The sequence below is a fragment of the Malacoplasma muris genome (genome assembly GCF_046774425.1).
GTDB lineage: Bacteria > Bacillota_I > Bacilli_A > Mycoplasmatales > Mycoplasmoidaceae > Malacoplasma > Malacoplasma muris.
Map to the genome: position 1 here is coordinate 634,386 of NZ_CP177248.1, position 115,343 is coordinate 749,728.

The following is a 115,343-nucleotide window of genomic DNA, read 5'->3' on the forward strand; positions in this document are numbered from 1 at the left end:
CCTTAATGCATCTTTCAAACGGTTTCTTTGTCTTTCTAACTCTTCATAAATAGCATCATGTCTTGTGTTTCATCTATTTCCAATATCTGTATATTTTTCATTAATATCAAATCCATTAGCTCTATTTGGTTTACCATCCACACTTTTTTTTAGATTCATAAAGGTAAATAAATCTCTATTATTTTCTAACAATTTATCTATAAAGTTTTTATAATCATTAACATTTACAATGTTATCAAAAAAACTATTAGGATCAATGCCGTTATATTCTTGAGGAAAACTTTCAACAAAAACTGATTTAATCATATTTAGATCACATAAATAATTTTTTAAATCATTAATAAGTGTATTTCAAAAATTAGGATTAAATGTAAAATCTAAATTGTATCTTATATCTCCTAAATTATATTGTTTATTTAAATCTTCACTTCCATGATTTAATAAACGAAAATCAATACCCCCTGTTCCTCCTTCATCACTCCCAACATATAATGAACTAAAAATAGGATTATTACCAACTTTAACATTTATGGCTTCTTCTGCTAAATCATTGGGAACTAAAAATATTGTATGTTGTTTAACTCTTATTGTTTTATCCAAACCATTAACTGATGAATAATTTAATGTATCAGCATCTAAAAATGCAAGAAGTGTATTGCGCATTTTTTTTGAATCTGTATAACCTTTTTTACCATCAAGATAAAATTTAACTTTCATAATATCTGATAAATTAAATTTTAAATTCATCACTTCTTGTCTTTTACCATTTATATCAAAAATGTATCTTGCTCTTTCAGTGCCTCATGCTGAACCATATGTTCTATGTTCAACTTTTACATTAACTTCATATTCTTTTTTAGTATTTTTATCGCTAGCTAAAAAATCATTAACTTTATTTTTAATATTATCTAACATATTTTTGGCAAAAGTATCTCTCAATTTAGTAACACTATTTTTTCCATAAAGACTATCATATGAATTACCACTAGATGCACTATCATTAATGTATTGAAAATTATTATCTTTATTTTTTAATCTAATATTTAATTTAAATTGATTTGTAGTGGTAGGATTTAACACATCGTTTATTGCAATTTCTTTAACCTTATCAATATCAGTTGCATTTAATGGATTAATTTTAACTAGTTTACCTCCATTTGTACTATCTTGAAGTTCATAGTATGGAGTTCCAATCTTAGTTGTATGGTTTCTAATAGATTGAGATGCTTCTTCAATTGTAGAAAAAATATTTCCATTAAAATCATCATACCCTTGTTTAATTAATCCATTATTAACATAAGATTTTTTAGCAGTTAAATAATCTTGAGTATATTTTCCATTAGCTGTTTTGTAAGCTTTCTTTAATTTTGAAACATCATATGGCTTTAATTTTAAATAATTAATTCTATTTGTTTCAATATCTATAATTGAATTTTGTAAATCTCCTATAACAAATTCATCTTTTATACTTTTATTTGTATACAAATAATCATTTGTTGCATCTTCTAAATTATTGTAATATTTACCATTGAATTCAATTCTTTGTTGATTATTGTTTGTTGTGCTTGTTGAATTACTATTATATTGACTAACATTTGTATTATGACTTACTGTAGTTAATAATGAACTAGTCATTGTTAAAGTACAGCAACCAAAAATTGTTGAAAGTATTTTTATTAATTTTTTATTTATTTTCATAAACTACTCCCCTATTACCTTAGTATTTTCTCTTACTCATCTATTAAAATCTTCAATTGAGTAAAACATTTGCTGTTTATCTTTATAAAAATACATAGTAACTTCTTTTTTGTTTTCAATATAATTAATATTTGCTTTACTCATTAATCAGCTAAAAGCTTTTTCTTTATCTAAAAAGTATTTAACTTCTCCATATGGAGAACTTGCTTTATAAATTAAATAGTTATTTGGGTGATAATCAAGATCTGTAAATTTATTTACACCAATTGTATCTGTTTCAAAAACTATTTTAGAATCAACATTAAAACTATTAAAGAATTGTGTTTCTAATTCTTTTTTAGGATTATTAACATTATTTTCCAATGAAGAATTAGAAGAATTTGAACTTAATTCTAGATTTGGTTCAATAATAACATATTTATTATCAACTGGTTTGCTACTTTCAGGAATTATTGTTCCTGATTTAAAATCATAACTATTTCCAGGCAACATATATTCAGTAATAGAATTATCATTTGTAATACTATCATTATTTGTTAATGGATAGTTATATTGATCTACTTTTGGCAACATTGCAATATAAGTTGGTTTTATTAAACTTATTACTTTATTAATAGCATCTTGTTTATTACTAGTAGCTGGAATTGTTGTATTAATATTACCACTTGTAAATTTGTAAATTTGATAATCAGCTAAAAATTTATCTTGTTTATTTTGTGTAAATACATAATCATAAACATAGTTTGTTAAATCATCTATATTATCAAATACATCTACTGGTTTTACATTCACATTTAGGTTTGAATAATTATTAAGTGTATAGTTAATTTTTATTTTGCCTGAATCTATTCTTCCAATTGACAACAATCTTGCATATTCTTCAATCAATTGTTGAGTTTGAGTGGTTTCATAAGCTTTACCATTTAAATAATAAACATCATTTGTTCTTGGATTAGTAATTTGAATAGGTTCTAATATTTTCATTGAATCAATTGTACTTATATCTTCTTTTACTATTCCAAAGAATACACTACTTTTTAATCCCCCATCTCAAACAAATTCATAATCACCAGATTTGTAAATATATGATTTATTTTCATATTTTGGAACAAAAGCATCAATTAGAAATTGCATTGCATCTAATGCAAAACAAACTACATTAAGATAAGGAACACACTTAAGTCCATTCGTTAATTTAGTAAAATGCTTTAATATATTATTCAAACTATTTAATAATTTTGATGCAGATTGGAATACTTTTATCATTTGACCAGCTACAGTGTTATTTAAAGTGTGGTCAAAAAATGACAAATAATTACCCATAAATTCAAACATCAAAGGTATACTTAATGTTCTAAAAAAATTCCCAACAATTTCTTTATTATTATCTCAAAATTCAAAATTATCTTCTTGATAATCGTGTAATCCTTTATACAATGTGTATAGAGGTTTAAGTGCCTTAGGAACTTCAATTTCTAAATCACTTGACCCTGATGAATCCGGAATTGGCATAAATCTAAAAATACAAAATAAAGTGTATGAATTTCCAACTTTCTTTAATAAGTCATCCAAATTTACTATATCTTTAAAAATTGGTATTGCTGATTTACTATAACCTTGTTTTAGTTTTTCTAATCCTTCTAAAAATTCCTGTTCTCCACATTTAAAATATAAATATGCTTTACTAATTATGGCATTTGTAAAAGTTGAAAAATCATTCATATCTTTGTAAAAAATAGAACTTTTATTTGCATTGAAAAAATCAATAATTGAGTTTTCATTATTACATGAAAATAAATTTCATACATATTCTAAAGATTCTTTACTAACATTATTTACAATATTGCTTATTTGATTACCTAAATAATCAAAATTAAATGGAACCATTCCATCATATTTATAAGCATTTTGAAAAGCTAACATAGCAACTTGTAAAGATGGTAATATTTTTTTAAAATTTAATTTCATTTGATCTAAATAGTAATTAATATCCACTGAATAATCAAAAGTTTGTGAATTAAAACCAAATAATGATTTAAATGATAATAAACCATCATTTTTATCAATAACATTTCAGTCTTGTTTTTCTGGTGTAATTATTTCTTTTGGAAATAAAGCTCTTACAGATTTGTCATACAAATCACAAACACTAGAAAAATATTTTTTTACTGTATTTAAAATATTATTTGGATAACCATTATACGCAAGTTGTTCAATGATAAAAGTGTACAAAACAGGTATTTTAACAAATGAATTATATCTTTTCCCTTTTACTAATATTTTCTTAGTGCTTAATACTTTATTTCATACTTCAGGAGCATTATCTTGCATAAACTTATTAAATATTTCTGTTTCTTTCTTTAAATCTTCAATATTAAATATTGATGATTCATCTTCTCCATCATTTACAATCATTGAAAAGAAATTTTGTAAAAACAAATTTTCTCTATTATTTTCTAAAATATCTCTATCACTTGGTTCAACTTCTTTTCATAATGTTTTATCTGTAATGTTTAATATATCAGAATTACCATTATAAAAATATGGCCCATAGAAATTATATTCATCTGAAATATCTGTATCAACAATATAACTACCTTGTCCATTTCTACCCAAAAATACAGGATCAATATCATTTAAAGTTAAGTTCTTTGCTAATTCTGTTGGAGAAGTATCTGATACATAAGAAATTGTATTTTCTTTTTGTATTGAATAAACTGGTTTATAATTATTTTTTACAAACTCTTTAACTTGTTGTTTGGCCTGCTCTTGATTTGAAGGATCTATTGGTTGACTTACATTTCCATTTGGAGATTGCAAAACTTTAAATTGTTTATTATTTGGATTATTTGTAAAAATAGTATCATAATTTCTATCAATATATTGTTTCAATCCTTCTATATTTGAAAAATATAAATCATTAAAATAATATCCTTCATGATTATTTAAATAACTTTTTTTAGCTTCTGTTTCAGAAGTAAAATAACTATTATTTCTACCTCTATAAACTGTTATTAATTTTGCATCTTGTTTTGATTGTATAACTCTAGAAACTATTTGATCTGGTATTTCACCATTTACTCCAAGAGAGTTATTAACTACATCTTTGTTGTTTAAACTTGATTGAGCAGCAATTGGTTTAATATTTTTTTCTATATTGTTTTTTAATAAATATGGATCACTATATTTTGTAGTTTCACCATTTGTATTTAAAGTTCAAAATTGATTATTAGCTACTGTTGTACTAGTTTGTTGTGATAAATTGTTGTGTGCATATTTGTTTAATTCTTCTTCTGAATTAAAAGTTTGTCCATCAAAAGAATATGATTTATTACTTTTTGAAACATTAGTAGAACAAGCTACTACAGGTAATACAACACTTGGTATTGTAGCTGCTAAAAGTCCTCATAATAATACTTTAGTTTTTATTTTTTTCATTTTTAATCCTCTTTGTTATTTAAAATTTCTTGTTATTGAGTATTTTCATGATGCTAAACATACAATAGGTGTAACTATAAAATACAATCCTAATAAAACATCTGAAAACTCTAATCAACCAACTGAAATTGGTTTTGAGAAATATGAATATGAATTAATATCAAAAATATTATCACTAGGTATTAATTCATAAATGTTATTACTATCAATACTTTTTATTGCATCACATATAGATATAAGATCTGCAAGTGTTTTAATATTGTTATCTACATATGTAATTCATGTTTGTTGAGAATTAACATTTTTAATTCCAATATTTTGTAAATTGGTAATTGGATATGCTTTGTATGAACCATTCTTTTGTAAAATTCTAACTTCTGTTGCATTATCTTGTAATAATAAATATACATTTTTAACAAAATCTATATCAGATGATTTTGGTAAAGAGAAATTATCACGCACATAAACAGAAGGGAATTTATTTATTATTTCACTATTTGAAATCAATGACTGATAAATTTCCATATTTCAAATTGAAACTGTATTTGTATATAAAAACAATAACAACTGTGACATACTTTCACTTATATTTGTTTTGACATATTCAAAAATATCTGGAATAAATTTTTGAATATAATCTATATTTTTATATACATAATATAAAACATTAGCATCATTATTTTTTAAGCCATACAAATACAAAATTGTATTTATATCCTTTTCTGTGAAATTTTCTTTAATTCAAATAGTGTTGTTTGACACTTTAGAATATAAGAAATTAACTTCATTATTATCTTTTAAATTTACTACAATATTTGAATTTATAACATTATTAATAGAATTAATAATTTGATTTTTTAATTCTTCTGCATTTAATTCAAATATATTTATGTCTGTTAAATTTGAATTAACATAAGAATAATTACTTTCATTATTAAATAATTTATATTGTGGTAATTTAAACTTCACCAACGATCCTGAAAAACCATTATTATTTAAATCAACAATTGTATCAAAATCTTTTTCATGCAATAAATGATTCTTACCTATTGTATAAAATGGAGAAAAGAATCAATCAGTAAATATAAAATTTGTTCCAATATTAGTAGTTGTTATTGAATTATAAAAATCATTATTTGTATTTTGTTTATAATCTTGAATACTATAATTATTTTTTATTCCAATATAATTATCAACTATATTATTGTTCTTATCTAATTTAGAAAAATTTTGATATTGATATTTTTGATTTTGATTATAAGATAATGAATTATTATCACCATGCAAAAATAAATGTGAAATTAGTGATAATAAAGGAATAACAATAGATACAATTAACATTAACATTATTGATTTTAAATATTTCAATCTATAACAAATCACCAAAAACAATGGAATAAAAAATAAACTTAATAAAAATTCTCCAAAAAATGATGAGAAAAATAAAGTAATAATTTCATTAGTAGAATTTGCTAATATTGCAGTTGGAATAATATAGATTATTGCATTAACAATAATTGCAATTATTTCCATCATTAATATAACTTTATATTTACTTCAAAATATTTTATTTTTAGTAACAGATCTTGTTATAAAATCAAAATCTAAATTATTCCTTAAATTATTTGATCCTACATATATTGTTAATATAAATAATCTTATCAACATTAATAGCACTAAAACTGCTATCAAATAAAACATTACTGAATAATAACTATTATTAATATAATACAAACCAATATTAGCTGCTAAATTTAATATAATTGATATTGAAAATAGAGAAATGAAAACTTTTGAGGATTTTAATTGTTTAAAATATATTTTACTTATATTCATTATTTAATGTTATAAATCTTATTATGTATTTCCAATATATCCTCATTCTTTATTTTTCCATTTCACTTTATTTCTCCTTTATCAATAAAAGTTGCAGCTGTTGCATATTTTTTTATTTCATCTAATATATGTGTTGAAATAAAAATAGTTACTTCTTCATTTTTTGATAATTCTTTTAATTTATTTAGAAATTGTATTCTAGTAATAGAATCTAAGTTAGATGTTGGTTCATCAAGTATTATTATTTTTGGTTTATTAATTAATATTTTAATAATTAGTACTTTTTGCTTTTGACCTGATGATAAAAAGTTTGGATTTTTATCTCTAACTTCAAGAATATCAAATTCTTTTAAGTATTCATCAATTTTTATAGTTAATAATTCTTTATTTTTTCTTATATCTTCATTGCAAGATAAAAATAAATAATCAAATGTTGTGAATTCACTTGGAAAAATAGGCTTATCTGGTACAAATATCATGCTTTCTCTTGCATTTTTTTCTTTAGAGTCTACACCTGATATTAAAATTTGACCACTAAAATCATCATTTAATCCTATTAACATTCTTATAATTGTGGATTTACCTGCCCCATTTTGACCAATGAATATATGAAAATCGCCTTCGTGTATATTAAAAGTACAATTTTTTATTGTTGGATTGCCTTTTTTTGTATATGACATATAAAGATTATTTACTGCAATAGCAACATTTTCTTTATTAGTTTTATTTTTTATATCTTTTTCTATGTCTATACTTTCTTTATTTAATTTATTTACTTTTTTTGCAAAAAAATTATAGAAAAATAAATTAATTGTATTATTAAAATTAACAAAAAACTCTTTTGTTAAGCTTTGTTTTTTCAATTTTTTTACTCCTAATTATTTCATATAACAACCTTATTGTAAATTATCATTTTGATTTTTCTTAAAATATTAAAAATAAATGAAAAAATCTATAATTTGTCAAAATTATAGATATTATATCATTTGTTATTGCTTTATATTGTATTCTTTAAGAAAGAAACCAATTCATTAACATTATCTACTTCTTGTGTACTATTTACATAATTTGCTTTTAAATCTATTCATAATTGTGAATCTACTTGATCAAAACTATTTCTATATATAAATGGATAATTATTATTTTTATATACAATATCTATAGTTTGACAAAATTCATTTATACTACCATTAAAATAAAATACTAAAACTTTTGCAAATAAACCAAGAACTAATTTATCTAACTTTCTTTTAACTTTAAAGTCAAAATTAGCAACATAGGTAATTAATAATCCATTATCACTAATGTAATCATACAAATCATTTAATTTATTACTATGATAAAAACCTATAGGCAAATTACTAATTCCTATTATATTTAAATAATTTTTTTTATTTAAATATAAAGTATTAAAGATTTGATTTTTTCTTTCAAACAAAATAATTGATGTTCACTTGTTATTTAAAATGTGATCAACAAATAAATTTGCATTAGCTGATTCATTAATATAAATTGGTTTATTATTCAACAATAAGATATTACCTTTATAGAAATATACATATGGGATTTCAATAGTTTTGATATCTCATATTCAATCATGCTCATAGATAAATAGAATATTTTCTTTATTTAAAGCAATTAGTTCAGTACAACTTCTGATAGCACTCTCATTTACATAACTAAATATTTTTTTGTCTTTATCATCAAAGATAAAAATACAATTCATAATTTTTTGGTTCAAGTAATCTAAATATTTCAAAAATAAAGTATTAGTTTTTAAATAATCAAACTTTGTTGCATATAATAGAATTAAATAATTTAATAATAAATAATAATTTTCTTCTTTATAACTATTCATAACTTTTAACCAAAATAATTACTCTCTATTAAATTCATTAAATTATCAAAAACATTCAATACAGTTAAAGGACCAACACCTCCAATAATTGGTGTTATATAACTTACATAATCTTTTAAATTATCAAAATCAATATCTCCAACTATTTTATTGTCAAAATAGGTAGCACCAACATTTATCAATATAGATTCTTTTTTGACATTTGATATGTTAACAATATTTGCAACATTACAACCACTTATTATTAAATCTGCATTTTTAATAAATTGATCTAAATTGTTAGTGTAAGAATGCGATATTGTTACTGTCATATTCTTTTCTAGCAAATTATGTATTAAAGGCTTGCCAACAATATGACTTCTATTAATTATTAAAGCATTTTTACCTTCATAGTTTAATTGTAAGGAATCAAGAATACTAATTATACTTTTAACAGTACATGGAATATTAAGGGTATTTGAAGGCTCTAAAATTAAATTACCAATTGATAATGGATTTAATCCATCAACGTCTTTTCTAGGATTAATTGAACTAAAAACTGTTTTAATGTTTGCGCCTTTAAAAATAGGCAATTGCACAACAATCCCATGAACACTATTATCATTATTTAATTTTTTAATAATGTTAAATAAATCTTTTTCTATTTTAATTTGATCATATACTTCAACAGCAATACCAAGTTCTTTAGCTATTTTAATTTTTCTTTCTAAGAATTTTTTTCCACTATCATTGTTATTTGTAATTAAAAAAGCAATTTTAGGGGATAACTTATATTTTTCTTTAAATTTATTAATTCTTACTATTAAATTATTTTTAATATTTTTTGCTATTTTTAAACAATCTATAATCATAATTGTAAAATCTTTCTATTTTATAATATTATAAATAACAATAGTGATAAGGAAAAAATAATATGTTTATAGCAATATATTGTTGTGATATTCGTAATGGAATAGGAAAAAATAATAAGATGCCTTGAGTAAATAAAGAAGAATTAGATTTATTTAAGAAAATAACTAATAATCATAATGTATTTATGGGAAGAAAAACATTTGATTCAATAGACAGAAAACCATTAATAGGCAGAAACAATTTTGTCATCTCTAAGACATTAGAAAAAGCTAATGGAATAACTATAATAAATGACTTAAATGATATCTTTAAATACAATGATACAAAATTAAATTTTATAATTGGAGGTAAATCAATTATAGAGCAAACATACAAGAAATGTAAATTTCTTTTTGTTTCAAATTTAAGCAACAATTATGATTGTGATATTAAATTAGAAATTGATTACTATACAAATTTTGAATTATATAAAATTATACAATTCAAAACTTTTTATCTTGCAATATGAAAAAGTAAAATAATTTAAAAAAAATAAAAATACTTTAATTAAGGTATTTTTATTTTTTTGTTCTAGAAACTTTATTAACATTTTTTACAGATTTTGGGAAAACAAATTTAGTTTCATACTCAATAATTTCATATAACAAAGGAGACACTTCATCCTTATTATTACTTTGCTTTATTTTATATTTTATAGAATCAAATATTTCTTCTATAATTTTTCCATCGTGCATGCCTCTTATTTTTTCAATAATTTTTACAAAATCGTTTAAATACAAAAATGTAGATTTATAACCAACATTTTTTTCTAATTCGAAAAAATCAAATATCTTTGAATCGTTACTTAAATAACCACGATGTTTAATCATGCAACCATTATGAGCTAATGCATTTCTCAATTTACTCATAACAGCCATTAAATCATTCATATCTTTATCAGTCATTTTAACTTTATAATATTTTTTAATGTTTTTACTAAACTCATAAATGATTTTATTTTTTAAAGACATATTAACTGCTTTATATACTTTAAGGATTTGTGAAAAAGAAAAACTTGCACATAAAGTGAATATTTGAATATATATTCATTTCTTTTTTCTTTTGTCTGTTGTATCCATTCTTTTTTTTATTCAAGAATTATCAATTCTTCTAATAATATCATCACTTTCTTGATCTAAATTTCTATCAGCAACATCATTAAAAGTGTGTATAGTATCATAATTTTTATAAAATTCTTCTATAAACATTTTCTTTTTAATAACAGCTTTTGTTTCAAAATAATTTACATCACTTAAATTTGAAAATATATCATCAAAATCAACTTCAGACAAACAACACAAATATGGAGTATTTGTTTTTGATTGAATGACTTCAGCAATAACTTTAATAACACTAGAATTTAAATGCAACTCTAATCCTTTAAAATACTTTCACATGATTGCAGATATATTTCTATCAATATCAAATAAGTATCTTAAATTATTAGATGTGAACTCTTTTTTATAGTTACCATCACTATCAAACATTAATTTATTTTTTAAACCTAAAACAAAATTACTATAATTATATTCTTTTAAATATTCTAAAAAAACATCTCTTGATTTATCATCTGGAAAAACCAATTTTTTTGATTCAAGATTTTTTAATTGCTGTTCATAACTTAAATATTTATTAATTGATTCCATAGTAATCCTTTAAATAACTATATTATTGTAGAATATTAATTAAAATAAAAAACTATATATATTTTATCATTATCTTATAAACAGAATAATAAATTATGCCTATAGCTTTTATATTTGCTATAAGCATAATATGAAAATATTAATCTTCAAAATAATCTTTTTTTTCTTTTATTTCCTTTAACAAAAGTAAATTAAGTTGAGTTAATTTATTTTGATTTAAAATATTTTTAGTTCTTTTTAACCTATGATACAAAAAAGATGGACTGTCCTTTATTTTCATTAAAATATGATCATTTTCTCTTTCTTGAGCTAATACTGTTTCATATAAATCAATTAAATTACTATTTCATCCTAAAATTCTTGATAGTTCAGAAGCTGTTAATCCATAATGTTCTCTAATTTCAATAATTTTATCTGATGTAAGTAAATTATTGTTTTTTCTATATTCATTAATAATATTTAATGCATTACTTTTTTCCTGATTAATTCCTATAAATTCATTATCATCAACAGGAGAGTTTAAACACTTATAAAATGTAGCTCAATAATTTACTTCTTGGTTTTTGTATTGAATACTTTTTCTTTCTCTAACAATTTGCAGCAAATGTGTTTTTCCACACAAAGCACACTGTGTTTTTTGAGTACCAATAATCATATATATCTCCTAATATAAAACCAAACACATATATAATTATAATACTTTGTTATATAAAAGTCATACAGCCATATGATTTTTATAGAAATATAAATAAAAAAAATCTATTGTATTAAACAATAGATTAGAAATTTATAAATTATTTTTAACTATTCCAAAATATGAAAACGAAATATTATCATTTGACCCATTTGTTATTGCATTACTAATTAATTCATCGCTAATAATATCTTTATTTGAATCATTTGAGATAATATCATACAAGTTATTTAACTCATAAAAATTATAAAAACCATCTGATGCTAGGAAAATAAAACTATTACTTTTTAATGTGATATGTTCATAATCATATTTTTGTTTTGTATCATTAACACAAGAAATAGAATTTGTTATAGATGATAAATATTTTCCATATTTATATATTTCACTTTCAGATGCTTTCATATTTATTAAATGATTTAATAAATTATGATCTTCAGTAATTAAATTAGCATGTTTTCTATTAACAAGATAAGCTCTTGAATCACCAATTCAAAATATATGTGCTTCTTTTTTTATTACAATTGCTAAAACTAAAGTTGTAGCCATATGATAATGAAATGGGTTTGTTTTTATGTGTTCATTCATAATAGATTTAATTCTTTGAATATTTTTTTCAAATCAATGTTTTATATCCATTGAAAGATATTCTCTACTTAAAAAACTTTTTATAAAAACTTTTGCAACTATTTGACTTGCTTTATCACTTCCAGAATAACTTCCAACACCATCTGAAACTATTAATAAATTATCCATAATTGAATTTGTTCCAGATCAAGAATAATCTTCATTTTTACTTCTTACAAATCCAATGTCTGATTTGTGAAAAATAATTTTTTTATCTTTGTTAAATTTAAACATAATTATAAGACTCCTAATTTCTTACTTCTTAGCTGGCCACAAGCAGCATCAATGTTTGAACCCTTTTCTTGTCTAATAGTACATGTAATGCCATTACTTTTTAATATATCATAAAATTGCCTTGATTTCTTGCTTCTAATAAAAGAATTTTCAAAAACTGAATTATAAGGTATTAAATTTACATAAACCAACTTATTTTTTAATAAATTTATTAATTCATATGCATGTTCTGGTTTGTCATTTAAATCATTAATCATAATATATTCTATTGTTACACGTCTATTTGTGACACTAATATATTCATCAATAGCATCCATTAAACATTTTATATTAAATGCTCTATTAATTGGCATGATTTGATTTCTAATTTCATCATTTGGAGCATGTAAGGAAATTGCTAAATTAACTTGGTTATTTAATTTTGTTCATTCTTTTATTTTATTTACTAATCCACATGTAGAAACTGTAATTTTTCTTGGACTTATACACAACCCTTTTTGTTGTTTTATAACATTCAAAAATTGTATTAAGTTTTCAAAATTATCAAAAGGTTCTCCAATTCCCATGACAACAACATGTGTTAATGCTTGACCTGTTGTTTTGAATAAATAGGTTTTTGCTACAAGAAATTGTTTAATAAATTCACCTATTGTAATATTTCTTGACTTTTTAATTAATCCTGATGCACAAAATTTACATCCCATATTACATCCTACTTGTGATGTAAGACAAACACTATATCCATAATCAAAGGACATTAAAACAACTTCAATTAAATTATTATCAGATAATTCTAATAAAAATTTAATTGTTCCATCCATATCTTGTTGAACTGTATTAATATTAATTTCATCAAAGAAAAAATAACTTTTTAATGTATCTATATCTTTTTTTGATATATTAGTCATCTCATCAAAAGTATTAATGCATTTTTTATAAATTCAATCATATATTTGATCAGCTACAAATTTTTTAATTCCAATTTTATCACATTCGTTTTTTAATTCTTCCAATGTAAAAGAGTATATTGACTTCATATTGATATTATTCATAAAATTACCTTATTTGAGCTTTTATAATATTTCTTATTTCATTAGCTGCTCTTGATGAAATATCATTTAAAACAACAAAATCATAATTATTAATTGTTTTTAATTCTTCTGTTGCTTTTTTAATTCTCTGTTTGATTTTTTCATCTGATTCTGTATTTCTTTTTTTTAATCTTGCTTCTAATTCTTCAATTGATGGAGGAGCTATAAAAATAGATTTATATTCATTTTTTTCAAGTCTTGTCATTACATTCATTGCACCAACAACCTCAATTTCTAGAATAACATTTTTTCCTTGATTGATTTTTTCATAAACTGCATCAATTGGTGTTCCATATTTATTACCAGCAAACTCAGCTCATTCTAGTAATTTATTTTCTTTTACAGAATTATAAAACTCTTGCTCACTTACAAAGTAATAATCCACACCATGTGTTTCTCCAATTCTTGGTGAACGTGTAGTCATTGAAATACTATAACAAAGATTAAGCATGGGATCATTTATAAATTGGTCAATAATTGTTTTTTTTCCTACACCACTGGGACCACTAATAATAATTATTAAACCTTTATTCACAAATTCTCCAAACTGATATATTATATATTAATATTGTATGAGAAAAACTAATTTTGAGGACTATAAAATGTTTAAATTTATCAAACCATCAAAAGAATGAATTATTTATGATAATAATCCTGTAATGAAACAAAAAATAAATGAAGTTACTTTCCCTTTAACTAATGAAGATATTGAAGCAATTAGTAAGATGACAAGTTATATTGATGCTTCATATAATAATGAAGCAAAAAAATATGATATTAGACCAGGAATTGGTATTGCTGCAATCCAAATTGGTTATCCAAAACAAATTACATATATTCATTTAAATGACGAAAACAATGTAGAGCATAAATATTTATTGGCTAATGCAAAAATCATTAAAAAATCTTTAAATAATGCTTATTTATCTGGAGGAGAAGGGTGTTTGTCTGTAAAAAAAGATGTTAAAGGATTTGTTATTAGAAAAGAAATAGTTGTTGTAAAAGCAATTGATTTATTTACAAATAATGAAATTGAAATAAGAGCACAAGGTTTATTGTCTATATGTTTGCAACATGAAATTGATCACAATAACAATTTATTTTATTATGATTCAATAAATAATCTTGAACCATTTAGCGCTGATCCAAAGTGAACAAAAATATAATAAAAAATGTGTGCATTTTTTGCACACATATAATATAAAAGCTAACCCATTGGGTCAGCTAACACTCACTGTGGCCAAATTATCACTATTAAGAATCAATGCTTATAGAACAATAGATTTCATGCGTTTCAGCTGAGTGAACTTTAAACACAAGTATAGTTAGACAAAGTGCATATGGGACACAGCTCTAGGAGCGACCAACTCACTAAAACCCTTTTTTGATGCAATATAGGTTTACCTTTAACTATACAAATACCTATAATAGTATTTATTGTTTCACAATTAGATTAATGCAAAACCTTATCATTCCTTTCACCTTTAATCTTTGTTATGACTTTTACACCACATATTAATTAGACTATAAAAGTAAATGAAATTCAATATTTGAAATAAATAAATTTGAATTTTCAAACATTTTTTTATAACTAATAATGTATCTATCTTAAAAAATTTATCAAATTTTAATTCTTTTATTTTTAGGCAAATACATTTTATCATTATCAACTACATTAAATGTTAAATATCATTGATCAAAATTTCTTGGTATCATATTTGTTCTTCAGTAAGTTGGAGCATGTACATCAATTGCTAATAATAGTTGTTGGTATTCTGGTCTACTTTTTTGAGCTCAAACTCTTGCATAGTTTTTAAAGAATTCTTCATAATTAATGCAATTTTCTCTTTCCATTGTTTGCAAGGCAGATGCCATACCTCCAAGATCTGCAATGTTTTCAGAGACAACTAATTCCCCATTTACAAAACCATTGCCTAAAGGTAATTTATCAAATTGTTCAATCATATCTTTTGTTTTTAATTCAAACTTACTAAAATCACTTTCTGTTCATCAATTATTTAAATTACCATTTTCATCGCATTGTGCACCATTATTATCAAAAGCATGTGAAATTTCATGACCTATCACAACCCCAATGCCACCTAAATTTGCAGCTCTAGATTGTTCTATATGATAATAAGGTTTTTGTAAAATAGCTGCTGGAAAAGTTATATCATTTGATGTTGGATTGTAACATGCATTAACAAGGTGTCCAGGCATTGCTCATATACTTTTATCAACTTCTTCAAATAACAATGAATTCATATATTTTTTCTTATGATTTAAAATATCATTTGCTATTTGATACAAACTATTTTCAACAGAAATTTTCATAGTTGAATACATTTTAGACAACTTATCAGGATAACCCATTTTCAAATTCATTGTATCAAGTTTTAAAATAGCCTTATTTTTTGTTTTTTCAGTTAATCAATCATTATCAATTAATCTATCTTTGTATGATTGTATTAAACCTTTAACTATACTAATAACATCATTTTTTGCTTTATCACCTAAATATTTTTTTCCAAAATATATTCCTATAGGTTCAGGAAATAATTCAAATGATACTAACTTATATGCAAATTTTTGTGCATTAGATGGTTCATCTATACCCATTAAAAATATATTATATTCACTTGAAATGATTCTAAGATCGTCACACAAATATTTACAATTATTTAATACAAAATTTACATATGCTCAAGACTTATAAATCTCAATTGTATTTTCGTTTATTAATTTGGAAAAATTATTTAAAAATTTTGGATCATAAACAATAATTTTATCAACTTTTTTAGTATAAATGGATTCTAATGCAATAGACAAATTTATTGGTTTTATCTTTTTGCTAAATTCATTAAAATCAATAGGGTTATAGTTATCAACATATTTTGCTCATTCAATTCTTGCCTTAACAATTTTAGAAACTATTTCATCAAAAAGTATTGAATCATTAATAAATTTTTCGATATCTTCTTTATTTAAATCATCATGAAAAGACAAAATCTTTTTTACCATATTAGATCATACATCAAGAAGTTTTTTCTTTTGAACATCATTTGAATAATAAGTTACATCTGGCAAAATTGTTTTTGGGCCATGAAAAAATAAACAATAATTACTAGTTTTTTTCATATCAACATCAACACCAAATTCAAAAGGTAAAGGAATGTTATTGTTATATAAAGTTATTAATAAGTGATTAAAATTAGATAAATTATTAATTTCATCAATGATTTTTAATTGTGGTAAAAGCAATTTAAAAGCTGTTTTAGAATCAAAATTATTTTCCAATATTTTTTTATATACTTTTACAGCATTATTAAGATGTATATCATCTTTAATAAATGAATTATCATACATCAAACTATCAAAGTCTTTCATTAATTTATCTTCAACATCTAAAACTAAATCTGTAAAACCTCCAATTGATGGCAAGTCTTTTGGAATTTCTTTTTTTGAAAGACTTTTTCCATTAACAAATTCATATAAATCATCTTGAATACGTACATTATTTTTCATAAAATTCTCCAATTTAATTAGTGGGTTATTTATAAAGATTATAAATTATTTTAAACAACTAAAATAAATTAAAATTAACATCTATATAGTTATTTTAAAAACTTTATTAAAAATTTAATATAATATTTATATGTAATTGTAATTATGATTTTTCAATAGCACACTTTTGTGTGTTTTTTTATTATATAAACTTATTTTTATAATTATGCTTTAATAATGAATGAAATAACAATATTAAGGAGAATAAAGATGAAATCATCAATTGGGTGTGTAATTAGAGCAAACAAACTATTTAAATTAATTCAAAATGGAGATAAAGTTTGTGTAGGAGTTAGTGGCGGAAAAGATTCAATGCTTCTTCTATATACTTTAGCTATGTATAAAAGAATTGTCAAAAATGAATTAAATTGAGATATAGAAATATATGGCATCCACTTAAAAATGAACTTATGTGCTATTGATTATGAGGGAATAACAAATTTTTGAAAATCTAAAGGAATACATTTTCATGTTGCTAACACTCATATGGGGGAAATCTTAAGAGCTCAAATGAAAAAAAATAAATTACAATGTTCATTATGCTCAAAAATGAAAAAAGCAATATTAATAGATGAAGCAAAAAAACTTGGATGTAATAAGGTTGCTATGGGACATCATGCAGATGATGCTATAGAAACATTATTTATGAACATGGTAAATGAAGGAAGAATTGCCACATTTAAACCAAAAATGTTTTTAGACAGATCAAATATTTGATTTATTAGACCATTAATTCTGGCAAGAGAAAATGATATTCTTAGAGAAGCAAAAAAATTAGAATTGCCCATTGTTCCTTGTGGATGCCCAATGGAAGGATTTACACAAAGAGACACAATGAAAGATTTCTTAATGAAAAATTTTTATAAGTCAGAAAAATGGGGAGCAAGTTATAAAAATTTTTTAATTGCTTTACTAAATGGAAAAGAAAGTAATTTGTGATTTGATGATCCTAAAGCATCAAAAAATGATCTTGTTTTTAAAATGAAAAATGATAGAAATTATGAATAAACTAATAAATTTTTATAATTTCAAAAATTTTTAACGTTTTTATATATGAAGGGTTGTTGCACTTCATATATTTTTATTTTCAAGGAGTAAATGTGAAAAATAAAAAAATTGATTTAAATAAAAGTGAAACTCAATCTGGATCTTTTAATAAAAAGCAGCTAATAGATTTTATTAAAGCAAGCAACACTTGCATTGGTAAAGATATTTTAGTTCAACATGAATATGTTGAAATTATTGATGACAACAATAATATTCAAAAAGAATTGAATAGTAAATCAATATGTGGGACAATAGAAATAACTCAAGGAAAACAAGAAATGAAAATAGATAAAGCAGATTTGATTCTTCAAGAAATTAAAAACATAAAAGATGATTTTAATGAATTTAAAGTTGAAGTAAAAGATGAATTAAAAACAATAAAGAATGATTTTAATGAATTTAAAGTTGAGGTAAAGGAAGAATTTAAAAAAGTAAATTCAAGATTAGACAATGTTGAAGGAGAAGTTAAACAAATTAACTTGAGATTGGATAATGTTGAAGGAGAAGTTAAACAAATTAACTTGAGATTAGACAATGTTGAAGGAGAAGTTAAGCAAATTAACTTAAGATTAGATAGTGTTGAAAATGACATTAAAAATATAAAAAATTGTCCAACAATTAAATCTGAATTAAATATTTCTAAATAAGTCAATAAATAATAAATTATTTAATTAATATAAAAAAACATACCAATAAATATAGGTATGTTTGCATTATTGTTGAATATATTTTTTATGAAGTCTATCAAAGACATCAACAATAAATGTATCTAATGTTTCAAAAGAATTTAGTATATCTTTTATTTTTTTATTTACAACTACTTCCCCATCATCAATAATCATTAATCTACTAGCTAAAAGTTTTATTTCTATACTATCTTTAACATTAAATATCAAAACAGTATCAGAATCTTGATATAGAGCATTAATATAACGATAAAAAGATAATTTTTGGGTCATATCAAACCCTTCAGTAAGGTTTATCATTAATATTATTTTTTTTCCAATCAAAACATCGCACATAAATATGAATTTTCTCTTTTGTAATTCACTAAGAACATGGATTGGGGTTTTTAAATCTTTTTCAATATCAAGTAAATAAAGTAAATCTTCATATACTTGTTCATTTACAACATAATTTACTGAATTAAAAATTTTCTTAAATGTTGAAGAAATTGTATCATTTTTAGATGTAGCATATGCTAAATAATCTGGACTTTGAAATTGATAAATTGCATCATTTCTTCTATTGTAAAGTTCAATATCAAAACCATCATAATCATTAGAATAAATATCAAATCATTTTTGCTCTCTTTTTAAATTAAAAAAAACATAACCACTATCTTTATTTACTCTATTGCTTAATATATCCATTAACAAAACATCACTTACTGAATCATGCGCCATTATTGCAATTCTATCGCCTGGAAATACATCAAAAGATAAATTATATAAACATCCCTGATTTGGATCTTCATGGTTTTGATTATATGAAATGTTATATACTTTATACAAAATATCTTCTGTTCTTCATAGTTTTTTGTTTCAATTACTAACAATTTCATTAGCATCAGGTAACTGTTGGTATCCATCATAATTACCATGTTCTACATAATTTAATGATTCATCTACATCATCATAATAATCATTTTCATATTTATAGTCATTCTGAACACTACCATATTCTACATCAATTGGTTTTTCCAAATGTTGTTCTAAAGAATCATAATTGATGTGTTGATCTTGAATATTTTCATTATAATCAGAAACAACTTGTTGATTATCATTTAATTGGTCATAGACAATTTCTTGATTAGATATGTTTTGATTATCATAAAACAAATCATCTTGTTGATTATTAAAATTGATTTGATCATCTTGTTGATAAAATTCATCATTTATTTCATCAACATTATTTTTTTCTATTGCATTGTTGTAAAAATAATCATGTTGTTTTTCTTCTTCAGATTTAAATCAATCTCCATTTTGAAGTTGTTCTAACACAAATTCGTTTGTAATTGAATATTTTGTAGTTCCATTCATAAAAACTTTTTTTGTGTAGTCTACATCAATGTTTAAATCAATTAATTCTTTTAATGTAAATAAATTTTTACTAAGATCTAAATTTTCGATTGAAGTATCATTTTTGTTTACTACTTCTAATGTATTAGATAAAGGAATTGGTTTTTTTAATTTAGGTGAAGGAAGTTTTTTACTAACTTTTTTAATTCTCTTTTTTTGAACTTTTGAAATACTATATAAAGAATTATTATTTTTTATATTAACATTATATGAATTTATTTTTTTACCAGGCAAAGGTAATTTAGTTTTTTTTAAATTAACATTATCCATAATATTAAGTCCTTCATATATAAAGTTTCTTAATAATTTTAACATTTTTAAAATTCCAATAATAGTGCTTAAGTAAAAATAATATATAAATTTTTATTGATTATAAATAAATTAAGCTAAATATTAATTCAAATATCAAAAAATAGTATTTTTTAATACAAACATAAATAAATTATTAATAAAGTTAAAAAGCTGCGATAATAGTAAATATTAGGAATATTTATGGATTGAATAAATAATAGTTTTAGTGAAAATATAGATAAAATATTGAAAAATTATACAGATATTAATGAAAAAGATAAAAAAAATATTAAAGCACAATTTGCTGGTATTGAAAATAATAGCGATAAATATAAATGACTTGAAATATTACAAAAAGACAATAATAATAATTCATCAACAAAAAAATATTATCATGATATCTATAACCAAATATTAGATTATAAAGAATATTTTGATAATAATTGTACAACAGTAAAAAAACTTGAAATTGGTGAATTATACACAAAAAAGCAAATATCAACTCTTGCAGGAAGTGGTGATATCATGTCTGGTATTATCACAAGTAATTATGGAAATAAAAAAGATACTTTCATAACTATTAATTTAGAAAAAGATTATTCATATAAATCTATTAGAAACAAATATTCAAATGTTAGTACTAGAAATGTTTATAACAAAGAAACAAAAGAACTTAAATATTATCTTTATACAAAAGATAATGCTAAGGATTATCAAGTTTTAGAATTCAATAAAAATAAAAACATTTTACATAATTCATTTGGTAATGAAAATGATTCAGGATATATTTATGCTTTTGTAAAGTACACAAAAGATAGCTTAAAATACATAAATTCTTTAAAATTAAATAATTGAGAAAAAAAAGGATATATTTATATTGGCAAATATATTTTCAAAGACATTTCTAATAAATCTCCATATTATTTTACTTTAGAAAATGCTGATAAAGTAATAGATGAAAAAACAATTGAACAATCAAAAATAAACTCTCAAATTAAATCAATTGACATTTATGAAGATGCTTTAAAAGAAGAAACAATTCTATCTAATGAAGAAAAAAGAGCTCTAGTTAAAATAAGAACTAACCAAGGTTTTTTTAGAGAAAAATTACTAAAAAAATTCAATTATAAATGCCCATTGACAGGTTTCGAAAATGAAGCAGCTTTGATTGCTAGTCATATAAAACCGTGGTCAAAATGTAAAAATCAAATTGAAAAATTAGATCAAGATAATGGCATTTTATTGAACAGTTTAGCAGATAAATTATTTGATAAAGGATTAATAACATTTGATGATGATGGAAGAATAATTTATTCAAAACAAATGTCAAACAACGACATACTTATTTTTGAAAAGCAATTAAAAAATCAAGAATGCTTTTTAAAAATGTTCATAACATCCAAAATGATTAAATATTTGAAATTTCATAGAGCTAAAATATTTTTATGCTAATACAAATCACTTTAATAATTGAATAACTAATATATGTAGATGTTATAATAAATTTTTATTGTATATGACATTTTAATATAAATATTTAAGATAATTACAATAAGATAAACAAAAAAATAATAAAAGTTAATAATAAAATGAAGTTTTCATAAATATCAATATTATTTTATTAATTAGAATATAAAAACTATTATTTAAAAATGACTCTTATAAAAATAAATATAACAACATTACAATTATAAATGTTGTCAGATAAATAAATTAAATTTATTTTAGTTCTAAAATTTATTAGAATGAAATTAATTCAGATTTAATTGTTGGACAGTTTTTTATATCTTTAATATCATTCTTTATTGTTTTCAACTCTTCTTTGATTTCAACTTTGAATTCATTGAAATCATTATTAATTGTTTTCAATTCATCTTTTACTTCAACTTTAAATTCATTAAAATCATCTTTTATGTTTTTAATTTCCTGAAGAATTAAATCTGTTTTATCTATTTTCATTTCTTGTTTTCCTTGAGTTATTTCTATTGTCCCACAGATTGATTTACTATTCAATTCTTTTTGAATATTATTGTTGTCATCAATGATTTCAACATATTCATGTTGAACTAAAATATCTTTGCCAATGCAAGTGTTGCTTGCTTTAATAAAATCTATTAGCTACTTTTTATTAAAAGATCCAGATTGAGTTTCACTTTTATTTAGATCAATTCTTTTATTTTTCACATTTACTCCTTGGAAATAAAAAATATATGAAGTGCAACAACCCTTCATATATAAAAACGTTAAAAATTTTTGAAATTATAAAAATTTGTTAGTTTATTTAGAAATATTTTAATTTATTTATAATCTATTAAAATGAAAATAATTTATATTATAAAAATTGATACAAAAAACAAATGTTACATGTAATAATTGAATTATATATTTTTCACATTTGAACTTACATCTTATTAATGTAAATATTAATTAAAATTTAGATTACATTTGTCATGTACAAAGAAACAAATGCAAAAATGATAAAAGATATAACCAATATTATTTCTAATTGTATATTAATAAATATAAATAATTCATTTCATTTATCAATTATACTGATGTAGTTGTTATCATTTATTTCTTAGAAATTTTAATATTATTATTTATGTATTTTACATTATCATGAACATCTAAATTGTAATAATCAGAAATAAAATTATTTTTAATTTCATTAATTCTACCTTCAAATAATTCTATGTTATTAATTGATTCAAATTTAGTTTTTAAAAACTCTTTACAAAAAAATTTTCAACTATCACTTTTGAAATTGGCAAAAAGTTTCCATATGATTTTTTGTAAAACAAAACATCAAACATTAATATTATTAATCCAAGAACTAAAGTGCAGATATAAAAATAAATATTAATTGTTTCGATATTTTTACTTATATATAATTATTAATAATTTAATTACCATTTTTTATTATTTATATATAAAATACTATTTATAAATTTTTATTATATATTGCTTAAGCATAAAAAAATGCTCTTATTAAAATTAATAAGAGCATTAATCTATTGTTATGAATTAATTATGCTAATCTGTTGTATCACTCAACAACATATGATTCATTAATGTCAGCTGGAAGTTCATGACGTTCAGGATATCTTGTATATTTTCCTTTTTTTGTTTTCAAATCAGAATCTACAAAAGCATAAGTTCCATTTGTAGCACCAGCTTCAACAACTGGCAATTTTTTTGATTTTTCAACAATTTCAACAGTATCACCTAATTTTAACAAAATTGATGGAATATCAATTCTTTTACCATTAACTAATACATGACCATGATTTACTAATTGTCTTGCTGCTCTTCTTGTAGGAGCAAAACCCATTCTAAAAACTAGATTATCTAATCTACTTTCTAAAGTAATAAATAAATTTAACGTTAAAGCACCTTTCATTAATTTAGCTACTTTAAACAATCTTCTAAATTGTCTGTCATTCAAACCATAAAGATACATCATCTTTTGTTTTTCTTGTAATTGTTCACCATAACCTGACAATTTAATTTTTTTATTTCCATGTTGACCTGGAGCATATCTTCTTTTCTTACCACTAGAAAATTCATTTTCATTTTCTAATAATGAGAATCCATAACGTCTAGATTTTTTAGTAATACTACCTAAATATCTTGACATAATATTTCTCCTAACTATCTAGCACAGAAATTAAAATATTCTTAAATAGTAATAAAGTATAAAAGTTTTCAACTTATCAGCAAAGTCTACTAACTAAACATTCGCTACAATATTAATATATCTAATATATTTCTGCTGACTGTGCTTCTAAGATTATATAATAAAATTAAAAAATATGATGTATATTTTGCATTAATTTAAATTTAATAGTTATATAAAGCTATTATTAAGTTTTTTATATTCTAGTGAGTGTGAATTAATGAGAGAGCAAAACCTGAAACAATTCCAATTGTTATGAATATCATCATATAAAATCACTCTTTTGTACATAAATGATGTTTATGAATAAATTCTGGAATAAATTCCATTAATGAAACAAATATTAATGATCCACTAGTTGATGATAATAAAAACGGAAATAATCAATAAACACTTGTAGAATAATATGTTATTGCAATACCAACAAATATAAAAGGGACAATTATTAAATTGGATGAAACAGAAATTCAAAAAGAGTTATGTCTTCTATTTGTTTTTAATAAATTTATATAGTAAATACAAATTGTTGTAGCAATAAGATGCAACACAAAACCAATTAATAATCCAAGATTTTCAATATGTAAAATTTTTTCTCCTGAATTGTGCAGCAAAAATCCTAAAATAATCCCATCAATTATATTGTGTATAAATAAGAATATAATAGACATTAATTTATCATGAAATTTTGGATTTTCTTTTTCTTCATAAACACATTCTCCATGAATATTTTGGTTATGATTTTTACACTGTTTTTTAGTTTTATAAAAATAAATTCATTTTGTAAATATTCCAAAACAAACACCAATAATAACACCAGACACAATTACACTCACAACTATTATCATATTTGGTTCTTGATTAACGTTTGCAAAATGATCTTTTAACAACATATAGGATTCATGGATAAAACCAAATATTGATAATACCAACAATAATCCTGTTACAAAGGCATACAAATATGTAATTTTAATTTGATTTAATTTTATTTTAAAACCATAAAATAGCAAAGTAACTATAAATGGAGCAACAAAAATAATTGCTGATATTATCAGACCATTCAAATATAAATTTTGCATATCATTTTCCAATCTTTTTTATACTAGATAATCATAATACATTATTTATAAAAATTATAAATAAGTTTATTTTAAAAATAAAAAATAGTAGATTTTCTACTATTTAAATAAACTATTAATTTTTGTCTTTTTTATCTTTAGAAACAACTACACTTGCTGGAATAATAACAATATCATGTAATTTATATCCCTTTTTAATTACTTTAATAATTTGGTTAGCTTTAAATGAAGGGTTAAACTCAACTTCAAAAGCTTCCATTGTTAAAGGATCATAATTATCACCACTTGATGGTTCAATAGCAATAATATTGTTGTTTGCTAAATAATTTTTAAACATTGTTGAAAACATTCTAAATCCTTGAACATAGTTGGCAACATTGGGATCTTCTGGTGTAAAACTTACTGCAACATCAAAATTATTAATAATATTGATTAATTCAACAGCTTTGTCTTTTAAAGCAAATTTTTTAATATGTTGAATTTCTTTTTCAAATTTTTCTTGTTGTTCTTTTATTTTTGATTCTACAAGTTTTTGAGCTTCAATAGTTTTTTTATTAATTTCATTTTTATAATTTTCATTAAATTGCTTTATTTGATTTTCTAACTCTTTAATTCTTTGATCTTTATTTAAGATTTCATTATTAAGTGATGTATTTTTGGCTAATAAATCATTAACTTTTGAATTAATGTTTTCATCTTTTTTAGTATTCTGCTTATTTAAATTATCTTTCTTAACAAAATTATTAGAATGAGCTTGTTTATTAGTGTCCACATTAGCATTTGAATTTTGAGAATTACTATTGAAATTATTTTTATTATTTGTGGTACTTTGGTTAATATTTTTATCTTTATTATCTTTTATGTTTTCCATAATTATTCACCTATTTCTCTTCTAGCTTGTTCAATATATTTTTCTATTTCATTATTTGTAGTTTTGGCAAATTTCTTTAATTCATCAATTTGTTTAGAATCATATTTTGATACAGAATATTTAATAACACCAAATAAATCTCCACTACCATAAGTCCCTTTTACACCATGGTTAGATACTACAATTTTCTCATCATGCTTTGTTCCTGGTTTTATTTTAATATTTTTAATTCCATAAGGAGTTGGTACTTGTACTGTTCCACCTACTATTGCCAAAATTGGATCTACTTTAACAATTACATAAATGTCATTATTATGTCTTTCAAAAATTGCCGAAGGAACAATTCTAACATTTACATATAAATCTCCTCTTTTACCATTAATTTTATTTCCAAGTTTTTTAACAACAAATTTTGCATTATCAACAATTCCCACTGGAATATCAATAGTTTCAACAACTTTTTCTTTAAAGTATTTTTTACCATTACATTCTTTACATTTTTTAGCAATGATTTTACCTTGACCTTTACACTTGTCACAAATTGATTGTTGTTGCATTACACCAAGCATTGTTTTTCTTGTTAGAATAACATAACCTGAACCTTTACACTGATTACATGTTTCAATAGAACCTGGATCATTTGAAGCACCACTACCATGACAAACATTACATTCAGAATCTATATTATATTCAATCTTTTTTTTAGCTCCAAGAATACTTTCAATAAAAGATATTGAAATAGCAACTAAAATATCTGGATCCTTTTCATCTTCATATTCACGACGAGATGATCTACCAAAACCACCACCAAAAAAACTTCCAAAAATATCTTCAAATCCCCCAGATCCTCCAAATACTTGGTTAAAAATATCAAAAGGATCAAATCCTTCTGAATGAAATCCTTGAGAATTTAGTCCATCATGTCCAAATTGATCATATGTTGCTCTTTTATTAGAATCAGATAAAACTTCATATGCTTCATTAACTTCTTTAAATCTTTCTTCAGCATCTGGTGATTTATTTCTATCTGGATGATATTCCATTGCTTTTTTTCTAAAAGCTTTTTTAATTTCACTCTCATCAGCTGTTTTGGACACACCCAAAACATCATAATAATCTCTTTTTGCCATTTTTGTCTCCAATTAATTACAATATATATTATCACACATACTATTAAAGTGCTAATAAATTAAAGCAATATAAAAAAAATACCACCTATTAAATAAGTGGTATTTTTAAATTTATACTATATCTAAATAGTTAAATTAATATGCAATAATTTTTTTATTAAATCTGTGACTTCATTTTTATCTACACTTTTACCTTGAAGAGTAGATAGCATATAATTGCATATAGAGTGAGCCAAATCTTTTGGATCATAATTTGGAATTAAAGGAAAGTAGTATTTGTAAATTGCAAGTAATATATTAAAACAGAAATTCAATAAAGAAGGTTCTTTTGAAGCTAATGAATTAATAATATCTTTAGTTTCAATATATAAAGGAATTTGTTCAAAAATTTTTGTTTCAATAGGATTTATATCAAATTCTTCTTTTAAATTATTATTATAATATCTAAAATTATTATTTATTTTTTGAAAAGCCATAGCCTCAAATAGACTAGTCTTTTCTTCATTATCAATTTTTCTATTAACAAAATGATTTTCAAAAATTAATAATTCTTCTTCATCAATTTTATTTTGATATCTTTCAAAAAATAAGTATAGTGCTGAAGAATTTAATTTATTATTAGACACTATTGCATCTATTAATTGTTTACGATTTAGTTTTTCAACTAAGTTCAACCCAGAAAAATAATTTTTATCTGCATTAGCTGTGATTAACAAATCCTCCATAACTGTTTGAAAATCAATTGGTATATATGGAGTATTCAATTCATCTTCTAATAAAAATATAGCTTCATCATACTGCTTTTCTTCAATAAGTTTATTAACTTTATCAATAATAGATTGATAATAATTATTAATTTCTGACATAAATTATCCTTTATTCTTTTTCTTTCATATAAGACTTTAAAACATTAACATTTATTTTACTTATTATTTTATTTCTAAATTCTTCATTTTTAAATCGCTCAAGTGTTTCAAGAGCTTTATCAATTATTTGGCCCTCATAATTAAACAATGTTTGATTTTCCTCAAATTCATCAGTATCAAGGATTCTAAAGTAATCTTTTACATTACTTCTCATTTTTATATCTAAGTCAAGATCATAATATTTAATTGCTTCTTCCTCGTAAATAAAAGGAGATGCTATATTTACATAGTAGTGAACTTCATCAGTTTCAGATAAAGTAGCAACTATGTTAAATCACTCATTTTTAAAAAAGAATCAAAAAGAATTTTTTAAACTTCTACTTTTAAAATTTCTATCTCTATCTTTGTCGCTTGTTATCACAATAGAATTCTTTAATGACACACAAACAAAGTTATTATCTGCATCTACAACTTTGGGAAATTCCCAAGCTCTGTAAAATCAACCGTTCCTTTTGTAGGCATGAACCATAATTTTTTTATCTAATTTAATCATGTTAGTTTATGCCTCCAATACAAAAATATATTCTTTTTTAAAACAATACATAAGAATAAATCTTATTAACAAGATAAATATTCAATAGTTTAGTGTAAAACAATGATATTTTTATTTTAGATTTAAAAAATAAAGAAATGCATCAAGAAGACACATTTCTTATTTCTTTATAATATGGGGCGATTGACGGGACTTGAACCCGCGAATGCCTGAGTCACAGTCAGGTGTGTTAACCAGCTTCACCACAATCGCCATAACAATACTTATCTATTATACAATAAATAATAAAAATAACTTTACATATTAATAAAGGCAAATGTATCATTACAAGATATTGTACTCTTATAAATAAAAAAGTCTAATTTTATTTAGAAAAATTAGACTTTTTTTATTTTACATGACTTAAAATATCAGGATATTTTTTAACAATTTTTTTAATGTGAGTAGCAAGTTCTTTTTTTGCTGCTGACCTTCTTACAAGTTTACCATCTACTCTTGTATAAAACATTGCACCTGTAACTGAACCAATTAATCCAAATCCTAAAATAACAGCTGGTATTGCTGTTAAACTAACAACTACAGAAAAATAATAGTTTTCAAATTTATCTGGTGGTGTTTGAGCAAATACATTTGATATTTGATTAAAAATACCTTCAGCTTGATTTACATAGTTAGTTATAGTATCAGCAGAACCATTTGGTTTAAAAAAATCTTCTATTTTAGAAATAGCTCCACTTTCTCCACCAATATTGTTTTTAACATTGTTAATACTAGTTTGTAAACTTTCTTTAGTTGACTTTAAAGTTTGAATTAATTGTTTAAGATTTTCTTGTGTACTTTGACTTGAAGCTAATTTTGCAGTACTACTACCATTATTTACAGCAGCTTCAAGCTCATTAATAGTGGTAGTAAGTGATGTCATTTGTTGTTCAGCACTACTCATTAGTTTATCAAATTCTTCTTTAGTTCCAGAAGTACTTGCTTTTAAATCACTCATTAATGTTTTAATATCTGTAAAAATATTTTTGTTTTGATTTTTTTGAGTTTCATCTCTTAATTTTGTATAGTATTCAATAGCTTCTTTTTTAAAATGAATACCAGCAGCACCAACACCCATAATAGCAACTAATGAAATAGAACCAAATGTAATAATTAATCATTTAGATAATGATTGCAAAAATCTCATATAAATCTCCTTATTATAAATTATTATATTTAAACTAATAATCTATATATGATTATTAATAATAATAACATTATATTAATAAAGGATAAATAGGAATATTATTTTTATTAAATAATTGCATTAAGAAACTTATTGCTTTTTGAAAATTGAATAAATTTTTCACTATTATTAACAAGCTTTGCTATTTCAAAAATTATTGTAGGAATAAATGCAAAAACAATTGCAATTAATGGAAAATATCATTGATTATTAAATTGCAAATAAATTTCTTGATTTATTTGATTTTTAAGAAGTTGATTAATTGAAATAGAATCATTAATAATTTCTCCTTTAAAATCTGGTGCTCAATAACTAATATTATTCATGCTATTTCCAAATGTATAAATATTTGAATTAAACACTTCATTAACAGATGGAATCATTGTTACAAATAATATTGCTGAAAATGAAACACAAAATGCAATAAACACATATTTAATATCAGATCATTTATATGTAAATATATTTTTGCTTGAGAATGTATTAAATGCATTAAATGATTGAGATACAGATAAAACTATAAAAGCCATAATACTACCTCTCATTTGCATTGCAAATAAGATTTCTCTACCAGCAGCATTTACATTTTCATATTGTTTTAAAACAGTATACATTGATTTGTAATCAAAACCAACAACACTACTTGCACCTAGAAAAAATGCAAGCAAAGAAAGAGCAGCAAAAATCATACCTTGTGCAAAAATTCTAAACAACATTTTTCCATTTAATAAATTTTTTGAACTCTTAGGATCAAAGCGCATTATTTGCTTTTCTGGTTTTTTCATACCCAATGCAATCCCTGGAAAACTTTCAGTCACTAAATTTACTCAAAGAATTTGAATTGCTGTAAATGGATTAAAAGCAAAGATAAGCATTCCAAAAACTAATGTTAACAACTCAGTTAAATTTGTTGTAAACAAAGTAATCATAATTCTTTTGATATTATCAAGGATTCCTCTACCCTCACGAACAGCTTGAACAATTGTATTAAAATTATCATCCATCAAAATCATATCAGCTGCATCTTTTGAGACCTCAGTACCAGTAATTCCCATTGCACAACCAATATTTGCAGCTTTAAGAGCAGGAGCATCATTAACTCCATCTCCTGTCATAGCAACAATTTGATCATTCGCTTGTCAAGCTTCAACAACTCTGATCTTATCTTCAGGGCTAACTCTAGCATAAACAGAATAATTTTTAACATTATTTTTTAATTGCTCATCTGTCATCATTGATAGTTCTTGACCACTGATTGTTAATTGCCCTTCTTGTAAAATACCAAGTTCTGTTGCAATTGCACTTGCTGTATTAACATGATCTCCTGTAATCATAATAGGTCTAATACCTGCTTCTAAACATGTTTGAATTGCATCTTTAACTTCTTCTCTTGGTGGATCAATAATTCCAAATAATCCAATAAGCTCAAGGTCTTTTTCAATTGTTTTAGAATTAATATTTTTAGGAATAGCTTTTACTTTTTTGATTGCTATTGCTAACACACGTAATGCTTTTTTGCTCATTTCATCATTAGCAATCAAAAATTTATCAGTTTTATTTTTACAAATTTTAAATAAATTATCTGGAGCACCTTTTGTAATAATCAAATATTCTTTGCTACTAATTTTATTTATAGTAGTCATTAATTTTCTATCAGAATCAAAAGGCAACTCTTCTACTCTAATATATTTGTCTCTAAGTTTTTCATAGTCAATATTAAAATTTTGTCCTGCTTTAACAATAGCTGTTTCTGTTGGATCTCCAATTAAAACATTTTCATCAATTTTAGTGTCATTACATAACATTCCATATTCAATAATTTTTAAAACATTTTTATCATCAAGTTTTGTAAATGATTTATTGTTTGCAAATACTTCAACAATTGTCATTTTATTTTGAGTTAAAGTACCAGTTTTGTCAGAACAAATAACTGATGCACTACCTAATGTTTCAACAGATGATGTCTTTTTTATTAAAGCATTATAATTAATCATTCTTTTAACACCTAGTGCTAAAACAATTGTTAATATAGCAAGCAATCCTTCAGGTACAACAGCAATAGCAATTGAAACTGATATTTTAAATCCATTACTTCATGTATTTTGAATATTACCAATGTCATTTACATAGAAAATGTACAATAAGAAAACAAGTATTAAACAAATAGATGCAAATATACTTAATATCTTACCAACTTTAGCCATTCTTTTTTCCAATGGACTTCATTCATCTTTTGTATTATTCAATAAAGATGCAATTTTACCAATTTCAGTGCTCATTCCTGTTTTTGTAACAATTACTGTTGCTCTACCATTAACAACATTTGTACCAGAATAAACCATATTTAATCTATCTCCAATTGGAGTGGATTCATCAAAAGAAAATTCATCATTTTTTTCAATTGGTAATGATTCACCAGTTAGAACTGACTCTATAACTTTAAAAGAACTACTTTCAACTATAATACCATCTATTGGAATAGTGTCTCCAGCTTCTAAGATAACAATATCACCAGGAACCAACTCATATGAACTAACTTGATCAAAATCACCATTTCTTAACACTTTAGCAATGGGGGTGGTCATTTTTTCCAAAGAATCCATGGCTTTTTCAGCCTTAACTTCTTGCACAGCACCAAAGATTGTATTAATTAACACAATTAAAATAATTATTGATGGTTCAACTCATTCAATAACCTTTTCAACATTAGTTAATACATCAGTGTGAAAAGCAGGAACTCCAGAAATCACATAAGAAACAATTGCTGCAATTAGCAACAATATTAACATTGGATCTTTAAATTGTTCTAAATATTTTAGAAAAAAATTCTTTCTTTTCTTTATTGCAAGTCTATTATATCCATATTGCTTTAATCTAGTTTCCACTTCTCCACTAGACAAACCATTTTCAAAATTTGTTTTCAGATTGGACTGGGCTTCAATAGCATTTGTGTTCATCTCAATTTTCCTTTTTGAAAAATATGTAATATAAATTTCTATTAATTATATATCAAAATTTATATTTTTATTAATAAAAAAAACAACTTCATATTATTATATATATTGTTGTAATATAATAATTTAGTTAAAAGAGGAAAAAACATGGGGATTAATATTGCTATATTGGTAATTTCTATACTGTTATTGCTAGCTGCTATTGTATTTTCAGTGTTACTTGCAGCATTCATAAAAGACAATTGAAAAAAAGTAAAAGCTGGATTGTTTTTTAGAAATAACAATAAAGTAGAATTAAGCCAAAAGGAAAAAGAACAGTTTACTAAATCTATGCTTGAATGTTTGTTTTATTTAAGTTCTAAAAAAATCGGAGCTTTAATTGTATTAGAAAAAAACAATTCATTAAGTTTATATGAAGAAACTGGTTTTAAACTTGATGCAAATTTTTCTCCAGAATTCCTAATATCTGTATTTTCAAATAAATCAGTATCATTTCATGATGGAGCATTAATTGTTTCAAGAACTAAGATTAAATCAATTTCTTGTTATCTTCCTATTTCAAAAAACACAATTGATTTGAAATATGGTGCAAGACATAGAGCAGCACTAGGAATAAGTGAAGTAACAGATGCTATAGCAATTGTTGTCTCTGAAACTACAGGAAATATTTCATATGCAAGAAAAAGTAAACTAAATAATTTAGGTCAAGATAAAAAAATTATTGAAGAAATAATTACAAAACTTATTTAAAACTAATTATGAAAAACTATTTATTATATATATTGTATAATAATATAGTTACTTGGAGACATACTCAAGTGGTTAAGAGGGCACCCTGCTAAGGTGTTAGGTCGTTCTGCGGCGCATGAGTTCGAATCTCATTGTCTCCGCCATTTAAAAATTAAGCCGATATTAGGCATTAAAAAATATGAAGTTAATAATTTTATACTTAACTTCATATTTTTTTATTTTTTTAAAATTTATATTTTAATAATAAATAATAAGATGTACAAAATGAACAATGTTTATACACTTAAACTACTTTGTTTTTTTAAATGACTATATTTATAAGGTTTCAATAGTTTAATAATGAATTTTAAACTATCTCTATATTCTCCTTTTTGATATAAATCATAAACACCATTAAGATCTAATTCTATATTTTTATTTATCATTAGAATGTTTGCATAATTAATAAGTTTTTCAACATAAACTTTTGTATAGTAAATAGATGAAATAACTAAATTAGTCTCATGAATTCCATGTTTAATAGTTAATAAAGAATTATAATTGTATTCAAAATCTTGATCATAATTACTAAAAAAATTTAACTCTATGGCATTTAATTCATGAAAATATTTATGAATATCATTTAATAAAATTTTGGATGAAACAAATTCATTAGAATTAATAAACGCAAGCATTTGAGCTAGCAACAACTTTCCTGAAGTTATTTCAGTTACTATTTTTTTGAAATAAACATATTTATTTGAAATGTCTTTTATTAAATGATTAAATTTATCATGTCACTCAATAATGTCTTCGATATTATTTTTTGACTCTATAAATAATTCAGATGAATTATATTTAACAGCATTATTTTTATTAATAAATGATGAACAATTCTTATAAATATATTCTAATCTATACTTTAAATCGTTTACTTCATTTTTAATTGAATTAGATGAATAAAAATTAGCATATATTTGATTTAAAAATGAAAGAAGATTTTTATATTCATCAATAAAGGTTTTAAAACTATTTATAATAAAATCACTATTCTTAGTTAAAAATTCATTTGATTTAAAATTCATTTGTAATTTATTTTTCATTTTTAATATGTTTTTAACTATTTGATTTATATTAACTTCTATTTTATTAAAATCATGTTTGTTTATTTTTTTATCTAAAACATTGATACCTTTATTTATTAATGCTAATGTCTTATCTGCATATTGAATATTATCATATGAAAGATTCTTTGAATTGTTTTTTAACACACTTTCTATTTCATCAACTGTATGTTTAATATAATTGTATTCTTTTGTTCAAACATATCAATTACTTAATAAATCAAAAGTTTGAGTAAAATCAAAATTATAGTTTTTCATTTCAATAACAAATTCATCATTATCAATGTTATCTATAAACTTATTTAAACTTTCAGAATGTACTCTTAAATTTGTAATTAATTTGTGTATTATTCCATCATCAAAAATATTACCCAAATTTTTTTCATAAAAACTTATTATAGTTTTTGTATTTTCTCTATAAGCTACAAGCAAATAACTTACATAATTTCTATATTGTAAAACATCATCATATAGATCATTCAAAGTAACAATTGAATTCTCCAAATTATCAATATCATCATTAATTTCTTTGTACAAAATATTAAAATTATGTCAATCATAATTTTTAGAAGCAGAAATTAATTTAAAAATGTTATTTTTAATAGTTTCAATAACAATATCAAATCTTGTTGCAAACATATTAAATAAGTTTGAAATTGATTCATATTTTGGATTGTTAAAACCAATATGTTCAATAGGTATATTTTTTTTTATAAAATCTTCAATAACTAAATTATTAAATCTTTTTTTTATCAATTCACATTTTGATCTATATTCTTTATTTTTTAACAAAATATAAGTGATAGGCGCAAATACCAAAATGGCTGCAACAAACAATACTATTATTATAATTGCATAAGTTGACATATACACCCCTTTCACCAACTATTAAATTATATAAAAGATAAAGAAAATTAATTATTATTTTTATTAAATTACTAATACACTTATAAATATAATGTTAAAAACAATCTAAAAAACTATAAAATAATATTATAATTTATAGGTAACAAACAAGCTCAGATGGCGAAATGGCAAACGCAGTAGACTCAAAATCTACCGATAGTGATATCTTAAGGGTTCAAGTCCCTTTCTGAGCACCATATATATAACCAAAAAACCTTTTAGAGATTATCTAAAAGGTTTTTTTATTTATTAAATACTTAAATACAAAATTTTTATCTTATTATGCTTTATTAATTTATTTGTAGCAAAAATAATACCATATTCTATAAGTTCACTAAAATTAATAATCATGTTTTTATTAATATCAGAAAGTTTTAAATCATTAAAATAAATTACAATTTTATTTAGGTCTATTCCAAACATCATTATTTTTTTTACAAATAACAATACATTAAAGTCATTACTTTTAAAGTATTCTAAGGGGTAAACAATAATTAATTTCTGATTATTATATCCATCCAATTTATTTGCCTTTGAAAAAAGTTTTAATGATCTATATGATATATTTCTTAATATTGTTGATAAATTATTATCATTTTTAAACTTATCTAAAAGTTGTTGCATAGAATAAATATTTTTATTTACTCATGTTATTTTAGGATAATAAAAATTCTTTATTCCTTTGGATTTAACATTAATTGGCATTTCCTCAATAAGTGATAAAGTTATTTTATTTAAATCATATTTATTGTTTGCAACAATATAATTATTTTTTTCATCAAGATAATTTTCTGAATTTCTATATTGATATAATTTAATTGAATTAATATCTTTATAGAAAATTCAATTATTTTTTGTTATTGTATTAAATTTAATTAAGTCAAAAAAATTATTTGAATGAATTCCATAAATGCTACAAAATGCAACTAATTGAATATTATAAGTTTTACTATTATAATTAATTTTTTTAGGAAAATTATTTAATATAATTTCAAATTTCTTTAAAAAATCATCATCTAATCTATTATATTTTTTATTGTAATTATAAGATTGGTTTAAATTTATTAAATACTTGTCAATTGAGGTAAACAATGAATATTTATTATATTTTGTCTTAAAATAGAAACAATCTTTTCCCATCTTTTGAAAAACATATTTAATAAATGTTTTTTCAATACTATTGGTAACCTCTTTACCTTCTATTCTTAACATCTGTTCAGTATCTAATATTTCAAATGTAATAAGCAATCCTGTTTCAATTGAATTATTTTTAATATAATTATCAAATGCATATTTACTAAATCCACTGTTTGCAAAATATTCATTGTCATATAAAATTGATTTTTTTAGTTTATAAGCACCATTTATGAAATTTGAAATATATAAAGCAATAGTATATAAAAATATAAATAACAATAAACTACACAATATATTAATTAGATATACTATTAATGTTTCATTTCTAAAAAATATCAAACCAAGTATTGCAGTTAAGACATATAGTAAAAATGTTGTTAGAAAAATATATTTAATTTTTTGAAGAAATAAAAATCTATTTAAAAAAACATTTATTATCATAAATCCATACACCATAACAACAACAATGACTTGTATATAATTTAAATTGTTTCCAATAAAAATATTTGAAACCATAAAAATAGGAAACATACCTAATAATGCAAATGTTGAAAGAAACAAACTAAAAATCATTAGTAAAACCAACTGTAATACAACAGTATTAGGTTGCTGTAGGTTGTTGCTAATAATAATTGATATTGGGCATATTAAGGACAACAATGCCCCCATAAATAAACTAATAAATATTTTTTTAGATGAAGTTATATTTCTAAAAGAAATCATTCATTTATAAATATTAAAAAAAATAAACATAAAAATAAAAAATATTGTTGATAAAATTAATGACATAACAAATAATCCCAAAAATAAATTGGCAAAATCTGTTTGTCCAAAATTATCAGTCTCTTTAATTAAATTGAAAACATTTTTTAACATAGATATATATTAACAAATATATTCTTACTTGATATATAAACAAAACACAATAATCTACATAGTATTTATTATTTTTTTAAATTTTTTTAAATAAAGAGGAAATCTTAGATTAAAAGAATCAGCAAATAAATTTAAATTCATTTTTTCTATTATTTCATCAAAATTAACAATTTTATATTCGCTAACTTCATCATTATTAATTTTAATTTTATTAATATATGTTTCATTTAAACAAGCTACAAATGTATGCATAAAATAATTGTGTTTTTTATCAAGAAATTCATTTATAAAAATTAAATCTTTAGAACCTATATTAAGGTTTGTTTCTTCTTTTGTTTCTCTAATGCAAGCTTCTATAATTGTCTCATCCCCAACTACTCCTCCAGCTACACATTCATACTTGTTTCCATAAAACTTTTTGTTTTCACTTCTTTTTTGAATCATTATTTTTTCTTTTCCAAAAACAATTCAAACATTTACAGAAAAATAATAATAATTTTTTGGGATATTATCTCTATTATATGCACCATTTTGCTTTACTTTATTTTCGTCATAAATTCTCACAATATCACTCATAAAATTCCTATATTATTAATAATACTTTTTGCTTTCTCTTTTTAAATCTCTTTCTTTAATAGTATTTCTTTTGTCTATTAAATTTTTTCCTTTAGCTAGACCAATTAAAACTTTTAATTTATTATTTTTTCAATATATTTTTAAAGGTACAACAGTGATTGAATCTTTTTTTCTATAAAATTCTAATTTTATTATTTCTTTTTTATGAAGTAATAATTTTCTTGTACGTAAAGGATCAACATTGTAAATATTGCCATGATCATATGGAGAAACATGCATATTCAAAATGTATGCCTCATTTTTTTTAAACACAACATAAGCTTCACTTATTGATACATCACCTTTATGAATAGATTTAACTTCAACACCCTTTAATTCAATACCTGCTTCATATGTGTCTAATACATTATAATTAAAATTAGCTTTTTTATTTACCACAACAATCTTCATGTTATCCCTCTTAATAAAATGATTATATATTAAAAATGACCGTTATATTCTAAATGAATTTAATAAAATAAAAGAGATTTAAATTTAAATTAATTATAAAAAATCAATGTCTTATTAGGACATTGATAAAATATTATTATCAATTAATTTCATCAATTGATTTCATGTTTTTATTATAATAATCAGCCGTTATTTTTCCATTATCAACTTTTAATATTCTTGAAGCAATTTCAAGAATTTTATCATTATGAGTAACTAAGACTATAGTAGTATTAAATTCTTTGTTAATATCTTTAAAAATTTGAAGTATTTGTTTTGTTGCATCAACATGCACAGCACCTGTTGGTTCATCACCAAAAAGAATTTTAGGGTTTTTAACAATAGCTCTGCAAATAGCAACACGTTGTGCTTGACCTCCAGATAATGTTGATGCTTTTTTATTTTTGTATTTATCCATATCAACTTTTCTTAATAAATCATCAATATCAATTCTTAATGATTTATTTTTTTGTAAACTAGCTGCAATTTTAATATTGTCATATACAGTTAGATCATTTAATAATCCATATTGTTGAAAAATATATCCTACATTTTTACGTCTAAATACTGTTAATCCATGTTCACTAATTCCTAAAGTGTTACTATCAACTAAATAACAAATACCAGTAGTTGGTCTATCTAGTGCTGATATTAATGTTAACAGTGTTGTTTTTCCAGATCCACTAGGTCCATAAATAACAACAAATTCACCTTGTTTAATTTTTAAATTTATATCTTTTAAAATATGCAAATTACTAAAACCATTTGTTACATATTTATTTACATTTTCCAAATAAATAACTTCTTCATTATAATTTGCTGGCTTATTTTTTGATATACCTTTATGCGGCTTATTATTTTTTAAAATCCATTTGGTTAACTTTTTTCCTGATAATTCACTTTTTCTTTTAACGTTTGAATTAATAATATTACTATCATTAATATCAACTTTATTACCATCAATAGTTGCCATTTCTGAAATTTCTTTATTTTGCTTTTCTTTCAAAAAAATTGGTTGTTTATTTTTTTTTGATAACCAATTGCTATATTTTAAATTAAATTTATCTTTTATTTTTATAGTATCATCATTGGTTTCATTTATGTTATGATTAACAACAAAATTACTTTGTTTATATTCACTTTGATTTTTTGAAATTTTAGACAAATCTAATTTTGTTGATTTACCAAAATTAGTTACTATATATTTTTCATCTTCTTTTTGGTTTTTATTAATAACAACTATTGGTTTATCTGACTTATTGTTTTTATGTTCTAAATTATTACTAGAACTACTATCTTTTTCCTTCAAAACTATTACTGAATGTTTTTTATTATTGTCATTATTTGAAAAACTATTTTTATTTACAATTTCTTTCATAATAATCACCTTTAATCAACTATTGCTGTTTTTAATTTTTGTTGTTTATACATTATTATCATTGCCACAAAATTAATTATTAATACAGCCATTATTACAGCAATACCAATACCATATGTCATCCAATTAATTACTCCTGTAATAAATACAGTTGATGCTGTATAAATTACAAATTGGAATATTGATAGAATAGCTGCAACAACACCAATACCTATAAGCAATGTTAATAATATTATTGGAATAAATGTTGCCAAAATACTTATTATATTATCTTTGTCACTATATCCTATTGTTTTTAAAACAATAATCATCTTTTTGAATTCTTGTAACATTGAAGCACTTATTACTAATATCATGACAATAATTAATGGAATTAAAATAATTGTTAATAATGTTTGTATAAGATCAATTGTTGAAACTAAATTTTCATATAAATATTTAATAGTCCCATAACTTTCAATATTTTCAATATTAATTGATGTTGGATAACTACCAAAAACATCTCTAATATATTGTGCAAATAAAATATTAGTTGTTAAAGCAGTTTTCATCTTTTCTCTTAATTTAGCTCTATCATTCTCATTTCAACCAGTTAACTTTAATATATCAGTATTTGCAGTAACCATATTATCTAAATAAACATTTGCAGTTGCAGAATTTGTAGGATTAGTAAAAAATCCATCATTAAATTGTGACACTAATTCATCAGTTGAACTATAATTTAGTTGATTTCATACTCCTATAATACTTTCAAAACTAATTGTTTTATTTAAAAAAACAGGAGAATCTGCACTACTGATTATTCCATTAAAAGGTTTATAATCATATCTATAAAAATCAGTAAATCTATTATTTACAGCTAAATCATATTGAGCTTTAGTATTAGGGTCAGTACCATCTAATGCTCCATCAATTCTAACTTCTTGATTTTTATTTGGACCAATAAATGATTGTTCAATATTAGCAGTATTAAAAGCAAATGGTCTATTAGCTTTAAATCTACCACCTAGTTCAGGGTGTTCAAAATTCATAGCACTTTGATTAATAATGTTTGCAACATCTTGACTTATATAATATTCGTCACCATATGAAATACTTGATATACCTGCAACTTTAAACTTATATGTTTTTTTAAAATTATGTTTAATATTATTTTGTGAATAATCATTAGCAATTTGTTGCGAATAATAAAAATATCCTTTATTAGGAGTAACATCTATTATGTCTCCCACCTTCAATTTGTGCTTATATGCTGCACCTTGATTTATCACAATATTATAAACATTGTTTGAAACCTCAGATAGTAACTTATTTAAATCTCTTTTTTCCCTATCTACTAATGTGATATATTTAGAATTAACATTGATTCCAATTAAATCTACTTTATCCACTAATAAACTATTATTTTTATACAAGGAACTATTAACAGAACTATATGTTTCACTCTGAGAATCATAAGAAACAACACCATAAGAAAGTTTAACATCAAGATTACTTAATTCTTCATTTCCATAAACAGCACCCACAAATTTTAAGAAATCTTTACTATAACCTATTTCTTCAGGTTTTCCTAAATTTCCAATAATAGTATCTGCATTAACAGAATAAATATTGTTTGAATAATTAATGAATTTTGTAGGACTTAAACCGATTGATTCTAATTTTCTTAATTGCTCATTTTCATACACAGCTTTTAAAAATACTTGATCTTGAGTTTCAGCACGAACAACAATTTCATTTGGAATAATTCTTTTAATTAATTGTCATGGATTAATATTTAATCCTGGAATAGTAAAATCAAGTAATCATTTTGTCATGGAAGTATTTTGATAAAAATTAACTTGAGAAGTAATTTTTTGATATGCTTGATAACTTGGAATTAAAATATTTCCATAATATAATAGATTGCCAAATTTATCCCTTTTTTCTTTTAATGAAATAGATCCATTATTATCTTGCACTTCATAAACTTTAACATCATTCAAAGTATAAGGATATCCAAATTGATCTGCAAAATTATAAGTTGTTTTTTGAGCATCATTTTCATTATAAATAGGTAATCCTTTTTCATCATAATCATAAGCTACTTGCATAGTACCTTGATACAATGGATAAATCCCTTGAGAGATATCTGTAAAACCTAAATGTGAATATTGTTGTAATTTATATAATCCTGATTGCTCAGTTGTTTCAGTTAAACCAAATTTATAAGAATAATGTTTGTTATAAGATGTTTGCAAATTTGATTCAGCAAACTTACCTGGAATAGCTAAACCAACAGAAATACTTGATAATCCAATTGAACAAAGAGCTGTAAAAAATATTGTTCTTCAAATGTTTGAAAATGAAAGAGAAAGTCTAAACTTGAATAATGGATTGATTTTACTTGGTTTTCTTATTATATTAAGCAATCTAGATGATTTCATTTCAACATTTTGAGTAATCAATTCATTTATTGGTTTTCTAAATGTTAATCTTATTATAATGAATGTAAATACAACAAATACACCCAATAATGAAAGAATTCCACCTATAAATCCAACTGGACTAAAACTTAGTAATGCCATTGGAGCATATCAATAAGGACTTAAAATTTGATAAAAAAGATTTTGCATGTAAAATGCAACAACATAACCTATAGCACCAGCAATTAATGAACACACTAAACCAAATAATGTAATAGATAAAGTAATTGCTATAGAACTAAATCCATTCGCTTTTATAATAGCCAATTGAACTTGATTTTTAGTAATATATCCTTTTATTAATAAATAAGATAAATACAATCCTAATAAAACAAGTATAACAATAACAATAATAGAAACTAATATTACTCCATACAAAATTTGATTAGGATAATAACTTCTCATTGTTATTAAGTTTTTAACAGTTGTAAAATCATTCAATGAATAAACAATTGGAGTTGAAGAATTTTTATTTAATAAAGGTTGAAAATAATTATTTAAAGATTTTATATTTTTTCTTAATTCTGATCTATCAGGATTAAATGCAGAAAAAATTCCTCCACCATCATTTCCATATCCTAAATCCAATGAAAAATATTTATACTGATAAGATAATGGAGCAGTAGCCAAAATAGCATCATATCCTAATGCATTTACATATACCACAGCCTCTGTATTAACATTGGGAATTGGGTTATCAATGCCAATTGATGGAAATGCCATTTCTGGAGATAAACCTGTTCCTATAATTACAAACTTTCTAGCATTTATTTCAATACAATTACTGTCATCTAATGTATTTATTCACTTTACAAAGTCATATGAGTTTAATTTCAATGCCTCTTGTCATTCTTTGTTTGGTAATATTTTTTTCTTATTTGCAACTAAAAATCCATCACTTATAACAGCAGCATATGAATATTTATCAATTTTAACAATGGTTGAATCTAAATAAATATCTGTTAAACCATGTTTTAATTTATATTCTATAGATTCTCCCTGTCTATCAAATTTCATTTGCTCTTTAGGATTTAGATATAACATATCACTTGGGAAATAACCAAATATAAAATTATAATAACTATCATTAACAGCTGTTGAATTATCAAATGAATATTTTAAATTTTCTAATGCTTGTGACACAAATGCAGGAATTTTAGCTCCTGATGCATTAATTGATTCATATAAAAAATTAATATAATTTTTCAAATATTTTTTCTTATTTACCAAATGATAATCAGCCCTAAAAAGCTCATTGACATCCAAATACTTTGTAGAGTTGTTTAGTTTAGTTCCTTCAGTATAAACAATATCATCTATACTTGTTGATCCCTTTTTGGCAACAATATATTTATTTGTTGTTTTTTGATCTGTTATTACAAATGATTTTTGTTCATCATGCTTTATCTTTTTTTCTGATAACATATCAGATAATGCTTGAGAATAATAGCCTTCAATTTTCTTTGTTAACTCTGGAATTAAATCTTCTATTCTTTGATTTACTAATGTAATTAGTGCTTCATTTGATGGTTTAGTATCATTTATAGAGGTTGTATTATGGCTTGGATTATGAACCCAAGTATTTCTCAACACTAATTGAAAATTAGTATATTTTTCTTTTTCTTCATCAGTAAAATAAGTGTCAAAAATTTTTCTTTGAAAATCATTTAAAGAATCAAAATCTAATAACAAATTTACTTGAGTATATTTACTTAAATCTGTATCTTGGACAACAAGACTATTTAAATAATGTATAACATCTCTTCCTATAGTTGTTTCTAGAACATCTTCATTCATGTTATCGCCTACAGGAATTTGAGCTCCACCAAATCCACTTAAAAATGCTGTATTAATTGTACCTGTATATCTATCAGCGTTTGATAAAAAAGTGTTAGTATCTGCTGTAACTTCAGCTTTTGTATTAAATGTTGCTTTTGTAGCATGAAAAATTCCTCTCATAACAGGAATATAACTTACAAAACTTTCATCAAAATATCCATTAATTTTTTTAGTTTTTGGATTTATATTCACATAATCAAAATTAGTTCTAATAGAACCATTATTTTTTAATGAATATGCAAATGCTACTCAGTCATTGAAATTATTTGGTACATCTACTGTTTCACCAGTTATTTCATTACCACCATATCCAGCAAGCATACCTGGAGTTCTATATGCATATGGATTATCTCCATTTAATCCAGCAGCAGTAAAACTAGCATATGTTAATGATTCACCAGTAGAATTTGTATAAGTAAATGTTTGGTTTTCTGATGTATATGGAAAAACAACAGCATAATTATCTGTTTGATAACCATCCTTATTAGCTTTATCTTTATCTATTTTATAAGCAATTGCTGGTTGGGTAGAAACAATATTTCCTTGACTGTCCTTTTCATAATTATATTTAATATTTGATGTTGCATAGTTTTCTTCAACAATGGCATTAGATTTATTTCCAGTTATATTTAAATGATTGGTAGAGTTATAAATGTTTGTACCCAAGTACAAAGAGGAAAAAGAGGAAAAAATAATCACAGCACTAATAAATATCAAACTAACTATTAGAAGTATGGAACGTTTAAATGAATGTAAGACTTGTTTAATTAACTGTCACATAAGTTTTCCCAAATAATATTGTTACCCCATATTATATTAGAATTTTATTTATTTTAGCATTTTTTTAAGGAGTAAAAAGCATTAGTACTTATTGCATATTCAAGTTCATAAATTAAATTAATAAAGTAAAATAACATGAACTATTTCTAAATAATAATTCATGTTATTCATTATAAATTTGGCATTTTAATTGAAATTCTTGGTGCAAAAACAATTTTATCAAATACATTTGAATATCGATAATTTATTAAAGTATATTTATTGTTTTCTCTTGTTATTTGAGATAAATCTAAAACTTTATTTGGAGTCATAACAGTTATTTGAAACATTAGCATTTGCACATTAATTTCTAATTCCAATGTTAATGCTGTTATAGGAATAATTCCAATTTTTGCTCCTCCTTTAACAATAACTTTTTTATTAAAATGAATATTAGAGATGGGTTTAACACTAACTAATGCTTCACTTAGATTTATATTATTACCTAATGAAAACAAATCATTTGTTAATAAATTAATACTATCAGATGAAAATGACGGAACTTGCCTTACAAATGATTTGCTCACTTCTTGACCATTTTGATTATTAACATGACTATAGTCATATGTTGTAGTTTCATTTACATAAGTAAACATATTATAGTAATCTTGATACTTAGTTGATTTAAATGTTGGATTTTGATTCATAATGATATTTTCCTGATTTAAATCAATATCTTGTCACTTAAATGTTTTTCCAACATAATATGCATCATTAATAGAGCTTTTATTAATTTCTTTGGATTTATCAAGTCCAATTAAATTAATATTAAATTTCATTCTATTAACTAATAATTTTTGTATCATTTCTGTCAATGCACTAATATTTTGCGATGATTGACTATTGTCCTTGTTTTCATAATCAATATCTGCTATAACACCAGAAATATTTCAACTTGGCGGATTTTGATCCATATGATGATCATCTTTTATTTGAGCAAAATCACTTCCAACTCATGCAGTTTTCATTACATTTGAAATAATTCCATTATTTTTTGATGCCTGATCAAAATATGTTTCCAAATCAATTATAGTGTTAAAACCATGATAATATTTTCCACCACTAACATTTGCAGAATAAATAAGTTTTTTATTATTTGACTTATATTCCATATTAAAACTATCTCCAATATTAAATGGTAATTTTCGTGGAAACATTCTATATAAAATTCTTTCTAAATTTATTCAAACATATCTATTTCTTGTATAAAATCCAAATCCACTAGCATGCACATACTCATTGCCTGTAAGTTTATATATTTCTATATATAAATCTGTTGGCAAAACACTTAATATAACATCTAAATTAAATGTGAATTCTTGTTTAAAAATAAGTTTGTAGTTAAAAGTAAAATCGCATTCAAATGTTTTATTATTATATTTTATTATTGATTTATCATCAAATTCACTAAATCCATAAACTATATCAAAATTATCTTTATTTGCTAAAAAATTAAATGCATTAGATATTTCATTTAAAGCAAGTATTACATTATTTTTATTCAAATTATCTTTATTATAATCATGTGCATAAGATTGATAAATTAATTCATATAATAAGCTTGTATTATCTGTGCCAACATTCATACCTAATGCATTCATTATAATAACTACTTGATCCATAAATCACCAAGTAGCAGTATTTTTCCCTGTATTTTTTATATCAAATAATTTAGAAATTAATTTTTCATTATAATTAATAGTATTTTCACTTACTATAGTCATTCCCTTATCATTTTTTGCTCTTGTAGAAATCTCACTATATATTTTAGCAATAGCATCAAATATTGTTTTATTAATATTTAAACCAAATCCTGATAGTGTACTTAAAAATTTATCACGTAAACTATCGCTAATTAAAAAATCAATAATGTCTAAAATATAAGGATTACCATCATTTAATTTATTACCACTATCATCAAAATTTCCTAATAAAAATTGCAACAACATAACAATAAATTCTTTTGTTGTATTATTATCGTTGTTAAAAAACATGTTTAATAATTTTAAAAAACCATCAACTTGTTCTTTTGACATGTTGGGTTTAATTGGTGTTAAAATTGTGTCTACTAAATCAGTTAATTGCCCTAAAACACCAGATAATAATCTTTTTAAAACATTTGATAGACTTTTTTTATGGGTCACTAAAATATCTAAAATACCTTTACCAGTATGAACACTTTGTAATAAATCAACTATTATAGGAGATAATTCTTTTGGAATTACTCCAAAATCTTCAAGAAGTTTAACTAATGGTTTAGATGTATCATTTAAAAATTGACCAATAGTGGGATCTTTTTTTAAAGATTCAAAAATCAATGCTAACTGAGGAAGGGCAACAAATGCTTTATTTGTGTTTTCCATAGCAGTTGCTTCAATATTTTCTTTAATTACACTAGTATCTAACTTTTGCATAAATTCTAAAGCATTTTGATCTGTTTTTGTATCAACATTTTCATCAGTAGTTAAATTTAAAAATTCGATCATATAAGAAAATGAATTTGATGTAATTGTTGGATTAAAAGAATCTAATGCAATTGATTTATTGTCAAAATTTAAAGTTGCTTTTGGTATTTGTCATCCTAAAAAAAATCTTTTATTATAAACATTAATAATATTTTTTATTGGTTGGTCTATTGCAGATATTTTTAAACTATAATTTTTATTTGGAATTAATTCAAAATTATTGTTATCAGTTAATTTAAATATAATATTATTTTTTCTAACATTCTTAATAGAAAAATCAATATCAAAACTTATTTTATTTGTAAGCGAATTAAAATTAATATTTTTGTTTTTGATTTCAATATCAAAATTACTTTCATTTGTATAATAAATTGAAAGCATTCAGTAATAAACATCATACAAAAATGTTAAATTACTTGGTGTAGGAATTGGAGACAAAAAGTCTTTATTTGAATTGTTAATAGAATTATTAAAATCAGTTACATATTCATTAAAATTAAAATTCTCTAAAAAATTGTTAGCATTTTGTTTAATACCAACTGAAACAGTTTTTTGTTCAAAACCATCACGCTCATGAATATATTTATATACACCATTTTCATCATTACTTGGTAGTTTATAATCTAAAAAATTTATATTATTGGTCACAACATTTAAATGTAACTGTGTTTTGTTTTTATTTTCTTCTAACTGTTTAAATTCAGTAGGTAACAAACCAATTTTATAATCTTGATTATTCTTGTTATCACCATCTTCAAAATCAACAACATCACCTTTTGTATAATTTAAGTATTGTTTGCTACAAGAAGCTATAGCAGGTGACAATATTGTAGCAACTAAACCACAAGATATAATTGATAGTAAATGTTTAATTTTTTTATTCATATATTCTATTTTCCCATTTAAACAAACTAGACATCCTATATTTTATTACTTAATTTTATAATAGTAAAATAATTAATAATATAAAAAAATACATGTTTTCTATATATAAGAAACATGTATTTTTTTATAAATTTGGAATTTTTACTGCAATTCTTGGAGCCATAAATACTTTATTAAATACATTTGAGAATTTATATGTTGATAATGAGTACTCATTGCCATTTCTAGTAGCATTAGTAAGATCTAATAACTTATTAGGTGCAATAACTGTTGCTTGAAACATCATAAATTCAATACTTAAAGACAACTGTGTAGTTAAAGAATCAATGTGGCCAAGAATAACTACATCAGCTCCACCTTTAATATCTACAGTTTTTGTTATTTTTAAATTAGTAATTGGTTTTATACTAACAAGAGTATTGTTTTTGTCTACACCACTTCCTAGCGAAAATAATTCATTTGCTAAGATATTAGAACTTTCATTACTAAAACTTGGAATTTGTCTTTCAAAAACTCCTTCAATTCTATTACCTCTACTGTCATTTACATGATCATAATAAATAGCAAAATCACGAACTGATTGAATGTATGAAAACATATTATAGTATTGTGTGTATTTTTCAGAATTAAATTTTGGACTATTACTCAATGAAATAAGTTCTTTATTAAAATCCACATCAAGTCACTTAAATGTATTTCCTCTATAAAATACATTATTTGAAGGTTGATTAGAAACTGGTTTATTAGTGTCAACACCTATTAAATTCACATTAAATGTCATTCTATTAACAAGAAGTTTTTGAACTAATTCTTTGACAATAGCAACGTTTTGTTTTGACTGTTTATTTGAGCCACTTTCATATTGAATAGATGCTGTTACTTCAGAAATTCTTCAATCTGGGTGCTCTTTATTCATACTATTATCAGTATCTATATCTGCAAAATCATTCATATCTCATGCTGTAGACATTGCATTACTTATAACACCTTTGTATGGTAAAGCTTGATCGAAATATGACTCAACATCCATAATACTATTAAATCCATGATAGCACTGACCATCTTTGCTATTTTGAGCATAAATAAGTTTTCTATTATTAGACTTATACTCCATATTAAAACTATCACCAACTTCAAACATTAATTTTCTTGGAAACATTCTATATAGAATTCTATTTAAATCTAAAGAAACATAACGTTGTTTTGTATAAAATGCAAAAGTACTTAATGCTCACTTTATCTTAACTCATTCTTCACCAGTTAATTTGTAAATTTCAATATATAGTTTTGATGGAAGGACATTTAAAATAACATCAATATTAAACTTAAATGATTTTTTAAATACCAATTTGTACTTATATGTGAAGTTATAAACAAATGTTTGATTATTATAACTAACTTCTTGACCGTTAGGTAATTTAACAAAATTTCCAATAATATCAAAATTATTTCTGTCAGCTAGAAAATTAACTGCTCTTTTTAATTCTGTTACAACAGCTCAAGCATTAACGTAATTTACATATGGTCTATTAACTTCAAGAGAATAAGATTGTTTTATTAACTCGTACAATAAACTAGTATTATCATTTCCAACATTTAAACCCATAGCATTTAAAAGAGAAATAACATTATCAAGTAATCATCAATTAGCAGTGTTATAACCAGTTTTTTTAATATCAAAAAGTTTATACAAAATCTTATTCTTATAATAAATAGAAGATGATGATCCATCAACACTTACATTACTTCTTGTTCTATCAGCCAGTGTTGTAAATATTGAAACTGCAGTTTTTAAGATATTTTTATCTATTTGTAAACCAAAATTATCCAATAACTTATATGTAGTGTCAAATAATTGATCATTAAATAATTTGTCAATAAAATCAAATACAAAAGGATTACCACTATTAATTAATTTACCATTTGCATCAAATTCACCTAATAAAAGTTTTAGTATAATAGATATTAATGTTTTAGTATTATCATTGCTATCTGGGTAAATTAAATTTAACAAGTTTAAAAATACATCAACTTCTTCTTTATTCATTCCAACTTTAATTTTATTTACAAAATTATCAATGATATCAGTAAACTCTCCAACTGTATCAACTAATAATTTTTTTAATCCACTTGATAAAGCAGCTTTATGCTTTTCAATAACTGTTAATAAACCTTGACCAGTATAAGCACTTTTTATCAAATCAGTAACAAGAGGAGATAACTCACTTGGAATCATATTAAATTCAAGCATTATATTAGCCAAAGGATCTGCTGATGCATATAAAAATTCACCAATTGTTGGATCTGTATCTAAAGAATCAAAAATTTTTCCAAGTGATGGTAAAACTTTAAAAGCCTTAGTAGTATTATCAAAAATTGTTCTTTCAATATTCTCTTTAATAGTATTTGTTTTTAAATTCTTCATAAAATTCATTGCATCAGCACTATTAGCTGTTGTATCACTTGTATCACTTGTTAAATTTAAAAATTCAATCATATAAGTGAAAGTGCTTGAATTAATTGTTGGATTAAAATTATTGTAATTAAACTGATTATTATCAAAAGAAACTTGAATTGTTTGAAGGGATCAACCTAAAAAATATCTATTATCACTAACATTAATAACATTTTTAATTTTTTGGTTTACTGATCTCAAACTTAAATTATAAACTTTACCAGGTAATAAAGTGGTTTTTTTATCAAAATAATTAAACTCTATATTTATATTTCTCACATTTTTGATGGAAACAGTCACATCAAAACTAATATTATTATTATCTGAATTAAAATTTACATTACTGTTGATAATTCCAATATCAATATATTGCTTATTTGCATAATATAATTGAATAACTCAATAGTAAATATCATTCAAAAACATTTGATTACTAGGATTTGGAATCTTAACATTTGAAGAATCACTGCTATTATTAGCTATATTTTTGTAACTATTAAAATCAAAACTCTTTAAAAAATCATCCTTATTTTGCTTTAAATTTTTGTTTAAAGTTAATTCCATATTTCTTTTAACAAGATCACCACGATCCTTTAAAAACCTATAAACACCCTTTTCATCAGTACTAGGCAAATCATAATCTAAAAAATCAACAGTATTTTTTGCAGTCATCAAATGATATTTATTAGAATCTTTATTTTTTTCTAATTCTCTCATTTCAGTGGGCAATGAACCTCTTTTATTACCAATAATACCAGTATTTCCACCATTATTACCACCACTATTATCAGTTCCTGGTTCTATAGTTTCACCACCAATTGGAGAATTATTATTGCTTCCACTAACATCTGTTGTAGTACTATTTTCCTTATCTGTTGCAAAATCACTATTCTTATTATAGTTAAATGTTTCTTTACAAAGAACAGCTATAGGAGTAACTGCAGAAGATGCAGCAATTAAACTTGTAAGTATAGTAATACTTGTTTTTGATTTAAGTTTCATAATCTTACCTCAATTACAACATATAATAAAATATATTGTTCTATAATTCTATTATAAAAATTGAATTTATAAACATAAAATACAAATATAAAATTTTGCAAGTTAAATATTATATATCTTTAATTAAAAACCAATATCTATATATAAATATTATATATTAAAAAATGTTAGAAATTTGGCATCTTAATTGCTATTCTAGGTACAAAGAAAGTTTTGTCAAAAATATTTGAATAATTATAAGATGTTAAAGAATAATTATCTCCATTACGTGTCATACTAGATAAATCTAAAACTTTATTGGGTGTTATAACAGTAATCTGAAACATCATCAATTTAACAGAAATTTGTAATTCTAATTTAAGTGGTTCTACAACACCAATACCTGTAATATCTGCACCACCTTTAATATTCACAATTTTTTCAAATGATAAATTCGAAATAGGTTTTGCACTAACTAATACATTTTCATTATTAATACCACTTCCTAATGTGAATAAATCATTTTTCAAAACAGCAATATCATCAGATGAATAATTTGGAACTTGACTAACAAATTTATCACTTACAGTTTGTCCTTGATCATTAGACAAATAAGAATAATTAAATTCTTTTGATGTGTTGGTATATTTAAACATATTTCAATAATCATCAAATTCTAATGATTGAAATTTTGGATTTTCACTCATAACAATTGGTTCCTGATTTAAGTCAACATCCAATCATTTAAATGTATTTCCTTTATAAAACGCATCATTAGATGGAGGGTTTTCAATAGCTTTAGTTTCATCAATGCCAACTAAATTAATATTAAACTTCATTCTATTAACAAATAATTTTTGAACAATTTCTTTTAATACATTGATATTTTGAGTTGATTGCTTATTAACTCCACTTTCATATTGAATATTTGCAACAACACCTGATGCATTGTTTGGTGGGGTTTGATCCATGATATGATCATCATTTATTTCTTGAAAATCAGATACATTTCATGCATTGCTCATAATATTTGAAATTATTCCTTTATTTAAACTCACTTGATCAAAATATGATTCAACATCAATTATGCTATTAAATCCATGATAGCAGGTACCATCTTTATAATTTTGTGAATACAATAATTTTTTATTATTTAATTTATACTCCATGTTAAAACTATCACCTTCTGAAAAAGGTAATTTTTTTGGAAGCATTCTATATAGAACTCTTGTAAGATTAACTCTAACATATCTATTTCTTGTGTAAAACTTTAATTCTTGATTAAGTAACGTATAAGTTATTCATTCATTACCTGTAAGTTTATAAATCTCTATAAAAACATCTGATGGAAAAGCATTTATTATCACATCAAGATTAAATGTATAATTTTTTTTAAAAATTAATTTATAGTTGTAGTTAAAATTTGCCACAAAAGTGGTTTTATCATATGTAACATTCTGTCCATCTTGTAATGGAACAAATGCACCTTGCACTTCAAAATTATCTTTATTTGAAAGAAAAATAAATGCATTTGCAATTTCATTAATTGCTGCAATTACATTTGCTTTATTTACATGAGATCTATTCAATGAATTAGCAAATGACTGGTGAAGCAATTCATAAATTAAATTAGTATTATCAGTTCCTACTTGTATTCCAAGTGAATTTAATATAACAATCATTTGATCCATCAATCATCATGTACCATTATTATTATCAGTGTATCTAATATCAAATAATTTCGATATTATTTTTTCATTGTAATTAATAGAATTATTAATTGGTTCAGTAATTCCATTAGAATTTTTATTTCTAGCTGTTAATGTTTTATAAATAGAACCGATAGCTTCAAAAAGAGTTTTATCAATTTTTAAACCTGTATTAGAAATAAGATTATATAAATTTTCCTTCAAATTATCACTTAATAAATAATCTAATAAATCAAATATATATGGATTTCCAGAACTATTAATTGAACCATCAGAATTAAAATCTCCTAATAAAAATTTAATCACTAAAGTGATAAACTGTTTTACAGGATCATTTTCATCAGGAAAAAACATTGTTAATAATTTTAAAAATCCTTCTACTTCTTCTTTGTTCATTCCTGGTTTTATAGGAGATAAAATAGTATCAACTAAATCTGTTAAATTACCAAGAACTCCTGATAACAATTTCTTTAATGTGTTAGATAAATTTTTTTTGTGTTTAACAACAATGTCAAGTAAACCTACACCTGTATTTGCACTTTTTAAAATATCCTTAGTAATTTCTTTTAGTTCTTCAGGAAGAATATCAAATTTAAATAATATTTCTACTAATGGATCAGCAGTTTGATACAAAAATTCACCTATAGTTAAATCATATTTCAATGCATTGAAAATTTTAGCAAAGTGAGGGAAAATATCAAAAGATTTATTTGTATTTTCCAAAATGTTATTAACAACACTTTTTTCAATTACACTAGGACTTAAGTTTTTCATAAATTCAGCAGCTGTAGTATTGTTTGTTTGACTTGGATTTGTTTCAGATGTTAAATTTAAAAATTCAATCATATAAGAAAAAGAATTTGATGATTGTGTAGGATTAAATTTTTGATGCTCAAAACTCTTATCTAAAAAATTAACAGTAATTGTTGGTATTTGTCATCCTAAAAAAAATCTTCTATTATATATATTTATGATATTTTGAATTGGTTGTTTTTGAGCTTGAAGATTTAACTTATAAGTTTTATTTGAATCCAATATAAATTTTTGATCAAATAAACCTATTACAATTTTGCTTTTTCTAATATTTTTAATAGTAAATGTTATATCAAAACTAATTGTATTATTAGCAATATCAAAATTAACAATATTGTTTTCTATTCCAACATCAAAACTTGAATCATTTTTGTAATATAGAGAAATCATTCAATAATAAATATCATTTAAAAAAGAATTATTACTAGGAGATGGTATAGGTGACAGAAAAGTATTGTTTGTATTATTAAGAGAAGAATTAAAATCACTTCGATACTGAGAAAAATTGAATGATTGCAAAAAATTACCAACATTTTGTTTAATACTAAGATTGATGTTTTTATATGTTAACCCACCTCTATCTCTAATGAATCTATAAACACCATTTTCATCAGTTGCAGGAAGGTTGTAATCAACAAAATTTATGCTATTTGTAACAGTCATTACATGCATTTCATTGAGTTTATTATTATTTTCAATTTCTAACAATTCAGAAGATAAAGTTCCTTTTTTATTAGAATCATTATTGTCATTTTTATCATTTTCAAGATCAACTATCTCACCTTTAGTAAAATTTAATTCATTTTTACAAGACATTAATGCAGGTAAAGCAACAATTGTTGCTAAACCTAATGATGATAGTAATGACAATTTTTTAAACCTTTTTTTCATAATTAACCTATCTATACCAATATAAACACAAAAAAGTTTATATGTATTAAATAAATTACAATATATTATATATTTTTTTTAAAAAATGCAATAAATATAAGTAATATAGAAAAATAATAAAAACTTTATGTTTTAAAAAAACATAAAGAATATAATCATTTAATAAATAAGATGTATTTTAAAAATTTATTTTAATTTATTTATTACATACAAATTTATAAGTTAATTTAGGAGTAAAAAAAACAAAAAAACAGGATTCCCGATCAACCCTGTTTTTTTGACTTCATAACAATACACAAACTCAAACGAGCATTTTCTCGATAAAATTAAGACACGAATTAGTAGTGTATTGCTACTTGGTGAATTGTGTAGAAACTAATTTTTATTAGATTAACCATTTGCCCTCTTTACGGCCTATATCCTGATGTCGGGAATCATTAGATAGTTGGTCAGGCTATTTAAATTGTTCCTAAGATCCATATAATATCTTATTTTCAATCTAGAATTTTAGATTTTGTAAAAATGCGCATATGTAATACATTATTACTAGCACTACACATATATATTAAACAATATTTTTATAATAATTTCAACTCTTCAAAAGTATTAATGAAAATAAAGCAACTAATTAATACAAGATTTTATACAGACATAAATATTAATATTTTTTATTACAAATAACAGATTTACAAATTAATAATTAGTTTTTTTGTTTAATTACTATAATTATAAAGTATTGAAATTTTAAGGAATAATTATGTATAATCACAACTTAAACGATAAAAAGTGAATAGAATACTGAAAATCAAATAAAACATATAAATTTGTTGATGAAAAAAATAATAATAAAAAAATGTATATATTAGACATGTTTCCATATCCTAGTGGCAGTGGATTACATGTAGGTCATCCAAAAGGTTATACATTTACTGATGTTATAAGTAGATACAAAAAGATGAATGGTTATAACATCTTGCATCCTATGGGATGAGATGCTTTTGGTTTACCAGCTGAACAATATGCTTTAGAAAACAAAAAACATCCTAGTGAATTCACAAATAAAAATATTGAAAAATTTAAGAATCAATTAATATCACTTGGTTATTGTTATGATTTTGAAAAAGAAGTTAACACCACAGACCCTCAATTTTATAGATGGACACAATGAATTTTTGTCCAACTATATAAAAAAGGATTAGCTGAAATAAAAGATATTGATGTAAATTGATGTGAAGCATTAGGAACTGTTTTAGCTGATGAAGAAGTATTAACTGATTCTAAAGGAAACAAAGTATCAGAACGTGGAAAACACCCTGTTATAAAAAAACCAATGAAACAATGGGTTTTAAAAATAACAAAATATGCTGATAAATTAATTGATGAACTTGAATTAACAGATTGACCTATTGGATTAAAAAATATCCAAACAAATTGAATTGGAAGATCATTTGGAATAAACATAAATCTAAAGATTGAAAATGACAACAGAGATATAAAAGTGTTTACTTCTAGAAGTGATACTATTTTTGGAGTGACTTTTATAGGCGTTTCAATAGATCATTATTTAGTTAAAGATTTGATTAAAAGCGATAATAATCTTAAAAATTTTATTGATAAAATAGCATCTATAAAAGAGTATGAAAGAAATAAAATTGAAAATGAAAAAAATGGATATTTTTTAAATAAATATGCAATACATCCATTCACTAATAAGAAAATTCCAATTTATGTAACGGATTATGTATTATCAAATTATGGTAATGGAGCTATTATGGGGGTTCCAGCACATGATGAACGTGATTTTCTATTTGCTAAAAAATACAAATTACCAATTATAAAAGTTATTGAAAATGAGAATGAATGTTATTGTGGTGATGGAAAACATATAAATTCTGATTTTATTAATGGATTAAATATCGCAATGGCAATAGAACAAGTTAATGAAAAAATTATTGCAGCAAAAATTGGTAACAAACAAGTTAATTACAAATTAAAAGATTGATTATTTAGTAGACAAAGATATTGAGGAGAACCATTCCCTGTTTTATTTGATGATAATGGCAACATAATTATTGAAGAAAATTTACCTTTAACTTTACCTAATACCAACAATATTTCACCAAGCGGAGATGGACAAAGTCCTTTAGCAAATTTAAGTTCATGAGTTAATGTTGAAATTGGTGGAAAAAAATATAAAAGAGAAACAAACACTATGCCTCAATGAGCTGGTAGCTGTTGATATTTTTTAGGTTATATCTTAAAAAAAGATGATGGCACATACATTCCACTAAATTCTTCAGAAGCATTTGAACTATTCAAAAAATGAATGCCTGTTGATTTGTATGTTGGCGGTCAAGAGCATGCAGTTCTTCATTTATTATATTCAAGATTTTGATATAAATTTTTGTATGATATAGAAATTGTTCCAAATAAAGAACCATTCCAAAAAATTATAAATCAAGGAATGATTCTAAGAAATGGAGAAAAAATGTCTAAATCAAAAGGAAATGTAGTGAACCCTGATGATATTGTAAAAGATTATGGTGCAGATACATTAAGACTATATGAATTATTCATGGGACCTATATCAGCATCATTAGAGTGAATGGATGATGGTGTATTTGGAATTTACAAATGAGTGCAAAGAGTATATAGGTTGTTTGAAACAAAAGAAATAATAGAAAATGTTAATAATGTCGAATTAACTAGTAAATACAATGAGTTTTTAAAAAATGTTACACAAAAAATTGAAGATTATGATTTGAACTTAGCAATAAGTGAAATGATGATTTTTATAAATGAATGTTATAAAGCTGACAAATTAGACATCAATCAAATGCATAATTTTATTAAAGTGTTATCTTGTTTTGCACCATTTGTTGCCGAGGAAATAAATTTTAGTTTCCTAAAAAATAAAGAAAGTTTATTCTTTTCATCTTGACCAAAATATGATGAAACAAAGATAATAAAGAAAGATTTAAATATTCCAATTCAAATAAATGGAAAAATTAGAGATATATTAATTTCTCCAAATAATATTACTGAAGATCAAGTGTATCAATTAGCAGTTAAATTACCAAAAATCGCTCAACATTTAGAGGGCAAAACAATTGTTAAAAAGATATATGTAAAAGATAAAATTTTAAATCTGATTGTAAAATAATGTATAATTTTATAGTGTTTAAAACCATAGTTTTGTATTTTATAACAGAGGAGAGGTATACTTATGGCAGTTAAAAGAAGCATTAGATTAGAATGTAATGAATGTAAAGAAATAAACTATTTAACTTTTAAAAATTCTAAAAAACATCCAGATAAATTAGAACTAAATAAATATTGTTCAAGATGTAAAAAAGCACAAGTTCATAAAGAAACTAAAAAGAAATAAATTTAGGTGCGTAATATTTATGTTTAAATTTGAAGTGATAAAAACAGCAATTAAAAATAATAATGCAGATGCTTTTCTTTTATTAAATGATACAAATAGATTTTGATTAACAGGATTTGAATCATCATTTGGGATAATAATTGTAACTATAAATAAAATATATTTATTTTTAGATATGAGATATTATCAAAAAGCTGTTGATAATATAAAAAGTCAAGACATTGAAATTATTGTTTTTAAAGGATACAACCAAATTGTAGAAAAAATTCAAGAATTATCAATAGACAGATTACTAGTTGAAAAAGAAAGTTTTTTGATACAAGACTTTCTAAAATATAAAGACTATATAAAAACTATTATTCCTTTTAATGGAGATATCTTAAGAATACAAAAAACAGATGATGAAATTCAAAAATTACAAAGAGCAGCTGATATAGCAAGTGAAACCCTTGAATGAATTAAAGATAAACTTGTACCAGGTGTAACAGAAATACAAATAGCCAATATGTTAACAAGTCATATGTTAGAATTAGGAGCATCAAAAAATTCATTTGAACCAATAGTTGCTAGTGGTCCAAATGGAGCATATCCACATCATCATCCAACTAATAGAGTAATTGAAAACAATGAATTTGTAACAATTGATATGGGTTGCATTTATGAAGGATATTGTTCAGATATAACAAGAACATTTGCTATTGGAACACCAGATTCTAAATTGATTGATGCATATAATAAAGTTTATGAATCAAATGAAAAAGGAATTCAATCTATAAAACATAAAATGCTTGGAAAAGAAGTTGATAACATCTGTAGAGAAGTTATAGATAATAGTGAATTTAATGGTTACTTTGTGCATTCAACAGGACACGGAGTAGGAATTAATGTTCATGAACTTCCAAATGTATCATCTGCATACGATAAACCACTAGAACATAACTCTATTATTACTATTGAACCAGGAATATATATACCAGGTCTTGGTGGAATAAGAATTGAAGATATGGTTTTAGTAAAAAATGATAATAATCATGTTGTGTTAACTACAGCAAGCAAAATTAAATTCTAAATAAAAAACCAACTATAAATGTTGGTTTTTTATTTTTATTGTATTTTTTTTTAGAAATTATTGCATTTATATATACAAATGAAAAAACAATTCATTTTAATTGAATAAATGAATTAATTATAAAAGAATGTTAAAATTATTAATATTTATAAAATATAAGAGGTAATAACTAATTATGAAATATAATAAATTTTTAAAAACAACAATATTATCTCTAGCAACTGTTGCTTTACCTGTAACAGTTACTTCTTGTAGTTTTCTTGAAAGTTTATTTAGTTCCTCATCTCCTGATAATAGTAATAAAACTCAAAATGATAATTTTAAATACATCTCAGAACGTAGTTTCTCATTGAAATTTTGAGATCCATCAATTAATTCAGAGGTTTATGGTACAGGATGACTTTTTGCAAAAAGTAGTATTAATGACGGAAACTACTATGATGATGATTATTATATAGCAACAAATTTACATGTAGCTAGTGCGATACAAAATAGAGGAAAAACATCATGGGAATTCAATGCAAATACTAAGACATATGAACAACAATATTATCCCAATTATAAAAATTTAGATTTAGGATATGTTATTTCAAAGAAAGCTAATGGACAATATGAATTTGGAACAAATTATAGTTCTGAAAGTATATCAAGTACTCACTATTTAACAACATTAGATATTGATACATCAGTAAGCATAGCATACACTACATTTAACTTGTTTAAAAATATGAAATTAGAAGATAGCAATAGAGTTTATAATTCATCAATTTTTGAAAATCCTACATCAGATATTGCTATTATAAAAATTAACTTTTCAAATGCTTATACAAAAGATTTCCATGGTATTAATCCACTAAAATCTGCATTAGACATTTATAATAAAAATCCAACAAAATTTGGAAACTATAATCAGACAAAAAATATAACTATTGCAGGTTTTCCTTTCAAAGAGGACACACTAGAAAGAGGTGGAAAATGAACTGCTTCTTATCATCCTTCTCCTTTTAAAATTTCAAATCAATCAGATTTATATAATGTTTCTACAGGCATTATATTTGGAAACAATAAACTTTGACAACAAGGAATTCAATCATCAAATATTGATGAAATAAAAAAGGATTATGTAATAAATGGATTTATTCCATATAAGACAGATGAATTTGCATGTTATTATAATGTAGCTTTACAAGGTGTATTTAAAAATGTTGAATTGAGCGGAGGCTCGAGTGGAAGTCTTGTGTTAGATGACAATCAAAATGTAGTAGGTATTTATTGAGGTGGATATTCATTAACAAGTGGAGAAGAAATTGGAGCTATGGATATTTTTGTTAATGAAAAAACATTTTTCACAGAAAGATCATCAACTTCTCCCGTTATAAAACCATATAGTATTTTAGAAGATTTTAAAACATATGTTAAAAATGTGAATATATAAACAACATATATTAAAAAACTCTATTAATATGTTTAATAGAGTTAATCCTAAAAATCATTTATAATTCATAACCATATTTTATTGGTTATGAATTTTTTTATAAAATAAATTAATAAGTTTTATCTAAAATTTGATTTCAATATGTTTTATCACAATCATAGTCATCCATACACTCAAGTAAAAATATCTTATTATTTTTATTTATTAAGTTATAAAAAAGTGCATTATGAAACCTAAGAATGCATAATACACTTTTTTATTTTTTTTCTATATCTTTTATTTTATTAAGTCTTTTTAAATGTCTTGGATCGTTTGAAAAGTTTTCTTTAAAAAAATTTTCAATAATTTTTATATTATTGTCTGCTGTACTAAATCTTCCAGATAAAGATACAACATTTAAATTATTATGTTCTCTTGCAAGTTTTGCAATTTCTGGATCATTAATAACAGCTGTATAAATTCCTTTTACTTTATTTAATGCAATACTTATTCCAATTCCAGTTCCACAAATTGCTACACCATATCCATTATTTTTTAATACATTATTTGCAAGTATTTCAGCATAATCTGGATAATCAACAGAATCATTTGAATTTGTCCCAACATCTATAAAATTAATAAAACTTAGCCTTGGATCAGAAATAATTTTTTGTTTCATATCATATCCTGCATGATCACTACCAATATAGACATTAATTTTGGATGATGTTTCTGATTTGTTCATGTGTTATTTCTCCTTCTCTTAAAATTCTATCTTTATCAATATCATAAACAGTTGATGGTTTGTTAACACAATAATTGCCATCTAAATAAATCACTTCTGTGCCAAATATTCCAAACATGTCATATGCTTCTTGATAATTCTTAATTACATTATAACCACTTAAATTGGCACTAGAACAATATAATGGACCTGTTCTTGAAATTATTTCTAATAAGAATTTATCTCTTGGAACACGATATGAAATTCCATTTTTAACAATTGTTAAATTACCTGGTCAAAAATGTCTAGCTAATTTTATAAAATTGTTATTTAAATCTTTAATGTGTTTTCATGAACATACAAACAAAATAATTTTTTTATTTCTATTTCTTTTTTTCAATCTATAAATTGTATTCTTATTTTTAGCCAAAATACCTGGTATTGTATCTGTAGGAGCAATTAATGCTTTGTTGTTTTTAATTTCAAAAACAATTGCATCAATATCATTATTATTATAAACAACCATATTACTTCCAATATTATTTATCAATCACTAAAATTCTATAATGTCCATTCAAGTCTTTCAAAAAAAAGAAATTACTAATATTATTATTTTTTAAAAAATCTTCAAGTTTGTCTTTTTGATCATATCCTATTTCAAAAATAATTTTTACATTACTTTTTCTTAATTTGGGATAAATTTCAAATATAAAACGCTTATAATACTCAAGTCCTTGGTCCTTTGCAAATAAGGCTTTTTTAGGTTCGTATTTTTTAACAGAAATATCTAAAGGATGATTTTTATCAATATATGGTGGATTACAAACTATTAAATCAAAATTATAAAGAAAATCTTGCTTTAAAGAAAAAATATTTTTTAAATAAAATTTTGTATCTAAATCATATAATTTTGCATTATCTTTAGCTAACTCAATTGCTGCAAAAGAACTATCAACCCCATAAACATTTAAATCTTTTTTATAATATTTAATAGTATTAGCAATAACTCCACTTCCTGTACATAAATCTAACACATTATTTACATCATTAATAAAATTAGATTCAAGAATTCAATCCACTATAAATTCTGTATCATTTCTAGGAATAAAAACCCCATAATCTATATTATAGATAACACCTAAAAATTTTATTTTTTTAATAATATATTCAATAGGAATTTGTTTTATAAACACTTGTTTATAATAATACAAAAAATCATTTATATCAAAATCTATTTCATAGTTTTGATTTGCAATTAAACTAGATTTATCTTGAGAAATTTTAGATAAAAAAAATATAATAGAATCTATTAATTTATTATTTAATAAATCATTTTTTTTATAAAATTTACATGTTAAATCTTTAAATATCATAGTTATATATTAGCCTCAGCCATTTTTAATGCTTCATCATTTGCAATTAATGAATTTATTATTTCATCTAAATCACCTAACATAATCATTTCAAGTTTATTCAAAGTTAAATTAATTCTATGATCTGTAACTCTATTTTGAGGGTAGTTATAAGTTCTTATTTTTTCAGCTCTTTCACCTGTACCAACTTGATCTTTTCTTAAAGATGATAAATTGCTATTTTTTTCATTTTCAGCACGCTCTCATAATTTTGACTTTAGCATCTTCATTGCAGTTTCTCTATTCTCTATTTGAGATTTTCCTTCCTGACAAGATGCTACAATTCCTGTTGGTAAGTGTGTGATTCTTACAGCAGACTCTGTCCTATTAACATGTTGGCCACCAGCACCACCAGCTCTATATGTATCAACTCTTAAATCAGATGGATTGATTACTATTTCAATATCTTCTACTTCTGGTAAAACAGCAACTGTAATAGTTGATGTATGCACTCTTCCTTTTGCCTCTGTTTCTGGAACACGTTGAACTCTATGAACCCCTGACTCAAATTTCATTTTTGAATAAACATCTTCCCCAGAAATCATAAATGAAATAAAATTGTATCCATGAGATGTTTCAACTATTTCTAGTGTTTTAATTTTTCATCCCTGTGAATCAGCATATCTTTTATATGCTCCAAAAAGATCACCAACAAATATTGATGATTCATCACCACCAGCAGCTGGTCTCATTTCTACAATAACATTCTTGTCATCATTTTCATCTTTAGGCAATAATAATCTCTTTAGCTCATTTTCAAAAACTTCAATTTTTGGTTTATATTCTCCTATTTCAATTTCTGCTAATTCTAATAACTCTTTATCTTTTTCATTAGCTAATATTTGTTCAGCAGATTCTAAATTAGATAATATTTTTTTAAATTCAGAAAATTTCTCTACAATGGGATTTAAAAGTTTAAGAGATTTATTTATTTCTTTCATTCTGCTAACATTATTTCCAATGTTTTCTAATTCTTTGTTTAATTCCAAAAACTTTTCATCAACTTTTGTTAATGATTCAAAAAGTTTTTTATTATAAATCATAATTAAAATCTCCTTAAAATATATAAAAACAAAAGTAGTAAAACAAATTAAAGTTTTACTACTTTTTTAAAAATAAGATTACATTATAAACTATCTAGGGATTTAACAATTTTTTTATTTTGTTTTTTAACTTCTTCTTTTTTAGTAGATTTTGTTTCCACTTTTCTATCAGAAACAAGTTTTTTATTAAATTGTTCAGCTCTTCCCTTTACTTGTTGTCCAGTATTTGTACCAGAATAAAATGGATGACATGAACTACAAATATCAATTGTTTGTTCCTTATTTTTTAAAGTAGATTTAATTTCAAATTTACTACCACATGAAGCACAAACAAAAGTTACAAATTGATTATTTGAATGAATATCCTTTTTCATAAATAAACTCCCTAAATTTCAACTTTATAATTATAATATAACTTTTTAAATATAATATAGTAATTTTAATAGTTAATTTTATTTAACATTTTGAATATAATAGTATATTAATGCTTGTGTTCCATAATTTTCAAAACCAATAGATGCTAGTTTTTTATACATTAATAAAACTCTTTTAGTTATTTCCAAAGCATCTTTATTATTTTCAATTGCAATTTCCATATCTTTAATGAAATGCTTGATATAAAATCCAGGACGATAATTATTGCTAATAATGTTATTACCATTATTAATTAATTGCCAGCTTGATGCTGCACCTGAAGATATTGATTTTAAAACAATTCTGGGATTTAGTTTGTTCAAATAACAATAATATAGTGCTTCACAAGTTGATGCTATTGTTCCAGCAATTGCTATTTGATTAGCCATTTTTGTATGCATTCCATTTCCCAAATTTCCTACATAATTTACATTATTTCCCATGCATTCTAATAAATGTCTTATTTTTAAAAAACAATTATAATTGCCTCCAACCATTATTGATAAAGTTTTATTAATTGATCCAATTTCACCACCACTTACAGGAGCATCCAAAAATTCAACATCTTTTAATTTCAAAGCATTTCCTATTTCGATAGCTAAATTAGGACTAGATGTTGTCATATCAACACAACAAAATAAATTATTATGAACATAATTAATTATTCCATTTTTGTCTAAATAAATTTCTTTTACATCTTTTGGATAACCAACCATTGTAAAAATAATATTTGAAGACTTTGCCAATTCCTCAATTGTATTACATACAATAATATTTTCTTGCTCAAGGGATAATGCCTTTGATATTGTTCTGTTATAGATATAAATAATATGTCCAGCATTCTTTAAATGCATTAACATATTTTTACCCATTACACCTGTTCCAATTCATCCAATATTCATAATTATTATCCTTTTTGTAAATTATTTTTTATACTTAATAATTCTTTAATTTTTTTATCATATTGATTGCTAATATTTCTATATTCATCATAAACATTTTCACAATTTTCTCTAATAACTATTTTTTGAATTTCTTGTTGAATTTTCATAACTAAATCAAGAATTAGTGACACGCCTTGGTAAATTATACTTTTATTATTGATTGGATATTTATTATAATAAGCAATAATAGATTTAATAAAATCTACCAACTCATTAAGAGGTTTATCAAATTCATCCTCTTTTAATTTAATAATGCTCAATAAATTTTCAGGATTAACGTCAATAGAATTATCTATTAATATTTTTGCAAAATATATAAGTTCTGTAAAAATTTGTTTTAATTTTATATCTGACTGAAAATAAGAATGATAAATATTTTTTATAAACAATTCTGCAATATATGTATTTATAGCAACAATTTTAAATAAATCTTTTTCTTTCACTTCAAAGCTCTTTTCTTCATTTAAAATTTCTTTTAAAGGCTTAGTTTTAATGTTTAGTCTTGGTATATTGTACTCAATTGGAAATGAAAAATATTTATTACTGTTTTTAATATTTGAATCAACTTCTTTTTTATTTTTATTAAGTTCTTTTTTAATATATTGATTTAATGCATCAACACTTATAGAAGAAAACTTAGACAATAATAATAAATCATTATCCAAGGTTAACTCATCATATGAATAAGAAATAACATTATCCAATATCTTTTTTGTTCTTAGAACAATTTCTTTGTTTGTTAAAGATTTATCACTTAACATTTTTATACATAGATATGAAATAAAAGATATTTGATTATTTATTACTTCTAAAACTGTATTTTTATCATTACTTTTTAATAACTCATCTATGTCTTTGTATGATTTATCATATGGAGCAACAACAAAGACTTTAATATTATGATTATATAATTTTTGAGCCAATTCAATTGTAGCTTTAAACCCTGCTTCATCATTATCAAAACAAATAATAATTGAATTAATATTTTTGTATTTTTTAATCAAATTAATTTGATTTGATGTGAATGATGTTCCCATTGATGCAACTACATTTTTAATTCCCATTTTTCTAAAAGCAAAAACATCCATATATCCTTCAACAACAAAAATTTCTTCATAAATAGACTTATCAAAATTATTAAAATTAAAAAGTACATTTTCTTTTTTAAAAATTTCTGTTGTTTTTGTATTAATATATTTTATCTTTTCATCATTATTTAGTGCTCTTCCTGAAAAGCCAATAACATTATTATGTTCATCAAAAATAGGAATTATTATTCTATTTCAAAAAAAATCAGAATATTCATTATTATCATTTAAATTAGCAAGACCATTATTAACTAATTGTATTGGTGATCAAACTAAAGATGCATCACGATCTTCTCCCATAATATTATCTTCATTAGTTAATATTGAAAACAAATATTTTTTATCACTAGAATTTGGAGCATATCCAATTTTATATTCATTAATTAAATCTTGTGTTAAATTTCTAGATAATAAATATTTTAATTTATCAGCATTAGAAGAATTAAATAATGTTCTATGATATATAAAACATGCCTGATTATTCATATCATACATTTTTATTTCATTTGAGTTAATTTTACTATTTAAAAATTTATCAATTACACTTGTTTTGTAATTTGTTATTTCAACAATTTCTTTAATTGCTTGGTAAAAATTAATCTTCTTAAATTTTTGAACAAATTTAATTGCATTTCCTGATTCGCCACAAACAAAGCATTTAAAAACCTTTTTATTAGAATTTACAGATAATGATGGATTTTTATCTCCATGAAAGGGACATAAGCCTCAGTAATTTTGCCCTTTTTTACTCAAATTAATATAATTTTTTATTACACTTACTATATCTATATTGTTTAATAAATCTTGTATAGCATAACTACTTTGTTGCTTACTATCATCCATAACTAATCCTTTTTATTTAAATAATTTTGATAAATTAAGTAAATTAATATCTTTTATATTAACTCTTACTTGCTCCATACTATCTCTATTTCTAATTGTTACACTCATATCTTTTTGACTATCAAAATCTACAGTCAAACAATAAGGTGTACCAATTGCATCTTGCCTTCTATATCTTTTTCCAATAGAACCTGAAGTATCATATGTGCAAGAAACACCTTTATTTAAAATAGATTGATATATTTTTGATGCAAAATCTTCTAATTTATTTGTTAGTGGTAATACAGCAATTTTATAAGGTGCTAATTTTTCATCTAAACGCATAACTACTCTTGTTTCGTTATTTACTTGTTCTTCATCATAAGCATCAATAAGTATTGCATATAATAATCTTTCTAGACCTACTGAAGGTTCTATTACACTTGGAATGAATTTATTATTATTAGAATCTAAATAGTGCATATCCTTTTTAGAAAATGATTCATGTTGCATTAAATCATATGAACCTCTATTTGCTAATCCTCAAAGTTCAGATTTTCCATGTGGAAAATCGTAAAAAAAATCAATAGTTTTTTTAGAATAATGTGCTATTTCATCTTTACTATAATTTTCAATTGATATATTTTCTTTTTTCAACTTTAAAACATCAAATAAAAATTTTTGAATTTTGTTTATATAATAATCAAAAAACATGTTTTCTTGACTTTCTTCAACAAAATGTTCAATTTCCATCTGTTCAAATTCTCTTGTTCTAAAGATAAAATTTGAAGGGGTTATTTCATTTCTAAATGATTTTCCAATTTGAGCTACACCAAAGGGTATTTTAGCTCTTGTTGTTCTTTGAATATTTTTAAAATTAATAAAAATCCCTTGAGCAGTTTCTGGTCTTAAATAAACTATATTTTTATTATTATCTACTACTCCAATTGATGTTTCAAACATAAGGTTAAATTTTCTAATATTTGTTCAATCAATATTTTTACAATTAGGACACTTAATTTTATTATTATTAATAATCTTTTCTAAAATTGATATATCTGTTTGCTCTGTTATTTTTTCATTTGTGAATTCACCAATCAACTTGTCAGCTCTAAACCGATTTTTACATTTTTTACAGTCAATTAAAGGATCACTAAAATTATTAATATGACCTGAAGCATCTCAAACAGAAGAATTTAAAATAATATTTGTATCAATTAAAAACATATTTTTAGTTGAAGTAACAAAATAATTAATTCAAATATTTTTTAGTAAATTCTTAATTATTGCTCCTAGAGGGCCAAAATCTCATGCATTAGCTAATCCTCCATATATTTCTGAATTTTGAAAAACAAATCCATAGTTTTTTAAATGATTAACTATAATTTCTTGTGATATTTTTTCTTTCATACATTATCCTTTTCAACTATTAAATATTATAAAATTAATATAATAATAAAGAATATAAATTTATTCCTATGTAAGAGTTAATCAAATACATTAAAAATTTTATAACCAAAAATTTATCATTATAACTATATCTATCTAATAAAGATAGTTTATTTTTATGAATTGCATATAGTATTTGAAGAACATTTGGAGAAATATTAAGTTGACTTGTATTATGTTCTATGCAAACAAAACCCATTTCTTTTTCATCAAAATTTATAATTTTTCTATTATGACAAATAGAACAACCATTAAGTTTTAATTTGATACCTGACAATAACATAAATTCAAAAAATATTTTTATTATCACATTATTTTGATCATTGTTATTTTTTAATAATTCCAAATTATTAAAATACATATTATAAAAATCTTTTCCTGAGCATTTTGCTTTAAAAAACAATTGATTCAAAACAATTAATCCGTTATTTGTTGAAAAAGAAAAACTTGTATTATCTAAGGCAACAACTTTTTTTAATCTACCAACCTTATCAATATTTCTACTCATAAAAAAATCAAATTCTAATAATGCACCAAACTTTAATTGCCTTGCATTTTTAGATTTAATTTTTCTGCTACCAATTGCTATACAGGAAAAAACATTTCCATATTCATTTATAAATGTAATAATTTGATCAAACAATTCATAATCTATGACATTAATTAAATAACCTTTTGTAATAATTTCAGACATTACTTTTTGTATCCCAATTCTTTAATTATATTATTGTCATCACGTCAATTTTTCTTAACTTTGACAAAAGATTTCAAATATATCTTACAATCATAAATCTTTGATAACTCTTTTCTTGCAAGAACACCAATATTTTTAATACTATTCCCGCCCTTACCAATTAAAATAGGTTTTTGAGATTCTTTTTCAACAACTATAGAAAACATAATATCTAACAAATTTTTTTCTTTATAATACTTCATTTCATCAACTATAACAGCAGTTGAGTGAGGAACTTCATATTTAAATTGATTTAAAATCACCTTTCTAATTATTTCAGCAATAACAAATTTTTCTTGTTGTTCTAACTCTGATGGATTAGAAACTAAAGGAAGTTCTGATTCAATTAAATTTTCTTTAATATATTCTAGTACCACATTTATATTCTGATTATATAAAGCAGATATACAAAATTCTTTGTCAAATTTAATAATTTTTTTTAATGATTCTTTGATGCCTTCAATTGTTGATGCATCTTCATTTTCACATTTATTAATAATCATAATTAATTTTTCATGCTTAAATGTTTTAATTTGATTTAATATATCTAAATCCTCTTGATCAAACTCTCTTTTTGCATCAAAAACAAAAAGAATAATATCAACATTTTTTAATGCTTTTTTTACTTGTGAATTTAAAAATAAATCTAATTTATTTCTAGCTTCATGAAAACCTGGAGTATCATTAAATATTATTTGATAACCATCTTCTTCATATAATAATTCAATTCTATTTCTAGTTGTTTGAGGTTTACTTGTTGCAATAACAACCTCTTTATTAAAAATTTGATTTATTAATGTTGATTTACCAACATTTGGTTTTCCTACAATTGAAACTTTTCCTATTTTCATTATGAATCCTTTTTTCAAATTTATTTTAATGTATTAAAAATTGTTATTAATTTTGGTATAAAAATTAAGAGACCAACAATAATAGCCATTAATGAAAAAGTTAATGCTGCTGCTGCTGAAATATCCTTTATTTTCCTTGCATTATAGTTAAATTTGAAAGAAATCATATCAGCAATATTTTCTATTGCTGTATTTATTAATTCAACCCCTATAACTAAAAAAATACAAATAACTAAAATTATTCAATCCATAATAGACATATATTCATTTATAATTCCAGCTAGTATTAAAACTATTGCTGCAACAATAAAGTGAACAACTAATGATTTTTCCTCACGAATTGAAAAATATAAACCTTTAAAGGCATATTTAAATTTTCTAAAAAAAGTGACTAATTTATTTTGACTTAACATTTTATCTACCGATGTTTAAATATTCTAATACATTATATTGGTTATTAATCATTTCTTTTTCATCTTCAGGAGTTTGATGATCATATCCTAATAAGTGAAATATACCATGACTAATTAAAAACATTAATTCTCTATTAACTGAATGATTATATTCTTTAGCTTGAGAAATAACTTTTTCTTTACATAAAAATATTTCGCCAAGTAATTCTGTTCTTATTGAGCTATTAGAATCTCACATTGAAAAAGTGATAACATCTGTAACATAATTCTTTTTTCTAAATTTACTATTTATTATTTGTATTTCTTTCTCATCTACAATATTCAATTCAAAAAAATAAGTACCTTTCATAGATTCAAATTTAAAAATGTAAGCTAGCATTCTTTTAATTATTTTTTTCTGATCTATAGTTATAAAATTTGTTTTATCTTGCAGTTGCATTTTTAACATATTTAAAACCTATCCTAAAAAATATTGTCAAATATATAAAGTAAAAGAATTTCTTTATTTGTGTTGATAAATAAATTATAAATATTATTTTCAATAACTAAATATTTATTTAGAGTTATAAAATAACTATTATTTTCAATATAGTAATTTGCAATTTTAAATTCTAGTTTTTTATTATTATATTTAAAAGAAAAATTAGCACCTTTCCAAACATTAATTTTATTATTTTTCACAACTTGCACAATTTGTGTTTGATTTGTTTCAACTATAGTTCCAACAGTCACATTTTGAACTTTATAAAATAAAGAAAAACCAAAGAATGTTGTTAAAGAAAAAAATAGACCAATTAATCCATATTTAAGTTTTTTATTTACCATTTATTTCTATCCTATTTTTAAAATATTTATAACATTTTTTATTATGAGATATTCAAAGAACAAAATTATCCTTTTCAAGATGATTTTTAACTTCACCATAAATAACATTGTCTAGTTTATTATTTATATTTGAAAATGATTCATCTAACAATATAACCTTATTTTTTGAATGAAGAATGCTAATTAAATTTAAAACTTGCTTTTCCCCCTTACTAAAATCCTTATTAGATAAATTAATATTGACTAATTTTATTAATTTAGTTGCTATATCTTTTGTTACTAAATCAGAATTCATAATTTTTGTAAAATCTTTAGAAACCAAACATGCATCACTAGGCAAATAAATAATATTGTCAAACAAACCTTTTTGATCTAAACAATTAATTGGTAAATTATTGATAATAATTTGATTATCTATTTTATCAAGATAATTTAAAGATAGTATTTTAAACAAAGTTGTCTTACCACATCCATTTTTTCCAATAATTAAATCTCCATTATTAATTGTCATATTAAAATTTTTAAATATGCAATTTTTGCCATAATTAAAATTAAGATTATTAATTTTTATTTTTTCTACACTATTTATTTTTATACCTTTTTTAAAATTTAAATTTCCTATATTTAAAAAGTCATTCAAAATCTTTTTGGATTTTTTATAGAATGGAATGCTGCATCAATAATTAAAAATATCATTAATACAAGTTGTAATCATATTAAGAATTGATGTCAAAAAAATCATATTAGAAATAGACAAATTATTATCAAATTTTATGATGATTAGATAACTACAAATCGATATAAAAATAACAAAAATAAATTTTGTAACTGAATTATCAAATAAATCAATTGTTAAATTAAATTTTGTATTAATTCTATTTATTCTTTGATAACTTCACAATTCTTCAAGTCAATTTTCTTTTACAATATTTAATTTACTATTATTCTTTTCATTTAATAAAAAGCTATAAAAATTATTGAAATTAATTTCTATTTTATTTTTATTAATATGTAGATAATGGTAGTTATCATTGTTATTTTTTAGTTTAATAAAACCAAATATTACTATAAAAATAAGGTTGATAAAAATAGGGATTATAAATAAATAAGATGTAAAAAAAATTATAGAAAATAGTATAACAAATGTTATTAAATCAGATATTAAACCTGGTATATCAAAATACTTATGCATAATTAGTTTTGATATAGCTATGGGATGTTCATAAATAATTTCTTTACTATATTTATCAAAATAATCTAGATTTTTATAATTAATAATTCTTGCATATATTAATATATTTTCTTTAAATATAGATTCATACTTTTTTATTTTAATTATATTAATTACATAATTAATTAAAAAATTAAAAATGTAAGTTGAAATAAAAAATATTGAAAAATAAAACAGTTCACTTATTAATTCCAATGGAACAACTTTATCAATTATTATTTTTATGAATGAATTTCCAATAACACATAAAATAGTAGAAATAAGATCAACAAAAATAAACATAAAAATAAAAAAGTACATATTTGGTAAATTAAATTGATTTTTATTTGTAGAGTGTAGACATTGATTGTCATTAATTACTTTCTTTTTTATAGATATATAAATTCCTGTAAAAATATTTTTAAATTCATCATATGTATACTTTTTTATTTCACTACAGCTATCATATACAGTTATTGTATTATTGGTTTTATTACAAATCACATAATGATACCCATCTTCATTTAAAAGACATGTTACAAATAAAGTGTTATTTTCAATTTTTTTAAATGTATCAAATTCTAGTTTATAACTCTCTAATTCTAATCCAATTTTACTTGCTAATATTTCTAAATCATAAATAGAAATTTTATCACCATCATAATTTAATATATTGTATAAATCTAATTTAGATAGTTTTTCTTCTTGATAAAAAAAATTTTGAAGTGTAGTTAATACACATATACCACATTCATTTTCATTATCTTGATTAATTACATGTAATTTCATAATTTTAAATATTCAAATATCCTCCATATATATAAACGAAATAAAAATGGCAAAAATCTAATTTATTGTAGAATTTTTATAAATATTTTTACAATAATAAATAACCATCATTATTTTTTAAATTATTAAAGAATGAATAAGTTTTATAAAAATATTTAATTTAAGTGTTACAAATAATAAAAATATCCATAATCTTGTATTGATTATGGATATAAATTAATTACTTTGATTTTTAAATTCTAATTTAATGAAAAATTGTAATTAAATTAAGACAAATAAATGTTTTTACCAAAAGTCATGATGTAATTTAAATATAATGGTTTATCTTCCCTGGTAACAATTTTTACTTTTAAACTTGAATTGTTTTTAGAGTGATAATTAAATAAGCTTGCATTATAAATAGTGTTATTTGAATTAGGGGTAATAGTTTCTATAAGTTGATCATTTATATATAAATCAAAACTAGATAAATTATTGCCTAACTGACCTATTAAAGAAAAACCTTTGGCATTATTTAAAGTGAATTCAAGAACACTATTTTTTTGTGTTGTTTTCAAATAAATGTTATTTATTGCAGATATATTTGATGCATCATTTTTATGATATTCTCATTTTTCGTCTGCAATAATGTTGGAATTGTTTATTCCAAAAGTTTGGCCTAAATACAGATATTCTTTTGTAGAAGGTCTTACTCAGCTCAATTTAACCCCATTCATAGTATTAAACATTTGAACTCTGATTTTCTTAAAATTACCTGATTTAGTTAAATTAATAGCTGTTTTTTGGCCACTGTTTTTCATTGAGTCATAAACACCATCATATAAAATTTGTTCATTAGAATTATTATCAGAATAGCCTATTATTTTTATTTTTGATGGCTTATTTGGTTTTGAATAATCAGAATAGTTACCAAAAATCAATGATTCTACATTTGTACTTTTAATAAAATTAATATCAAAATCTAAAATTGGATTCTTCAATCTATCATCATAGTCATAATTATCAATGAAAAATTCTGCTTCTGAATTATAATCATTTAATGTTTCAATTCTATTATTATTTATACTTGATGTTAAATTATAATCAATATTTGGTGATAAAAAGGATGAAGAGGAATTAAAATCATAATCACTAAAATTAAATAAAGAAGATGATGATTCAGTAAAAATTCTTTTATCAACTTCACGTGGTTTATATAAATATTTTGAATCAGCAATGATTTCTGGAAAAGTTTGACTAATTTGATTTGTTAAGCTAAAAATTAAAGAATTATTAAATAAATCAATTTTTTTATTATCTAAATAAATTTCTTGTCCAAAATATATCTCTTCATTATCTAAAATTTTCTTAACTAACAAATTTTCAATTTCTAGTACCTCACCTTTTTTCATGCTTTTATCATAAATTTTTGAAAATCCAAAACTTTCATTATGATCAAGGTTTACTTTAGTGTTATTAGCATAAAGAGCATAATTTTGTGAATATTTGCTCTTAAATGTATAATTTCCATCTTTAGGAGCAACAAATTTATATTTAATTCTTGCTCCTATTTTTTTAGATTTATATTCACCATTTAGTATTCCAGTGAAACTTACATTATTAAAATTACTTATTGGCATTTTTGCAAATGGAGATTGATTATTTTTTAACTCTGATAATAATTGATCATTAGTTTGAGTTGCACTAGAAAAATCAAAAAGTTCTAGAGTTGGTCTATTAATTACTTGTCTTACTTTAATTTTAAATCTATATTCTGAAACATAATTATCAGGTTTATTAGTTCAATTACCAGGAATAATTGAAACATCAAATTCATCAATTTCACTAACCTTTTGATTATTTGGTCTATAAATAACTTTTTTGGGATTATTAGGATCAACTTCTAAGCTACCTCCCAATTTTGTTGAACTTTCTGGAGTCTTTAGAGTTCAATTAAAATTTGTGTTTGTTGATACAACCATGTTTTCAAAATCAAAAGTATATTGTTCTAGTCCTGGAATTTCAAAAGCTGGAAGTGTATCACCAGTGTAATCATAACTTTTGCTACTTTCATTATACAAGTAGGTTCCTGATGCATACTGGTTAGCAACAAAATCTATTGCTTTATATTTTTTAAGTTTATCAATAGTTGCTTTTTCTTCAGTTGATGCACTGTTATAATTTTCTGGTCAATTATCATGTCATCACTTTCTATAAATTTCAAAAGCAGGTCAAAAATTCAATTGAAGTGTTTCACTAATTCTTTCAATTTCTTCCATTGCTGTTCAACCTGGTGTATCATTTCTATGATTTATGATATCACTTCTAGCATAATCAACAAAGTTTTTTGACCCCATTAAAAATAATAATAAAGAATAAATTGGATATTCATTAACACTATTCTCAGCTTTTGTTAAAAGGTTCTTAATTATTGAATATGGTGTATTTAAATATGGTCAACTAATATTTGTGTTGGCTTTTATATCTTCACCAGTTCAATTTATTTCATTTCTAAATCTAGTAACATCAGATAGCACTGATAAATTAAATGCTGTAACAACATTTGTAGCACCATGTGTTTTCTTTTTAAAAAATGCTTCATTTTGTTCAAAATTATGATTTATTTCATGAAAGAATCCTCAAGAAGTATTTGAATTAAAACTATCATATCAATCTTTTGAAATAAATGCTCTAGAACCTCAATTACTATTACAATATAATTTATTCCCACCTCCATAGGCTAAATTCCCACCTCAAATATCATCACAAAATAACATATTTATTCTATGACTATTTTGAATTTCAATAGTATCATTACCTGCAAAATAATTACTTAAATATAAGTATTGATTCCATCTTTTAAAAGAGTCTTTAGGATAAACAACATTATCAAGTGATAAATGTCCAATTTCATTTAAATCAGTAAATGACATTGTAAACGAAAAGTAAGTGCTCACCCCTTGAAAAACTGGTGCTAATTTTTGAGATCTAAGTAGTTCTATTTGATTATCTCATTCTTTTTGAGTCGTTATACCATCTTGATAAAAAAGACCTGGAACTGCATTTCTAACTGTAAATACTATATTTTGACTTCTTTGTGAGTAACTTAAATCAGAATTATTATTCATTTTTTTAAGATTAAAAGAAATACCACCACCAAATGGAGAACCAATTTTTAATGTTTTACTATTTTCATTTAAACGAAAATATGTTCTCACAAATGGATAACGATTTGACATTTTTCCGGTGTTATTTTTATCATAGTTATCTCAAAGGTTATCATTAATTACAAACTCAAAACTAGAAATATTATTTTTAACAAATTCTCATGATTGATTATCAAAAGAGATTTCAATTACTTCACCAGCAGGAGCATATAATCCTAATGGAATAACACCTGGCATCCCATAATTAGATATAGTATATTTTTTTGTCACTGAATCAATATTATTAATATTATTTATGTACATATCATCAGCAGCTCTATGTTTTTTTAAAGTTCCTTTTTCTATTTCTTGTTTAATTCATGTTTCATCATTATATTTTACTTTACTTCCTGAAATTTCAACATAACTACCATCATTATTTATTACTCTTTCATTAAACACAACATCAAAACCATCTATCCTATTTGAACCATTACCAAAAAAATTATTACCTTGAGAATTTACATTCTTTAATTTGTAATTTCTTTTTTGAGAAGGGTAAACAAAACCATGTGAATCATGATACTTATTTCATGCTTCACTACTATAATATTCAGTTTGAACATTTCTTTCTTTAGTTGCAATATCATCAATTTTTAAAATACCAATAGATGTTAATAAATCATTTTGTGCAAATGATTTATCAATAAGTGAATCACTAGGAGTTATAGGTACACCAGGTTCTGGTTTTTCTGGCTCTATTGGATTTGGATCAGGAGTTGGTGTAGGATTAGGATCAGGGGTAGGGGTTGGATTAGGAGTTGGTGTAGGATTTGTAGGTTCAGTTGGGTTTGAAGGCTCTATTGGTTTTGAATCAGGAGTAGAAGGAATTGAAGAATTATCATTGTTTAAATTATTGTTTGAGGCAGAACAAGAAGTAGCAATCATTGAAGTAACAATTGCAATAGATGAAGTAGCTGCAAATAAAGAAAAAACTTTCTTTTTTAAATTTTTATTTTTCATAATTTTAATCCTAACAAATTAACTTATAATAAGTGTTTTTATATTTGTAACTAAATTATAGTATATATTTTGAACAAAGCAAAATTACAAAGTTTTTACAATAAATGTATTTATAAATATATTCAAAAAACAAATTAAATAGAATTAATGTTTATAATTTTTAGCTTAATTTAATAAAAATATAAAATGCAAAACCATGCTTTAGCATGTATTACACTTTATATTTAAGATAATTATTAATATTGATAAATTTATACTATTTTATTGTTTTGTAATTTTAGTTATAGAATACAAAACTAATATTAATATTTTAATTTGATTCAATAAAAGATATAACAAGATTATAGTATTTATTTAATTCTTCAATAAAAGGTAAATGACCTGAATTTTCAAAAAGTTCGATTTTAAAATTTTGTTTTTTAACAAACAATTTAGTTGCTGTTTTATAGTCAATAATACCATAATGTTTCCCCAAAATTAATAATGTTGGAACACTAATTAATTTTTCTAATTTTTTTAATGTAATCATATTAGATAGTGATGACATATTTACTAATAACTTAACAAATTTGTTTCTGTGTTCTAATTGATATTTTGTTTCTTCAAGAATATCTGGATGGTTTTCATTATCAAAAAATTCTAAATGATTCTTATATAAAACTTTTTGCATTTCAAATGTTTCTTTATTATTTTTGGGATTAAATTTAACTACATTAAGCAATTTTAAACTATAACTTGAATTCATAGGTGTAACCATCACTAATTTTTTAATTAATTCTGGAATCATAGTACTAACCATACCAACAATCCCTCCACCCATTGAATGACCAATTAAATAAAAATCTTTAAAATCCATTAATTTAATTCACTCTACAACAGATAATGCAAGATTATATGGAGATAACACAGATAAATCTTTAGCTTCTGTTATTCCATGTCCAGGTAATTCAAAAGCATAATAATCATAATCTTTTAATAAATTTGCAAATCCATTATGATATTTTGACATAGTAGCAAAACCATGTATAAATACTATTGTACCCTTTGATTTATTTTTAGATTTTTGATAATGATATTTATAATCTTTTATTTCAAGTAATTTCATAAAATTAATACTCCTAATAAACCATTTTTATAATACAACATTATTATGCATTAAATTATTTATTAAGATTATTTGAATATAATAATGTTTTAAATTTACTTATAAAATAAATTATAAATAACTTATAATTACAAGCTATTAATCATATTCTATATATGAACTTTATTAATATATTTGTTGCAAACAAAAATAATATAATTTAAATTTCTAACTATATTTTTTTGAAATAAAACTTTGTTTATTATTGTATTTGTAAAGAAATAAAATTGTACAAATAAAGATAATAATAGAAGAAAGTAAAATATTTGTAAATCCTGTAAATACCATAACAAATATAGATGATGTGGATGTAGCAATAGAACTCATTGTAAATAAAACAGGATAAAAAGTAATAGCACCTTGCATAATAGATAAAATAGTATTCATCAACTTCTTATTTGCTGATTGAAAAATTGCAAGTCCTGATATTGATAAAGAAATAAATGGAAATTGCAAAAACATTGAAGCTAATAAAATTAATAAGTTATGTTTATCATAATTATCTTTAACATTTAAAGCAACTAAAATACTATTTACATTAGGTACTAAAGCAAATACAAATGTGATTACAATTATTGAATATATTAATGAATAGATAGTTCCAATTCAAAATGTTTTCTTAACTCTATCATATCTCTTAATTGAATAGTTATAACTAATAATAGGTCTTAATCCATCTATGATACCAAAAATCGCAAAGAAAAATAAATTATAAATTGGACTTGCAGCAAGTCGAGCAAATGAAAGTAAAGCATTATTATCAATATTACCAACTGTATTCATAAATATTGGTACATAAACTATGTTTGCAATTGCCAAACTTAATTCACGTAAAAATGTACTAGATCCTAACATTATGGAGTTAAGCACAATTTTAAAATCAATTTTATAATCTTTTAAATAACTAAATAAAATAGTTGTTTTATTTTTATGATTTAAATAGTATAAATATCCAATTAAAGTACTAAAGTTAATAAACTGGCCTAAAAAAGTAGCTAATCCACCACCCATAATTCCAATTTTTGCAAAAATAATAAAAATAACATCCAATATAATGTTTAAAAAATTACAAATAACACCTATAATTGTAGGTATTAAACTATTATTTTCACCTCTTAAATAAAATACTATTAAGTTTGTAAAACATGAAAAAATAATACTTCCATTTACAAAATAAACGTATCTACTTGCCTGATAAACAATGCCATCATAATATGTATCAAAATAGTTTCTTAATTCATCCACTGTTATTGATGTAGATATTCCTTGCAATACATCATCTTTGATTGTTTGCGAACTTGGCATCATTGCAGATAAAATATAATTTTGAATAACTATCATAATAACAGTTGATATTATACTGAAAATAAAAGAACTATAAATTGTTGAGATAATTACTTTTCTTCTTAAATCAAATTCTTGTGTTGCTGAATATTTGCTAAACAAAACAGCACCACCTGCACTTATTAGATAACCAAAAGACAGCACAATCAAACTAAATACTCCAACCTGATTAGATGCATAAACAATAAAATCTTTATTATTAATAGAAACTATCTCTTGCTTAGTTTCATTAACAAAATTGACAATTTTTTCATATAAATATAATTTTCCAACTGAATCAAAATAATTTCTTAAATAATTATTACCATCTTTTGGAACTAGATTAATAATTAACATTTGATCAATAAAAATATAAATTCCAAGTAATAATGTTAATAAAAGTGATGGCAAAATTATTCTTATACTTAATTTCCATAAATTAGAGTTTAAATAAGCTAATTTTATGTTTTCATCAGTATTAAGATTAAAATTTAAATTATTATGTGACTTACAAAAATTATTTGCTATTTTATTTTTCATACAAAAAATTATATTATTAAAACATATTTTATATAAATTCTTTTTTATAAAATATCATTTTCTATAATAATTTTTTCAATATAATTTATATCTATAATATGTGATAATTCAATTTTAATAAAACTTCCCAGTAATGGATTATAAATAAAAATATATTTCATATCTTTAAGTCCATTAATTTTTAAAGCAAAATAATAAAATAATAATTGATAAAATCATTGTGTTTGAAAAATGTATTGAGAGGTTTTCAACTCTAAAACAAAATTATTATGATAAAAATCAACTTCAAATTGATTTATAAATTTAGTATGAAATTTATGATTAAAAACTGTTTTTTTGTCTATATTATCAAAATAATGCTTTTTATTATTGCAAATAGTATTACGTCCAAAAATATTTTTATGAAAATAATTTATCATGATTTGATTATCAAGTGAAATATATTCATTAGAAATAATTTCTAAAATGATTTTATTAACTCTAGAAAATCCTTCTGTATCATTATGTTTTAATTTTATCAATGCAATTTCTTTTAAACCAAGAATATGATCAAGAAGATCTTGTTCATCTTTATTATTGGAAAAAACAAATTTTGGAGCATCTGGAAAACAAGGTAGATTAACTTTTAATCATTCAACTTTTTTGTTTATTATATTAATTAAATTTTGATTACTAATGATTTTTTTAATATTATTTTTAAAAGCAATTTCTCCGCCCTTTCTTTGCATAGCAAATTCATAAGCTACAGATGATTTCAATTCTTCTACTAAATTGAATTCATTAATTTCTAATTTTTTTAAAAATAAAATGAAAATACCTTCCATTATTATTCCTAAGTATGATCTATCAATTCCTTCAACATGTTTTGTAATATTTAGACCATCATATATTACATTTTTATTGAAGAAAGAAACATAATTTTTGAATTTGGTCTTCTTTTGAAAACTGTGTTTTATTTCTTCTTTTATTACTCTTGCAATATTATTAGTTATACTATTAACTGATTTTTCTTTAATAAAATTTGTTAAAAAAGTACCATATGAATAAAAAATTTGTAATATATTATATTTATTATTAAATTGCATTAAAAAAACCTCTTTTATAATACTATTGCATTGTTTTCACTTATGTTCTATTTATTTTAATATATTTTACCAACAATAAAAAAGACACTCATATGAGTGTCATATTTTTTTACTTTATTACAAATAATAGTAATTAAAATTATTTTTAAATAATTTCATCTTCTGCTTCATTTTCATTCTCTTGGTCATTTTCTTGTTCTTTTTCTTTAGAAGCATTTTTTCTTGCATATTCATAATCTTTGATTCTTTTAATAAAACCAAATGAAATAATTTCATCAAGAGAATTTCTTGCATTAATGTTAGCATCAGAAATTTGTTTAATTAAATCTTCTTCATCAAAACCTTCATCATTACCTTTTCAATTAAAAATATATTGTCAGTTTGAACTAAACATTTTTTCAATAGAATTTTTATTATTCTTTTTACTTATTTTTAATGAATGGAATGAGTGAGTTCTATCTTGAATAACTTTCATTTTTTTAGCAATTGAAGGGTCAATATTTTTAAAAATGAAATCACTAAAAATAACTATATTGGCTTTGGCATATTGTCTATTACCCATAAAAGAACTTAAAACATCTAATAATTGTCCAAAATCACTACCACCATAATATGATTTTTTCAATCAATCACGAGCTGCTTTAACTTTGTTTTTAGATTCAGATAAATCAAGAGGTTTTGATTGAGTTGAGAAAGGGATTAACACTACATTAATACCATATTCAGAAAGAATATTTACAGTGGCTAAAACTAAAGCTTTTGAAACAACTTCTGTAATACCACGCATTGATCCACTTGTATCAATACAAATAAATAATGGACCTTTATCATCTAAATCTTTTTTAGTAATAGTAATATCTTCTACAATCTCTCTTTCAATTCCTCATAATTGATAACTTAATAATTTTTTTTCAATAAAATTCTTATAAAAAATAAATTCAAGTTCTGGATCATCTAGCTGAGCAATTTCAGTTGGCAGTAATGCATTCAAGTTATCACTTTGATGCAATGCAAACACTTCTTGAGGAACATTTTCAGCAAACATTTCTTTTTCAATTTTAGAAATATAAATACTTTCTTCAACAAATCTACCTCAAGATTTCACAGCATTTTTTATTGACTCAAGATCTTTTATAATTTCATAATAGTTTCATACAGCTTTATTTACAAGAGATTCACGTTCATCAATATGAGTTAAATCTCATTCAAATTTCATGTTGTATGAACTTTTTTCAGGTATTTCTTCTAAAACTTCAATAGGAGAAGCAACAGCAATTCTTTCACCACTTGGCATAGTGAATAAAACTTCATCATCAGCATAATCTTCTTCAGTTAATCTTTTAGATTCAAAATACTTGATAATAGGAAAAAGTTCTAATGCATTTTCTTTTCTTGCTTTAACAGACGCAATTAAATTTTTCTTAAATTTTTCAAACTCAGCTTTTGTAGGGTTAACTTCTTTGCCATTAACAAATTGATACAATTTATTTACAGTTGTGTCACTACCACTAAGTAGATTAACAATCAAATCTTTAATATTTAATTCCATTTATATTACACTTATAAAATTAATATTATTTACTGGCATCAATTGTAGGAAGAATTTTTTGTTTGTCTTTTGTAGTAAATCCATAGTTAATAAGTTTCACATAAACAAACATATCTTTAATTTTATCTATGATGTCTTCAAGAGTAACTATTGAGTTTGAAATTGCATCTTTTAAGAAACCAAGATTTTTGTTTTCAACAAATAAGTTAGATGCAGTCATATTTTCAAAATTTCTGTTTTTTAAACTCTTTAATGATTCAACATCAGAATTTATTTTATTAATTAAAGCAGTTGCTGTATTTTTAACATCTTTAATGAATTCAACAGTTGGTCTAACAAGTCTATAATGATCAACTTCTTTTTCTTCAAAGTTTGTATAAATTTTAATTTTTTCACCATTTTCATCATTGTCTTTATAAATGAAGAAATTAGTACCATCATATTTAACTAATGCTTTATTTACAGATGATGAAGAAGTTTTAAATTCTTCAGCAGTACAATAACTTAACATTCAATCCATAACTTCAAAGTTTTCATTTTTTGGAATGTTATCAATATCTTCTTTCTTAAAGAAATATTTATTTTTATCTGCATCCATAAAATAATAATAAACATCTTCTTTATTTCTATAAGCTTTAATAATTACATCAGTTTTTGCTTCATGAATTGCAATATTGTCAATTATAGTATCTCTAATTTTATTAAATGAATCTACAGCATATGAATATCTACCTTCAATACCATATTCAATAGAAGCTGCACAATCATTAATCATTTGTTTAATAGCAGGAATTTGAGTAGGATTGTTTCATAACACATTTTCTAAAATGAAACAATCTGTGATATCAACGTACATTCTACCATTAATAAATGCAGATGTTCTTAATAAACCACCAATTTTCTTTCATTTACGGTCAGATACATAAATCAAATCAAAGTCATTTGCTTCTGGGTTTCTTTCTAATTCAGCCTTATTAAAAGCAACAATTTTTTCTCTTAATAAAGAAGTGAAAGCTTGAACATTTTTAGGAATTTCTACATATTCAGCATTTTTTGCAACTTTCTTTAAAATTGATAAATCAAATCTTTCATCTTCTGTAATATTTTGTTTTTCCAATAAGTTGGCAGTATTTGTGAATAATTGTAAGAATTTTTCTTCATTTTGAATTGGTTTCATATCAACTCTAATAATGAAACGGTCTCACAAGGCTTCAAGACCTTTATTACGTTCTGGTAACTCATTTGATGCTGCAATAATTAAAGCAAGATCACACTTTACTGGTTTTCCATCATTAACAAATAACTTTTCATTAATAATCATCAACAATGCATTTTGAATAGATGAACTTGCTTTTCAAATTTCATCTAAAAACCCAATGTTAACATCTGGTAAATAACCTTCAGTTTTTCTTAAATATTTTCCTTTTTTAAGTTCAGTAATATCAATAGGACCAAAAATTTCATCTGGTGTTGAATATCTGTTCATTAAAACTTCAAAAGATTTTGCATTTTTAAAAATACTTTCAACTTTTCTTGAAACCAATGATTTAGCAATCCCTGGAGGACCTAACATGAAAATTGACTCCCCAGCCATTGCACAAAGAAATGATAATTTTAAAATTTCTTCTCTTTCAACTAAGTCAACAGCAATTTTATTTACAACATTTGTAGCAGCAGTTCTAGTATATTCTGCTTCCCTTTTAATTTTTTCATATAATTCACTATTTACATTCATATTTTTTCTTTCCATAATAAATCTCCACTATTTGACTTTATTTCAATTGTAATAATATTCTCTCAATTTGTTCATCAACATATTTTTTTGTCACAGCATCATTATCTTTTCTTGGTGGTGCTAAATTTGTGATGTTTTTAAAATTCGCATCTATAAAAATTGAATTTTCTTTATTAGTACTAAATGTATGATATTTTTCAAAAACTTGAATTTCTTGCATCATTGGTTCAAGTTCATTAAAATTCTCAAGCATAAAGATGTTTACAAGATCTGTAAGTTTTAACATTGTAGATCTAGTAGTATCAATAGTTTCTTCAGAAACATCAACACCATTATCTCTCATGTCCTTTAACTTAGCATATAATTTTTTTACTTTATCAAGTTCATCTTTATATGCCCTTTCAAGACTTGCAGGCGATATCATATCAGAATCAGAATTTCTCAATTTATCTTTGATATTTGCTTGTAAATCATCTCAAGAAATAGCAAAAATATTAGGATTAATAATTACTTGATTTTGAGCTTTTTGTTGTTCATCTCTAACAAATTCTTTATAATCATAGACATTCTTTGCAATAATCTTATAAAGGTAACCATATTTTTTGTGGTTTCCTTTTCTTAAAGCCATGATTATTGATTTTCTATATAAATCAATTTCAGCTTTAGTTGGGGAATCTAAAGTTTTATTCATGAACTTATAAATTACTTCAACTATTTCATCAGACTTATCAATAATTCTAGTGTATAAAAGGAGGTTTTTTCTAAACTCTTCAGCATCATATTCATAATCTAAAGTTTCTCTTTGCTTGTCTTCTTCTTTAAGATTTTCTTTTTTTTCATTTATTTTTTGTTCTGCCATACAAAACCTTTCACAAAAAATTTAATACAACTATATTAATTATATTATAAAAATTTATTAAAATAAATAACCAATTTAACATGTTTATAGATACTATTAAAAAATTTATACAATATTTATAAGAAATTCAAATGTTTTGATAAGAATAATATTAATTAAATAATAAAAAAATCTATAGTATATAACTATAGATTTAAAATTAATTTATATAGAAATTGAACTTGACATTAATATATCATTATCTTCAATGTATGTTAATTTCAGTTTTACAAATTTTGCATCAGGGTGCTTTTCTAAATTCAAAATTTTACTTGCATTGTTTTCAACTATGTTAAATTTTTTATTATCTAATGATTTATATCAAATATAACTTAATGAATCATCTTTTAAATTTCTATTTCCGATCTCTGCAACAATATGTGTTCCAGCATTCTCTAAAGAAAGATATGGTTTAAAAGCTTCTGTAACATCAAAAAATGTTTTTTCAGTAATTTTATCTCCACATACAGCAAATACTCAATATGTTTTAGATTTTGCATCTCTAGGCAAAGTAATAGAATCACCTGTTTTATCTTTTAATATTACTGATTCACTTCCTCACACATAATGAATATCTTTATCAGTTGTTATGTTTAATTTTGCTCTTACACTTATTGCATCTACAAAAGAATTGTAAAATTCTACTTCTGTTTTCTCGTTAATTACTTCATTTTGAATGTGAAATGATGGCAACTCAAAATTGTTAAAGACATTTGATGAATTTAAAACCAATTTATAATAAAGATTATCTTTTTCATTAATTAATAATTCATATGAAGAATTATCAAGTTCTGAATAATTTAAATCATCAGATGATACATATCATTTATAATCAACATCATATTTATTAATAAATTCTGGTAAATCAACAAAAAGAACATTATTTTTCTTTTTAATTTTTAAATCATTTATTCCATCAAAAGAAATAACATTAGAATATGAAATATCAAAATCATTTCCATTCTTTAATCTATAAACAAATCTATATTCAACAGTATTATTCAAATCATATTTTTCTAAAAGATCTTTCTGACTTGTACTTAGTTGTTTTCAATCTCCATAATTTTTTCTAAATTCTCAATAACAAATTTCATAATCATTTTCTTTTTGACTACTATTTGAAATAAAAGATGCTTTTAAACTTATTGTATGAAAATCAACAAATTCATAATTCAATTTATATTGACTTAACATTCCAGGTTTTATATTAATAATGTTACTAGTTATTTTACCAACTTCAAAATTTGCAAATTGATATTCTCCACTTTTATATAAACCAATTGGAGCTAAAATATTTTCTATTGCTGTGACCTTAATGTACTTACCACAAAATTCTTTATTAAAAACTTTTTCACTATCAAAAAGTGATGTTTCTATTTGATTGAATACTGTTCCAGGAATATTATATTTTCTTTCTCAAATCAATTTTAAAGAATCATAATACTTGTAATTTGAGTCACTAAAATCAACATCAATAATTTCTATTGCATTAGTAATATATTTTAAATTAGGAGTTAATACAATTTTATTATTTTTAAAAATTGGTCTTACAACAAAATCATTCGCAACAATTGTAACTTTATCAGTATTTGGCAATTGAATATCATATGAAAATGAAACAATCTTTTCAACATCAGTTCTTTCTACTGTATACACATACGAACTAGTTTCAGATTCTCATTTTGGTTTATTCACATATGTTTTATTATTATAAATTTCATAAAAATTTCTGTTAGAAACAACAAGACCATTTGTTCCAGCAATTGCTAATCTAAATTTATAGTAAGTGTCAGTAATTTCTTTTGTAATTAGTGCAGCAGACAAATTATAAATATTATCTCCAGATTTTAAAATATTTTGAGAGATAGTATTTAACTGAATATTATTTAAATCTTTATTATTTTTGAGATGATCTATAACTACACCTAATCCAACACCAGAAACTGCTATTGTAGCACCAGTTATAGATAATATCTTTTTAACTTTATTACCTATCATAATTTTGGTTCCTACTCTTAATAATAATCTCAACATATTGTGATTGAGTTTGAATTTACACTATAAATTTTATTACAGCTTCACATATACACATTTATATGGGTAAATAACTTTATAATAAATAAACTTATATATATAAGTTATTCTCATAATTTACATTAAAAAAGAGATTTTTCAATCTCTTAAAAATATTGTTTAAATTTTTACTTGTTTGTCTTTTGACTACAATATTCTGCTTCTGTCATATTTAATTTTTTAGCTTTAATTTTAATAACCAATTTAAAAATTAAAACAATAGTTGCAATTGAACATGAAAAGAAGTTTGCAATAGAAACAGCTAATTGAAAGGCTGCGCCATTTATTCCTTTTTCTTGTAACATTCCAGCAAAACTATAAAATCCTGAAACCATAAAACATAATGAACTTACTGCTAAAAGTCCAAATAATCAAGCATTAACATGTGTAGTATCTTTTGTTTTAATTAGATTTATAAGTTGTGGCATACTGAAAATAGCAATACCAACAGCTCCTAAATATCCAATAATTTGCATGAAGATATCTAAAGCACTCATTTCCTGCACCAACCTCCATATATCTTTTCAATATATTACTATATTTTTGTTTTATTTTTTATAGAAAATTTCAAAGATTCTCAATCAATATAATCAATTGAAGAATTTAATGGTATTCCTGTAGCTAATCTATAAAATTCAATATTTAAATTTTGTTCCACTAAATATTTTCTAATATAACTTGCTGTAAGTTCACCATTTGGAGTTAAATTAGTTGCTAATAAAATTTCATTTATATTGAATTTATTAATTGTATTCATTAGTTTTTCAAAATTAATGTTATTTAAAGATTCTTTATTTTTGTAATCTAGCTCATTTTCTAAAACATAATAAATTCCATAAAATGACTCAGATGATTCAATTTTATATAAATCATCAACTGTTGTTACAATACACATATGTCTATTTCTACGATCTATATTTCTACAAATATCACAAGAATATGAATTAGAAACTAAGTTATTACAAAACATGCACTGCTTAATATTTGTTTTTGCATCTATAATTCTTGATATGAAATCATTATAATATTTTTCATCAGATTTCAATAAATAGTAAGCTATCTTATTTGCAGACTTTAAAGAAATACTTGGCAATGATTTTAATGCATCAACAAGATATTCAAATTCTTTTGGTTTCATATTAAATTAAAATGGCATTTTTGGCATTGCAATTTGTGTAACTTTATTTTTTTCAGCACTTGTTTTACTAACCGCTTCATTTACTGCTTCAGCAACCATTTCTTCCAAAATATTTTTATCTTCAGGATCAACTAATTGATTATCTATAGAAATACTAATTATTTCTAAATTACCCTTAATTTTTATTGAAATATAATTTTTATAATTATATTCAAATTCTTTAGAATCAAATTCAGCGATTTTTTTATCAAGACTTGCTTGCATTTTTTTAGCTTCAGCTAAAATTTTTTGCATATTCATAAATTATTATTCCTCCTCAATTAAATCACCTAGCATGTTAACAGCTAAATCTTTTATTGTTTCTTTCTTATTTATTTTATCTAATAAATCATCAATATTAACATCATCTAATCTATTATTTTCTTTTAAATATTCTTTGTACTTATTTGCAAAATCTTGGGCTTCATTTTTTGTCAGTGCTAAAAACAAATATACACCTTTAAATTTCTCTTTTAAATACCTCAAAAAATTTACATTGTTTGAATTTGAATTTAAATTTTTACAAGCAATTTGCTCATCAAATAAAATAATTACCCCATTATTTGATGCAAGCAAGATTTTACTAGCATTTACAAAATAACCTTCTTCTAATGTTTTAGCCATCTTATCTTTGATTGTTAAAAATATTGTATTAATTTTTTCTTTAACATCATTATTTTTGTTATCTGCTATTTTACAAAAAATATTAAACTTTTGATCATTGCCATATTCAATAATATTTACAACATTATTTATAGTACCTTTTTCTAATTCATTTGGCTTGCTAACTTTTGTAATAGATGTATTTCTAGTAATAGTTTTTAAATTATTTTTAAAATCATCAATTATTTTTTGTCTTTCACCAAATTTATCTTCTTTAACTAGTTTAGTTTGTTCATCTTTTATTTTGTTTTCTTCAACATTCGTTACCTGTTCAATTTCCTCTTTAACATTTAAATCACTAGATTGTTGATCCAAATCATCAAACTGCATATTAAATAAATTAACTTCTTTAAATTCATCTACTTTCTTTTTTTTAGAAGAATTTTTCTCTAAAGTTTTATTAATAACATCATTTACATTTGAAGGTTCAAAAAAAGGAGTTGTAGAAATTGATTTTTTAATAATATTAGATACATCTAAAACAGCAGGTGTTGAAATATGATCAACATTTTTTTCAACGCATTTTTCTTTTTCTACAATAGATTCAGAAATATTACTTAATTTTTCAAGAGAATTATTTTCTGTCTTATTATTTGATAATTTTATGTAATTAATATTATTAATTTCATTAGAATTTCCATAAATTTTTTTAGTAACCACATTATCAAATAAAACCTGTGAAAACTCACCTTCACTAACTTTTTTAATTGGTTGACTATCTAAACTAACCTTAATTTCAGGAGTAATATTATTTGAACTAATTTTTAAATCTTCATCATTAATTTGTGTTTGTTTGTTGTAATCTATTGATGAAGTGTTTATTGATAAATCAAAATCAAATACTTTTGTTGCAGTTAAACATGTTAATTCAAAATAAAATTTTGGATTAGAATTAGTTTTTATTTTAAACAAACCATCTTGCCAAACTTCTATTAACTTAACAAGTTGCTTTGAATCAATAACAATTAAACCTAAATTTAATTTTGACAAAACTTTTAATAAAGTATCATTATTTGTTTTTTCATAAATTAGTTTATCAAATAATATTTCTATAATTTCAATTGCTAATTGATAAAAATCAATTCCTTTAAATTCAAATTCTTTAATACTTTCAATTATTTTTTCAAACTTACATCCAACAATATTATTGATAAACTCAATCTTTTTATCTAAATCCAATAATCCAAAAACTTGATTAATAGCTTCAACTGTAATGTCAGAATTTGTATATGTATCAATTTGACCCAAAAGAGTTAAACAATCACGAGCAGATCCATCTGCTATATAAGAAATTTTTTTTATTGCATCATTTTTTATTTTAATGTTTTCAATTTCGCAAATTCTTTTTATCATATTTTCAAGTTCAAATAATGACAAATTATATAAAGAAAACTTTTGACATCTAGAAATAATAGTTAATGGTATTTTATGTGGTTCAGTAGTTGCAAATACAAATAGTAAATGTTTTGGAGGATCTTCTATTGTTTTTAACAATGCATTTCATGCTCCATTTGTAAGCATATGTGCTTCATCAATTATATAAACTTTATACTTTAATGAAATAGGCAAATAATTAATATTATCAATAAGATTTCTAACATCAGCTACACCATTATTACTAGCTGCATCTATTTCAACAACATCTAAAGAAATAGCATTATTAATAGATAAACAATTATTACATTTATTGCAGCAATCACCATCTATAGAATTTAAGCAATTAAGAGCTTTTGCAAAAATTTTAGCAATTGATGTTTTTCCAACGCCACGTGATCCAGATAAAATGTATGCATGAGACAATTTGTTATTAATAATAGAATTTTTTAAAGTTCTCACTACAAATTCTTGACCCTGTATTTCATTAAATGACTGTGGACGATATTTTCTATACAAATTAATATTATTTACTGACATATTTTTCCTAGTGATAACTATAATTATAAAATAAGTAGATTACATTTATTAACTAACTTATTCTGTTAAATAACTAATTTATTTTTTTATTTTATTATAAATATTTCTAATTTTTCTTACATAATGATTTAACCCTGTTCTTGTAACAACTAAATTAAATTCATTTTTGTAATGATAAACTAAATTATTTAAAGTTGCTTGTTGATATTTAAGTCTTAAAGTACAAAATATTTTTTCCTTTTCACTTAATGAATTATATATTTCCTTATGCGCAATTAATTCATTAATTCATTTAACTTGATCAATAGATGCATCAACAGTTTTTTTAAGATTTGAAATGTCTAAATTATTAAGTCTTTGCATTTGATTTGTATAATCTCTATAAATTCTTTTATCCTCATAAATATACATTGATTCTGATGCATTCATGTATTTTAATAAATCTGAAATATATTCAGATTTCTTAACATACAAAACATAAATATTTTTTCTTTTCATGATTTTAGCATCAACACCTAATTCACTTATTATTTTTTTAACATATTCAATTAAATCAAAATTATGACTTCTAATTTCAAAGTGATAATTACTACTTGAAGGGTTATTCACACTACCACCGCTTAAAAAAGCTCCAATTAAAAATGCTTGTTTATCTTCTATAGTTTGTAACAAAAAAGTTGGATCTTTAAAAATAAATAATTCATTTTCTATCTTATTAAAGTCACCTTCAAATTCTAATTTATATGTAGTTAAATTATTTAATTTTGAATCTTTTGAAAAATAAAGTGTTTTATTTATTCTGTATAAAGAACTTAATGATTTTGTAATAAATCTAATAATACAATTATTTCTTACTTTTGTTTCATATAATAATTTATTATTAGAAATATTTATTGTAATATTATTTTTTAGAAATGCTGATAGTATACATTTTAATTGATTATTAGAATAACAATTTCTTGTTATTTCTTCTTTTACATTTTGAGAAAAAGTCATAAAAATACCTATAAAAAAAACCAAATTTAATTTGGTTTTATATTAACTCAATCAACTTATTATCAAGCATAACTTGTTTAACTTCTTCTAGTGCTTTATCCTCATCAGAACCTGTAATTATTACTTCAAGTTTATTGTCTTTTTTTGCACCAAGAGACATTAAATTAATTACTGATTTACCATTAGCAATTTTATCATTTTCTAATAATTTTATAGATATAGTTGATTCAAATTTACCTGATACTTTAACAATTGCAGCAGCTGGTCTTGCATGAATTCCAATTGCATCAATAATTTTAGCTTTAAAACTTTTCATATCAATTCCTCTATATAAAATACAATCTATTAATATAATTTATATCAATACACATAAAAAATATCACTTTTTATTTTATATCATTAAAAATTTAATGCATAAAATATTTTTACAATTTTTATAATTTATGTACTGTTTTATCAATTTTCATCATACTTCTTTACCATCTTTCTATTATTAATAATGAAAAATAAAATTAGTGTTAAAGAACTTGTTAATAAAATAAATAATAATAAAGCTAGTGATAAAACTCAATTAATACTAATCTGAAAAACAAATTGTCCAATAATTAATGGTAATAATCATAATATAGAATACATTAATGATAAAAAAAATATATGTAATATTAATAACCAAAGGCATTCAATAATATTAATTCCTCACCTAGTTATTAAAAATAAATTATTTTTAATATTTTTATATATTGCTATAGAAGAATATACTGAAAATATAAAATTAATACAACTCAAAAACACAACACTTAATATCACAAATATTCTATTTGAATTTCCCTCAAATAAAAAAACTAATGACAGGGAAAAAAGTAAACCAAGAAAAACAAACAAAACAACATTTAAAAAATTAAAAAAGAAGTTTTTTTTAAAAAGTCAAAAAAATAATTTAAAAAAATTCCCTGAAAAATCTTTATGTTCTAAAAGTTTATTATCTCTTATTAATAATTCATCATTTGTTGTTGATAAATCATCAAGATTAATTATTTTTATATTAATTTTTTCTCCAGTTTTTTTATTTGGGATTTGGTTAACAAAAATTGTTAAAGTAATATCTTCTAATTTAAAATTTTGCGAAATTAAATCCACAAAAAATAAATAAGAATCTATTGTAGAAATATATTGCTCAATACCATAAAAAAATAAATATTTTGGATTGGATAATTTTGCACTAGCTAACATTAATTTGATTATTAATTTATTTGATAACATTTTAATTCTTGTATTTTTAAAATAATCTAAATCAAATTCCTTAAGTAACTGATTGATTATTGAAATTCTATCTTGTTTTTTTTCAAATATGCAAACACTATGAAACAATAAGTAATCTATAACAGTCATATTTTTGTCATCTGAATTAAAAGGACATATTATTGAGATATTTTTTCTTATGAAAAAAAACTTATCACTCAAATTAAATTGATTTAAATCATAATCATCATAAATTAATCCACCAATATTAGGTTTATAAAAACCTGTAATAATACTAAATATATCTGCTAATTGCTTTTTATTATCACTATAAATATAATTGATTTTATTTTTGTCCAAAACAAAAAAGATTCCATTAGTGGTAATGGAATCATCAATATTTTTAACAACTGATTCAAATTTAACCATAATATAAGATAATATCTTATTTTCCTTTTAATTGTTGAATAATTTTAGTAATGTTTAAACTTTGACTAAAATCTACAAGGTGGTTTGTTTTTTCAGTTAATTGCTTTGCAGCATTAATTTTTTGCATTTCAACAAGATGTATATTATGATCATTGTCATCAAAAAGAAAACCTGTAATAATTTCTAAATTATTATCAGAAATAATATAAGCTCCTTTGCCAATTATTTTTACTATTTTTTTATCTTTTGTGGTTATATGGATTTTACCAACACATACACTTCCAATAGTAGGAGCATAATTTTTTTGTAAAACAGTAATACCATCAATTGTATTAAAAGAAACTAAAGAAATATAATCATCAAATTCTATTTTGGTAGGAGTAATTATTTTTAATTTTAAAGTATTTTCCATACTTAATTACCAAAATGTTTTTCTATTACTTTATCAACTTTTGAATCTTGATGTTTTTTTAAGACATCATCAATACTTCCAACATACAAAAAATGTTGTTCAGAAATATCATCACATTCTCCATTAATAATCATTCCAAAACCCCTAATTGTTTCCTTTGTTGAAACATATTTTCCATCTTTACCAGAAAATTTTTCAGCAACAAAAAATGGTTGTGATAAAAAATTACGAATTTTTCTAGCCCTATTAACTATTAACTTATCTTCATCATTTAATTCATCTATTCCAAGAATTGCTATAATATCTTGAAGTTCTTCAAATTTTTGTAAAATAGCTTGTACTTCTCTGGCAACTTTGTAATGTTCAATACCTACAATTTCTGGATCTAACATTCTTGAATTTGATTCTAATGGATTAATAGCTGGGTAAATACCTAAAGAAGCTATTTTTCTATCAAGAACTGTTTTTGCATCTAAGTGAGCAAATGTTGTACTTGGAGCAGGATCTGTTAAATCATCTGCTGGAACATAAACAGCTTGTACAGACGTGATTGATCCATTTTTAGTAGATGTAATTCTTTCTTGAAGTTGTCCCATTTCATAAGCTAAAGTGGGTTGATAGCCAACAGCAGAAGGTATTCTTCCTAACAATGCAGAAACTTCACTACCAGCTTGAGTAAATCTAAAAATATTATCTATAAATAATAAAACATCTTGCTTATTTTTTTCCCTAAAATGTTCAGCCATTGTTAAAGCAGTTAATGCAACTCTCATTCTTGCCCCAGGTGGTTCATTCATTTGACCAAACACAAGAGCTGTTTTATCAATAACTCCACCTTGAATCATTTCATGATACAAATCATTACCTTCACGAGTTCTCTCTCCAACTCCTGCAAAGATAGACAACCCACCATGTCCAGTAGCAATGTTATGTATTAGTTCTTGAACTAATACTGTTTTACCCACACCAGCACCACCAAATAAACCAATTTTACCACCTTTAATATATGGAACTAATAAATCTATAACCTTTATTCCTGTTTCAAAAATTTCAGTTTTTGTTGATTGTTCTTGAAAAGATGGAGATTTATTATGAATTGATTCAAACTCAATATTTTTAGGCATTGGCTTGTCATCAATTGGTTCACCAATTACATTAAACATTCTTCCTAAAACCCCTTTACCTACAGGAGCCTGAATAGTTTTATGAGTATTAAGAGCTTCTAAACCTCTACTTAATCCTTCAGTTGCTGACATTGAAATGCATCTAACAACATCATCACCAACTATTTGTGAAACCTCTAATACAATATTTTTTCCATCTTTTTTAACAATTAGAGCATCATTAATTCTTGGAATATTTCCACTAGAAAATTTAACATCAATAACAGGACCAAAAATTTGGTAAATATATCCAATGTCAGATTTAACTTTAGAAGATATTTTAACATTTGGAATAGTTTTAATATCTATACTAGTTTTTTTCGCTGTGACTTTTTTTGATGTAGCCATAATTATTCACCTACCTTACTTCCTGAAATGATTTCTGTAATTTCTTGTGTAATGTCACTTTGTCTAACTCTATTATAATTAAGTTTGTAATTATTAATTAGTTCATTTGCATTTTTTGTAGCACCTTCCATTGCATTTCTTCTAGATGCATTTTCAGATATTTTTGATTCTGTAATTGTACCTAACAAAATAGAAGAAATATACTTTTCAAATAAAAATTTGAATAAATTTTGAGCATTAGGTTCAGATACATAATAACCACCAGAAATTGGTTTAGATAAACCATCAAAATGATTTTTATCAAATGGAATTAAATTATATATTGTTGGTTCGAAAACAAGAGAATTAACATATTTTGTATATATTATTTTTGCATTACTAAATTTTTTATTTTTATATAAAAGAATTAATTCTAATGCTAACAAATCAAAAAGATCAAAATTCAAATTCTTATCATCTAATTCAAGATTCATAATAATTTCATTTTCAATATTTTTACTTTTTAATATACTTGATCCTTTTCTTCCAAAAATAATGATTAAATCATTTTTTTTAATATTTTCTTTTAAAAGTTTAATTATATTGATATTATAACTTCCACATAAACCCATAGATGATGTAAAAACAATTCAAACTGTAATATCATTGTCAAGTTTTACTCTAAATTCTGAATCATCAATGTCCTTTATTATTTCTCCAAAAATTTTATACATTGAAGAATAATACTGATGTGTTGCAAAAAATAAATCTTTTTGTTTTTTTAATTTTGATGTAGCTATCAATTTCATTGCATTAGTTATTTTTGAAGTTGACTCAACCACTTTTATTTTCTTTTTTATTTCATTTAAAGAAGACATAAATATTATTTTAATCCAGTAAATTCATATGGATAATCATTTATAGTGGTAATAAATTTTCTAATAAAAACGTCAAATTCATTAATTATTTGTTTTTGCAATGATTCAGTAATATCTTTTTTGTCCTTCAACTCTTTGATAATTGGATGCTTTTCATCAAAATATTTAATTATTTCATCTTTGAAATTTTCAATTGAATTTTCAGGTATTCATTTAATAAATTTTTCTTTTATAGAAAATAATAACAACGCTTCTATTTCTTGTGATAGTAATTTATGTTGACCTTGTTTTATCATTAACATTACTTTTTTACCATGCGATAAAATATCTTTTGTTTCTTTATCAAGATCACTACCAAATTGACTAAATGCATCTAATTCTCTAAATTGAGCAAGTTCAAGTTTTAAACTACCAGAAACTTTTTTTATAGATTTAATTTGTGCAGCACTTCCAACTCTAGATACAGATAACCCAGCATCAATAGCAGGACGTTGTCCTGTATTAAACAAATTGGACATCATAAATAATTGACCATCAGTAATCGAAATTACATTTGTTGGAATATATGCTGATATATCTCCTGCTTGCGTTTCAATTATTGGCAAAGCGGTAATACTACCACCTCCAAATTTTTTATTTACTTTTCCACTACGCTCTAGTAGTCTTGAATGTAAATAAAAAACATCTCCAGGATAAGCTTCACGACCAGGTGGTCTTCTTAATAATAATGATAAAGTTCTATATGCTTCAGCATGTTTTGATAGATCATCATATACAATTAACACATCTTGCCCTTTGCTCATTCATTCTTCTGCTATTGTAATACCAGCAAAAGGAGCAATATATTTTAATGCAGGCAAATCTGAAGCATTAGAACTTACAATTGTAGTATATTTTAAAGCATCATAATCTTCTAAAGTTTTTTTAATTTGAACTATAGTAGAATTTTTTTGCCCAATTGCTACATACACACATTTAACATTTTTTCCTTTTTGATTAATAATTGCATCAATTGCAATTGTTGTTTTTCCCGTCTGTTTATCTCCAATTATTAATTCTCTTTGACCTTTTCCTATTGGAAACATAGAGTCAATTGATAAAATTCCTGTTTCTAATGGTTGATCAACTGATTGACGGCTCATGACACCAGGTGCAATTTTTTCAACAGGCATAAAATTTGTTATATTAATTTTACCTTTTCCATCAATTGGCACTCCCAATGAATTAATAACTCTTCCTAATAATTGATCACCAACTGGAATACTTACTACTCTATTAGTTCTTTTAACAACACTATTTTCCTTAATGTCTTCATAATCACCCAATATTACAACACCAACTGAACTAACTTCTAAATTAAAAGCCATTCCTAAAACACCATTTTCAAATTCAACAAGCTCATTTAACATTACATCTGTTAAACCACTAACTTGAGCTATTCCATCTCCAACATTAATAACATTACCAATCTCATTATAAAGAGCTTTATCTTTATAATGTTTAATTTGGTTTTTAATTAAACTTGAAAATTTATCTAATGATATTGACATACTATTCTCCTTTTGTTGTTTTTATTTGATGTCTTAAATTATCAATTTTGCCTTTTATTGAATAATCTAAAATATTATTGTCATTGTAAATTATTTTAAAACCTGCAATTAATGATTTATCTATTTCAACTGTATAAACTATTTCTTTATTAAATTTGTTTTTATGTTTATCAATAATTTTTTTTATAATATTATCTTCTAATGGAAAAGGAGTGATAATTTTCAAAAAAGCAATGTTTTTTTCTCTATTATAATAAGTAAAAAAATCTTGAATAATAAACAAAACATTGTGCATAAAATTATTATCAATTAATACACATAAAAAATTAATTAAATATTTATCAATGTTATTTTCAAAAATATTTTTAATAATTCTTTTTCTTTCTTGTTTACTTAAATTATTAGAACTTAAAATTCCAATAATATCTTTTTGATGATAAAAAGAATTAAAAACACTATTAAGTTCATCTAAAAATTTTTTATCTTTTTCTTCATAAATGGAATACAAAGCAAATGCATAGTGATGAATTTGATTTTCTACATTTGACATAATAATTTAAAAATATATAAAAATACTATTTTTTTGATTCATCTGATAAATCTTTTAAAATAGAATCTATCATTTTTTTATTTTCATCACTATCAATTTTTTTATTTAAAAATGTTTCAGCAATATCAATTGCTAGCAAACTTGCTTTTTGATTCATTTTTAATGAAGCAATTTCTTCTTGTTTTTTAATATTATGATCTGCTTCGCTCTCAAGATAACTTACTCTTTTTAGTGCAACTTGTTCCATTTTGTTTTTAATATTTTCACCTTCAATTGTAGCATTTTGAATGATAGCAGATGCTGCTTGCTTTGATTCTAATAATTCCTTTTTAGATATTTCAAAATTTTTATCTGCTATATCATTTTTTTCTTTTGCTTCATTTATATCCTTTAGTATTTGGTTTTTTCTTTTTTCCAAATACTTTTTTGTAGGCTTTCATACTAATCAAACAATTAATGAAAGCAAAATAATTGTTGCAATAGCATGAGCAACTAGAACTCAAACATTTGGTAATATTTGAGAAATAATTTCATCAGAACCAGGTATTGCAGGACGAGAATTATTTGCTGTAGTTTCAGAATTGAATATAGTTGAATTACATAAATTTAAAAAAGATGTAATTTTCAATTTTGATGAATCAACAAAATTAATTAAAATATTTATCATCATTCCTCTCCTTTACAAAAAATAAAAAACAATATTATTAATCTTAATTAGCAACAAAGATTAATAAAATTGCTATAATCAAACTATAAATTGCACTTGTTTCAGAAATTGCTGCTGAAATAATTAACATAATTTTTACTTTTGATTCTGATTCTGGATTCTTAGCAATTGCTTCTGCTGCTTTACCACCAATATATGCTTGTCCTCCACCTACACCAATTCCAGCAATCATAGCTATTCCTGCACCAAGATAAGCTAAACCTTTATCTGAAATTTGATTTATAATTACATTCAATAAATTTGTCATATAAAACTCCTTTTCTATTATTCCTATTTCTATTTTTTAAAACAAATATATTATACTCTTGATATACTTTTTAATTCCACACAACATTCACTACTAAAATCAACAAATCTAAAATTGTCAGCTTCATTATCATCTTCAGGTAATGCCATTTTTCAATAAACCATCGTTAATAAAACAAATACAAGTGCTTGTATTGTACCTGTTAAAACGTCAAGATAAGCATTTAATGGAGCAGCAAATAATCCCATAATTATTTGCCAAGCATATGCATTTGGAGGCTGAGGAAATAATGGATTATTTCCAGAAAGCGCCATTGGAATGGAATAAAAAAGTGCTAAAATGATTGACCCACCAAATATATTTCCTCACAAACGCATTGATATAGATATTAAAGGTGTGACACTACCAACAATTTCAAGTGGATTAATAATTATTGGTACATAGTATTTATTATTTGTTTTTTTACTTTTAATATTTATTCCAATAATGAATTTCTTAAGATATGAAAGCCTTTGATATTTAAATCCAATTACAAATGTTCCAATAAATGTTACCAATCCCATTGATACAGTTACTGTAACACTTGCTGTAGGATTTTCAAACCCTATAATACCTATCATGTTAGATACTAATATATAGATAAATAAAGTCAAAAAATATGGAGTTAATTTTATAAACCTTGGACCTAAAACTTCAAAAACTAATTGTTTTGTATAATTTATTAAAATAAAAAGTAATAAAGCAAAGCCTTTAGGAGGTTGATCAGCTTTTAATTTTTTAATTGAAAAATAATAATAACATATAGCAATAGTAATAAGAACAGTAACAATGATTATTGATAATATTATTGGTGTTCCACTAAATGGATTATATTTAGCAAAAGGATCTTGATTTTCTACACCTACATTAGCATCATTAAAAAAAACCAAATACATCACCTTCTTCCTACTATTTAATCTAGCAAGTCTTGCTATCATCAACTCTCATGTATTTTAAATAGCCAAAAACTATACTTTCAAGTAAGGATATTATAACTCCAATTAAGATTCCAATAATATTAATTTCAGAAATATCTACAGAATATAATATTGTACAGAGTATTATAGGAACACATTTTAAAAAATATCTAACTACTCATACAATTAATAAGTTTGTTTTATTAATTTTTTTCTTTGCTGCTGAATACATCAAATAACTACTTAAACAACCAAATGGTAAGTACAATATAAAACCATATATGTAAGTTCAATCATTAGTTAATGAGCCGACAATTATCAATGAAATAAATGCAATTGCATTAGCTAAGACAAAATAAAATCAAATATTTTTAAAAATCTGTTTAAATTTCATAATATAAATTATATTCCAACTCAACAAAATAGCTTATTTTTTAAAACATATCATTGTATGTTAAGAACTTTCAACAAATAATGTTATTTTTAGTAAAAAAATATTTTTTTATAAAAGTTAGAATTTTTTTCGTCTTTATAATATGGAGGGATAAACATGAAAAGAATTCTATTATACTTTACAAATAAATATTTTGGAGAATGAGAAAAAATCTATTATGCTCTTAGCGATAAAGAAGTTGTTCCTAAGAAATATTATGAAAATACAAAATTATTACCTAACTACATATCTGTAATTGATAAAAACTATCCAGATGAATTAAAAACAATCTATAAGCCTCCATTTTCATTATTTTGATATGGAAATTTTGATTTACTATCTAAAAAAATGATTGGTGTTTATGGATACAGCAACGATAAAAACATCATAGATAATATTCTGAAATTAAAAAAGGCAGTGTATGTTGTTGATTATAATAATTCAAAATTAATAAATTTATTAATGAAGAATAATATTAATTTTATTTGCATATATAAAAATGGAATAGATAATAAAATGAAAAACTCTAAAATATATTCAAAAATAATTAATAGTAATAATTTAATTATTACAGAAATTCCATCAAATAATTCTACTAATATTTTTATAGATCAAATGCATAATAGAATTATTTTTGGATTATCTAAAATTATGATATTTTTAGATGATAATGATAAGTATAGTTTTGAATCAATAATTCAAATATGCAAACTAGAATCTATTAGTTGTTATTCTTATAAAAAATTAAGTAATGATTATTTAATAAGTATTAATGATATAAATAAAATTATTTGTCAAAGATTATCCAATTAAAAAAGTCAGTGAATACAATCACTGACTTTTGCTCGATTGAAATATGAAGTGCAACACATATTGTAAAATATATGTGCACTTCATTTTTTTTGTTTACATAAAATAGGACAAAAGAAAAAGGTGCCCTTAGTTTTCCACAACAGCGAGACACCCACTATGTTATACAACCATTTATCAGAAAAAGAAAGAGCAATAATTGAATTTATGTTCTATCAAGAAAAAGATCTTTAAACTCAATTGCAAAAGAATTGAATAGACATAGATCTACAATATCAAGAGAATTAAAAAGAAATGAATCTTGTGGAATATATAATTCTAATAACGCTCATAAAAAATATTTAAATAGAAAATGAAATTCTCATGCTTTTTATCTTGATAGATACAAAAGCTTTACAGATCTATTTTTAGATAAATTTAGAAAAATAGATCATGGAGTTGAAGCAACTTGTCATTATATTAAAAAAAATTATCCTTGTGTCAAAACACCAAGTTCTAGACAGGTTTTTAATTGAATAAAATCCAATAGATGAAAATTAAAAAGGTCAGATAGACTTAGAAAAGGATATGTAAAAGGAAGAAAAAGACATAAAGGTATGTTTTCTAAATTTGATGAAAAATATGTATTTCCTTTTTGAGCTAGACCTTCCAAAATAGAAAAAAGAGTAGAATATGGACATTTTGAAGCAGATTTAATTATTGGAAAAAGAAAAGCTGGATATAGTAATTTGCTAACTCTAGTAGAAAGAGTTACAAGAATGACATATATTATTAAAGTCAAAAATAAAAATTCTTTTACAATAAATTCAACAATTAAAAAACTAGTTGAACAAAATAATTTAAAAGTAAAAACAATCACAATAGATAATGGAATTGAGTTTAATAAAATAGGAATCCTTGCCTATTGATTAAATTGCAAAATTTATTATTGTGAACCATATGCTTCATTTCAAAGAGGAAGCAATGAAAATGCTAATGGTATTATTAGAAGATTTTATAAAAAAGGAACAGACTTTGATTTATTAACAGATGATGATGTAGTTAGACTACAAAATAGGATAAACCTCATGCCAAGAAAAATGTTTGGTTTTAAATCAAGTTATGAAATAAATAAACATTATATAGAAAGGTAATAATAACTCATAACCATTTTATTGGCTATGAGTTATAAGTTGTGCTATTATGATGTTGCACTTCATATTTCATTCAGGGAAAAGTCAGTGAATACAATCACTGACTTTTTTAAAATCTATTATAAAAATTATTTTTTCTTAACAAGTACTTCAATTTTTAAATTATGAATTTCATAACCTTTTTCAACAAATAAATTAGTAATTTCATTTACTAAATTATTTGGTATAGTTTCATATTCTTCAGTATCTGCTTGATAATCTCTTACATGAATATGAAAATTATTTCTATCAACTAATTCATATCTTTGATTTTGAGATTGATAATTTGGATAAACATCAATAATCCCTTGTGCTAATAAAGCTTTTAAATTATTATAAACAGTTCCTACATTTAGATTATTATGTTTTTTTCTCAAATGCATAACTATGTCATTTGCTGTGTGTTGATGATGTCCATCTGATAAGCATTCTATTATGTCAAGTCTAGTATTTGTAACTCTGTTACCTTTACCTAATTTATTAATAATTTTTTCTTGTTTAGTTTTTCTTTGATTCAATTCTTTATTATTACTCATATTTTTTAAATTCCCCAGATATTAAATTTGTTATTTCATATTTATAAATAGGTTTTTCATTATAATAAGGTGTTTCTAAAATTTTTGGAACACTATTTATTCTTTCATTATGAACTCATTTGACCAATGTATCAAAACCAATTTTTCCTAAACCTATATTTTCATGCCTATCTTTATGAGCACCTCTTTCATTTTTTGAATCATTTAGATGAATAACTAAAAGCTTATTTAAACCAATTATTTTATCAAACTCATCTAAAATACAATCAACATTACTAATGTCATATCCTGCTTCATGAATATGACATGTATCAAGACACACTCCAATTCTTGACTTATCTTGAACTAAATCAATTATTTGTTTTAATTCTTCAAAAGTTACACCAACTTCTGTTCCTTTTCCTGCCATTGTTTCAATACAAATAATGACATCATTATTAATTCTTTCAAAAACTTTATTTATCCCCTCTGCAATAAATTGAATAGCTATATCTCTTTTTAATGAAAGACTACTACCTGGGTGTAACACAATTTTATTAGATTTAATTTGAGCAGTTCTTTCAACTTCAATACAAAGTTTGTCAATTCCTAATAATCTTGTAGATTCTTTGTCTGAACAAAGATTTATCAAATATGGTGCATGAACAATAATATTTGCACTATCAATATTATTTTGCTTCATCAATAAAATTGAATCATTCACATTTTTTTTATCAATTTCTTTTCTATTAAAATTTTGAGGTGGTCCTGTAAAAACCATAAAGCAATTAGCATTGTATGATAATGTTTCATGAACGCTTCCTAACATATATGATGGATTTTTAAATCCAACATGACTTCCTAATAATATTTTTTTATTATTCATACTTTTTCCTCTACTCTACTTTTATCATATTAAAACATAAAAATTAATTTTGTAATATTGTGTTACTTAGAACAATAAAGTTATTATTACATTTTATTTATTAATTATAAACATTTAAGTTATTATGAAAAAATATTATTATTTTTTCAAAAAAAATTACAATTTCATTATTTTTCCACGTCTTTATATATAGGAGATAAAAAATTATTAAAGCAGCATAAATAAAATTAACTAAAAATAATAAAAAATATAGGAGAGCAAATGGATAAATATTTAATATGATTACATAGTGTTAAGGGATATAGCATTTTAACTTGTAATGTCTATTATAAATATGCAAAATTATTGAATGAATCAAATATGGATTATAACATTGCTTTATCAAAATTTCCAAATATCTCTAATAATACAAAGAGAGTAATTTTAAGTGCCATTAAAAAATTTTACTATTATAAACAAGACAAAAGATATACAGAAATAGTTTTGCCAAAAAAAAATAAAATTGTTTGTGATTATTTATCAATTGATGAATATCAAAAAATATTAAATTATGTATTAAACAAAAAAAGAGTGAATTGATTAAAAATATTAATGATTAGACTTTTATTTGAAACTGGGATTAGGAGTAGTGAATTGCTATCAATAAATTCATTAGATATTAAGGATAATAAAATAATAATAAAAGGAAAAAATAACAAAGAAAGACTAGTTTATCTTTCTCCATCATTAACAAAAATTCTTAATAATGTAATTAGCAAAACAAATGGATCAACTAAAATATTTCATTTTGGTTATAAATCACTTTATAAGAAAATAAAATTATTAGGAAACAAAGTTTTAAATAAAAATCTTACCCCTCATATGTTTAGAAGAGGTTTTGCAACACACTGCATAAGCAATAATATTGGAATATATGAATTATCATTAATGATGGGTCATGATAATATAAATACAACAAAATTATATTTAAGAAATGATGATAAAATATCAGTCATGCAAACTTTATTTAATTAAAATTCAAGGCATTATAATTTTTTAAGAATGCATAAAAATTAAATTATTATAGTATATTTGTTTTAAAATTGATTAGTTAAGAATGAGGTAACTATGAAATTTGATTGCATTGTAATTGGAGCAGGCCATGCCGGTTTAGAATCTGCTTTCATACTTAGTAAAAAAGGATTTAAAGTTGGATTATTTGTTTTAGATAAAAATTTAGTAGCAAATATGCCTTGCAATCCATCAATTGGAGGTCCTGCAAAAGGAGTAGTCACAAGAGAAATTGATGCACTTGGTGGCATTCAAGGCAAAGCAGCTGATGCTACACAATTGCAAATGAAATTATTAAATAGTTCTAAAGGTGCTGGAACATGAGCATTAAGAGCACAAATTGATAAGATTGCATACAATGAGTATTTTTTAAATTTAATCAATGAAAATAAAAACATTATACTAATTGAAGAAGAAGTTATTGATTTAATAATTTCTAATAGTCAAATAGAAGGTATTATTACAAAGTCAAATAAATATTTAACAAAATATTTAATAATCACAACAGGAACATTTTTAGATTCTACTATCCATATAGGGGAAAAACAAATTAAAAAAGGACCAGATGGATTTCAGAATTCTGTTAATCTTTTAAATTCAATAAAAAAAGTGGGATTTAAAACTATTAGATTAAAAACTGGTACACCAGCTAGAATTCTAAAATCTTCAATTGATTTTAGTAAAATGCAATTGGAACCAGGAAGCAAAGAAAAACATTCATTCACTCATTTTAATCCTATATTTTTACCTTACGAAAAACAATTACCATGTTATCTAGTTCATACAAATAAGCATACACATAAAATTATTAATGATAACTTAAAAAGATCTGCAATGTACAGTGGTTATATTAAAGGCACAGGACCAAGATATTGCCCATCAATAGAAGATAAAATTGTTAGATTCAGTGATAAGGAAAGACATCAAATTTTTGTTGAACCAGAATCATTAAAATTAGATACTATGTATTTAGCTGGGTTATCCACTTCTATGCCAGAGGATGTGCAAGAACAAATCATTCATAGTTTAGATGGTTTTGAAAAAGCTGTTATTAAAAAGTATGCATATGCTATTGAATATGATGCAATTAATCCAATTCAATTATTCCCAACTCTAGAAACAAAACTAATACAAGGATTATTTTTTGCAGGACAAATTAATGGAACAAGCGGATATGAAGAGGCTGCGTGTCAAGGTTTAATGGCAGGAATAAACGTAATATGTAAACTTGAAAATAGACCACCTTTTGTTCTAAAAAGACATGAAGCATATATAGGGGTTTTGATTGATGATATAGTAACAAAAGAAATTACAGATCCTTATAGATTATTAACAAGTAGAGCTGAATATAGACTTGAATTAAGAAATGATAATGCAGATGAAAGATTATATAAATATAGTTATGAATTAGGATTAATTTCAGATAAAGAGTATCAAAATTTTTTAAATAATTTAGATCAAGTTAATGAGATAATAGAAAAGTTAAAAAAAATGACACTATCTGATTGTAAGGGTTTAAAATTTGAATCTAAAAAAACAAATATATTTTTATATGACATTTTAAAAAGACCAGAATATAGCATTAATGACATTTTGCCATTCTTTGATAAAAAATATAATTTGAATGAATTTTGAAGACAAAAAATTGATATTAAAATTAAATATGAGGGATATATTATTAATCAAAAAAAAGATATTAAGCAAATGGAAAACATGTCAAATATTAAACTAAATTTAATCAAGGATTATAATGTTATTCCAAACATTTCTTTAGAAGCTATAGATAAATTAAATAAAGTAAAACCTTTAAGTTTAGATCAAGCATCAAGAATAAGTGGCATTAATTTACCTGATTTAATAAATATAAAACTATATTTAGAAAATAGAAAATAATTATGAATAGAAATGAATTTATAAAAAAAATAAAAGAAGAATTCAACATTAAAAATGAAAAATACATAATGGAAAAAATTGATAAATATATTGTTCTTTTAAATGAATATAATAAAAAATTTAATCTAACTAGATTGAATAAAGATGACATAATCTTTTCACAATATTTTTATGAAAGCATAATTCCATATATAGGTTTTGACTTTAGCAAAATAAAAGAATTATTAGATATAGGTTCAGGATCTGGAATACCTGGAATTGTCTTAAAAATAATTTTTAATGATATAAATTTAACTATCATTGAATCTAATAGAAAAAAATGTGAATTTTTACAAATTTTGACAAATGAATTAAATTTAGAAAATGTAAAAATTATTTATGATAGAGTTGAAAATTGCTCAAAAATTTTTACTGAAAGTTTTGATTTAATAACTTGCAGAGCAGTGGCAAGTTTAAAAATATTAATAGAAATATGTTTTCCTTTATCCAAAATTGGTGCTACACTTATTTTTCCAAAATCAATAAATTATTTAGATGAACTAAATGATGCTCAAACAATAATTAAAAATGTTTTTGCACAAAATTATAAAATTAAAAAGTTTGTTTATAATAACAAAGAATTTAATACATTCTTTTTTACAAAAACTAATAAAACACCCACTCTATATCCAAGACAATGAAAAGATATAATAAAAAGTTAATTATTTTAAAATAATAGTTAATATTATTAATTAATTAAAGGATAAAATATAATAATGTTAACTATTTTGGAGTTACTATGAACTTTTTAAATGAATTAAAAGAACGTGGAATTATAAATAATATAACTAATGATAAAAAAGTTGAAGATTTTTTCAAAAAAAAAGATAAAAGTCTTTATATTGGATTTGACCCTACAGCAAACTCATTGCATCTTGGTAATTATGTAGCAATATCAATTTTAAAAAGATTTAAAGATAATGGTTTTAAAACATTTGCTATTGTAGGTGGAGCAACAGGAATGATTGGTGACCCAAGTGGAAAAACAAGCGAAAGAGTTCTATTAAATACTGACATTATCAAAAAAAACATAACTTCAATAGAAAAACAACTAAAACAGTTTTCAGGCGCTGAAGTATTTAACAACTTTGAAATATACAAAAATATGAATGTACTAGATTTTTTAAGAGATATAGGAAAAACAATTAATGTGAATCATATCTTAGAAAGAGAAATAGTAAAAAAAAGATTAGAAACAGGTATTTCATTTACAGAATTTACATATTCTATTCTTCAAGGATATGACTTTTATTATTTGTACAAGAATAAAAATGTTAGTTTACAACTTGGTGGCTCAGATCAATGAGGAAATATAACTGCAGGTATTGATTACATTAGAAGACAAGAAGGTGATAATAATACAGCATGCGGTATAACATTAAATTTACTAACAAAATCAGATGGTACAAAATTTGGTAAATCAGAAAAAGGAGCCATTTATCTTGATAAAAATTTGACATCTCCATATGAAATGTATCAATTTTTAATTAATCAAACAGATGAAGAAATAGAAAAATTATTTAAATTTCTTTCATTTAAAACACTTAATGAAATTCAAGAAATTAATGATAACCATAGAAAAGAACCATTTAAAAAAATAGCTCAAAAAGAACTTGCAAATGAGTTAATTTCAACAATTCATGGAAATGAAGAGTTAAAAAAAGTTTTAAAAATTTCTCAATGTATATTTAATAATAAAATTGAAGAATTAACTAATGAAGAATTAAAAGAAGCTTTTAATTCTGTGCCAAATTATCATACAAATTGTACAGAAAAAAATATTGTGGAATTATTGGTAGAATCAAAAATAGTAGATTCTAAAAGAATCGCAAGAGAATTAATAGATGGTAAATCAATTTATGTAAATAATAAATTAATAACTAGTTATGAATTTATTGCCACAAAAAAAGAGAGTTATAATAATGAATTTTCTTTAATTCGTAAAGGTAAAAAAAATTATTTTTTAATAATTTGAAAATAATAAGGAGGAATTATGTTTCAATCAATGATAGCATCTATAGTTTCAAAATCAATGAAAAAGAAACTTGAAAATTCAACAATTAAAGAAGAGGATCTTATTGATGTACTAAAACAAATAAGAATTTCATTATTAGATGCAGATGTTAATTTAACTGTGACAAAAACATTATTAAAAAATATAAAAGAAAGTGCAGTGGGCACAATTGTTGATCCAGGTAAAGATGCAGATCAAGTTCTGCTTGTAATTGTTAAGGAAGAATTATTAAAAATACTTGGAGAAAAAACTGCAAGTATTGATTACAAGAAAAACCCATTAAAAATTATGATGGTTGGATTACAAGGGTCAGGGAAAACAACAACTGCAGCTAAAATAGCATATTTTTTAAAAACAAAACATTCTAAAAAACCTCTTTTAGTTGCTGCTGATATTTATAGACCTGCAGCAATTGATCAATTAAAAACACTATCAAATGAAATTAATGTAGACTTTTATGATAAGCAAAAACAAAATCCTGTTAAGACATCAAAAGAATCAATAGAAATAGCAAGAAAAAATGGGAATGATGCAATAATTGTTGATACAGCTGGACGTTTACAAACAAATAAAGAATTAATGGATGAATTAGTAAATATTAAAAAGAATTTTTCTCCAGATGAAATTTTATTAGTTGTCGATGCAATGGCAGGTCAAGATATTATTAATGTTGCTCAAGAATTTAATGATAAATTAAAACTAACAGGATTTATTATTACAAAATTAGATTCTGATGCTCGTGCAGGAGCTGCACTATCATTAAGAAGTATATTAAATGTACCAATTAAATTTACAGGTGTCGGAGAAAAAATTGGATCATTAGATATTTTTCACCCTGATAGAGTTGCAGATAAAATATTAGGTTATGGTGACATGATGACACTTGCTGAACAAGCAGCTGAAAATCTAGATGAAAAAGTTGTAAAAAGATCTTTTCAAAAAATGTTATCAGGAAATATGGACCTTGAAGATTTAATGAATCAAATGGAACAATTAACTAAAATGGGTTCAATTGGAAGTATTATGCAAATGCTTCCTGGTGCTCCAAAGATAACAGAAAATAAACTTAATGAGATTGAAGAAAAAATGAAAACTTGAAAAGTGTTATTATCTTCAATGACAGTAAAAGAAAGAAGAAATCCAGCTATTATTAAAAAAAATAATAATAGAAAAATTAGAATTACAAAAGGTTCTGGAAAGAAAATGGATGATTTAAATAAGTTGCTAAATGAGTGAGAAAAATCTAAAGCAAGAATGGAAGAAGTTGGAAAAGTAATTAAAAAAGGTCAAAATCCTTTTTCAGAATGAATGTAAAAACATATTTTATAAAAAAAATGAAGTGTATATAGATTTTACTATATGTATTACACTTCATTTTTTAATTTAAAATAATAGCATTTCTAATAATCTTATATTTTTCTGTATTATTTATCAAATTTTTTATCTAATGCTTCAAGAGCTTCAAGTGTTTTGTCACTAATTGACAATTCAATGTTTGAATCATTATCATGAACTGAAAGATTTAAATTCTTTCCATCATGATTAATAATTACATTCATTTTCTTTTTTTCCATTTTATTACTTCTTGTATTATAAAAATATAATTAAACAATTAAAAAATAAGATATATTTCACTATATGTTCTATTTTATTTTCGAGTTAATATTTTGCATTTTATGCAAACTACATTTTCATGCGAAAAGTACAATTTTACAGTCAATAGATTTATTATTGTTATTTAAACTATTAAATTCATTTAATTTTTATAATTCAAATAATGCATTCATAATAACTACCTCTATTTTATCTGAATCAGTAAATATAAATTACCTCAATTTTACTATAAATGTTATTACAATTTTCTTGATCATTTGAATGATTCAACAAATGTACTTACACCATTAAAAACTTTTTCATTTATAGCATAAATAGAGTTGTTATATATAAATATTGCAATATTACAATTTTTAAAGTTAACTAAATTTTCTTGAATATATTTTATATATGAAGATAATTTATCACCACTCAAAACTATTTGTGAATTGCAATAAACTATATATGTGTTTACAGCATCATTAAATTTTTCTGAGTCATAAACTAATTTGTCTATTTTTTTAGTAAAACTTAATACAATTTCTTTTATCTTTGTTAAATCAGCTTGTGTTTTTACACCAAATGCATTATTAACAGAATAAAGAGATTTCATTTTATGTTTTTTATATCCACACAATTTAATTGTTTTATTTAAATTTGATATCTTTTTATCTTCTAAGAATTTGTCAAAATATTTAAGTTTATCTCTTTGAAACATAATTAACCTTTTAATCCGCTTATCTTATCATTAATTAAATTAATTATAATGTTTTTTTTGAAATATCATTCTATTTCATCAATCTCAATTAGGTTATATCCTCTATCTGAAATGAATTTATTTCTATATAAATTTTCTAATGTTGTTTTTCAATCATTGACTTTGTATGTTCTATTAAAATTAATACCCAATAACATCTTATTTAAATCATTATCAAAAATAGCACAATCTATTTTACAACTACCAAAATTTAAGTTTTTTGATATTTTATATTGTCCTTTAATATTTGCAAGTATATAATCCAATGCTTCTTTCTCAAATAATTTGATTCTATCTTCTCTGTCATTTGATTCAAATATTTTTTTATCCTGCATTTTTTCAACATACACAATATATTTATAAAATATATAAGCATCTTTATTTTCTGTATTTATTTTCATATCACTTGCTTTAAAACTTTTTATAACAATTAATTTTTCTTTTGCTCTTGTTATTGCAACATTAAGTCTATTACTACCATCTTTTTGTGTTATTGGACCAAAAGAGTTTAATAATTTATTATCATTATTAAAACCATATCCTATTGATAAAATAACAAGATCTGATTCATGTCCTTGAACATTTTCAATATTTTTAAATGAAATTTGATAACTATCATATTTATTTATCATTTCTTGATTAGATGCAAATTCTTTAATAAAAGTTTTTTCAAGTAATTCAAGTTGCTTTTTATTTAAAGTTATAACCATTATTGTTTTAAAATTATCAACATTTTCCTTTAGTAATTCTATTACTTTATTTACTTCAGTAATATTTGTTTCATTCTCTCATTTTCCATCAACATCAACTGTTACAAGTGATTTTGTAAAACTGCCATTTTTTGTAATAAATTCCAAATTGTTATCATAAAAATTAGTAGAAGAAAATTCAATAAGTTGAGATGATTCACAACGATAATGGTTTTTAAGATAATAAGTAGGTCAATTACATAACTTAGCTCTTTCTAATAGCGATTCAGCATCATCCAAAGAACTATTTTCATCGCTTTCATATCTTGCTTTAAAAAAATCAGTAGGTTTTAATTGCTTGTCATCGCCTGCAATTATATTAAATTTTGATCTATATACAATTGGAAAACCTCTTTCTAAAAATATTTGACTAGCTTCATCAAATATACCATAATCAAATATACCTTTTTTATTGGGAATAATTATTGCACTTCTTGTAGGATTAATTAATCAAATAGGAAAAATTAATTTTAATTTAGAAAAATATTTAGAAGCATACACATTTATATTTGGTTTTCTATTCATTTTTGCCTCAGCAAAAAGATTATCAATTTCTTCTTTTTCTGGTTGTGATAATTGGTTATATATTTCCTTGAATTTTTTAATATAAATATTTAGAACTTTTTCATCATTAGAATTTGAAATAGATATTTTATAATCAATATATTTTAAAAAATCTTCTTGAAGAGAAATGAATTTATTTTTTTCTAATTTTGATGCTATTTGTTTTTGAACAATACTTGCAATAAAATTATCTTCAGAAATATCAAATGCACTAGATTTTCCAAAAGCAAAAGCATTTAATTTATGAATATTAAATGATTTAAGACCCAAAATAAAATCATATATTCTATCAGGAGAAACTCTTAATTTTTCATGGTTTTTATTTAGCGAAAAAATTGTTTTATCTCCAACTTTTTGTTTCACTACATAATTTCACATTAAATATTCTTTGTCTTTACTTTTTCCAAATTTCTCAACAATTTTATTTAAATCATCAAGATAAAAATCTTCAAAATGATTTTCTAGAAATAGACTTAATATTTCTCTATTGCTAGTAGCAAATTCTTTAAGTTTTAAAAATAAATTATATCCATCTTCAATAGTTATTTTTTTATTAGTTATTATGTCATCATATGCATCAATTATATCTTTAGTTTTAGAGTCATAAATTAAAGGACTAGACTGCAAAATTATAGCAATCATAGAATAATCTTTATTATGTATTTTCATTTCA

91 protein-coding genes and 3 tRNA genes (2 of these 94 cut by a window edge) are annotated in these 115,343 nt (G+C 23.1%); 19 read left to right on the plus strand and 75 right to left on the minus strand.

Going from position 1 to position 115,343, the window contains the following annotated elements:
* The 6 genes from ACLFO7_RS02550 to ACLFO7_RS02575 all read right to left on the minus strand — a co-directional run.
* Positions 1–1,698 carry the 5' portion of a hypothetical protein gene (locus tag ACLFO7_RS02550; protein WP_412031954.1) on the minus strand. The gene continues 1,080 nt to the left of window position 1, outside the view, so only the first 1,698 of its 2,778 coding nucleotides appear in the window; its start codon is at positions 1,696–1,698; the stop codon falls past the left edge of the window.
* A gap of 3 nt (positions 1,699–1,701) precedes the next feature.
* On the minus strand, positions 1,702–5,136 hold the full coding sequence (locus ACLFO7_RS02555) for a hypothetical protein (protein WP_412031955.1): 3,435 nt from the start codon (positions 5,134–5,136) through the stop codon (positions 1,702–1,704).
* Positions 5,137–5,151: 15 nt separating this feature from the next.
* Positions 5,152–6,804, minus strand: coding sequence for a hypothetical protein (locus ACLFO7_RS02560; RefSeq protein ID WP_412031956.1), 1,653 nt, complete (start codon positions 6,802–6,804; stop codon positions 5,152–5,154).
* Between the two features lie 167 nt (positions 6,805–6,971).
* On the minus strand, positions 6,972–7,835 hold the full coding sequence (locus ACLFO7_RS02565) for an ABC transporter ATP-binding protein (RefSeq protein WP_412031957.1): 864 nt from the start codon (positions 7,833–7,835) through the stop codon (positions 6,972–6,974).
* A gap of 134 nt (positions 7,836–7,969) precedes the next feature.
* Entirely contained in the window at positions 7,970–8,830 is an 861-nt protein-coding gene (locus tag ACLFO7_RS02570; RefSeq protein ID WP_412031958.1) for a hypothetical protein, read from the minus strand.
* Positions 8,831–8,835: 5 nt separating this feature from the next.
* Positions 8,836–9,681 carry a tetrahydrofolate dehydrogenase/cyclohydrolase catalytic domain-containing protein gene (locus ACLFO7_RS02575; protein ID WP_412031959.1) on the minus strand — a complete coding sequence of 282 codons (846 nt, stop codon included), beginning with the start codon at positions 9,679–9,681 and terminating at the stop codon, positions 8,836–8,838.
* A gap of 62 nt (positions 9,682–9,743) precedes the next feature.
* Here ACLFO7_RS02575 and ACLFO7_RS02580 point away from each other — a divergent pair, with 62 nt between their 5' ends.
* Positions 9,744–10,208: a dihydrofolate reductase gene (locus tag ACLFO7_RS02580; protein ID WP_412031960.1), complete on the plus strand. Its 465-nt coding sequence runs from the start codon at positions 9,744–9,746 to the stop codon at positions 10,206–10,208.
* 31 nt (positions 10,209–10,239) lie between these two features.
* Here the strand turns inward: ACLFO7_RS02580 and ACLFO7_RS02585 are convergent, their stop codons facing one another.
* The 5 genes from ACLFO7_RS02585 to gmk all read right to left on the minus strand — a co-directional run bounded on the left by ACLFO7_RS02585 (position 10,240) and on the right by gmk (position 14,548).
* Positions 10,240–11,367 carry an Abi family protein gene (locus tag ACLFO7_RS02585; RefSeq protein ID WP_412031961.1) on the minus strand — a complete coding sequence of 376 codons (1,128 nt, stop codon included), beginning with the start codon at positions 11,365–11,367 and terminating at the stop codon, positions 10,240–10,242.
* 139 nt (positions 11,368–11,506) lie between these two features.
* The gene (locus ACLFO7_RS02590; protein WP_412031962.1) at positions 11,507–12,022 is read right to left on the minus strand and encodes a type II TA system antitoxin MqsA family protein; all 516 of its coding nucleotides are present in this window, start codon (positions 12,020–12,022) and stop codon (positions 11,507–11,509) included.
* A 132-nt stretch (positions 12,023–12,154) separates the two neighbouring features.
* The gene (locus ACLFO7_RS02595; RefSeq protein WP_412031963.1) at positions 12,155–12,922 is read right to left on the minus strand and encodes a protein phosphatase 2C domain-containing protein; all 768 of its coding nucleotides are present in this window, start codon (positions 12,920–12,922) and stop codon (positions 12,155–12,157) included.
* 2 nt (positions 12,923–12,924) lie between these two features.
* The gene (rlmN, locus tag ACLFO7_RS02600; protein ID WP_412031964.1) at positions 12,925–13,974 is read right to left on the minus strand and encodes a 23S rRNA (adenine(2503)-C(2))-methyltransferase RlmN; all 1,050 of its coding nucleotides are present in this window, start codon (positions 13,972–13,974) and stop codon (positions 12,925–12,927) included.
* Between the two features lie 4 nt (positions 13,975–13,978).
* Entirely contained in the window at positions 13,979–14,548 is a 570-nt protein-coding gene (gmk, locus tag ACLFO7_RS02605; RefSeq protein WP_412031965.1) for a guanylate kinase, read from the minus strand.
* 67 nt (positions 14,549–14,615) lie between these two features.
* Between gmk and def the strand changes: the two genes are divergently transcribed.
* Positions 14,616–15,179, plus strand: coding sequence for a peptide deformylase (gene def / locus ACLFO7_RS02610; RefSeq protein ID WP_412031966.1), 564 nt, complete (start codon positions 14,616–14,618; stop codon positions 15,177–15,179).
* 451 nt (positions 15,180–15,630) lie between these two features.
* Here def and ACLFO7_RS02615 read toward each other — a convergent pair whose 3' ends face one another.
* Positions 15,631–17,538, minus strand: coding sequence for a M13-type metalloendopeptidase (locus tag ACLFO7_RS02615; RefSeq protein ID WP_412031967.1), 1,908 nt, complete (start codon positions 17,536–17,538; stop codon positions 15,631–15,633).
* 249 nt (positions 17,539–17,787) lie between these two features.
* Between ACLFO7_RS02615 and ACLFO7_RS02620 the strand changes: the two genes are divergently transcribed.
* Together ACLFO7_RS02620 and ACLFO7_RS02625 are read left to right on the plus strand one after the other, a co-directional pair.
* Positions 17,788–18,585, plus strand: a complete 798-nt coding sequence (locus tag ACLFO7_RS02620; protein ID WP_412031968.1) for a tRNA 2-thiocytidine biosynthesis TtcA family protein — start codon at positions 17,788–17,790, stop codon at positions 18,583–18,585.
* Positions 18,586–18,677: 92 nt separating this feature from the next.
* Positions 18,678–19,271, plus strand: a complete 594-nt coding sequence (locus ACLFO7_RS02625; RefSeq protein WP_412031969.1) for a hypothetical protein — start codon at positions 18,678–18,680, stop codon at positions 19,269–19,271.
* A 66-nt stretch (positions 19,272–19,337) separates the two neighbouring features.
* On the opposite strand, the gene ACLFO7_RS02630 is transcribed toward ACLFO7_RS02625, so the two are convergent.
* Positions 19,338–20,975 (minus strand): hypothetical protein, encoded by a 1,638-nt coding sequence (locus tag ACLFO7_RS02630; protein WP_412031970.1) that lies wholly within the window; start codon positions 20,973–20,975, stop codon positions 19,338–19,340.
* A 222-nt stretch (positions 20,976–21,197) separates the two neighbouring features.
* Between ACLFO7_RS02630 and ACLFO7_RS02635 the strand changes: the two genes are divergently transcribed.
* The gene (locus tag ACLFO7_RS02635) at positions 21,198–22,448 is read left to right on the plus strand and encodes an HNH endonuclease (protein WP_412031971.1); all 1,251 of its coding nucleotides are present in this window, start codon (positions 21,198–21,200) and stop codon (positions 22,446–22,448) included.
* Positions 22,449–22,736: 288 nt separating this feature from the next.
* On the opposite strand, the gene ACLFO7_RS02640 is transcribed toward ACLFO7_RS02635, so the two are convergent.
* The 10 genes from ACLFO7_RS02640 to ACLFO7_RS02685 all read right to left on the minus strand — a co-directional run bounded on the left by ACLFO7_RS02640 (position 22,737) and on the right by ACLFO7_RS02685 (position 33,350).
* A complete protein-coding gene (locus ACLFO7_RS02640) occupies positions 22,737–23,009 on the minus strand; it encodes a hypothetical protein (RefSeq protein ID WP_412031972.1) in 273 nt (90 codons plus the stop codon).
* A 1,015-nt stretch (positions 23,010–24,024) separates the two neighbouring features.
* On the minus strand, positions 24,025–24,633 hold the full coding sequence (gene rpsD, locus ACLFO7_RS02645; RefSeq protein WP_412031973.1) for a 30S ribosomal protein S4: 609 nt from the start codon (positions 24,631–24,633) through the stop codon (positions 24,025–24,027).
* Between the two features lie 242 nt (positions 24,634–24,875).
* The gene (locus ACLFO7_RS02650; protein ID WP_412031974.1) at positions 24,876–25,748 is read right to left on the minus strand and encodes a hypothetical protein; all 873 of its coding nucleotides are present in this window, start codon (positions 25,746–25,748) and stop codon (positions 24,876–24,878) included.
* Positions 25,749–25,863: 115 nt separating this feature from the next.
* Positions 25,864–26,619 (minus strand): nucleotide exchange factor GrpE, encoded by a 756-nt coding sequence (locus tag ACLFO7_RS02655; protein ID WP_412031975.1) that lies wholly within the window; start codon positions 26,617–26,619, stop codon positions 25,864–25,866.
* A gap of 2 nt (positions 26,620–26,621) precedes the next feature.
* Positions 26,622–27,749, minus strand: a complete 1,128-nt coding sequence (gene dnaJ / locus ACLFO7_RS02660) for a molecular chaperone DnaJ (protein ID WP_412031976.1) — start codon at positions 27,747–27,749, stop codon at positions 26,622–26,624.
* 122 nt (positions 27,750–27,871) lie between these two features.
* Positions 27,872–28,615 carry a DUF3196 family protein gene (locus tag ACLFO7_RS02665; protein ID WP_412031977.1) on the minus strand — a complete coding sequence of 248 codons (744 nt, stop codon included), beginning with the start codon at positions 28,613–28,615 and terminating at the stop codon, positions 27,872–27,874.
* Positions 28,616–28,625: 10 nt separating this feature from the next.
* Complete coding sequence (locus ACLFO7_RS02670) at positions 28,626–29,168, minus strand: DUF402 domain-containing protein (RefSeq protein WP_412031978.1); 543 nt, start codon at positions 29,166–29,168, stop codon at positions 28,626–28,628.
* 175 nt (positions 29,169–29,343) lie between these two features.
* Positions 29,344–29,420 (minus strand) — tRNA-His (locus ACLFO7_RS02675).
* 136 nt (positions 29,421–29,556) lie between these two features.
* Complete coding sequence (locus ACLFO7_RS02680; protein ID WP_412031979.1) at positions 29,557–30,354, minus strand: MG_279/MG_280 family protein; 798 nt, start codon at positions 30,352–30,354, stop codon at positions 29,557–29,559.
* Positions 30,355–30,461: 107 nt separating this feature from the next.
* Positions 30,462–33,350, minus strand: a complete 2,889-nt coding sequence (locus ACLFO7_RS02685; RefSeq protein ID WP_412031980.1) for a cation-translocating P-type ATPase — start codon at positions 33,348–33,350, stop codon at positions 30,462–30,464.
* A gap of 144 nt (positions 33,351–33,494) precedes the next feature.
* Here ACLFO7_RS02685 and ACLFO7_RS02690 point away from each other — a divergent pair, with 144 nt between their 5' ends.
* Together ACLFO7_RS02690 and ACLFO7_RS02695 are read left to right on the plus strand one after the other, a co-directional pair.
* The gene (locus ACLFO7_RS02690) at positions 33,495–34,097 is read left to right on the plus strand and encodes a diadenylate cyclase (protein WP_412031981.1); all 603 of its coding nucleotides are present in this window, start codon (positions 33,495–33,497) and stop codon (positions 34,095–34,097) included.
* 54 nt (positions 34,098–34,151) lie between these two features.
* Positions 34,152–34,240, plus strand: a tRNA-Ser gene (locus tag ACLFO7_RS02695).
* A gap of 132 nt (positions 34,241–34,372) precedes the next feature.
* On the opposite strand, the gene ACLFO7_RS02700 is transcribed toward ACLFO7_RS02695, so the two are convergent.
* Entirely contained in the window at positions 34,373–36,067 is a 1,695-nt protein-coding gene (locus tag ACLFO7_RS02700; protein WP_412031982.1) for a hypothetical protein, read from the minus strand.
* Positions 36,068–36,217: 150 nt separating this feature from the next.
* On the opposite strand from ACLFO7_RS02700, the gene ACLFO7_RS02705 reads away from it, so the two are divergent.
* Positions 36,218–36,303, plus strand: a tRNA-Leu gene (locus ACLFO7_RS02705).
* A 52-nt stretch (positions 36,304–36,355) separates the two neighbouring features.
* Here ACLFO7_RS02705 and ACLFO7_RS02710 read toward each other — a convergent pair.
* The 8 genes from ACLFO7_RS02710 to ACLFO7_RS02745 all read right to left on the minus strand — a co-directional run bounded on the left by ACLFO7_RS02710 (position 36,356) and on the right by ACLFO7_RS02745 (position 55,884).
* Entirely contained in the window at positions 36,356–38,119 is a 1,764-nt protein-coding gene (locus tag ACLFO7_RS02710; protein WP_412031983.1) for a hypothetical protein, read from the minus strand.
* A gap of 54 nt (positions 38,120–38,173) precedes the next feature.
* On the minus strand, positions 38,174–38,695 hold the full coding sequence (locus ACLFO7_RS02715) for an NUDIX domain-containing protein (protein ID WP_412031984.1): 522 nt from the start codon (positions 38,693–38,695) through the stop codon (positions 38,174–38,176).
* A 15-nt stretch (positions 38,696–38,710) separates the two neighbouring features.
* The gene (smpB, locus tag ACLFO7_RS02720; protein WP_412031985.1) at positions 38,711–39,145 is read right to left on the minus strand and encodes an SsrA-binding protein SmpB; all 435 of its coding nucleotides are present in this window, start codon (positions 39,143–39,145) and stop codon (positions 38,711–38,713) included.
* 136 nt (positions 39,146–39,281) lie between these two features.
* On the minus strand, positions 39,282–40,562 hold the full coding sequence (locus tag ACLFO7_RS02725) for an ABC transporter ATP-binding protein (protein ID WP_412031986.1): 1,281 nt from the start codon (positions 40,560–40,562) through the stop codon (positions 39,282–39,284).
* Between the two features lie 11 nt (positions 40,563–40,573).
* Entirely contained in the window at positions 40,574–45,646 is a 5,073-nt protein-coding gene (locus ACLFO7_RS02730) for an ABC transporter permease (protein WP_412031987.1), read from the minus strand.
* 170 nt (positions 45,647–45,816) lie between these two features.
* On the minus strand, positions 45,817–49,035 hold the full coding sequence (locus ACLFO7_RS02735; protein WP_412031988.1) for a P116 family lipid acquisition surface protein: 3,219 nt from the start codon (positions 49,033–49,035) through the stop codon (positions 45,817–45,819).
* Positions 49,036–49,159: 124 nt separating this feature from the next.
* The gene (locus ACLFO7_RS02740; RefSeq protein ID WP_412031989.1) at positions 49,160–52,492 is read right to left on the minus strand and encodes a hypothetical protein; all 3,333 of its coding nucleotides are present in this window, start codon (positions 52,490–52,492) and stop codon (positions 49,160–49,162) included.
* Between the two features lie 167 nt (positions 52,493–52,659).
* Positions 52,660–55,884: a hypothetical protein gene (locus ACLFO7_RS02745; RefSeq protein ID WP_412031990.1), complete on the minus strand. Its 3,225-nt coding sequence runs from the start codon at positions 55,882–55,884 to the stop codon at positions 52,660–52,662.
* Positions 55,885–56,641: 757 nt separating this feature from the next.
* On the opposite strand from ACLFO7_RS02745, the gene leuS reads away from it, so the two are divergent.
* The 4 genes from leuS to ACLFO7_RS02765 all read left to right on the plus strand — a co-directional run bounded on the left by leuS (position 56,642) and on the right by ACLFO7_RS02765 (position 61,776).
* Positions 56,642–59,047 carry a leucine--tRNA ligase gene (leuS, locus tag ACLFO7_RS02750; protein ID WP_412031991.1) on the plus strand — a complete coding sequence of 802 codons (2,406 nt, stop codon included), beginning with the start codon at positions 56,642–56,644 and terminating at the stop codon, positions 59,045–59,047.
* A 63-nt stretch (positions 59,048–59,110) separates the two neighbouring features.
* Positions 59,111–59,272, plus strand: coding sequence for a 50S ribosomal protein L33 (gene rpmG, locus ACLFO7_RS02755; RefSeq protein ID WP_412031992.1), 162 nt, complete (start codon positions 59,111–59,113; stop codon positions 59,270–59,272).
* Between the two features lie 19 nt (positions 59,273–59,291).
* Complete coding sequence (locus ACLFO7_RS02760; protein ID WP_412031993.1) at positions 59,292–60,341, plus strand: M24 family metallopeptidase; 1,050 nt, start codon at positions 59,292–59,294, stop codon at positions 60,339–60,341.
* A 175-nt stretch (positions 60,342–60,516) separates the two neighbouring features.
* On the plus strand, positions 60,517–61,776 hold the full coding sequence (locus ACLFO7_RS02765) for a DUF31 family putative serine protease (RefSeq protein ID WP_412031994.1): 1,260 nt from the start codon (positions 60,517–60,519) through the stop codon (positions 61,774–61,776).
* Positions 61,777–62,032: 256 nt separating this feature from the next.
* Here the strand turns inward: ACLFO7_RS02765 and ACLFO7_RS02770 are convergent, their stop codons facing one another.
* The 38 genes from ACLFO7_RS02770 to ACLFO7_RS02955 all read right to left on the minus strand — a co-directional run bounded on the left by ACLFO7_RS02770 (position 62,033) and on the right by ACLFO7_RS02955 (position 102,589).
* Positions 62,033–62,500 (minus strand): RpiB/LacA/LacB family sugar-phosphate isomerase, encoded by a 468-nt coding sequence (locus ACLFO7_RS02770; protein ID WP_412031995.1) that lies wholly within the window; start codon positions 62,498–62,500, stop codon positions 62,033–62,035.
* Positions 62,469–63,005, minus strand: coding sequence for an L-threonylcarbamoyladenylate synthase (locus ACLFO7_RS02775; protein ID WP_412031996.1), 537 nt, complete (start codon positions 63,003–63,005; stop codon positions 62,469–62,471). Before ACLFO7_RS02775 ends, ACLFO7_RS02770 begins: the two co-directional genes overlap by 32 nt.
* A 13-nt stretch (positions 63,006–63,018) precedes the next feature.
* Complete coding sequence (prmC, locus tag ACLFO7_RS02780) at positions 63,019–63,852, minus strand: peptide chain release factor N(5)-glutamine methyltransferase (RefSeq protein WP_412031997.1); 834 nt, start codon at positions 63,850–63,852, stop codon at positions 63,019–63,021.
* A 2-nt stretch (positions 63,853–63,854) separates the two neighbouring features.
* A complete protein-coding gene (gene prfA, locus ACLFO7_RS02785) occupies positions 63,855–64,934 on the minus strand; it encodes a peptide chain release factor 1 (RefSeq protein WP_412031998.1) in 1,080 nt (359 codons plus the stop codon).
* An 83-nt stretch (positions 64,935–65,017) separates the two neighbouring features.
* Positions 65,018–65,308, minus strand: a complete 291-nt coding sequence (gene rpmE, locus ACLFO7_RS02790) for a 50S ribosomal protein L31 (protein ID WP_412031999.1) — start codon at positions 65,306–65,308, stop codon at positions 65,018–65,020.
* A 78-nt stretch (positions 65,309–65,386) separates the two neighbouring features.
* A complete protein-coding gene (locus ACLFO7_RS02795; RefSeq protein ID WP_412032000.1) occupies positions 65,387–66,250 on the minus strand; it encodes an NAD(P)-dependent oxidoreductase in 864 nt (287 codons plus the stop codon).
* Between the two features lie 5 nt (positions 66,251–66,255).
* Positions 66,256–68,223 carry a DNA primase gene (gene dnaG, locus ACLFO7_RS02800; protein WP_412032001.1) on the minus strand — a complete coding sequence of 656 codons (1,968 nt, stop codon included), beginning with the start codon at positions 68,221–68,223 and terminating at the stop codon, positions 66,256–66,258.
* A gap of 12 nt (positions 68,224–68,235) precedes the next feature.
* Complete coding sequence (locus tag ACLFO7_RS02805) at positions 68,236–69,612, minus strand: glycine--tRNA ligase (RefSeq protein ID WP_412032002.1); 1,377 nt, start codon at positions 69,610–69,612, stop codon at positions 68,236–68,238.
* A gap of 34 nt (positions 69,613–69,646) precedes the next feature.
* The gene (gene recO, locus ACLFO7_RS02810; RefSeq protein ID WP_412032003.1) at positions 69,647–70,345 is read right to left on the minus strand and encodes a DNA repair protein RecO; all 699 of its coding nucleotides are present in this window, start codon (positions 70,343–70,345) and stop codon (positions 69,647–69,649) included.
* Complete coding sequence (era, locus tag ACLFO7_RS02815) at positions 70,345–71,235, minus strand: GTPase Era (protein WP_412032004.1); 891 nt, start codon at positions 71,233–71,235, stop codon at positions 70,345–70,347. The genes recO and era overlap by 1 nt, the downstream gene beginning before the upstream one ends.
* A 20-nt stretch (positions 71,236–71,255) precedes the next feature.
* Positions 71,256–71,648, minus strand: a complete 393-nt coding sequence (locus ACLFO7_RS02820) for a diacylglycerol kinase family protein (protein WP_412032005.1) — start codon at positions 71,646–71,648, stop codon at positions 71,256–71,258.
* Position 71,649: 1 nt separating this feature from the next.
* Positions 71,650–72,096, minus strand: coding sequence for an rRNA maturation RNase YbeY (gene ybeY / locus ACLFO7_RS02825; RefSeq protein ID WP_412032006.1), 447 nt, complete (start codon positions 72,094–72,096; stop codon positions 71,650–71,652).
* 14 nt (positions 72,097–72,110) lie between these two features.
* The gene (locus tag ACLFO7_RS02830; RefSeq protein WP_412032007.1) at positions 72,111–72,473 is read right to left on the minus strand and encodes a hypothetical protein; all 363 of its coding nucleotides are present in this window, start codon (positions 72,471–72,473) and stop codon (positions 72,111–72,113) included.
* Positions 72,463–74,472: a cysteine peptidase family C39 domain-containing protein gene (locus tag ACLFO7_RS02835; RefSeq protein ID WP_412032008.1), complete on the minus strand. Its 2,010-nt coding sequence runs from the start codon at positions 74,470–74,472 to the stop codon at positions 72,463–72,465. Before ACLFO7_RS02835 ends, ACLFO7_RS02830 begins: the two co-directional genes overlap by 11 nt.
* Before the next feature lie 266 nt (positions 74,473–74,738).
* Positions 74,739–78,620, minus strand: a complete 3,882-nt coding sequence (locus tag ACLFO7_RS02840; protein ID WP_412032009.1) for a M60 family metallopeptidase — start codon at positions 78,618–78,620, stop codon at positions 74,739–74,741.
* A 310-nt stretch (positions 78,621–78,930) separates the two neighbouring features.
* A complete protein-coding gene (locus ACLFO7_RS02845) occupies positions 78,931–79,725 on the minus strand; it encodes an alpha/beta fold hydrolase (protein ID WP_412032010.1) in 795 nt (264 codons plus the stop codon).
* Positions 79,726–79,932: 207 nt separating this feature from the next.
* Entirely contained in the window at positions 79,933–81,627 is a 1,695-nt protein-coding gene (locus ACLFO7_RS02850; protein ID WP_412032011.1) for an MATE family efflux transporter, read from the minus strand.
* Positions 81,628–81,671: 44 nt separating this feature from the next.
* A complete protein-coding gene (locus ACLFO7_RS02855; RefSeq protein WP_412032012.1) occupies positions 81,672–82,712 on the minus strand; it encodes a hypothetical protein in 1,041 nt (346 codons plus the stop codon).
* Positions 82,713–82,857: 145 nt separating this feature from the next.
* A complete protein-coding gene (locus ACLFO7_RS02860; RefSeq protein ID WP_412032013.1) occupies positions 82,858–84,261 on the minus strand; it encodes a VWA domain-containing protein in 1,404 nt (467 codons plus the stop codon).
* Between the two features lie 25 nt (positions 84,262–84,286).
* Positions 84,287–86,011: an AAA family ATPase gene (locus tag ACLFO7_RS02865; RefSeq protein ID WP_412032014.1), complete on the minus strand. Its 1,725-nt coding sequence runs from the start codon at positions 86,009–86,011 to the stop codon at positions 84,287–84,289.
* A 22-nt stretch (positions 86,012–86,033) separates the two neighbouring features.
* Positions 86,034–86,855 carry a hypothetical protein gene (locus tag ACLFO7_RS02870; RefSeq protein ID WP_412032015.1) on the minus strand — a complete coding sequence of 274 codons (822 nt, stop codon included), beginning with the start codon at positions 86,853–86,855 and terminating at the stop codon, positions 86,034–86,036.
* A 204-nt stretch (positions 86,856–87,059) separates the two neighbouring features.
* Positions 87,060–88,892: a hypothetical protein gene (locus tag ACLFO7_RS02875; RefSeq protein WP_412032016.1), complete on the minus strand. Its 1,833-nt coding sequence runs from the start codon at positions 88,890–88,892 to the stop codon at positions 87,060–87,062.
* A gap of 203 nt (positions 88,893–89,095) precedes the next feature.
* A complete protein-coding gene (locus ACLFO7_RS02880; RefSeq protein ID WP_412032017.1) occupies positions 89,096–89,464 on the minus strand; it encodes a PQ-loop domain-containing transporter in 369 nt (122 codons plus the stop codon).
* Between the two features lie 38 nt (positions 89,465–89,502).
* Positions 89,503–90,105, minus strand: a complete 603-nt coding sequence (locus ACLFO7_RS02885) for a toprim domain-containing protein (protein ID WP_412032018.1) — start codon at positions 90,103–90,105, stop codon at positions 89,503–89,505.
* A gap of 6 nt (positions 90,106–90,111) precedes the next feature.
* Entirely contained in the window at positions 90,112–90,405 is a 294-nt protein-coding gene (locus tag ACLFO7_RS02890; RefSeq protein ID WP_412032019.1) for a YbaB/EbfC family nucleoid-associated protein, read from the minus strand.
* A gap of 6 nt (positions 90,406–90,411) precedes the next feature.
* The gene (gene dnaX, locus ACLFO7_RS02895; RefSeq protein WP_412032020.1) at positions 90,412–92,721 is read right to left on the minus strand and encodes a DNA polymerase III subunit gamma/tau; all 2,310 of its coding nucleotides are present in this window, start codon (positions 92,719–92,721) and stop codon (positions 90,412–90,414) included.
* 78 nt (positions 92,722–92,799) lie between these two features.
* Complete coding sequence (gene whiA / locus ACLFO7_RS02900) at positions 92,800–93,717, minus strand: DNA-binding protein WhiA (protein WP_412032021.1); 918 nt, start codon at positions 93,715–93,717, stop codon at positions 92,800–92,802.
* A 37-nt stretch (positions 93,718–93,754) separates the two neighbouring features.
* Entirely contained in the window at positions 93,755–94,033 is a 279-nt protein-coding gene (locus ACLFO7_RS02905) for an HPr family phosphocarrier protein (RefSeq protein WP_412032022.1), read from the minus strand.
* Positions 94,034–94,170: 137 nt separating this feature from the next.
* Positions 94,171–95,385 (minus strand): hypothetical protein, encoded by a 1,215-nt coding sequence (locus tag ACLFO7_RS02910; RefSeq protein WP_412032023.1) that lies wholly within the window; start codon positions 95,383–95,385, stop codon positions 94,171–94,173.
* A 16-nt stretch (positions 95,386–95,401) separates the two neighbouring features.
* Complete coding sequence (locus ACLFO7_RS02915; protein ID WP_412032024.1) at positions 95,402–95,797, minus strand: hypothetical protein; 396 nt, start codon at positions 95,795–95,797, stop codon at positions 95,402–95,404.
* A gap of 2 nt (positions 95,798–95,799) precedes the next feature.
* The gene (gene atpD, locus ACLFO7_RS02920; protein WP_412032706.1) at positions 95,800–97,239 is read right to left on the minus strand and encodes a F0F1 ATP synthase subunit beta; all 1,440 of its coding nucleotides are present in this window, start codon (positions 97,237–97,239) and stop codon (positions 95,800–95,802) included.
* Positions 97,240–97,310: 71 nt separating this feature from the next.
* Complete coding sequence (atpG, locus tag ACLFO7_RS02925; protein WP_412032025.1) at positions 97,311–98,165, minus strand: ATP synthase F1 subunit gamma; 855 nt, start codon at positions 98,163–98,165, stop codon at positions 97,311–97,313.
* Between the two features lie 5 nt (positions 98,166–98,170).
* Entirely contained in the window at positions 98,171–99,715 is a 1,545-nt protein-coding gene (atpA, locus tag ACLFO7_RS02930) for a F0F1 ATP synthase subunit alpha (protein ID WP_412032026.1), read from the minus strand.
* 1 nt (position 99,716) lies between these two features.
* Positions 99,717–100,265: an ATP synthase F1 subunit delta gene (gene atpH, locus ACLFO7_RS02935; protein WP_412032027.1), complete on the minus strand. Its 549-nt coding sequence runs from the start codon at positions 100,263–100,265 to the stop codon at positions 99,717–99,719.
* A gap of 25 nt (positions 100,266–100,290) precedes the next feature.
* A complete protein-coding gene (locus tag ACLFO7_RS02940; protein ID WP_412032028.1) occupies positions 100,291–100,935 on the minus strand; it encodes a hypothetical protein in 645 nt (214 codons plus the stop codon).
* A 40-nt stretch (positions 100,936–100,975) separates the two neighbouring features.
* Positions 100,976–101,239, minus strand: a complete 264-nt coding sequence (atpE, locus tag ACLFO7_RS02945) for an ATP synthase F0 subunit C (RefSeq protein ID WP_412032029.1) — start codon at positions 101,237–101,239, stop codon at positions 100,976–100,978.
* Between the two features lie 50 nt (positions 101,240–101,289).
* Positions 101,290–102,168 (minus strand): F0F1 ATP synthase subunit A, encoded by an 879-nt coding sequence (locus ACLFO7_RS02950; protein ID WP_412032030.1) that lies wholly within the window; start codon positions 102,166–102,168, stop codon positions 101,290–101,292.
* Positions 102,169–102,196: 28 nt separating this feature from the next.
* Entirely contained in the window at positions 102,197–102,589 is a 393-nt protein-coding gene (locus ACLFO7_RS02955) for a hypothetical protein (protein WP_412032031.1), read from the minus strand.
* Between the two features lie 156 nt (positions 102,590–102,745).
* Here ACLFO7_RS02955 and ACLFO7_RS02960 point away from each other — a divergent pair, with 156 nt between their 5' ends.
* Together ACLFO7_RS02960 and ACLFO7_RS02965 are read left to right on the plus strand one after the other, a co-directional pair.
* Positions 102,746–103,441, plus strand: coding sequence for a hypothetical protein (locus ACLFO7_RS02960; RefSeq protein WP_412032032.1), 696 nt, complete (start codon positions 102,746–102,748; stop codon positions 103,439–103,441).
* 248 nt (positions 103,442–103,689) lie between these two features.
* Complete coding sequence (locus ACLFO7_RS02965; RefSeq protein ID WP_412032033.1) at positions 103,690–104,571, plus strand: IS30 family transposase; 882 nt, start codon at positions 103,690–103,692, stop codon at positions 104,569–104,571.
* Between the two features lie 128 nt (positions 104,572–104,699).
* Here the strand turns inward: ACLFO7_RS02965 and ACLFO7_RS02970 are convergent, their stop codons facing one another.
* Both ACLFO7_RS02970 and ACLFO7_RS02975 read right to left on the minus strand, forming a co-directional pair.
* Positions 104,700–105,146: a transcriptional repressor gene (locus ACLFO7_RS02970; RefSeq protein ID WP_412032034.1), complete on the minus strand. Its 447-nt coding sequence runs from the start codon at positions 105,144–105,146 to the stop codon at positions 104,700–104,702.
* Entirely contained in the window at positions 105,139–106,011 is an 873-nt protein-coding gene (locus ACLFO7_RS02975) for a deoxyribonuclease IV (protein WP_412032035.1), read from the minus strand. The genes ACLFO7_RS02970 and ACLFO7_RS02975 overlap by 8 nt, the downstream gene beginning before the upstream one ends.
* A gap of 261 nt (positions 106,012–106,272) precedes the next feature.
* Between ACLFO7_RS02975 and ACLFO7_RS02980 the strand changes: the two genes are divergently transcribed.
* From ACLFO7_RS02980 to ffh, 5 genes are all read left to right on the plus strand, one after another.
* A complete protein-coding gene (locus ACLFO7_RS02980) occupies positions 106,273–107,025 on the plus strand; it encodes a tyrosine-type recombinase/integrase (protein ID WP_412032036.1) in 753 nt (250 codons plus the stop codon).
* 93 nt (positions 107,026–107,118) lie between these two features.
* On the plus strand, positions 107,119–108,954 hold the full coding sequence (mnmG, locus tag ACLFO7_RS02985) for a tRNA uridine-5-carboxymethylaminomethyl(34) synthesis enzyme MnmG (protein WP_412032037.1): 1,836 nt from the start codon (positions 107,119–107,121) through the stop codon (positions 108,952–108,954).
* Between the two features lie 2 nt (positions 108,955–108,956).
* The gene (rsmG, locus tag ACLFO7_RS02990; protein WP_412032038.1) at positions 108,957–109,655 is read left to right on the plus strand and encodes a 16S rRNA (guanine(527)-N(7))-methyltransferase RsmG; all 699 of its coding nucleotides are present in this window, start codon (positions 108,957–108,959) and stop codon (positions 109,653–109,655) included.
* Positions 109,656–109,732: 77 nt separating this feature from the next.
* Positions 109,733–110,974 carry a tyrosine--tRNA ligase gene (gene tyrS / locus ACLFO7_RS02995; protein ID WP_412032039.1) on the plus strand — a complete coding sequence of 414 codons (1,242 nt, stop codon included), beginning with the start codon at positions 109,733–109,735 and terminating at the stop codon, positions 110,972–110,974.
* Between the two features lie 12 nt (positions 110,975–110,986).
* On the plus strand, positions 110,987–112,321 hold the full coding sequence (ffh, locus tag ACLFO7_RS03000; protein WP_412032040.1) for a signal recognition particle protein: 1,335 nt from the start codon (positions 110,987–110,989) through the stop codon (positions 112,319–112,321).
* 110 nt (positions 112,322–112,431) lie between these two features.
* Here ffh and ACLFO7_RS03005 read toward each other — a convergent pair whose 3' ends face one another.
* The 3 genes from ACLFO7_RS03005 to ACLFO7_RS03015 form a co-directional block, all read right to left on the minus strand.
* Positions 112,432–112,581: a hypothetical protein gene (locus ACLFO7_RS03005; protein WP_412032041.1), complete on the minus strand. Its 150-nt coding sequence runs from the start codon at positions 112,579–112,581 to the stop codon at positions 112,432–112,434.
* Positions 112,582–112,859: 278 nt separating this feature from the next.
* Positions 112,860–113,318, minus strand: coding sequence for a hypothetical protein (locus ACLFO7_RS03010; protein ID WP_412032042.1), 459 nt, complete (start codon positions 113,316–113,318; stop codon positions 112,860–112,862).
* Between the two features lie 2 nt (positions 113,319–113,320).
* Positions 113,321–115,343 carry the 3' portion of a DEAD/DEAH box helicase gene (locus ACLFO7_RS03015; RefSeq protein WP_412032043.1) on the minus strand. It continues 1,322 nt past the right edge of the window, so the window shows 2,023 of its 3,345 coding nt (coding positions 1,323–3,345); the start codon falls outside the window, past its right edge; its stop codon occupies positions 113,321–113,323.